94 protein-coding genes and 1 riboswitch (1 of these 95 running past the window's edge) are annotated in these 115,343 nt (G+C 40.3%); of the genes, 36 read left to right on the top strand and 58 right to left on the bottom strand.

All coding sequences use genetic code 11. The annotated features are described in order from the left end of the window. Positions 1-466, top strand: partial view of an MASE1 domain-containing protein gene (locus H6G75_RS00465; protein ID WP_199337664.1) — the 3' portion only. The gene continues 2,246 nt to the left of window position 1, outside the view; the window shows 466 of its 2,712 coding nt (coding positions 2,247-2,712); its start codon lies beyond the left edge, outside the window; the stop codon is at positions 464-466. A gap of 124 nt (positions 467-590) precedes the next feature. Here H6G75_RS00465 and H6G75_RS00460 read toward each other — a convergent pair whose 3' ends face one another. From H6G75_RS00460 to H6G75_RS00445, 4 genes are all read right to left on the bottom strand, one after another. Continuing rightward, the gene (locus H6G75_RS00460; RefSeq protein WP_190978050.1) at positions 591-3,434 is read right to left on the bottom strand and encodes a COR domain-containing protein; all 2,844 of its coding nucleotides are present in this window, start codon (positions 3,432-3,434) and stop codon (positions 591-593) included. A gap of 564 nt (positions 3,435-3,998) precedes the next feature. Continuing rightward, the gene (locus H6G75_RS00455) at positions 3,999-4,841 is read right to left on the bottom strand and encodes a tetratricopeptide repeat protein (RefSeq protein WP_190978049.1); all 843 of its coding nucleotides are present in this window, start codon (positions 4,839-4,841) and stop codon (positions 3,999-4,001) included. Between the two features lie 225 nt (positions 4,842-5,066). Then, positions 5,067-5,987, bottom strand: a complete 921-nt coding sequence (locus H6G75_RS00450) for a ribonuclease D (protein ID WP_190978048.1) — start codon at positions 5,985-5,987, stop codon at positions 5,067-5,069. Positions 5,988-6,145: 158 nt separating this feature from the next. Then, entirely contained in the window at positions 6,146-6,985 is an 840-nt protein-coding gene (locus H6G75_RS00445; RefSeq protein WP_190978047.1) for a class I SAM-dependent methyltransferase, read from the bottom strand. Positions 6,986-7,145: 160 nt separating this feature from the next. Between H6G75_RS00445 and H6G75_RS00440 the strand changes: the two genes are divergently transcribed. Beyond that, a complete protein-coding gene (locus H6G75_RS00440; protein ID WP_190978046.1) occupies positions 7,146-7,883 on the top strand; it encodes a phosphoadenylyl-sulfate reductase in 738 nt (245 codons plus the stop codon). Between the two features lie 306 nt (positions 7,884-8,189). On the opposite strand, the gene H6G75_RS00435 is transcribed toward H6G75_RS00440, so the two are convergent. The 5 genes from H6G75_RS00435 to aroA all read right to left on the bottom strand — a co-directional run bounded on the left by H6G75_RS00435 (position 8,190) and on the right by aroA (position 12,759). Further along, the gene (locus H6G75_RS00435; RefSeq protein ID WP_199337663.1) at positions 8,190-8,855 is read right to left on the bottom strand and encodes a tRNA(His) guanylyltransferase Thg1 family protein; all 666 of its coding nucleotides are present in this window, start codon (positions 8,853-8,855) and stop codon (positions 8,190-8,192) included. After that, a complete protein-coding gene (locus H6G75_RS00430; RefSeq protein WP_190978045.1) occupies positions 8,845-9,294 on the bottom strand; it encodes an ATP-binding protein in 450 nt (149 codons plus the stop codon). Before H6G75_RS00430 ends, H6G75_RS00435 begins: the two co-directional genes overlap by 11 nt. An 18-nt stretch (positions 9,295-9,312) precedes the next feature. Continuing rightward, positions 9,313-10,704 (bottom strand): histidine--tRNA ligase, encoded by a 1,392-nt coding sequence (gene hisS, locus H6G75_RS00425; protein ID WP_190978044.1) that lies wholly within the window; start codon positions 10,702-10,704, stop codon positions 9,313-9,315. Between the two features lie 258 nt (positions 10,705-10,962). Beyond that, positions 10,963-11,409 (bottom strand): DUF3598 family protein, encoded by a 447-nt coding sequence (locus H6G75_RS00420; protein WP_190978043.1) that lies wholly within the window; start codon positions 11,407-11,409, stop codon positions 10,963-10,965. Between the two features lie 69 nt (positions 11,410-11,478). Further along, a complete protein-coding gene (gene aroA / locus H6G75_RS00415; protein ID WP_190978042.1) occupies positions 11,479-12,759 on the bottom strand; it encodes a 3-phosphoshikimate 1-carboxyvinyltransferase in 1,281 nt (426 codons plus the stop codon). Between the two features lie 168 nt (positions 12,760-12,927). On the opposite strand from aroA, the gene H6G75_RS00410 reads away from it, so the two are divergent. Further along, positions 12,928-13,263, top strand: a complete 336-nt coding sequence (locus H6G75_RS00410; RefSeq protein WP_190978294.1) for a XisI protein — start codon at positions 12,928-12,930, stop codon at positions 13,261-13,263. Between the two features lie 317 nt (positions 13,264-13,580). On the opposite strand, the gene ftsH is transcribed toward H6G75_RS00410, so the two are convergent. Continuing rightward, positions 13,581-15,518: an ATP-dependent zinc metalloprotease FtsH gene (ftsH, locus tag H6G75_RS00405; RefSeq protein WP_190978041.1), complete on the bottom strand. Its 1,938-nt coding sequence runs from the start codon at positions 15,516-15,518 to the stop codon at positions 13,581-13,583. A gap of 191 nt (positions 15,519-15,709) precedes the next feature. Here ftsH and H6G75_RS00400 point away from each other — a divergent pair, with 191 nt between their 5' ends. The 7 genes from H6G75_RS00400 (at position 15,710) to H6G75_RS00370 (ending at position 27,615) form a co-directional block, all read left to right on the top strand. Then, positions 15,710-15,904 (top strand): hypothetical protein, encoded by a 195-nt coding sequence (locus H6G75_RS00400; RefSeq protein WP_190965977.1) that lies wholly within the window; start codon positions 15,710-15,712, stop codon positions 15,902-15,904. 66 nt (positions 15,905-15,970) lie between these two features. Further along, the gene (locus H6G75_RS00395) at positions 15,971-17,107 is read left to right on the top strand and encodes an AI-2E family transporter (RefSeq protein WP_190978040.1); all 1,137 of its coding nucleotides are present in this window, start codon (positions 15,971-15,973) and stop codon (positions 17,105-17,107) included. Positions 17,108-17,145: 38 nt separating this feature from the next. Continuing rightward, entirely contained in the window at positions 17,146-17,388 is a 243-nt protein-coding gene (locus tag H6G75_RS00390; RefSeq protein WP_190978039.1) for a hypothetical protein, read from the top strand. After that, positions 17,385-17,774: a PIN domain-containing protein gene (locus H6G75_RS00385; RefSeq protein ID WP_190978038.1), complete on the top strand. Its 390-nt coding sequence runs from the start codon at positions 17,385-17,387 to the stop codon at positions 17,772-17,774. The genes H6G75_RS00390 and H6G75_RS00385 overlap by 4 nt, the downstream gene beginning before the upstream one ends. A gap of 428 nt (positions 17,775-18,202) precedes the next feature. Further along, a complete protein-coding gene (locus tag H6G75_RS00380) occupies positions 18,203-19,582 on the top strand; it encodes a hypothetical protein (RefSeq protein ID WP_190978037.1) in 1,380 nt (459 codons plus the stop codon). 37 nt (positions 19,583-19,619) lie between these two features. Next, positions 19,620-21,305: a C25 family cysteine peptidase gene (locus H6G75_RS00375; RefSeq protein WP_190978036.1), complete on the top strand. Its 1,686-nt coding sequence runs from the start codon at positions 19,620-19,622 to the stop codon at positions 21,303-21,305. A gap of 220 nt (positions 21,306-21,525) precedes the next feature. Further along, positions 21,526-27,615, top strand: a complete 6,090-nt coding sequence (locus H6G75_RS00370; RefSeq protein ID WP_190978035.1) for an eIF2A-related protein — start codon at positions 21,526-21,528, stop codon at positions 27,613-27,615. Here H6G75_RS00370 and H6G75_RS00365 read toward each other — a convergent pair. The 7 genes from H6G75_RS00365 to H6G75_RS00335 form a co-directional block, all read right to left on the bottom strand. After that, positions 27,609-30,452 carry a zinc-dependent metalloprotease gene (locus tag H6G75_RS00365; protein ID WP_190978034.1) on the bottom strand — a complete coding sequence of 948 codons (2,844 nt, stop codon included), beginning with the start codon at positions 30,450-30,452 and terminating at the stop codon, positions 27,609-27,611. The two genes, H6G75_RS00370 and H6G75_RS00365, sit on opposite strands and share 7 nt — an antisense overlap. 582 nt (positions 30,453-31,034) lie before the next feature. Further along, complete coding sequence (locus tag H6G75_RS00360) at positions 31,035-31,721, bottom strand: PHP domain-containing protein (protein ID WP_190978033.1); 687 nt, start codon at positions 31,719-31,721, stop codon at positions 31,035-31,037. Between the two features lie 377 nt (positions 31,722-32,098). Next, positions 32,099-33,124 carry a phosphoribosylformylglycinamidine cyclo-ligase gene (gene purM, locus H6G75_RS00355; RefSeq protein ID WP_190978032.1) on the bottom strand — a complete coding sequence of 342 codons (1,026 nt, stop codon included), beginning with the start codon at positions 33,122-33,124 and terminating at the stop codon, positions 32,099-32,101. Between the two features lie 118 nt (positions 33,125-33,242). Continuing rightward, positions 33,243-33,449 carry a hypothetical protein gene (locus H6G75_RS00350; RefSeq protein ID WP_190589992.1) on the bottom strand — a complete coding sequence of 69 codons (207 nt, stop codon included), beginning with the start codon at positions 33,447-33,449 and terminating at the stop codon, positions 33,243-33,245. A 261-nt stretch (positions 33,450-33,710) separates the two neighbouring features. Then, complete coding sequence (locus tag H6G75_RS00345) at positions 33,711-34,313, bottom strand: superoxide dismutase (protein ID WP_190978031.1); 603 nt, start codon at positions 34,311-34,313, stop codon at positions 33,711-33,713. Between the two features lie 650 nt (positions 34,314-34,963). Continuing rightward, on the bottom strand, positions 34,964-36,568 hold the full coding sequence (locus H6G75_RS00340) for a bifunctional pantoate--beta-alanine ligase/(d)CMP kinase (RefSeq protein ID WP_190978030.1): 1,605 nt from the start codon (positions 36,566-36,568) through the stop codon (positions 34,964-34,966). A gap of 284 nt (positions 36,569-36,852) precedes the next feature. Beyond that, positions 36,853-37,962, bottom strand: coding sequence for a septal ring lytic transglycosylase RlpA family protein (locus H6G75_RS00335; RefSeq protein WP_190978029.1), 1,110 nt, complete (start codon positions 37,960-37,962; stop codon positions 36,853-36,855). A gap of 816 nt (positions 37,963-38,778) precedes the next feature. On the opposite strand from H6G75_RS00335, the gene glsA reads away from it, so the two are divergent. Further along, positions 38,779-39,771: a glutaminase A gene (gene glsA, locus H6G75_RS00330; protein ID WP_190978028.1), complete on the top strand. Its 993-nt coding sequence runs from the start codon at positions 38,779-38,781 to the stop codon at positions 39,769-39,771. Between the two features lie 30 nt (positions 39,772-39,801). Here the strand turns inward: glsA and H6G75_RS00325 are convergent, their stop codons facing one another. Further along, on the bottom strand, positions 39,802-40,668 hold the full coding sequence (locus H6G75_RS00325; RefSeq protein ID WP_190978027.1) for a DUF4435 domain-containing protein: 867 nt from the start codon (positions 40,666-40,668) through the stop codon (positions 39,802-39,804). Further along, a complete protein-coding gene (locus H6G75_RS00320) occupies positions 40,665-42,026 on the bottom strand; it encodes an AAA family ATPase (protein WP_190978026.1) in 1,362 nt (453 codons plus the stop codon). The genes H6G75_RS00325 and H6G75_RS00320 overlap by 4 nt, the downstream gene beginning before the upstream one ends. 188 nt (positions 42,027-42,214) lie before the next feature. Between H6G75_RS00320 and H6G75_RS00315 the strand changes: the two genes are divergently transcribed. Next, positions 42,215-43,420: an acyl-CoA dehydrogenase family protein gene (locus H6G75_RS00315; RefSeq protein ID WP_190978025.1), complete on the top strand. Its 1,206-nt coding sequence runs from the start codon at positions 42,215-42,217 to the stop codon at positions 43,418-43,420. Between the two features lie 154 nt (positions 43,421-43,574). Here the strand turns inward: H6G75_RS00315 and H6G75_RS00310 are convergent, their stop codons facing one another. The 3 genes from H6G75_RS00310 to H6G75_RS00300 all read right to left on the bottom strand — a co-directional run bounded on the left by H6G75_RS00310 (position 43,575) and on the right by H6G75_RS00300 (position 46,578). After that, the gene (locus H6G75_RS00310) at positions 43,575-43,982 is read right to left on the bottom strand and encodes a hypothetical protein (protein ID WP_190978024.1); all 408 of its coding nucleotides are present in this window, start codon (positions 43,980-43,982) and stop codon (positions 43,575-43,577) included. 360 nt (positions 43,983-44,342) lie between these two features. Continuing rightward, complete coding sequence (locus tag H6G75_RS00305) at positions 44,343-45,779, bottom strand: MlaD family protein (RefSeq protein ID WP_190978023.1); 1,437 nt, start codon at positions 45,777-45,779, stop codon at positions 44,343-44,345. 16 nt (positions 45,780-45,795) lie between these two features. Then, on the bottom strand, positions 45,796-46,578 hold the full coding sequence (locus tag H6G75_RS00300) for an ABC transporter ATP-binding protein (RefSeq protein ID WP_190978022.1): 783 nt from the start codon (positions 46,576-46,578) through the stop codon (positions 45,796-45,798). Between the two features lie 84 nt (positions 46,579-46,662). Between H6G75_RS00300 and H6G75_RS00295 the strand changes: the two genes are divergently transcribed. After that, positions 46,663-48,171, top strand: a complete 1,509-nt coding sequence (locus tag H6G75_RS00295) for an NAD(P)/FAD-dependent oxidoreductase (RefSeq protein ID WP_190978021.1) — start codon at positions 46,663-46,665, stop codon at positions 48,169-48,171. 2 nt (positions 48,172-48,173) lie between these two features. On the opposite strand, the gene H6G75_RS00290 is transcribed toward H6G75_RS00295, so the two are convergent. Continuing rightward, positions 48,174-48,809: a restriction endonuclease subunit R gene (locus H6G75_RS00290; RefSeq protein ID WP_190978020.1), complete on the bottom strand. Its 636-nt coding sequence runs from the start codon at positions 48,807-48,809 to the stop codon at positions 48,174-48,176. Between the two features lie 712 nt (positions 48,810-49,521). Here H6G75_RS00290 and H6G75_RS00285 point away from each other — a divergent pair. Then, on the top strand, positions 49,522-49,926 hold the full coding sequence (locus H6G75_RS00285; protein ID WP_190978019.1) for a four-helix bundle copper-binding protein: 405 nt from the start codon (positions 49,522-49,524) through the stop codon (positions 49,924-49,926). A 127-nt stretch (positions 49,927-50,053) separates the two neighbouring features. On the opposite strand, the gene H6G75_RS00280 is transcribed toward H6G75_RS00285, so the two are convergent. From H6G75_RS00280 to H6G75_RS00265, 4 genes are all read right to left on the bottom strand, one after another. Then, positions 50,054-50,671 carry a hypothetical protein gene (locus H6G75_RS00280; RefSeq protein WP_190978018.1) on the bottom strand — a complete coding sequence of 206 codons (618 nt, stop codon included), beginning with the start codon at positions 50,669-50,671 and terminating at the stop codon, positions 50,054-50,056. Positions 50,672-51,100: 429 nt separating this feature from the next. Next, positions 51,101-52,705, bottom strand: a complete 1,605-nt coding sequence (locus H6G75_RS00275; RefSeq protein ID WP_190978293.1) for a glycosyltransferase family 39 protein — start codon at positions 52,703-52,705, stop codon at positions 51,101-51,103. 153 nt (positions 52,706-52,858) lie between these two features. Then, positions 52,859-53,299: a hypothetical protein gene (locus H6G75_RS00270; RefSeq protein WP_190978017.1), complete on the bottom strand. Its 441-nt coding sequence runs from the start codon at positions 53,297-53,299 to the stop codon at positions 52,859-52,861. 261 nt (positions 53,300-53,560) lie between these two features. Then, positions 53,561-54,415 (bottom strand): DUF72 domain-containing protein, encoded by an 855-nt coding sequence (locus H6G75_RS00265; protein ID WP_190978016.1) that lies wholly within the window; start codon positions 54,413-54,415, stop codon positions 53,561-53,563. A 107-nt stretch (positions 54,416-54,522) separates the two neighbouring features. Here H6G75_RS00265 and H6G75_RS00260 point away from each other — a divergent pair, with 107 nt between their 5' ends. After that, positions 54,523-55,035, top strand: coding sequence for a DUF1622 domain-containing protein (locus H6G75_RS00260; RefSeq protein ID WP_190978015.1), 513 nt, complete (start codon positions 54,523-54,525; stop codon positions 55,033-55,035). A 258-nt stretch (positions 55,036-55,293) separates the two neighbouring features. Beyond that, positions 55,294-55,947, top strand: coding sequence for a hypothetical protein (locus H6G75_RS00255; RefSeq protein WP_190978292.1), 654 nt, complete (start codon positions 55,294-55,296; stop codon positions 55,945-55,947). 270 nt (positions 55,948-56,217) lie between these two features. On the opposite strand, the gene H6G75_RS33735 is transcribed toward H6G75_RS00255, so the two are convergent. Both H6G75_RS33735 and H6G75_RS00245 read right to left on the bottom strand, forming a co-directional pair. Then, positions 56,218-56,379, bottom strand: coding sequence for an HNH endonuclease signature motif containing protein (locus H6G75_RS33735; protein ID WP_313934772.1), 162 nt, complete (start codon positions 56,377-56,379; stop codon positions 56,218-56,220). Then, positions 56,376-56,765 carry a hypothetical protein gene (locus H6G75_RS00245; RefSeq protein ID WP_190978014.1) on the bottom strand — a complete coding sequence of 130 codons (390 nt, stop codon included), beginning with the start codon at positions 56,763-56,765 and terminating at the stop codon, positions 56,376-56,378. The genes H6G75_RS33735 and H6G75_RS00245 overlap by 4 nt, the downstream gene beginning before the upstream one ends. A 287-nt stretch (positions 56,766-57,052) precedes the next feature. Between H6G75_RS00245 and H6G75_RS00240 the strand changes: the two genes are divergently transcribed. From H6G75_RS00240 to minE, 4 genes are all read left to right on the top strand, one after another. Continuing rightward, positions 57,053-58,375: a four-carbon acid sugar kinase family protein gene (locus H6G75_RS00240; RefSeq protein ID WP_190978013.1), complete on the top strand. Its 1,323-nt coding sequence runs from the start codon at positions 57,053-57,055 to the stop codon at positions 58,373-58,375. 479 nt (positions 58,376-58,854) lie between these two features. Continuing rightward, positions 58,855-60,000: a septum site-determining protein MinC gene (gene minC / locus H6G75_RS00235; protein ID WP_190978012.1), complete on the top strand. Its 1,146-nt coding sequence runs from the start codon at positions 58,855-58,857 to the stop codon at positions 59,998-60,000. A 45-nt stretch (positions 60,001-60,045) separates the two neighbouring features. After that, positions 60,046-60,852, top strand: coding sequence for a septum site-determining protein MinD (gene minD, locus H6G75_RS00230; RefSeq protein ID WP_062287403.1), 807 nt, complete (start codon positions 60,046-60,048; stop codon positions 60,850-60,852). Between the two features lie 28 nt (positions 60,853-60,880). Further along, complete coding sequence (gene minE, locus H6G75_RS00225; RefSeq protein ID WP_190671022.1) at positions 60,881-61,180, top strand: cell division topological specificity factor MinE; 300 nt, start codon at positions 60,881-60,883, stop codon at positions 61,178-61,180. 161 nt (positions 61,181-61,341) lie between these two features. On the opposite strand, the gene H6G75_RS00220 is transcribed toward minE, so the two are convergent. Then, positions 61,342-61,851: an MAPEG family protein gene (locus H6G75_RS00220; protein WP_190978011.1), complete on the bottom strand. Its 510-nt coding sequence runs from the start codon at positions 61,849-61,851 to the stop codon at positions 61,342-61,344. A 97-nt stretch (positions 61,852-61,948) separates the two neighbouring features. Between H6G75_RS00220 and H6G75_RS00215 the strand changes: the two genes are divergently transcribed. Further along, complete coding sequence (locus H6G75_RS00215; protein WP_190978010.1) at positions 61,949-62,584, top strand: hypothetical protein; 636 nt, start codon at positions 61,949-61,951, stop codon at positions 62,582-62,584. A 271-nt stretch (positions 62,585-62,855) separates the two neighbouring features. Here the strand turns inward: H6G75_RS00215 and H6G75_RS00210 are convergent, their stop codons facing one another. From H6G75_RS00210 to H6G75_RS00190, 5 genes are all read right to left on the bottom strand, one after another. Continuing rightward, on the bottom strand, positions 62,856-63,194 hold the full coding sequence (locus H6G75_RS00210) for a P-II family nitrogen regulator (protein WP_015111218.1): 339 nt from the start codon (positions 63,192-63,194) through the stop codon (positions 62,856-62,858). Between the two features lie 270 nt (positions 63,195-63,464). Beyond that, complete coding sequence (locus H6G75_RS00205) at positions 63,465-64,067, bottom strand: hypothetical protein (protein ID WP_190978009.1); 603 nt, start codon at positions 64,065-64,067, stop codon at positions 63,465-63,467. 190 nt (positions 64,068-64,257) lie between these two features. Beyond that, complete coding sequence (gene thiD / locus H6G75_RS00200; protein ID WP_190978008.1) at positions 64,258-65,079, bottom strand: bifunctional hydroxymethylpyrimidine kinase/phosphomethylpyrimidine kinase; 822 nt, start codon at positions 65,077-65,079, stop codon at positions 64,258-64,260. A gap of 128 nt (positions 65,080-65,207) precedes the next feature. Next, positions 65,208-66,809, bottom strand: a complete 1,602-nt coding sequence (locus tag H6G75_RS00195) for a hypothetical protein (RefSeq protein ID WP_190978007.1) — start codon at positions 66,807-66,809, stop codon at positions 65,208-65,210. A 237-nt stretch (positions 66,810-67,046) separates the two neighbouring features. Beyond that, on the bottom strand, positions 67,047-67,478 hold the full coding sequence (locus H6G75_RS00190; RefSeq protein ID WP_190978006.1) for a hypothetical protein: 432 nt from the start codon (positions 67,476-67,478) through the stop codon (positions 67,047-67,049). 120 nt (positions 67,479-67,598) lie between these two features. Between H6G75_RS00190 and H6G75_RS00185 the strand changes: the two genes are divergently transcribed. Together H6G75_RS00185 and H6G75_RS00180 are read left to right on the top strand one after the other, a co-directional pair. Further along, on the top strand, positions 67,599-69,443 hold the full coding sequence (locus H6G75_RS00185; RefSeq protein ID WP_190978005.1) for a S8 family peptidase: 1,845 nt from the start codon (positions 67,599-67,601) through the stop codon (positions 69,441-69,443). Between the two features lie 161 nt (positions 69,444-69,604). Then, positions 69,605-69,838: a hypothetical protein gene (locus H6G75_RS00180; protein ID WP_190671034.1), complete on the top strand. Its 234-nt coding sequence runs from the start codon at positions 69,605-69,607 to the stop codon at positions 69,836-69,838. Here the strand turns inward: H6G75_RS00180 and H6G75_RS00175 are convergent. After that, positions 69,825-70,148, bottom strand: a complete 324-nt coding sequence (locus H6G75_RS00175) for a thioredoxin family protein (RefSeq protein WP_190978004.1) — start codon at positions 70,146-70,148, stop codon at positions 69,825-69,827. The genes H6G75_RS00180 and H6G75_RS00175 overlap by 14 nt on opposite strands. A gap of 1,775 nt (positions 70,149-71,923) precedes the next feature. On the opposite strand from H6G75_RS00175, the gene moaA reads away from it, so the two are divergent. Further along, entirely contained in the window at positions 71,924-72,910 is a 987-nt protein-coding gene (gene moaA, locus H6G75_RS00170) for a GTP 3',8-cyclase MoaA (RefSeq protein ID WP_190978003.1), read from the top strand. A 78-nt stretch (positions 72,911-72,988) separates the two neighbouring features. Here the strand turns inward: moaA and rpsD are convergent, their stop codons facing one another. Continuing rightward, a complete protein-coding gene (gene rpsD / locus H6G75_RS00165; RefSeq protein ID WP_190967323.1) occupies positions 72,989-73,597 on the bottom strand; it encodes a 30S ribosomal protein S4 in 609 nt (202 codons plus the stop codon). A 199-nt stretch (positions 73,598-73,796) separates the two neighbouring features. Here rpsD and H6G75_RS00160 point away from each other — a divergent pair, with 199 nt between their 5' ends. After that, positions 73,797-74,375 (top strand): hypothetical protein, encoded by a 579-nt coding sequence (locus tag H6G75_RS00160; protein WP_190978002.1) that lies wholly within the window; start codon positions 73,797-73,799, stop codon positions 74,373-74,375. Positions 74,376-74,668: 293 nt separating this feature from the next. Here the strand turns inward: H6G75_RS00160 and hetR are convergent, their stop codons facing one another. The 7 genes from hetR to H6G75_RS00130 form a co-directional block, all read right to left on the bottom strand. Continuing rightward, positions 74,669-75,568, bottom strand: coding sequence for a heterocyst differentiation master regulator HetR (gene hetR / locus H6G75_RS00155; RefSeq protein WP_062295448.1), 900 nt, complete (start codon positions 75,566-75,568; stop codon positions 74,669-74,671). A 1,370-nt stretch (positions 75,569-76,938) separates the two neighbouring features. Continuing rightward, entirely contained in the window at positions 76,939-79,125 is a 2,187-nt protein-coding gene (locus H6G75_RS00150) for a DMT family transporter (protein WP_190978001.1), read from the bottom strand. Positions 79,126-79,909: 784 nt separating this feature from the next. Beyond that, positions 79,910-81,229, bottom strand: a complete 1,320-nt coding sequence (locus tag H6G75_RS00145) for an inorganic phosphate transporter (protein WP_190978000.1) — start codon at positions 81,227-81,229, stop codon at positions 79,910-79,912. Between the two features lie 55 nt (positions 81,230-81,284). After that, positions 81,285-81,407 (bottom strand): hypothetical protein, encoded by a 123-nt coding sequence (locus H6G75_RS33385; RefSeq protein WP_277884059.1) that lies wholly within the window; start codon positions 81,405-81,407, stop codon positions 81,285-81,287. 119 nt (positions 81,408-81,526) lie between these two features. After that, positions 81,527-82,573: an alcohol dehydrogenase catalytic domain-containing protein gene (locus H6G75_RS00140; RefSeq protein ID WP_190977999.1), complete on the bottom strand. Its 1,047-nt coding sequence runs from the start codon at positions 82,571-82,573 to the stop codon at positions 81,527-81,529. 56 nt (positions 82,574-82,629) lie between these two features. After that, positions 82,630-83,187, bottom strand: a complete 558-nt coding sequence (locus H6G75_RS00135) for a PIN domain-containing protein (RefSeq protein ID WP_190977998.1) — start codon at positions 83,185-83,187, stop codon at positions 82,630-82,632. Between the two features lie 66 nt (positions 83,188-83,253). Continuing rightward, a complete protein-coding gene (locus H6G75_RS00130; RefSeq protein ID WP_190977997.1) occupies positions 83,254-83,709 on the bottom strand; it encodes a helix-turn-helix domain-containing protein in 456 nt (151 codons plus the stop codon). Between the two features lie 321 nt (positions 83,710-84,030). On the opposite strand from H6G75_RS00130, the gene H6G75_RS00125 reads away from it, so the two are divergent. Then, the gene (locus H6G75_RS00125; protein WP_190977996.1) at positions 84,031-84,513 is read left to right on the top strand and encodes a beta-lactamase hydrolase domain-containing protein; all 483 of its coding nucleotides are present in this window, start codon (positions 84,031-84,033) and stop codon (positions 84,511-84,513) included. A gap of 275 nt (positions 84,514-84,788) precedes the next feature. Here the strand turns inward: H6G75_RS00125 and H6G75_RS00120 are convergent, their stop codons facing one another. After that, positions 84,789-84,959, bottom strand: coding sequence for a hypothetical protein (locus H6G75_RS00120; RefSeq protein WP_190977995.1), 171 nt, complete (start codon positions 84,957-84,959; stop codon positions 84,789-84,791). Between the two features lie 218 nt (positions 84,960-85,177). Between H6G75_RS00120 and H6G75_RS00115 the strand changes: the two genes are divergently transcribed. From H6G75_RS00115 to clpB, 5 genes are all read left to right on the top strand, one after another. Then, the gene (locus H6G75_RS00115) at positions 85,178-85,747 is read left to right on the top strand and encodes an HMA2 domain-containing protein (RefSeq protein WP_190977994.1); all 570 of its coding nucleotides are present in this window, start codon (positions 85,178-85,180) and stop codon (positions 85,745-85,747) included. A 169-nt stretch (positions 85,748-85,916) separates the two neighbouring features. Continuing rightward, complete coding sequence (locus tag H6G75_RS00110; RefSeq protein WP_190977993.1) at positions 85,917-86,099, top strand: hypothetical protein; 183 nt, start codon at positions 85,917-85,919, stop codon at positions 86,097-86,099. Positions 86,100-86,379: 280 nt separating this feature from the next. After that, complete coding sequence (gene gloA / locus H6G75_RS00105; protein WP_190977992.1) at positions 86,380-86,814, top strand: lactoylglutathione lyase; 435 nt, start codon at positions 86,380-86,382, stop codon at positions 86,812-86,814. 350 nt (positions 86,815-87,164) lie between these two features. Then, positions 87,165-87,296 carry a hypothetical protein gene (locus H6G75_RS33380; protein WP_277884058.1) on the top strand — a complete coding sequence of 44 codons (132 nt, stop codon included), beginning with the start codon at positions 87,165-87,167 and terminating at the stop codon, positions 87,294-87,296. A gap of 61 nt (positions 87,297-87,357) precedes the next feature. Continuing rightward, positions 87,358-90,000 (top strand): ATP-dependent chaperone ClpB, encoded by a 2,643-nt coding sequence (gene clpB, locus H6G75_RS00100; RefSeq protein WP_190977991.1) that lies wholly within the window; start codon positions 87,358-87,360, stop codon positions 89,998-90,000. Between the two features lie 228 nt (positions 90,001-90,228). Here the strand turns inward: clpB and H6G75_RS00095 are convergent, their stop codons facing one another. Continuing rightward, complete coding sequence (locus H6G75_RS00095; RefSeq protein ID WP_190977990.1) at positions 90,229-90,417, bottom strand: hypothetical protein; 189 nt, start codon at positions 90,415-90,417, stop codon at positions 90,229-90,231. A 349-nt stretch (positions 90,418-90,766) separates the two neighbouring features. Between H6G75_RS00095 and H6G75_RS00090 the strand changes: the two genes are divergently transcribed. Then, entirely contained in the window at positions 90,767-90,964 is a 198-nt protein-coding gene (locus H6G75_RS00090) for a hypothetical protein (RefSeq protein ID WP_190977989.1), read from the top strand. A 32-nt stretch (positions 90,965-90,996) separates the two neighbouring features. Here H6G75_RS00090 and H6G75_RS00085 read toward each other — a convergent pair whose 3' ends face one another. The 4 genes from H6G75_RS00085 to patD all read right to left on the bottom strand — a co-directional run bounded on the left by H6G75_RS00085 (position 90,997) and on the right by patD (position 94,758). After that, positions 90,997-91,164, bottom strand: coding sequence for a tetratricopeptide repeat protein (locus H6G75_RS00085; RefSeq protein ID WP_242051426.1), 168 nt, complete (start codon positions 91,162-91,164; stop codon positions 90,997-90,999). Between the two features lie 88 nt (positions 91,165-91,252). Next, positions 91,253-92,467 (bottom strand): DUF790 family protein, encoded by a 1,215-nt coding sequence (locus H6G75_RS00080; RefSeq protein WP_190588812.1) that lies wholly within the window; start codon positions 92,465-92,467, stop codon positions 91,253-91,255. Continuing rightward, positions 92,397-93,980 carry a DEAD/DEAH box helicase family protein gene (locus H6G75_RS00075; RefSeq protein ID WP_190977987.1) on the bottom strand — a complete coding sequence of 528 codons (1,584 nt, stop codon included), beginning with the start codon at positions 93,978-93,980 and terminating at the stop codon, positions 92,397-92,399. Before H6G75_RS00075 ends, H6G75_RS00080 begins: the two co-directional genes overlap by 71 nt. A 418-nt stretch (positions 93,981-94,398) precedes the next feature. Further along, the gene (gene patD / locus H6G75_RS00070; RefSeq protein WP_190977986.1) at positions 94,399-94,758 is read right to left on the bottom strand and encodes a heterocyst frequency control protein PatD; all 360 of its coding nucleotides are present in this window, start codon (positions 94,756-94,758) and stop codon (positions 94,399-94,401) included. A 283-nt stretch (positions 94,759-95,041) separates the two neighbouring features. On the opposite strand from patD, the gene H6G75_RS00065 reads away from it, so the two are divergent. Beyond that, on the top strand, positions 95,042-97,306 hold the full coding sequence (locus tag H6G75_RS00065) for a bifunctional (p)ppGpp synthetase/guanosine-3',5'-bis(diphosphate) 3'-pyrophosphohydrolase (protein WP_190977985.1): 2,265 nt from the start codon (positions 95,042-95,044) through the stop codon (positions 97,304-97,306). A 69-nt stretch (positions 97,307-97,375) separates the two neighbouring features. Here the strand turns inward: H6G75_RS00065 and H6G75_RS00060 are convergent, their stop codons facing one another. The 3 genes from H6G75_RS00060 to H6G75_RS00050 form a co-directional block, all read right to left on the bottom strand. Beyond that, complete coding sequence (locus H6G75_RS00060; protein WP_199337659.1) at positions 97,376-99,487, bottom strand: glycosyl transferase family 1; 2,112 nt, start codon at positions 99,485-99,487, stop codon at positions 97,376-97,378. A 92-nt stretch (positions 99,488-99,579) separates the two neighbouring features. Further along, complete coding sequence (locus tag H6G75_RS00055) at positions 99,580-103,584, bottom strand: methyltransferase domain-containing protein (protein ID WP_190977984.1); 4,005 nt, start codon at positions 103,582-103,584, stop codon at positions 99,580-99,582. Between the two features lie 52 nt (positions 103,585-103,636). Further along, positions 103,637-104,023 carry a tetratricopeptide repeat protein gene (locus tag H6G75_RS00050; RefSeq protein WP_190977983.1) on the bottom strand — a complete coding sequence of 129 codons (387 nt, stop codon included), beginning with the start codon at positions 104,021-104,023 and terminating at the stop codon, positions 103,637-103,639. A gap of 776 nt (positions 104,024-104,799) precedes the next feature. On the opposite strand from H6G75_RS00050, the gene H6G75_RS00045 reads away from it, so the two are divergent. Beyond that, positions 104,800-105,018, top strand: coding sequence for a DUF4327 family protein (locus H6G75_RS00045; protein ID WP_062291811.1), 219 nt, complete (start codon positions 104,800-104,802; stop codon positions 105,016-105,018). 123 nt (positions 105,019-105,141) lie between these two features. Here the strand turns inward: H6G75_RS00045 and H6G75_RS00040 are convergent, their stop codons facing one another. From H6G75_RS00040 to H6G75_RS00025, 4 genes are all read right to left on the bottom strand, one after another. Beyond that, positions 105,142-106,401, bottom strand: coding sequence for a protein kinase domain-containing protein (locus H6G75_RS00040; RefSeq protein WP_190977982.1), 1,260 nt, complete (start codon positions 106,399-106,401; stop codon positions 105,142-105,144). 88 nt (positions 106,402-106,489) lie between these two features. Continuing rightward, positions 106,490-108,478: a serine/threonine phosphatase gene (locus H6G75_RS00035; RefSeq protein WP_190977981.1), complete on the bottom strand. Its 1,989-nt coding sequence runs from the start codon at positions 108,476-108,478 to the stop codon at positions 106,490-106,492. A 244-nt stretch (positions 108,479-108,722) separates the two neighbouring features. Then, positions 108,723-110,015, bottom strand: a complete 1,293-nt coding sequence (locus tag H6G75_RS00030; protein WP_190978290.1) for a PAS domain-containing sensor histidine kinase — start codon at positions 110,013-110,015, stop codon at positions 108,723-108,725. A 190-nt stretch (positions 110,016-110,205) separates the two neighbouring features. Further along, positions 110,206-110,823 carry an rRNA large subunit pseudouridine synthase E gene (locus H6G75_RS00025; protein ID WP_190977980.1) on the bottom strand — a complete coding sequence of 206 codons (618 nt, stop codon included), beginning with the start codon at positions 110,821-110,823 and terminating at the stop codon, positions 110,206-110,208. Between the two features lie 119 nt (positions 110,824-110,942). Between H6G75_RS00025 and H6G75_RS00020 the strand changes: the two genes are divergently transcribed. Together H6G75_RS00020 and thiC are read left to right on the top strand one after the other, a co-directional pair. After that, entirely contained in the window at positions 110,943-111,815 is an 873-nt protein-coding gene (locus H6G75_RS00020; protein WP_190978289.1) for a phosphodiester glycosidase family protein, read from the top strand. A gap of 85 nt (positions 111,816-111,900) precedes the next feature. Continuing rightward, a riboswitch (TPP riboswitch) is annotated at positions 111,901-111,997 on the top strand. A gap of 7 nt (positions 111,998-112,004) precedes the next feature. After that, a complete protein-coding gene (gene thiC, locus H6G75_RS00015; RefSeq protein ID WP_190977979.1) occupies positions 112,005-113,378 on the top strand; it encodes a phosphomethylpyrimidine synthase in 1,374 nt (457 codons plus the stop codon). 120 nt (positions 113,379-113,498) lie between these two features. Here thiC and acpP read toward each other — a convergent pair whose 3' ends face one another. After that, positions 113,499-113,756, bottom strand: a complete 258-nt coding sequence (gene acpP / locus H6G75_RS00010) for an acyl carrier protein (protein WP_190978288.1) — start codon at positions 113,754-113,756, stop codon at positions 113,499-113,501. Between the last annotated feature and the right edge of the window lie 1,587 nt (positions 113,757-115,343).

Raw genomic sequence — 115,343 nt, 5'->3', positions numbered from 1 at the left:
ACTTATTTCAACAATAGATGAGGCGGTAAATTTAGCAGGGTTACATATTTTGGTAGTAGACGATGATGTAGATACAGGCAAGTTTTTGACTGTGATATTAGAACAGTTTGGTGCTAAAGTAACCGCGATCGCATCTGGTAGCCAAGCCTTAGAATTTTTAGCCAGAAACACGGCAGACTTACTGTTAAGTGATATCGGAATGCCGGGAATTGACGGTTATACCCTCATCCGTTTGATTCGCGCCTTACCACCAGAACAAGGCGGGAAAATACCGGCGATCGCCCTGACAGCTTATGCTGGAGAAATCAACCAAAAACAAGCACTAGCCGCAGGTTTCCACATCCATTTAGTTAAACCTGTCGAACAAAAACAATTAATAGGTGCGATCGGGCAAGTTTTGGTTAATTTAGAGCAGAAGGCAGGAGGCAGAAGGCAGGAGGCAGAAGGCTGTTCCGAGGCGGAATAAACTCCAAGTCTCATAGCGCACCTCTTTTAGTAAAGCTAGTGAGCATTGAGCGACTCGTCCTGAGTGTAGTCAATGGGAGTCGAAATGCGTCTTCTAAAAATTATGTCTACCTACTTAGAAACGCCTATTTTCCAGCAGGAAGTTGTAGTTCTATGCCCAACTTACTGCCTATGTCTAGAACATTGTTTGTAAAATCTGTGATACCTGCAATGGGAGCAGCAATTAAACCAGCAGCAGTGAGTAAAGCAATGAGACGCTTTTTAAGTTTAGTTTTATTGCGTTCTGGTTCTGGCTTTTGGATTTCGGCTTCTACATCATCAATATCAATGGTGATGTCGTCGCGGATTTCTGGCGGAAATTGGGCGGCGGTTTGGCGTAGGTTGTGGATTAGTTGCAGAATTTCGGTGATGTTTGCGCCACTGGTTTGAGTGAAATCTGAGGCTTGCTGACTGGCTTTGTCTTTAACTTCGTTGGCAAAGTTGGCAATGTTTGAGTTGTGAAAGTTGTTTGTATTTTGTGTCATAGGTTTATATTCTGCTTGGTTGCTATTGTAAATCTTGTTGACAATTGTGAGGCGATCGCGTTCTAACTCATCTCTTTTTGATTTCTGACGCGATTCTAATGATTCGTAACCATCTAAAAGTTGACGTAAATTGAGTTTTAATTTTAATTTGCCGATAGTAACTGTGCTTTCACCCATTGCCTCAAGTCCCAAGAGTTCTTGATAGTCGAGGGGGGGATGATTGGGATAGCCGGGAACGGGAACCCATTCGGTGATTTCGAGGTTGGGTAGAGTTTTGTGGATTTTGTTAAAGACATCGCGGAGGATACCGAGAAATAAGCGGCGGGTTTCTTTGCGTCCACTAATGGCGATGAAGATTTTTTTGTCTTCGGGGTCGGCTTTTATCCGTGCAATATTATAGATTTCGTTATTTTCTTGATATTGCAGCATTACACCACTGCGCCAATAGATTTGGTTATAGATTTTTTCGTGGGTGTTGACGATAAAGCGAGAAATAATGCTTTCCGGGAGAACTTTGTAATGGTATTGAAATTCTAGGGTTTCGCCGTGGAGTTCTGTTTTATCTGGTTGGTCTTTGGGCAGAAGTCCAGCAATCAAAAATTGTGGCGGGTGACATTCTAGGGCAAAACAAAGCTCAAATTCTTTCATCAACCCAATCAGATATTTGTGGCGCTGGATGGGGTAACGTTCTGGATTAAGAATACTGCTGAGGTCGGCGGGGGTGAAAATGCCTTGGCGTTGAGTTTTAAGAATTTCATCGCTGAGAAGTGTGTAAATACCTTCTGTCACCCAGTTGGGTTTGAGGACGTTGGTATCTTTAAGGATGGGATGGTCGCGGAAGTTGAGAACTAAGCCGAGTCGATGCAGCAAGTCGATGAGTTGTTCTTGGTTTTGTTCTTCGGGAATTTTGTTTTCATAGCAGATGCCAATATAGTTGCTGTAGCTGATGAAGTCTTGGGGCATTGATTCGAGTTGTTGTTTCACCTCAAACCATGAGAGGGGTAGAAGGTTGTAGACTTCTTTGAGGTTGGCAATTTGCTGAAAAATAGCGGTGCGAAGTTCATCAATGCCGATATTATCTTGGCAGGAAGTTTCGATAATGGCTCGGATATTGGGATATTTCTCGCGTAATGCTTTGCGGTTGATGTCGAGGGGTTGTTCGTCTCTTTTGTTGCCAACAATAATCACGGGGGACTTTCCGCCGAAGCTTTCAATTAATTTCAACCAATATTCAATGCGGTTTTCTTCTTCGCTAGTGCGACAATTACAAACTAAGAGATATAGGCTACGTTTCGTCAAAAAAAACTGATGGGTAGCATGATAAATTTCCTGTCCTCCAAAGTCCCAAACATTCAGGCGGATGTCTTTGCTATTAATATGTACGTTCCAAGTTTGGACATTCAGTCCGTCGGTTTGGGGTTGATTGTTATCATATTTGTTGCGGATTAGTCGCTCGATGAGGGATGTTTTGCCGACGCTACCTTGTCCAACAAGCAATAGTTTGGCTTCGTGTAATGGTCGAGTTTTACTTGTGCGAATTTGCCTCAAGTAATTAAAAATATTTTGTGCGTCGTGTGAATGAAGAATTTCTAAGGGAATGTTGGTTATTGGGTTGTTATTGAGGTAAAGATGTCTAAGATTAGTTAATTTAGCGAGTGTCTCTGGAATTTCGCTGATTTGGTTGTTTCTGAGGTCAAGCACTGTGAGGTTGGTTAATTGGGCAATCGCTTCTGGTATCTCGCTGATTTGGTTGTTATAGAGGTAAAGCTGGGTGAGATTGGTTAATTGGGCAATCGCTTCTGGTATCTCGCTGATTTGGTTGTTATAGAGGTAAAGCTGGGTGAGATTGGTTAATTGGGCAATCGCTTCTGGTATCTCGCTGATTTGGTTGTTTCTGAGGTCAAGCACTGTGAGGTTGGTTAATTGGGCGATCGCTTCTGGTATCTTGCTGATTTGGTTGTTATAAAGGTAAAGCTGGGTGAGATTGGTTAATTGGGCAATCGCTTCTGGTATCTCGCTGATTTGGTTTTCACTGACGTGAAGCTGGGTGAGGTTGCTTAATTGAGCGATCGCTTCTGGTATCTCGCTGATTTGGTTGTTTCTGAGGTCAAGCACTGTGAGGTTGGTTAATTGGGCGATCGCTTCTGGTATCTCGCTGATTTGGTTGTTTCTGAGGTGAAGCTGAGTAAGATTGGTTAATTGGGTGATCGCTTCTGGTATCTCGCTGATTTGGTTTTCACTGATGGTAAGGTAGGTAAGATTGGTTAGTTGGGCGATCGCTTCTGGTATCTCGCTGATTTGGTTGTTATGAAGGTAAAGCTGGGTGAGGTTGGTTAATTGGGCGATCGCTTCTGGAATTTTGGTCAACTTTTTCCACGACAAGTCTAAATCTTGCCAACCCTCAGTAGCCGCTTGCATCAGTGCCAACAACTCATCTTGCGTCATAATTCCAAGCCAAAGGGTAAAAGGAAAGAAGACTGTTGAAGATGATTTTAGCGGATCAGGGCAAAATTCTATACCATCGCTTTGTAGCGATGCCTGCGGTGGTCACTGAGCTTGCGATGCCCTGAGCGTGTCGTTCGCGTAGCGTCTCCGGTAGGAGAAGGGTCGAAGTGCGGACTACGCCAACGCACCTTGAGATTTTGTGGTTAGCGACGTAGTTTTTAAATAAACGTTAATTCGACAGACCTCTCCCGCTTCTAAAAGGCGAAAGTCTGGGTTTTATTCCCCTCTTCTCGTAGGCTACGGCTATACACAAATCTGGGTTAAGTGCATCTGTCCTGCCTCGGAATAAATTCCGAGTCTCATAGCGCAAGTCCTCTCAAGAGGACTCAAAGAAAAATTGATTCCAGTCTACTTCAGTAGACTTTGGCTATGAGCCTGGAACTTTAGTTCAAGGCGGGATACGGTTTCATACTGTAAATTTTCGATTTCGTTTATTGATTACAGCGCCGCCCTAAGCTTGTCAAAGGGTCGAAGTAAACCCAACTTCAACACACAACGCCTAAACTATTGCCCAAGTTCCTGCATATTATTCATTACTTGTTGATACAAGTCGTTATTACCTTGACGTTGTAAAATGGCGGCGGCTTGTTCTAAATCTTTCATAGCGCCTTGTTTGTCGCCTTGGGCGGCGCGGGCGTTACCGCGATTGTTATAAGCTGGTGCAAAGTTGGGATTGAGGCGTATGGCTTCGTTGTAGTCGGATATGGCTCCTTGTTTGTCTCCTTGAGCAGCCCTAGCGTTACCTCGGTTATTGTAAGCGATCGCATAACGCGGATTGAGAATAATTGCTTGGTCGTAATCTTCTAGTGAACCATCTCTCTCGCCTATGGCTGCACGGGCATTGGCGCGGTTATTATAAGCTTCGGCATAGTTGGGTGACAGTTTAACAGCTTGGGTATAATCTGCGATCGCACCTCGATTATCTCCCAAGGAGGCGCGGGCGTTTCCTCTACTGTTATAAGCTTCGGCATCGTTGGGAGACAGGCGCAAGGCTTCGTTATAATCATCGATGGCTTTTTGTTTGTCACCTGTATCAAAATAAGCCAGTCCCCGCCCTTTGTAAGCTGCACTATATTCAGGGTTGAGATTGATGGCTTTAGTATAAGATGCGATCGCTGCTTGTAAGTCGCCTTTGAGGTGCTGATTTTGTCCTTGAAGATACAGCGCCCCAGCTTGTGAAGTTTTAATAGTCCGGCGGCTAGGAGGATTGAAGCCGATTTCTGTCACCAAAACATTCTTATCTCGATTGCAAGAGACAAGGGTAATTGCACTCAACACAGTCAGCACAACCATAGCCAATGCTTTATTTTCCTTCACCCGCTTTTGCTCCCATAACCGCAGCTTCATAAGTTGCTTTTAACCACCATTCCACCTAGATTTAATTAGCACCCAATTTTCTTAATTCTGGAATTTTACACTTAACTGATATTCCCTAGGTTTAATAACGGTTAACTCTTGCCGTAACCGGGAAGTTTATCAACTTTTTGTGTTTTAGCTGGTAATTTAACGGTGATGAATTATACGTTCTTGCTTATTTATTAATAAGAACTGCACTCAAATCAATCACTCTTCTCACTCATCCTCACCATTAGTTTCCTGAGTTTTCGGAGTTAGCCGCAAAGCATTAGATGTATCTATTTCTACAGATAATTGTTCTAAATTTTCACCTAAATCTTTTTGCAGCTTTTGAGTCAAGGTAATCGGGAAATCTAAATCTAATCCTTGAGTTTGTACCAGTCTAGCTAACTCTAAGAATTGGGCTTTTACAGTTTTGCGTTCATAAGCCGTCAACTTAAAAGCAGATGTTTCTGATACATTTTGAGCCTGCATAGCTTTTTTAATGCGCTCTTGTAAATGTTCATATTCAGAGTTTAATAGCTTCCATTGTTCTTCTATTTGGGTATATCTAGCATTCAGAGCTATTAAATCTTCTGTATCTGGTTCGGGATTACCTTCTGCTTGTAATTCTAACAAACATTTATGCACTTGAGCAAGATAAATGCAGTCAAGATAAGCGTAGTCTATTTGTTCTTCTGATAAAGGTCTTCTGCTCCAATCGCTACTTTGTGATTGTTTATCAATATCGTGAAAGTTACATAAAACAGTTGCAAGAGTTTTGAGTTGATAATTCGGTACTGGTAACAGATAATAAGGAATTTTTTTCGCGATTTCTAAAGTACAAGTAATATTTTTAGCTTTTTTATTACCGAGAAATTTTACATCATAACTAGCGTTATGAAATACTTTTTCGACATTGGGATTTAACATTACTTGCTGAATAAAATCAGCTACCAACTCATCTTGATTTAATACATCCAACAAAAAAACGCGATCGCCACTCATATCATCAGGATGATCTAACACCTGAATCAGCGACAATCTGGGATTTCGGCTATTATAATCAGCTACTTCTGTATCTATCCACAAAGTTGAAGCTTGAGTATATTCAGCAATCATGTTACGAATTGCACGAGCAGTATTCAAGTAAGGCATTTTAATGTTTAATTTGATTTCTGAAACAGTCCAGTAGGGTGTGTTAGGCGTAAGCAGTAACGCACCAAAAGCTTTTGCAGTAGATATGTTACTAGAAAACGCTATATTTCATTTTCAAAGTAAAATAAAAAGCTTATTTAAATTCTGACTCCTGCATTCTACTGTATAACTGGTTTCCGCCCAAAGGTAAAAAATGTAGTAATATCATTCCAAATTCCTTGTGCAGTTTCTAAAGCAGCTAATTCTAATTCAAATTCTGCCTTAACTTGCTCTACTTCTTGAGTTGATAACTGCGAAAAAGGATTAGGAAATTGCCCCGGTGCTGGATAAGAACTACCCAACCACATTCCCTTAGCTTGCTCTAAATTAACATAACTGCCATATTGCTCAGATATAATTTCAATGCAGTCATAACCTGCTGCTTCTAGTAAATGACGACACTTTTCTGTTGTGCCTGTAGGCTGGTTTAAATAAAGAGCAATGCCATACTTTGCCAAAACTTTCTGCACTACAATACTGGCAATAAAAGCGGTCTCTGCAAAGGCATGAAATCCAAGTAAGCCCCCAGGTTTTAAAAATTGATGCCAATGGTGTAATGCACCTGTAAAATTTTCCAGCCAAATTAATGCCGAAGAACATAAGATGCAATCAAAACTGTTAGCTGGAAAGTTGAGTGATTCTGCATCCGCTAATTGAAATTCAATATTTGTCAGCCCTAATTCGGTGACTTTTTGTTGTGCTTGTGCCAGCATTCCCGATGAAATATCTATACCAATTACCTTACCGCCAGCGCCTACAACTTGAGCCGCCGCAATTGCAGCCATCGCCGTACCAGTTGCAATATCTAATACCTGATCTCCTGGACGCAGTTGGGCATATTCCACCAAACGATGAGCAATTTGTAAATGCCACTCGCTTTGATCATAAGTTGGACTTCTGCGATTAAAGAGGTCAGCTATTTGTTGCTTGTAGTCGCTGAGTCGGAGTTGATCGGGCATTGGGTCTGGCTAGAGTGAGATAATTGCAGTGTAACAGCGATCGCAACTTGCAGTTTGGGCGCAACATCTGGAGTAATTTCCGTAAGTTTTGGTCGAGAATTGGTATAACCGCATCTGAAATTGGTAAAATTCAAGTTCAGAGAGAAGAGAACATTTAAACATGGTAGCCGCCCATACGGACTTAAATATTGCAGCTTTAGAAGCAGAATATAGCCAAAAATCACCGAGAGAAATTCTCAAATTTGCCTTGGACACTTTTGACAACATGGCAATTTCTTTCAGTGGTGCTGAAGATGTTGTATTGATTGATATTGCTTCTAAAATTACCAAAAACTTTCGAGTTTTTACCCTCGATACCGGGCGCTTGCACCCAGAAACATATCAGTTGTTAGATAAAGTCAGAGAACATTATGGCATTAAACTAGAAGTCATGTTTCCTGATGCCGCAGAAGTCCAAGCTTTGGTAGAAGAAAAAGGATTGTTCAGCTTTTATCAAGATGGTCACAAAGAATGCTGTGCTATCCGCAAAGTTAGACCACTGCGCCGCAAGTTAAATACTCTTGATGCTTGGGTGACAGGACAGCGTAAAGACCAAAGTCCCAGCACCCGCAATCATATTCCCGTCATTGAAGTTGATACTGCATTTTCGACAGAAGACCATCAGTTAATTAAATTCAACCCCTTAGCTAACTGGTCTTCTGCACAGGTATGGGAATACATTCGCGCTTTAGATGTACCTTACAACAAATTACACGAACGCGGTTTTATTAGTATTGGTTGCGAACCTTGTACTAGACCAGTTCTGCCAAATCAGCACGAACGCGAAGGTCGTTGGTGGTGGGAGGAATCTACTGCTAAAGAGTGTGGTCTACACCTAGGAAACTTACAAAAATCGTAAGTCAAGTCATACTATAGGGGCGCAAGTTTTTGCGCTCTTACTAAATTTGAGAATTGTTTTTGATGATTTGGCAACCATTGTTCTTTTACTAAAATTATTGACTAAAACTATTTCGCTATGCCTTTTCTCAGTCTGAGAAATAGGAACACAATTAACCACTTTTGCATTTTGTTGTAGTTCCAAGTTAAGAATGTTGAGCATATAAACTCAACATTTTTAACTCTGAACTATGTAAATTTGAAGTGTTATAGCATTTATCAATCTAGTGAAGTACAGTAGCAACAATGGGTAAACCAATTATGAATATCATTTAATGCAGAAATGTTGAATTATGTCATAATTCAACATTTCTGAGCGTAATCGATAGTCAAGTTGCAGAGCTTCTTTTAATACTTCTTTATCCATTATATTTATGAGTAATAATTCATTTTTATCACTGACTGAAAGCCTATCAAGCTTTTCTGTAGCAGTTACGGCACTTTCACCTGCTTTGCGTAGCATCCAGTAACAGTGAGCATTTAAGGCATTGCGATGAGCGTCTTCATTCCGCCAGCGAAAGTAATCGACTACTAGATTTAAGGTAGGAAGTTGTGACACTCGACAATCAAAAGCGGCAATGCTATTGAGTAGAAGTGAAAGCTTTGCACTTGCCTCTCCTGCCAAAATAGAGTTGAGTTTCCGCAATTTGCGACTAAAACTTTCCTCATCTCGGTGGAATAGAAGTGAGATTTCGTCACTTTGCGTATAGCCATAAATGATCCGGAATCCACAATTCATTAGGTGTTCTACTGTAGATACCATGTAATCTCGAAATTGAGGATCAAAGGGAGCCGCAAATTTGTGAGTTTCCTTTGTCAAGCGAGTAAAGTTACGCCCATCAATTCGAGCAACCATAAATAGCCCTGGCAATACACACAAATCGTGGGCTGTTTCAAAAATTCTCAGTCTTGTGTCTAACTCTTCAAACTTCATTCAGCCACTCCTGTACAGCAAACTCTCCTTTTGGTATTAACCGAACATAATAAAGTTTGTCAAAACCTTCCTCATATTTGGGAAGTATCAGCCGTGAGTATGTTCCTCTAATACCTTTATCTGGTACCTGCTGTTCCGGTTTGCGGTTTTGATTACGTTGAATTGAATCAGCAATTTTTGATTCAAAATAATAGCCAGTAATCTGAAATCCTTGATTCTTGGCTAACAAAATGTAGCGTTCTCGCTCTTCAGGTGTAGGATTTGTATTATCTACAACAAATGATTGACCAATTTCCAGACAAGTTTCTATCAATCGCTTTTCCCGGTGTCTAGTTTTGAGCATATCCAGGTTGATTCTGATGTGAGTATCAGAAAACCTTTGACTGTAGAAGGTTGATTTTCCGCTTGCCTGTATCCCAATAAAAATGATTAATTGCACGGTTAATTCAACAGTTAATCAAAGCTCTAATCTATGTTTAATTTCTCCAGCTAAATCTGCTAGTGCTACTTCTATTTGTTCGCCTGTTTGCAAATCTTTAAGTGATGATTTTTGGGCGGCGGCTTCATCAGTACCGATGATTACACAAAATCTAATTCCTTGTTTATCTGCGGCTTGGAATTGTTTACCTAATGGGCGTTTCTCAAAATTGGTAATGACATTAATACCTGCTTGGCGTAACTTTTGGGATACTTTTAAATAAGTCGGCATTAAATCTTCTTGCATATTGACTACTACTACTTGGGCTGGTGTTGCAGGTAAAGTCTTTAAAATCCCTGCTTTGAGTAGTCTGCTAATTAAGCGAGTCAAGCCAATAGAAATGCCCACTCCCGGCATTTTCTCGCCGATAAACATGCCAACTAATTCTTCATATCTACCGCCAGAACAAATACTACCTAACGCCTCATGACCGATGAGGGTAGTTTCGTAAACTGTGCCTGTATAGTAATTTAAACCACGGGCGATCGCTAAATCAATACAAAAACGTTTATCGGGAACTCCCAAGTTACGCACACCTGTAATTACTGTTTCTAATTCTGTAACGCCTAAACTAAATTGCTCGGCTGTTGGTAAGTTTTGTGAGAGGTGTTTAAGTTTATCTAATACTTCATCAACATTGCCGTCAATTTTGATAAAATCAATAATCTTCTGTGTATTTTCTGCTGATATACCTTCTTTTTCTAATTCTTGTTTGACTTTAGTTTCGCCAATTTTTTCTAGATTATCAATAATACTAATACAAGTTTTAATTTGAGTTTCAGCAATGCCTAATGACTGGAAAAATCCAGTTAATATTTTACGGTTATTGATGCGAATTAAAAAGTCACCAATATTCACTGCTTCAAATATTTCAGTAATAATTGCTGGCATTTGCGCGTCATATAATAAGCTGAGTTCCCGCCGCGCAATTACATCGATATCACATTGACGAAATTGGCGAAAACGTCCATCTTTAGCACGTTCTCCCCGAAATACGACATCCATTTGATAACGGGCAAATGGGAAAGTTAATTCATTTAAGTGACGGGCAATATACGCTGCTAAGGGAACAGTTTGGTCAAATTTTAAAGCGCGTGCTTCTGAACCTGTTTCGCCAGCTTTATCTCTTTCGGCTTGGCGATTGGGTGGTAAGATTGGGTCGATACCATAAATAATATTGTCGCCTTGATTACCCTTTGCTTGTAATACTTCTAACCTTTCTACAGCAGGAGTTTCTATGGGTGTAAATCCATAGCTTTCATAAACTCTACGGATGGTATCTAGTAAATATAATTCCAGGCGTTTTTCACTAGGTAAAAATTCAGGAAAACCACTAGGAGTAGAAAAGTTAATTTTGTCAGTTTTAGCCATTTGTGTAATCTATTTAAATTTAAATATAATGAACTATCTATTATGTCATAAAATAGTGCGTTAACACATATCTTGCATCTAGCCCCGACGAATGGAATTCGCGGCTATAAAAACGAAGTCCGCCTACGCGGACTAAAGTGAAATTAAGGGTTTTATCTGTGTGCAAGATGAACCGCGACTTCATTCGTTTGGTGCAAGATGGGAATTAACGTAGTTTAACGCACCTGAAATTTAAACTATGTTTCAATCTTTAAATGACTATCTAACCCTTTGTTCTTGAATGAGGGTACGCTGGTAAATTTGGTGATTTTTAAACCAATGCCATGTGCGGGCGCGAGAGTTGTTATCTGGACTAATTTGAATCATTTCATATAAGTATGCGTCTGGAACTGTCTTATAAGAAAACCACAAAATTAAAGTAGAATCATCTATTTCCCAGGCTTTGCCTGTGATGCGTTCTGTATCAAACCAAATAGCTTTATCACAATATTTAGCTGGAAATTGATGTTCTTCTTGTTTACCATTAGCCCAGGTGTAGCGATTGACTTGGTAGTAAGAATCTGGACTGTCATTGGGAAATTGACAGCTTAAATGGGAGTTATGTTGATCTAAAATTTTGCCTTCCGTATCTACTAGTGTATAAGTTCCTACCCAATCGCCTTCGTGACGTGCAAGCACTGGCATTTCTTCTCTAAGATTAGACATGATGCAACTCCTATCAGTTGGCGTAAATACTTATCGTTAAGATTAAGGTAGGAACTCAATATTAGCCAGCTATTGTTCAATCATTTTAAAGAATCGGGTGAAGTAGTCGGGAAAGGTTTTGGCTGTACAACCGGGATCTTGAATTACAATTCCAGGAACCTTTAAGCCTGTGACAGCAAATGCCATAGCCATACGATGATCGTGATAAGTTTCAATGGCGGCTGGTGTAATGGGACTTGGTTCGACTTTTAACCCATCGGGGAATTCTTCAACCTTGACACCTAAGCGACGCAATTCAGTCACCACAGCATGAATACGTTCAGTTTCTTTGTAGCGGATATGTTCGACATTACGGATGGTAACGGGTGAATTGGCAAAAGGCGCGATCGCTCCTAATGTTTGTACAAGGTCAGAGATATCATTCATATCAATATCGATACCCTGTAATTGTTCTGGCCCAGTCAATTCAATATAATCATCAGCCTCACGTACTTGACAACCCATCTGTTCCAGCACATTCAGCCACAGAATATCACCTTGATAAGATTGCTTCGTTAAATACTTAACCCGCACCCGTCCACCAGTCACAGCAGCCGCAGCGAAAAAGTAAGACGCATTCGACGCATCCGGTTCGATAGTGTAATGTCGCGGTTGGTAACGCTGTCCCGCTTTGATATGAAATTGATTGTCGCCAACTTGATTCACCTCTACGCCAAAATCTGCCATGAGGCGACAAGTCATTTTCACGTAAGATTGAGAAACTAGTGTGCCTTCCACTTCAATAATTGTGTCTTGTTGAGCATAAGGCGCAATCATTAGCAATGCTGAGAGTTGTTGACTAGTTTGATTGGCTTTGATGCGAATATGTCCACCAGAAAATTGCTGACTGTAGATAGTGTAGGGCATATAACCAGCATTACCCTCAAAGTTAACGGTGGTTCCGCCTGTTTGGAACACGGTTAACATATCGCCCATCGGCCTTTCCCGCATTCTCGGTACACCATCTAAGCGATATTCCCCGTTACCGAGTACCACCAAAGCTGAGATAAACCGCGCGGCTGTACCTGCTAAACCGACAAATAAATCCGCCTGGGTTGCGGGAATTTCCCCACCTTTTCCTGACACTTGCATCTGTGCTGATTCAGGATTTAAGGTGATGGGAATGCCCAAATTTTCGACACATTTGGCAAAATATTCACTGTCTTCACTAAATAAGGCATTTTCTAAAATTGAGTCGCCTTGTGCCAAAGCAGCAACAAGTAATGCCCGATTAGTAATACTTTTAGAACCAGGAATTTCTACCGTGGCATCCACTGGGCGATCGAGAGCAGGTATAGCAATGGTATCCACGTTAAACCTCTAGATGGTCAGCTACAACTTAAATATTACGTGAGTTCGGGGGATTAAGAAATATGGGGAGTGTACTTCGGCTGCGCTCAGTAACCTGGGAGTTGGAAGTGGGGAGTGGGTGTATGGGTGAAAGGGTGTAGGGATGGAAAAGTTGTGGGTTGTATTGCAATGGATAAAATAGCTAAATACCGCGAGTACATTCAGACCTTGCTTACTCATTATGCTAGTGACGATGTTTCCGATGAGCAGGTTGAAACGCAACTTATCTTTGATACGGAACGAGATCATTATCAGTGGATGAATGTAGGTTGGCAACAATTTGACCGCATTTATCGTTGTGTTATCCACTTGGAAATTAAAAATGGAAAAATCTGGCTTCAGCAGAATTTAACGGATCAAAATCCGGCTGAAGAGTTGGTGAAGATGGGTGTTCCTAGAGATGACATTGTTTTGGGACTGCAACCTCCCTATAAAAGGCAGTACACAGATTATGGTGTGGCTTAGGGACTTCCAAATAAAAAAACATACAATTTTTCTTGTGGGGTGGACATCTTGTCCGCCCCTAGCCAAGGGCGGGCTAGAAGCCCACCCCACAAGATTTGATAATTTATTTCTTGGAAATCCCTTAAAAAATTCATCCGCGTTCATCTGCGTCCATCTGCGGTTAATGATTTGAAGTTCAGAATAGGGTATTACGAACCACCAAGAGCGCCAAGAATCTAGAATTTAATTTAGTGTAGCTTCACATTAAACTTGGTTTAAATCCTAAAAAAATATGGTGCGTTGTCGCAAAAGACAACGCACCACACAGATTTAATTATTTAATTCAACACAGATTGCATCAATGGTTTATCGGGTGAGACATTTCCTGAACGTAACCATTCTGACAGGTCTTCGGGTGCTTTGGCTTGTTTGAGGCGATCGCGCAAGTCTGTACCTTCGAGAATTTCTCTTTGCAGTAGTTCTTGGGCGGTTTCTTCTAGCAAGTCGCGGTTTTGTTGCAGAATGCTCAAAGCAATATGATGAGCGTTATCTACTATTTGCTTGACTTCTTGGTCAATTTCTTGGGCGACTTGGGGACTAATAGCGCGACGGGCGTTACCGTAACCATCAAGAAACTGCTGTTGGGTTTTTTCAAAGGCGACAGGGCCAAGTTTATCGCTCATTCCATACAAGGTAACGTAGCGTTCGGCTAAGTCGGTGGCTTTTTGGATATCGTCACTCGCGCCTGTGGAAACTTTGCCAAAGACGATTTCTTCAGCAGAACGTCCACCCAACAGGGTAGCAATGCGACCGCGAATTTCATCTTCAATCATCAAGAAGCGGTCTTCTTCGGGCATTTGAATCGTATAACCCAACGCACCAACACCACGGGGAACTACGGAGATTTTTTCAACTTTACCAGCCCCAGGCATCAATGCACCAATGATGGCGTGACCAACTTCGTGATAAGCGACGGTCTTTTTCTCGGTTTCGTTAAGCACACGGGAGCGTTTTTCTAAACCTGCAACCACCCGTTCGATCGCTTCGTTGAAATCTGCCATAATCACGGCGGGGCGATTTTGCCTTGCGGCTAACAATGCGGCTTCGTTGACGAGGTTGGCTAAGTCTGCGCCAGCAAAACCAGGAGTTCTGATGGCGATGGTGGCGAGGTTAACATCATCTGCCAATTTAACGCTGCGTGCATGAACCTTGAGAATTGCTTCTCGACCAATTTTATCAGGGCGATCAACTACTACTTGACGGTCAAAGCGTCCGGGACGGCGCAAAGCGGGGTCTAAAACTTCGGGACGGTTGGTGGCGGCGATGATAATTACCCCTGTGTTGGCATCAAAACCATCCATTTCGGTAAGTAATTGGTTGAGGGTTTGTTCCCGTTCATCGTTACCGCCGACAAATCCACCCGCACCACCGCGAGATTTACCTAATGCGTCTAATTCATCGATGAAGACAATACAAGGTGCTTGTTTTTTGGCTTGTTCAAACAAGTCGCGTACCCGCGCCGCACCGACACCAACGAATAATTCGATAAATTCGGAACCAGAGATGCTGAAGAAAGGAACCCCTGCTTCCCCTGCGATCGCTTTTGCTAGTAATGTTTTACCTGTACCTGGAGGCCCGACTAACAACACACCTTTAGGAATTTTCGCGCCTAAGTTGGTGTATTTGGTCGCATTTTTGAGGAAATCTACTATTTCTTCGAGTTCGACTTTGGCTTCATCTACTCCAGCCACATCGGGGAATTTTACCCCAGTGCTACCTTCAGAATAAATCCGGGCTTTGCTTTTACCAACAGTGAGTGCAGCCGGGCCACCACCTTGGCGATTAATTAAAAAGCCCCAAATCCCAAAGAAAATTAATGGGGGTGCAACCCAACTCAAAAGAGTCCCTATCCAAGCATTTTGGTCTGGGAGTGGTGCAGCAAATTCAACCTTATTCTCGCGCAGAATCTTCGGTAAATCTAAATCTAAGGCTACAGGCGTGGTGGCAAATACCTGTTCAGTAGTTTTATCATCGGGAGTCTGCCCTTTGAGCGTATACTCAATGCGATCGCCTCCTACTACAGCACGGTCTACTTTACCTTGCTGAACTAGCGCCACAAAGTCACTATAAGGCACTTGTGGCAATCGCGGCCCAAAGAAACTAGGAACAATAAAATTAAGCAGTAATAACAGAGTCAGTAGTATTAGTAAACTACCACCAAACTGCCTCACTCTTGGCGGTTTGATAGGATTTTGGTTATTTTTTTCTACAGGCATTTTGATTTATCCTTAATTAATTTTTTGCCAAAAGTCCAGCGTCAATATTTTTTCTTTTTACTTTTGCCTTTTGACTTTTGCCTTGTTCTACTAGCTTCTAGGTTGTGTACTTATGTGAATATTGTAGAGAGTCTGCCTTTGAGCTTATATTCGGGTATACCCTACAGAAAAAGGTGAATTGCCGTACTGCTATGCCAAACCAGTTAATTTTTATTGCCAAACTGCTTGTACTGTCAGCTTTGTTATCTGCGGCGATTAAGTACATTTTGCCAAGTGTGCCGCTTCCGGCGACAACGACAAACGCCTTAATTTTAGTTTTGTCACCGACTGTAATTATAGCGATCGCATTATTCTGGCGATTCCAAACAAAAACAAATTTAACTTAAATCATCTGGGCGTTATTGCTAAAATCAGCTAACCTAACTGCATCACCAACAGCCGGGAGTTAACCTGTGAACCTTGGTCAATGGATCGGTTTAATCGCCATAGTTCTTTCTTTATACATATTGTGGCAAATCAAAGAAGTTTTATTGCTGATGTTTGCCGCCGTGGTTTTAGCAACTACATTAAATCGGTTAGCAAAGCGTTTTCAAAACTTAGGAATTAAGCGCGGTTTTGCTGTCATCATTTCAGTGGCTCTCTTTTTTGCTGCGGTGGTGGTTTTTTTCCTGTTGATTGTGCCACCTTTTGCCCAACAATTTCATGAGTTAACTTACCGGGTTCCCCAAGGTATAGAACGCTTTAATAGTTGGCTGGATGAAATGAAAACCAGGGTTCCTAGCCAATTAGTCCCCTACATTCCCGATCTCAATAGTTTAATTCAGCAAGCACAGCCTTTTATTAATCGGGTTTTGGGGAGTTCCTTTGCCTTTGTCTCCAGTTCTTTAGAAGTTGTTCTGAAAGTTTTGTTGGTACTGGTGTGGACAGGAATGCTGTTAGCTGATCCCTTAGCTTACCGCCGAGTCTTTATTCGTGTATTTCCTTCCTTTTATCGCCGCCGGGTAGATGGCATTTTAGATAAATGCGAACTTTCATTGCAAGGATGGGTAACAGGTGCGCTGATTGCAATGGGTGTCGTCGGCTTGATGAGTGTGGTTGGCTTATCAGTTTTGGGTGTAAAAGCAGCCTTGGCTTTAGGAATTTTGGCGGGCTTTTTAAACTTAATACCCAATTTAGGCCCGACATTAAGTGTAGTCCCCGCAATGGCGATCGCTTTATTAGACGCTCCTTGGAAATCTTTAGCTGTCTTGATTCTCTACTTTTTTATTCAACAAACTGAAAGTAATTTTATTACACCTTATGTCATGGCACAACAAGTTTCATTGTTACCCGCCGTGACTTTAATTTCTCAATTATTTTTTGTGACATTCTTCGGCTTTTTAGGCTTATTTTTAGCTTTGCCTTTAACAGTTGTTGCTAAAATTTGGGTACAGGAAATTTTAATCAAAGATGTATTAGACCAATGGGGAATTCATCAATCCAAAGAAACTGAGGTGGTGATAGTTTGTAACCCTCCTAATAATCATGATGAATTTTATGAGGAACATCCCCCTAATGCGGTGGAAGAGAATTTGCCTAAAGAAGATTAAAGAGACAAGGGAGACAAGGGAGAGATAGATTTCACAATATGAATGCTCACAAGATAGAAGTTGTTTTAACTGAAGATGGGACTTTAACTCTACAGGGATTACCTTTTCATGCTGGGGATGTTGTAGAAGTGATTATTCTAGAAACTAAAACGCCACAACATCAAGCACCGCCGTTACTTTCATTAACTACAAATCCTTATCCTCTCCACAACACACAGCCTTACCGTTATAATGACCCTACTGAACCCGTCGCTTTAGAGGACTGGGAAGTTTTGCAGTGATTATACTTGATACTCATATTTGGGTCTGGTGGGTACAAAATGATTCACAACTGACTAAACAACAACAAAAATGGTTAAAAGATTACGAGTCTGACTGTTTAGGAGTAAGCATTCTTTCATGCTGGGAAGTAGCCAAATCGGTAGAAAAAAAGAGATTGATTTTGCCTTTAGCTATTGATAAATGGCTAGAAGTTGCCTTAGCTTATCCTGGTGTACAACTATTAAATTTGTCTCTACCAATAGTCATTGATTCAACTCAATTAAATGGCTTCCATAGCGACCCTTTTGATCAACTTATTGTGGCTACCGCAAGATTTTATAGTTGCCCTTTATTAACTGCCGATACAAAAATTCTTAACTATCCTGATGTGCAAACGCTGAAGTAGATAGAAGTTTAGCTTGCGTTGGTCATCAGTTAAGGTTGTGAGTAAATTTTACACTCTCAAGCAGATATGAAAAGGTGCTGGAATGAAAAATTCTGAGTGGTTCACTGCGTAAGTACTGTTACGATGATTTTACTCTGACGGAAAAATTTGTGTATAAATCGTAACTAAAAATAATATTTTTTTGCAAAAACTTCCGTAAAAAACCAAGTATTATTACTGAGGATTCACTGTTTGTTTATGGTTAAGGTGTATTCAAGTGTGTAGGCATAACTAAGTATATGTGATGACGAATTTAAAAATCAGATGAGTATCACAATGCTAATTATGCGGTGCATCTACCACTTATGAAGCTGTACTGAGGGTGAGTGATCGCTCACTAAATTTCTTGGTGCAGTACATCCAAATTACACCCACACCAGCATTTTTTCATGCCAATTGAAACTGTAAATATTACTACCACTGCTTTACCGTCAACGTATTATCTCGTTGCTTTTGATGCTAACGGCAATGAACGTCTAGAACCTACTGGTTTCATCAGCCAAAAGTTAGTAGATATACTATCTTCCGAACCCATAACAGACGTATTTTTGATTAGTCACGGATGGTTAGGTGATATTCCCGCAGCCAAAGAACAATACACCAAATGGATAACAGCTATGGGGCGTAACGCTGCTGATATCCAAAAAATTAAAGAATTACGCCAGTCACAAAATCAGGAATTTCGCCCCTTACTAATTGGGTTACATTGGCCGAGTAAACCTTGGGGAAATGAAGACTTAAACGCTAAACCTAGAACCACATCTTTTGACACATCAGGGTCAGAGTTAAATAATTTAATTGATGAATATGCTCAAGATGTAGCTGATACAGAAACAGCCCGTGATGCACTTAGAACAATTTTTGCAGCTTCAATAGAATATGCCTATCCGCCAGAAACATTACCGCCGCAAGTGAACCAAGCTTATGAGGTGCTAATCAAGGAAGCCGCTCTCAACGGTGATGAAGAAGATAACGCATCTTTAAACTTAAATCCAGCAAGTATTTATCAATCACTAAGAGCAGATGAACCAGAAACCCAAGAAATCAGTTTTGGAATTGGTGATTTTTTCCAAGCTAAAACTAATCCATTTCTGGACGTTTTAGGTTATCTCTCCTATTGGAAGATGAAAGAAAGGGCGCGGGATATTGGTAGTACCAGTGGCTTTAAGTTATTAACTCAACTGCAAAAAGCTGCCGCTAAAACAGTCCGATTTCATCTGGTGGGACATAGTTTTGGATGTATTATGGTTTCTTCAATTGTGGCTGGAAAAGACAATAGTCAGTTAGTCCGCCCAGTTGATTCTTTAGTATTGATTCAAGGGGCTTTATCACTTTGGTCTTACTGTCCTGATATTCCTCGCCGCAAGAATTTACCTGGTTGTTTTTCTTCTATTATCAATAAACGCAAAGTTACAGGCCCAATTGTTACTACTCGGTCGATTCACGATAGTTCTGTGACCAAACTTTATCCAGCAGCCAGTGTACTTGGTAGGCTCCAAGGTCAAGATATTAACTTTGCTGAGACTAAATCAGAATTTCCTGAGTATGGCAGTATTGGCACATTTGGTATTCAGGGGATTAACGAAAGTATCAGCCTCAAAATGTACCCTTGTGACAAGCCCTATAATTTCCAAGCAGGTAAAGTTTACAACTTAGAAAGTAGCGAGTTTATCCGTAACCGCAAGAATAATAAAGATGACGATGCTCACAACAGCATTGATAAGCCGGAAGTAGCTCATGCTGTTTGGGCTGCGGCTTTTGGTAGTTAATTCAACAATTAAAATTAAAACACAGGGTGTACTGAATATGGTCGTAGAACCACTAACCGAAGAACTATATTTCAACGGTATTGATGCTGCTTCTGGTAGCTATTTATTGCCACCATTAACACCAGAACAGTTGTCAAGAATTGCTCAGGGTGAAAGTTTTGACCCGGAAGAACTCATTGAACTTCAGCAAAAAGACCAAAAAGTGAAAGGTCTAGACCCGCATTTTGCGCCGATGGAAGGGATAGACCCGAAAAACTTGGCGGAAACAGGTTGGGGTGTGATTTTTGCCTTTAATGCTGACCCAGCTATTAAAGAAGCTCTGAAAGAATTATTAGAGCATCGCCAAAGACAAGCAACCGCGAAAAAAGAGCATTTTTATAAAGAATACATAGGCCCCAAAGGTTATCGTCCTGGGGAATCGAAGAATCAATTTTTATCACGTCATGGTGTTGGCCCAGGCCCAGCCGACCCAGATAAAATGCCATACTACCTGTTAATTGTGGGTGATCCAGAGACGATTCCCTATCGTTTTCAATATCAATTAGATGTGCAGTATGCAGTGGGTCGAATTTACTTCGATACGCCAGAAGAATATGCTCAGTATGCGCGGAGTGTGGTGCAAGCCGAAACCACTAATTTATCTTTACCTCGCCGCGCCAGCTTTTTTGGTGTACGTAACGCCGCAGATCAAGCCACTCAACTCAGCGCCGAAAACTTGATTCGGCCTTTAGCTGACTGGATGCTGAATGAGCAGAAAGACAACGAGTGGACAGTTAACAGTATTCTGGCAGAAGAAGCGACTAAAGCCCGTTTAGGCAGATTATTAGGTGGGGAAGAAACACCAGCATTGTTGTTTACTGCTAGTCATGGGATGGGTTTTCCCAATGGTCATGAAAAGCAACTCCGCCACCAAGGAGCGTTATTGTGTCAAGATTGGCCAGGCCCGTTGACATGGCGCGAAGCAATTCCTGAAGATTTTTACTTTTCGGCTGATGATGTTGGTAGTGATGCCAAGTTGTTAGGGTTAATTGCTTTTCACTTTGCTTGTTACGGTGCGGGGACTCCCAAACTGGATGAATTTGCTCATCAGAAAAACTCGAATGAAAGATTAGCGATCGCACCTAAGTCTTTCATTGCACCTTTACCACGACGATTGCTGAGTCACCCCAACGGTGGGGCTTTGGCGGTGATTGGTCACGTTGAACGGGCTTGGGGTTGTTCTTTTGTGTGGGAAAAAACTGGTAAACAATTAGCAGTTTTTCAAAGTACCTTAAAACGGTTACTAGAAGGACATCCAGTCGGATCAGCCGTAGAATATTTCAACGAACGCTATGCGGAATTATCTTCTGACCTCAGCACAGAACTAGAAGAAATTAAATATGGTGCGCTCGCTAATCCCATCACTATATCGGGAATGTGGACAGCGAATAACGATGCTCGCAGTTACGCAATTATTGGCGACCCCGCAGTTAGGCTAGTTGTCGGTAACAATTCCACAGGCGATCGCCCTGTGATCGAATCCATCAAGTTACCCACAGCACCCACAACACCGCAGACATCATCGGATACACCTGCAATTCAACAAGCCCAAGCAAACTTATCCCAAGCCTTAGAGCAGTTTATCAAAGCTGTTGATCAAACCGCAGGCGATCGCTCTCAAAAACTTCAAGTCACAGTTTCTACTGTGGTGAGTTTACTGGAGACTCTCAAGAAATTAGGTTAATTCGGTAATGAAAACTTAGGGGCTAGAGGCTAGAGGCTGGGGATTTGTGAAACTTCCTTTGTCTCTAGCTTTTCCTGATTAAATAGGACTTACGTACAGGCTACGGAAAAACGAACCACAGAGACGCAGAGTTCACGGAGGAGAGTTTGAGAGGTATTTTGCGTAAGTCTTATTAAACTATCTCCATTCCACACTTCATACTTTACACTTCATACTTCCAATGAACACCTTCGAGATTATCATCCAACGCAAATCAGGAGAGAACTGGCCGATTGTGGTCGAATATAGTCGGCCGGGAACACTTTTACCATTGCGTGCGGAAGGTAATCTCCAACTAACGGAAACAGATTTACAACAACAAATTAGTTTACTAGGACAACCACAAAAATACGGCATACTCTTGGGTAAAGCCTTATTCCAAGATGAAATCCGTGATGCTTTTACCGCCGCAATTCGGGAGAGTGAAGATTGTTTGCGGGTTTTGCTGTTCATCGAGGCTGTTGATAAAGAACTTAGAACTCTGCGTTGGGAAAGGTTGTGCGCCCCTTTAGATGAAGGTTGGCAAATGTTAGCACTTGATCAGCGAGTGCCTTTTTCTCTATATATTCCCGCCACCACCGACCGACGTTTCCCCCCCATTGGACGCAGAGATTTACGCGCCTTAATCTTAGTTGCTAGTCCCTCGGATTCCCAGAAGTATCAATTAGATTTGTTTGATGTGGAAGGTACTGTTAAAAGCGTGCGTTCTGCTTTGGGTGATATTCCCAGTGATGTGTTAGCAACTGTTGATGGCGCAATGGGTTTACCAACTTTAGATGAACTCTGCACTCATTTAACAGACAGAACAAAGCAGTATACATTATTACACTTTGTCAGCCACGGCAAATTACTCGACAATGGCGAGACGGTACTTTATTGGTCAAAGGCTGATAATACAGTTGAGCCAGTCACAGCCACGCGGTTATTAGATAGACTGCGGTTATTACGTGGCGCAAAGGGATTACCTCATTTTACCTTTCTTTGTACTTGTGAAAGCGCCCATCCAGATGCAGAGGCGGGATTAGGTGGTTTGGGACAGCGTTTGGTGCGAGATTTGGGAATGCCGGCGGTTGTCGCTATGACGGAAAAAGTTTCGGTGAAAACCGCCCAAGCTTTAGCAGAACATTTTTATAAGCAACTACACGAGTCTGGGGAAGTTGACAAGGCGCTACAAGAGGCGGCGGCTTCCTTGGCTGAAAGGTATGATGTGACAGTACCGGCTTTGTTTAGTCGGTTGGGTGGTAGACCATTATTTAGTGACCAACTCGATAGAGATTTGACAGCCGCAGAAATCGAGTTTGGTCTGAAACAATTAGAAAAATTATTGTTAGAGCGATCGCCCATACTATACCCCAAACTCCACAACCCATCTCAAAAATTAACCGATACTTTCGGCACAGATATCACCACTTTAAGTCCCCAAGCGAAACAAGAACGGGAACAAGCGTTAATCGAAGTCAATAACTTGGCGCTGGAAGTCTTGGACTTGAGTTTTAATGCGGTGGCTTTGAATAAGCAATTACCAGCCTACGATAGCCGTTGTCCGTTTTTGGGTTTGTATCCTTTCCGCCAACAAAACCGCGAGTTCTTTTTTGGGCGAGAACAATTAATTACCCAACTACAACAAAAACTAGCAGAACATAACTTTTTGGCGGTGTTGGGTGCATCGGGGAGTGGTAAATCATCAGTAGTGTTGGCGGGGTTAATTCCGACGCTGCAAGAAAAACAGCCTGATTTAGTCTTGGCTTATCTCACCCCCAACACTAACCCCAGCGAACAACTCCAAGCTAGTTTAGCGGCGGTGCAGAATCAACCATCAATTATTGTAGTTGACCAATTTGAAGAACTATTCACCCTATGTAGTGACGAAACTCAGCGCCAAGAGTTTATTCAAAAATTATTGAGTTTGACTCAGCAACAGCCTGTAATTGTCACCATGCGGGCAGATTTTTGGGGTGAATGTGCAACTTATCGTCCACTCAAAGAGTTGATGGAATCTCACCAAAAATTAATCGGGGCGATGGACGCGGCGGAATTGCGAAAAGCAATGGAATTACAAGCCGCACAAGTGGGGTTACGTTTTGAAGCTGGGTTGAGTAATAACATTTTAGATGATGTGCAAGGCGAACCAGGGGCAATGCCTTTATTGCAACACGCCTTGCTGGAGTTATGGAAACGGCGACATGGGCGGTGGTTGCGGGTTGAGGAATATGAAGCCATTGGGGGTGTGCAGAAAGCGATCGCCCAAACTGCCGATGAAGTTTACAATAGTTTGTCAGCCGACGAACAAGAACAATTTAAAAATATCTTCATCCGGTTAACTCGCTTGGATGAAAACGCCGTCCAAGGTGAAAGGCGCAGAGATACACGCCGCCGCGTTGGGTTAGAAGAATTAATTCCCGCCGACGACAAGCAAATATTAACCAAAAATCTCCTCAAGCGGTTAGCAGGTGAAGGTGCGCGACTGATAGTAGTTAGTGTTAACTCAGCCACATTTCAAGAAGAAGTCGAAGTCGCCCACGAAGCCTTAATTCGCCATTGGCCAAGATTAATTACTTGGTTAGATGAAAATCGCGTCAGTTTGCAACTGCGTGAAACAATTCGCCAAGCAGCCTTTGAGTGGGAAAAACAACAAAAAGACGAAAATTATCTGATTCATCGCGGCGGTAGATTAAAAGAATCCCAAGAACTTTTAAAACAATCGGGCTTTTTAAATCAACTCGAATCAGAATATATCTCTACCTGTGCAGCATTTCACTTACGCCAAGAACAAGAAAAAATCAATCGTCACCGTCGTGATGTTACCACAATCCTTTTCATGAGTGGCGGTACAATCATTACCTTAATTATTACAAGTTTATTATTCAAATCATTAGAGCTGTGGCGCAAAGGAGAATTTAATGAAATCAATGCTAGTAGTTTAAATTCTTTGGCAACCTTTAATTCTCATCAAGAGTTGAAGTCAGTCATCCTAGCAATTAAGGCAGGCAAAAAACGACAGACACAAAATAACATTAAACTGTTCTTTTCCGAACCATTATCACTGATTCATCCGCCTGAACCATTCAGAGAAATTCTAGAAAAAATCAATGTCGGCAAGACCACGCAAAAACTCGATCAATCGCAGCCTAGAGTCATCGAAGCTTTGCAAAAATCCGTATATCAAATTAAAGAACGTAATCGTTTAATTAAACATGAGGCTACTGTTCAAACAATTGCCTTCAGCCCTAATGGACAAATTATCGCCTCCGGTAGTGCTGATAAAACTATTAGGCTTTGGGATTTACACGGTAAAGAGTTAAAAGTTCTCAAAGAACATCAAACTAGTATTACAAGTCTTGCCTTTAGTCCCGATGGTAAAACTCTTGCTTCTGCTAGTGAAGATGGTGAGGTAAAAATCTGGAATTTAGAACATTTTGATGAGAAAAATAAAAATTTAATTTCAAAACGAGATTGGAAAGCGGAAGAGGTGATTACAAAAATTAACTTTACTCCTGACAGTCATAATTTAATTATTGCTGGTTTATTTGATGTCAAAATATGGGATTTAACAGGACAAGAATCTGAACCTCAATTGCTGACAGAAGATAGTGGAGATATCATTATTACAAGTACATCTTTACGCGCAGATGGTAAAATATTAGCAATTGCTAAGGTAAGTGATAAAAATTTTGCTTCTAAGGATAATTGGCAAGATAGTACTATAGAACTTTGGAATTTAGAAAATAAACCCAAAAAATATACTCAATTTATTGCAGCACAGAAAAATACAATTTCAAGCATGGTTTTCAGTCCAGATAATAAAACTTTAGCGGCTGCAAATGTTGATCGTGTAGTGAAAATTTGGGATTTAAAGCAGTTAAATAGTCAGCCAATAAAAACCTTAAAGCCGCCTAGTGATACTCAGGATAAAAGTGAAGATATTAATATAGCTCTAGACTTATTAGCCTTCAGTCCAGATGGTCAAACTCTGGCTTATGGTGATAATAAGACTGTTCAAATATGGGATTTAAATACTCAAAAATTACAAACTAGTTTAAAGGGTCATCAAGCTGATATCTCTAGTGTTGCTTTTAGCCCTAATGGTGGAACATTAGCCTCAGCAGGTGGAGACAATACTATTATTCTCTGGAATTTAGATGGCAAACTTTTAAATACTCTTACAGGACATGAAGCAGCCGTTAATCGTCTGACTCTTAGTTCTAATGGTCAAATTTTAGCTTCTGCCAGTGATGATAATACAGTCAAACTCTGGGACTTAAATGGCAAACTTTTACATACATTAACAGGACATAAATATGCAGTCACAAATATTGCTTTTAGCCCCGATAATCAAACTTTAGCTTCTACCAGCAATGATAATACAATCATTATCTGGAATTTAGATGGTACATTATTACATAAACTGACAAAAAATAACTATTCACTGACGAATATTGCTTATAGTCCTGGTGGTTATATCTTAGCTTCTGCCGGTAGTGATAATACTATTAATCTTTGGGATGTAAACGGTAATTTATTACATACCCTCAAAGGTCATAAATATGCAATTACTAGTATTGTTTTTAGTCACAAAAATAAAATTATCGCTACAGCCAGCAAAGACAAAACCATTAAACTCTGGAATTTTCAAGGCGAGTTACTAAAAACACTCAAAGGTCATCAAGCAGCCGTTACAAATATTGCTTTTAGCCACAATGATAAAATTTTAGCTTCTGGTAGCGAAGATGGCACACTGAAACTTTGGAATTTACAGGGTAAACTATCATCCTCAACTTTTAAAGATAAAAATCATTCAGCGCCTATTACAAGTGTTGTTTTTAGTCGTGATGATAATCAGGTTATCTTTGGCAGTGCAGATGGTACTGTTAGACTTTGGGTGAAGAATAAAAGTTTACGTACCTTAACAGCGCATCAAGCAGGCGTAACTAGCATTGTTTTTGATGCCAAAACTAACACTTTTGCATCTACCAGCGAAGATAACACAGTTAAATATTGGAACTTAAATGGCACATTGTTGCAAACTTTTCGGGGACATCAAGCCGCAGTGACTAGTGCTATTTTTCATCCTTATAAAAGGATACTGATTAGTGCTAGTAAAGATAAAACGATTAAAGTTTGGAAGCTGAATAAAATTGGGCAAATTCTCAAGCATTCAGACACAGTTACAAGTGTAGTTTTCAGTCGGGATGGGAAAACTTTAGCTTCTGGTGGTTATGATAAAATAATTAAACTTTGGAACTTAGATGGCACGGAATCAAATCCCCAAGAGTTTTATATTAAAGAAGATGTTACTAAAATAATCTTGTCTCCTGATGGAAAAAATCTAATTGCGTCCACTAAAGGAGAAAAAATTATCTTCCAAAATTTACAGGATGATGAAAAAGAAAAAGAAGAGGGAGAGAAGGAAAAACAGAAGCAGCATACAGGTAATTTTACTAGCATTGCTCTTAGCCCTGATGGTAAAATAGTTGCCTCTGTTAGTAGCTATAAAACTATCAAACTTTGGGATTTAAATGGTAATCTCATCCCTACCTTTAAAGAACCTCAAGGAGAATTTACACAAGTCGTATTTAGCCCTGATGGTAAAACTCTAGCTTCGGGTAGTAAGGATAAAACCATCAAAATTTGGGATTTAAATGGTAATCTTCAGCGAACTTTAGAAGGATATGAAGATGAAACCAACCCAATAGATTTTAGTCCAAATGGACAAACTCTTGTTTCTAGTAGTAAGAATACTATCATCCTCTGGGATTTAAAAAATAATCAGAAAAAGAGTTTTCCAGAACAGCAAGAAAGTAAAAACAATAAAGACGAAATTCAACAATTAGTCTTTAGTCATGACAGTAAAATTATCGCATCTATTAGTAAGGATAAAAATATCAACCTCTGGGATTTAAACGGTAATCTCTTGCATACCCTAAAAGGACATGAATCTCAGGTAACAAGTGTAGTTTTCAGTCCTGATGGTAAAAATTTGGCTTCTAGTAGTAAGGATAAAACTATCAAACTTTGGGATTTAGATGGTCGTCTGTTAAACACATATTTTGGCCATGAGTCTGTCGTCACAACTGTAGCCTTTAGTCCCGATGGCAAAACTTTGGCTTCTGGTAGTTGGGATAATACTGTGCGATTGTGGAATGTGGAAGAAACTGACTTAAATAGGTTGCTTGCCAGTGCTTGTGAATGGGTAAAAGATTACTTGGATAATAGCGATGATATAGAAGGAAGAGACAAAAAAGTCTGTGATAATATTTCCCTATCTCAATAACTCTGGGAAAGCAACTGGGAATTTAAGGCTTTGCTAATGCGATCGCCTGCAAATTCTAAATGAGCTATTGTGTAAATATCTAAAGCTTTGCCAAATTCTTTTAGCTTGCTATCAATGGCTGTTTGCAGTTGTCGCAATTCATACCAAGCTAGTGTGCGGCTATCTTCTAATTCATCATGAGTCTGCAACAGCATCTCTAACAAGATATTCAGATGTTCTTGTTGTAGGGAACGGCGAATACTAGATATTGATTTTGGTTGTTCTGGGGTGAAAATTTCTGTCCAAATACCTGTTTGCAGGGTATCAAATAACTCTGGTAAAGACAGTGCTTCTCCAGGTGGTGTTTTTAATTCTACATCCCGCAGCCGATTGATGCGATCGCTATCTAACAGCGATCGTAAAATGGTACTCTGAAAACTGAGAATGCGATCGTGAATTGGATAATCAAGACGAGCATGATGTATGGGACTACCCCAATGTTGCCAGCGCGACGGTGCAAGTTGATTTAACAACTGCGGTGAGAAACTAAAAGCATCCTCCGCAAACACATATTCTTGCAACTTTGCTAATGCTTGACGCTGTTGGGTTAGCGAAACAGGTACAAAAGCCCAAGAACTATCATCACCAACATGAAGCCGCCGAAATGACTGCCCACCAATATATTGAGAAAGTAAGCTGGCATTGCGGAAATAATATCTCAGCACTCTATTAAACAAAACCCGCAAGCTACTATAACTTTCTCCCTTGGGTAAATAACCCTCATCCAGACGTTGCCACATCACACGGGCGTTGTCCATTTGCCATTGAGAGTACATCAGCACATCACTACTCATATCCCAAACATTCGCTAATGGGTTGATGTCGCGGATATCTTCGTCGGTGGCGTAAGACAATTCTGGTTGCGGTGATGCTAAAGCAATTGCTTCTAAAAAGCTTTTTTCAGTTTCCGGCGTAACTATTTCACCCTCTACATCAGGCAGTTTTTTGTAACCATAGGCAATTGCCCATTCATCATAAGGGCCAACTACACTCGGAAAATACTCACCTTGTTGCACTCCTTGAGGGGCAATATTCACAGGTAAATAGTCCATCACCGAACCTGCTAAACCTTTGGTTTGGGTGATTTCGGGGTTATTCAATTCTTGCGGCGCTAACATTGTGCTGCCATGAAAATTGTGCCGCAAACCCAGAGTGTGTCCCACCTCATGGGCAATAACAGAACGCAAGTATTGATGAACATACTCCTTCATCATTTCACTATTGGGCTTGGTATTTTGCAGCAGTGATAATGCTAACGCCCCCATAGCGACTTGTTCGGTAGACTCTGTGCCGTAACAAGTCTCTGTGTCTTGGGAGTGGGGAGTGGGGAGTGGGGAGTGGGGGGAGACAAGGTAGAGGGGGTAGACAAGGTGGAAAGACTCCTCCCTTATCTTCCCTGTCTCCCTTGTCTCCCTTGTCCCCCTTGTCTCCCCTGCACCCCTGCCCCCTGCCCCCTGCCCCCGGTTGGTGAGCGTAGCCGAACCACTGCCTTCCGTCTGACACATTGATGAAGCTTCAATCAGTGCATGATATTCTTGTTGAACTGAGCGCACCATGTTGGCATCAACAATAATATCTGCATCTAATATTTCGCCAGTGAGGGGGTTTACACGCATCGGCCCTCTGGCAAAACCAGCATCTAAAGAGTTGAACCAGCGAATAGTGTTGTAGCGCACATCTGCGGGATGCCATTCAGCATCATCTGGCATTTGTCGCACTTCAATAGCATTTTGAAATCCAGCTTTTTCAAAAGCTTTATTCCACATTAAAACGCCTTCACGAATGGCATCTCGGTATATTGGTGGAACAGCATTTTCAATCCAAAATACAATCGGTTTTTTGGGTGGAGATAAAGGTGCGTTAGGGTCGGATGGTTCTAAATGCCAACGATTAATGTACCGGACAAATGGTTCTTGAATATTATCTGGAGAAAAATCTTGGAATGCAGTAATAAAATAACCTACTCGGTCATCGGCAATTCTGGGAATATAGCCGTTATTTTCTGGCAGTTGAGAAAAACTATAATGTACTTTTAAACTCAGGGCGCGACTGTCTGGCAATGTTATTAGATTTGCCCCTTCTGGTGCAGAAAAACCATATATCGAATCAATCTCGACATTTTTCAGAAAACTCTGCACATCACCAAAATAAGATTTAGTTTTATCGAAGTGATATTCAGCTTGTAAATAGTATTTTAATAAAGGTGCTAACCCGGAAAAATCCTGCATTAACAGTTCTTCTAGGTCAATAACTAGACTTTTCGTGCTTGGCTCAATACTATCAATTGCCACAGAATAAAGTACTGAATCACTAAATGAACGAGTTAGCGATCGCTGTTCAGCTTCACCTGATTTTATCCGAAATTTGACATTCTGAACTACAAAATGCAAATTGTCCTTGACGCGCCGCCAATAAAACAAAAAATCAGCTAAAGGTAATCCACTATAAATCCCACTTTCCCCAATCCCAGATTCTAAAGTAACTGTAGCGAGATAACTTTTATTTAGCTGTTCTGGCTTAATTGCTAAATAAATTTTGCCTGATTCTGAGTCTTGATAAGTTGTGAATAGTCCTGCTTGTTTAATTATCCCTTTAACTACAGGCTGAGATTGTTGTGTTTCTACTTGTTTATTCTCGCCAAAATCACTAGTAGCTGCTAAATTTTCTACTCCAGGAATTGAGTTTATCTCTTGAGGATTTTTTTCTGAAATTTGATTTGCAATTGCCCAACTATGATTACAGAAAAAGTTATATAGCAATATTGTGCAGATTGCTAACTTGGCGATCCAGTGTTTCATTCTTTAGCTTTTGTTTGTGCAGTGGTGATTTTGTAGAGAAAACCCTGTAGTTTTCCGATATTTCTTCAATATTTAAGGCTGACTGGTAGTGTTAATTCACTGTAGTCAGGCAAAGAATTTTTCTGGTTCCAGTGAAATTAATTGTATCTTAAGGTAGATGTTTTATACAGCTAGAGATATATGTTTTTTTGAACTATATATTGTAAAGCTGTTGAAATAATGTATGTCTTGCTACAGTCTTTCCATAACAAAATCCCCGCCTTTGATTCAAAAGGCGAGGATTTAAAGCTGTGAATTATTTTGAGTGAATTTGATAGATTTTTTGGAATAAAATTAACCGTAAATGTAGATATTAGCTTGATAAAGCTTGGTTATGGAAGGAGATCGTTTTAAAAAATGATTACAACAGATCAAAGCCTGAAAAGCTGACTAATCAACCCTTACCCAATCCAAAATCTGTCTTGAAAAGTTTGCTCAAGTCGGGGAACCCGCCCACGCAACTTTTCGCAAAATCTAAAATCCAAAATGGTATATTCCCCTGGCTGATTCAACCAGGAGTAGTTCAGGCAATTAAATATACATTTACAATCGCTGGAGTAAATTTAAACCATGAGTATCAGTACCACAGGTATTAAACAAGCCATATTCACTAGCTAACTGTTGCACTTGTTCTGATTCTTTTTGACTTGGTTTCCAAGGGTTAGGGTTATTATAAGCGTAGAAACTTTCTACACCATCAATTCCTTGTTCTGCCGCCGCCGCAATTAAATCAAAATGCGATCGCCGATAACGTGCGGGGTGTGCTAAAACTGCTAATCCACCAGCTTCATGAATCGCCGCAATCACGTTAATTGCTTCATATTCTCTACCCGTGAGAGCATGTCTTTGCAAGTAGGGTTTGATACTGGAGTGATTTGGTTCAAAGGCATAAGCCAAAATATGAACCTCATTATCTAAGAGGTTGGCATTAATTTCTGTACCACTCCACAAATCAGGAATAGTACTGTCAGGATTGTTCCACTTCCAGTCTTCTAGCCAAGCTTTTGCGGCTAAATAGCCACCAATATTGTGATGATCAGTAATCGCTAATCCTTTTAAGCCAATTGCGATCGCTTGTTCCATCAATGCACTCGGCTCTAACTTCCCGTCAGAATAGACAGTGTGCATGTGAAAATTAAAGAATCTCGGACAACTTTGGGCATCTATCTTCTGGAATACTTGTTTTAAAAGTTCGCAAGAAGTCGATGTCCGCGTACAATTCATCACCATAAATATCCTCTGCACAAATATACGCAGTTATTCACAAACTCAAACACCACACCTATAGATAAGAAATCACCAGCACAGATAATCAGTACTAGGAAGTATTCAGTTAGCTTACTCAGCTTAATTTTGCAATATGTTAAGACTACGTTAGCAAATCTAAATGATAATGAGCATGAGTATTTTCGATTGCTTTAATAAGTGTCAGTTAAAAATTTTTCTCAAAAATTCAGGTAAATACTGACGCGGGTTTTTCAAATGAATACCAGAGGAGGGAAGGGAAGGGAGACAAGGAGGACAAGGAAGACAAGGGAGCGGTCTTTCTACCTTGTCTACCCCCTCTACCTTGTCTACCTTGTCTACCCCCTCAAACCCATTCCCAACTAAACCAATCCCTCCAGCGTACCTGTGCCGGAAATTACTTCGCCAATTGCGAAGGCGGGAATATTTTGTGATGTGAAAAAGGTAATTGTTCGTTCTACTTGCTGGGGCGGGACTAAGAGTACAAATCCAATCCCCATATTGAAAGTATTGAACATGGCTTCGCTGCTGACTGCACCGACTTCAGCTAACCATTGAAATGGGGCGGGAATTTGCCAACTGTTGGGGTTAATTTTAATTGCTTGATTTTTATTTAAACATCTGGGTAAGTTTTCTGGTAAACCACCGCCTGTGATATGCGCCATTCCATGAATTTCTAAGCCAGCTTGACGGGCGGCGAGAACTGGTTTGACATAAATGCGAGTTGGTTTGAGAAAAGTTTCACCGATGGTTTCGCCACCTAATAATTCTGGGGTGTCGCTCCAAGAAAAACCACCATCACTAACAATTTTACGGACTAAGCTGACACCATTACTATGTATACCACTACTAGCAAGTGCGATCGCTACATCCCCCACTTGCACCTGTGAACCATCCAACATCTGACTTTTTTCGACAATTCCCACACAAAACCCAGCCAAGTCATATTCTCCAACTTGGTAAAAACCGGGCATTTCTGCTGTTTCTCCGCCTAATAAAGCACAACCAGCCAATTTACAGCCAGCAGCTATACCCGCTACTACCTGTGTCAACTGTTCTTTATCTAATTTACCTGTTGCTACATAATCTAAAAAAAACAGGGGTTCTGCACCAGATGTCAGCACGTCATTGACGCACATAGCCACTAAATCAATTCCCACGGTGTCATGACGGTTGAGAGTTTGGGCAATTTTCAACTTTGTCCCAACACCATCGGTTCCCGAAACCAGCACTGGTTCCTTGTAACCTGTGGGAAGTTGAAAACACCCGCCAAAACCACCTAGTCCACCGAGTACTTCTGGCCGAAAAGTACTGTGAACTAAATTGCGAATTTGATCAACAAAGGCTCTACCAGCCTCAACATCAACCCCTGCATCCCGATAATCCATAAGAGTTAGTTAATAGTCAATGGTCATTAGTCATCAGTCATTAGTCAATGGTCATTAGTCAATGTACTATCAACTATTGACTCTAGACTTTTGAGTATGGACTATTGATATTACCGCATTAGAAGACCTCATCTTCTATACCACGCCACCATTCACCCAGATTCATTAAATCTTGGTGAATATCTGCTAACTCATTCGCGTAGGTATCTTCAGAAATTGTGTCGCGGCGTTCTTGTAATTTTTTCAGGCGTAGTTGTACTAGCATCCAAGGTTTAGTGATGCTATCCGTGGCTTCGAGATATTGTGCTAGTTCTGTGCTATCCATAATATTTTGGTTTTTTTTATGTTTTTTTTGGCAAAAAGAATTAAGAAGTTGATTACCAACGCGGCTTTCAAATTCTGACTCTCTATCTTTCAAGATAATTCAGAGGCGCGATCGCTTCTACCGTGTTCGCAGAAGATTTAAATGAAGCAAAAACAGCCACGAATATGAGTCGTGACTGTTAGTGATATTTTCGATATCAATTGAATATCTGTACTTTAGATATCTAGCAGAAGTTTACAATCACCTTCTGCCAGATAAATATTATGCTTTAGCCAGATTTTCTGCAACGAAGTCCCAGTTAACCAATTGGTCTAAGAAATTCTTAATGAATGCAGGACGCGCATTGCGGAAGTCGATGTAATAAGCATGTTCCCAAACGTCAAGGGTGAGCAATGCTTTTTTGCCGTGGGCTAAGGGGTTCTCGGCGTTAGGTGTTTTAATAACCTTGAGAGTACCACCATCATCAATTAACCAAGCCCAACCGCTACCAAATTGAGTAGCCGCCGCATTTGAGAACTCTTCTTTGAATTTGTCGAAGCCACCAAAATCTTTGTCAATTCTGGCTGCAACTTCACCAGTGGGTGCGCCGCCACCTGATGGTTTTAAGCTGTTCCAAAAGAAGGTGTGGTTCCAAACTTGTGCTGCATTGTTGAAGATACCTGCTTTAGAGGAATCTTTAAAGGAGATTTGGATTACTTCTTCTAAGGATTTATCAGCTAGTTCGGTACCATCGGTGAGCTTGTTGAGGTTATCGACATAAGCTTTGTGATGCTTGCCATAGTGATACTCGAAAGTTTCAGCTTTCATACCATAAGGCTCTAAAGCATTAAAGTCAAAGGGTAAGGGGGGCTGTGTAAATGCCATTTTATGAAATCCTCTCTTTACAGTTTCCCGGCCTAAAGCTATTACTGGAAGCTTAGAAAATTACAGGTTTTGTGTTTATGAGTTTTGATGTCCTTGAACTCAAGAATCATAAAACTTAACATCGTCATTCTACTACCAAAGTGATAATGAAAACAAAAGACTTTTGTTATAAGTCAAATGCCGATGCCATCAAAGCTTTAAATAAAAACAACTAATATTTAAACGCTCAGGTATTTTAAACATAGAAAGATATTCCCCCCAGCGCCAGGGGGGAATGAAAAGAAGTAATGCTTTGGCAATTAACTTTGGTTTTTACAGTCAGAGTTTATAATATTGTGGCAACTATTTGCCCACACATCTATTTAGTTAATTCTTAACCTGAGATACTTCTACCTTAAGGTGGAGTCATTATCAAATTTGCAAGTCAGTCTTAAGTAGGATGAATTAATTTTCAAAGTTCTTAAAATATAATCTACAACGCTAAAGTCTAGCTATATATATCAGGAATCATATTTGATTTTTGCAATAAACGTAGGATGTGTTACGCTGCCGCTAACACATCTATCACAAAACTTTTGGTGCGTTACGGCTTACGCCTAACACACCCTATTAGCTCGGCTTCCAGGAAAACTAAATACTCATCTCTATAATTACCATTGAGATAATTTTTGATGGTAGTAGTTAATGATTTGGGCTGTAACTTCAGTGATGTTCATCCCATCGGTTTGAAGTTCGACTGCATCCGCAGCTTTTTGTAAGGGGGAAACTTTACGAGTGCTATCTTTCCAGTCGCGTTCTGCTATGTCCCGTTCTAGTTGTTCTAAACTTACTTCGGGTTGACCTTGTTTTTTAAAGTCTTGCTGGCGACGACGAGCGCGTTCACTAACTGAGGCGGTTAAAAAGATTTTCACTTCGGCATCGGGGAAGACATGGCTACCAATGTCTCGGCCTTCGGCGACTAAACCACCTTTTTTACCCCAGTTTTGCTGTTGGTTAACTAAAGCTTGACGTACAGCAGTTTGGGCTGCGATCGCAGATACTTTAGATGTGACCTCAATAGTACGAATTTCTTGTGTCACATCAACATCATCAATCCAAACCCGTACCGGGGATTTTAAATCTTGACTGGGAGTGAGTTCAATTTTACAAGTATGCGCTAATTCCGCGATCGCGCATTCATCATCCAGGGCAATTCCTTTTTGAATCACTAACCAAGTCATCGCTCGATACATCGCCCCCGTATCTAGATATACTAGCCCTAGCTCCGCAGCGACTTGGCGTGCTACAGTAGATTTCCCGGCTCCGGCTGGCCCATCAATAGCGATGATGGGTTGGCGATCGCGCAAAATGGTATTATCAATCAAACGTGTAGAACCAAGACGAGCTGCGATCGCCAGCATTCCTTCCTCCTCAATTGTTTCTAATGACATTAACGTAGTCGGTTCAACCAATTCAATATATTCCAATAAAACAGTACTCACCCTAGCCACTTCTTGTTGTACCACTGCTATTAATTGGCTGCTATGACGCACACCAGATTTAAAAGCAGCTTCAGCTTTTTTTAAGCCTCGATATAAAACCGCCGCTTGCTCTTTTTCAGCCGCACTCAAATATTGATTGCGCGAACTAAAAGCTAAACCAGAAGCTTCTCGGACTGTCGGACAAGCAACAATTTCTACAGGCAAATTTAAATCAGCCACTAGTCGTTTAATAATCGCTAGTTGCTGACCATCTTTTTGGCCAAAGTAGGCACGGTCAGGCTGTACCAAGTTCAAAAGCTTTGTCACAATCGTTGCTACACCCTGAAAGTGACCTAGCCGAGAACGGCCACACAAACCTAATATCATAGCAGATGGAGGAATGACTTGGGTAATTAAAGAATCTTGTATATTTTTCGCTCTTACTCCCATCACGTCCGGAGTAGGTGCAAAAATCGCATCAACTCCCGCATTTTCACATAATTTGTGGTCTTGCTCTAATGTGCGCGGATAGCGTGCATAATCTTCATTAGGGCCAAATTGCAAGGGATTGACAAAAATACTGACAATCACCGTTGAGTTTTCTTGTCTGGCGCGTTTAATTAAGTTTAAATGGCCTTGATGTAAGCCGCCCATTGTCGGCACCAAACCAACTGCTGTCCGATCCCAACTGCTCATTTCATCTGCAACCAAATCCTCTGAAGCTGTCAGTTGGCTATCTGAGCGAAGTTTATTTAAATAGCAGCGTAAAGCTGCGACTGTTGTCAACAGGCGCACAAAATTCCCCTAGTTCTTCTAAACCTCCCCCGTTAGTTTATATCTGAAACTGGGGAAAAAATGCGAGAACTAGGGGAATATAAAAAATAGGTAAATTTGCAGGATGCAGGATGAGATTTTAAAATTGAGCCTTTGTCATTAAATTTGCGCCAAGCGCGTTGAGGGAAAACACTACGCCGAACAGCCAATAAATTTTGGATTTGATATTTGAGATTTTGGATTGGGAACTGAGAAATCCAAAATTATGTCAAACTGTCCTGGCATCCTGAAAAATTACCTCAGACTTATCGTCCCAGTACTTCGATATGCACCGGTGCTACACCACTACCAATCATGCCGATAGTGCGGGCAGCAGCAGTGGATAAGTCGATGACTCGACCCCGAATGTATGGGCCACGGTCGTTAATACGTACTATGACAGAACGACCATTACGGGTATTGGTGACACGAACTCTTGTACCAAAGGGTAAGGTGCGGTGTGCAGCAGTCATGGCTTCGGGATTAAATCTCTGTCCACTGGCTGTCATGCTGCCTGAGCCATCATAGCCATAAAAGGAGGCCATGCCTCTAAAGGTAAGTCTGATGTTACCAACGGCAATTTGTTGTGGTAACGGTGGGATGGACAATGGTGAACGCGATGGTAAGTTAGCGATTTTATCGATGGGAGATGCGTTACCAATGAGTCTGCGTAGGCGGTTGGTTGCTTGTAATGCGTCTTGTGCCAGATTGTTGGTGGTGTCTGCTAGGCGGGTATTTTCGTTGATTTCCACCAATTCTTGGTCTTTGATTTTGATTGTATAGCGATCGCTAGACTGTTGCTGTGCAGTAGAGCTTTTATCTTGGGCGGAATTAGCAGTCTTGCTATCTTTCCAACTGACTGTGATGTCGTTGGCATCAACGTTGTCTTGAATCAGTTGGTTGATTTTAGCTGCGATCGCACTAGCTCGTTGAACTGGGTCATTTTCTAGTGCGCCGACTTGGTTCCCGGAACTTACTACATTGCCAGTACTTGCCACTTTAGTTGAGTTTCCAGCAATAAGGGCGTACGACTGCACGCCCCCTCCTTCTCCTACAACACCTTGTTTCGTTTCACTACTCGCAACTGGCTTGGAACCCACGAAAGTGAGTACTGGTATGTTCCGGATGTACAGGGTTGCCGCCTGGCGACTTCCAACGCTGTGAGAATGAATGCTTGTAATCACAGCATCCGAGTTTTGTTTCTCTGTAGGGGATTGGTACTCACCTACCTTCACCACATCACCATTAGATGGTTTTTGGGAAACTGGTTGAATTTCCTTGGTGGTTTGAGTTGTAGTTTGAGTGCGACCCATTGAGGGTATCCCGGTAAGAGTCACAAACAAGGCGACAATAGTCCACAAATGTCTTTGGTTCATGCGTCCAATTTTCAAGCGACTGTAGAACAGTAGTTTTTTTGATTAACGGAATTTATTGCCATAAACAGCAAATGTTTTCCTTAAAATCGAACTCGTTCCGCTTTCACTTTGTTTTTCATAACTGCAACAGACTAACACGAACTTTTGGACTTGGGGATCAGGGTTTTAGCGTAATCAAACCTCAATTTCTCAAATTTAAATGCTCATCAAAACAGTGAAACCTTGTTCAAATGCGGATTTTGGCTGTGTAGCGTTTTTTCCGACTACTAACATTTTTCTTATTAAAACTTTACATTCCTCTCAGATTAGATTTTAGCGAAATTTGTTTGATTTATATGTTGGTTTCCTCAAAAAATTTGTATGTTATAGAACATATAGATTTTTAAAATATTAGCTATAAGTTTTAGATATATTAAAGTCAAAAAACAAGTGTCAATACTGATTTAGACTAGATTCATATAATCTTTATAATTGGTTAAAAACTAGTTATATCAAAGACTTTAGGCAAATATTATCCTTTATTTGACAAAAATAATGAATGTTTTAAAAAAACTAATGTAGTAAATAATTACAAGGAAATATACTAATTTACCGAAAAACAAAAGTAATCTAAGAAACCAGTATTTCCCCTATTCAGGAACAAAAAAATTAGGTGCTTTTGCAACTAATATTTTTTACAATTAAAAGAAAAATAAGAATGAGAAAATTAAAAAAAGCGAGTGGACGTATATTAACGAGTTTTACAATGTAGCAAAAATTACCTCAAAATTGAACTAATTGATCATTTATGATTTTCTTATATAAACTATTAGCTTCATGGCAAAACAAGCAAATTCAGGAGATTTAGAAATAAATTCATCATCATTGTTGTCCGTTCTCCAAGACTTGCATTCTAAGTACAAGTCTTTGCAAGAAGGTGCAGTCGCCAACTATATTCCAGAATTAGCTAAAGTAAACCCGGATTTATTTAGCATTTGCATCGTGACTGTAGATGGCCAAGTGTATGAAGTTGGAGATTATCAACAACTATTTACTATCCAGTCCATGTCGAAAGTGTTTGCTTACGGACTAGCACTAGAAGATCATGGGCGAGATTATGTGTTGACAAGAGTTGGCGTAGAACCAACCGGAGACGCATTTAACTCAATTATTTTAGATGAGCGATCGAAGCGACCATATAACCCAATGGTAAATGCTGGTGCGATCGCCACCACCAGCTTAATCAAAGGAACTGGTGCAACCGAACGTCTCAACCGCGTCCTTGATATGTTCCACCGCTACACCGGTCATGACGTATTTGTAGATATATCAGTATTTACTTCCGAACGCAGCACCGGACATCGCAACCGCGCAATGGCTCACCTGATGCTGAACTTCGGTATGATTGACCAAAATATCGAAGAAGCATTAGACCTTTATTTTCAGCAATGTGCCGTGATAGTGAATTGTCATGACTTAGCAGTTATGGCGGCGACATTGGCAAACAAAGGAATTAACCCCATCACAGGTAAACGAGCTGTAGACCATCAATATATAAAGGATATTCTCAGCGTGATGTACACCTGTGGAATGTACAACTTTGCAGGAGAATGGGCGTATACAGTTGGTATTCCCGCTAAAAGTGGTGTATGTGGCGGAATTCTCGCAGTTGTACCGAATCAAATGGGAATAGGAGTATTTTCGCCACCCTTAGATGTGCGAGGTAACAGCGTGCGGGGAGTTGAAGTGTGTAAAGAACTTTCCCAGCAATTGTGTCTACACATGTTTGCCTGCGGGGGTGGAAGCTCAAAAATCGAGAGTGGGGAATGAGTAGATTTTTTTGTCAGTTATTTAGAACTGCTATGTGTCATTTCGCAAAACCTTGAAAGGCTGATTCTGACTTTCCCAGGTGCGAATATTGAAATAAAGTTGCGTCTTGCAAAAGTAGACTTCTTCGTAAGCGAGTCTTAAACTACGCTCAAGAGCGTTTGGTTCAACATCAGCAGCTTTGTTAGTACCAAGCGCCTTACGTAAACCAAGGGAAAGAATTTCTACTAAATCATGACCGCAGCAGACTTGCCAAGGATCATGGTTGTTGTTTTTCTGACTAATCAACTGTTTTTGCAGCTCTTCGTCTTTTAACGAGTAGGCTTGAGATTTATTCTTAACCTCTTGAATCATTCGCAGTTCATTAATTTGTAGTGTTTGCTCATCAATGAACTTGCTAAATGTAATACCCTCAAAAGTCAGGTTTAATCCTTCAGACAGAGATATCAACAGCAAATAACCTACTGAGATGCCAATTTCACACAATGTTAATCTGACATCTCGCTTAAACTGGGCAATTTTTTCTTCAGAACCAAACTCAGCCAGTACCTTGTCTAACGCTGGTGATTGAATCAGCATTGTTTCTAAGTCATGGGTGTCGGTGTAAAGCAAATTATGACTGCTAGATACTAAACTTTTAAGCCGATCAAAATCTGCATCGACAATTACTAAAACTCCCTGAAAATTTGATTGCTCTAAAATTTCTAGAATATCAATAGCATTCTGTCTACTAGAGGGTTTTCCTGAAGTGTCCACTAATTCACAAGCTAATTCGTCAACAAATCGTTGATAGAAAACTTTATCAGAACTTCCTTCTACTAATAAAAAGGTTCCTGTAAATGTACTTCTTCGTAATCGTATGTAGTTAGCAACACGTTCAACCGTTACAAACTCTCTCACTTTCCTGGCCTTTTCAGTTCAACCGTTAAATCCCAGCGATCTTGAATGATATCTGGTGAATGTGTTGCCATTAATATATCCAAATCTGCAAGTTGTGTAATTTCTTGCAAGTCTTTTAAAAATTGAACTTGCCAACCTACATGAAGTGACAATTCTGGTTCATCAATTAATACTAAAGATTTAGGTTGAACCTTAAATAGAAGTTCGTATAACAGAACTAACTCATGTTGTTCACCTGATGATAAATCCGTTGGCGAAAGAGTTTTGGTGTTAGATTTGGAGTTAGATAATGATGAATTAAAAAGTGTTGTAAAAACAAAACCTTTCTCCTTACTAAAATTTATCTCTTTATAAGAGTAAGCAAATTTATTATTAATGATTTTCTTTAATAGTTCAATTTTGCTGGCAATTTCTGCAAAAACACTCAGCTTTTTATCCATATCTTCAACGTATACAGACAAAGCATTTTTAGTACTTTCATCTATATCTTGAGGCTGGATTTGAACTTCTGAATCTTCCTCTTTATCTAAAAGACCAACTTCTATTAACCGAGAACGATTTGCTTCAAGTTCACTTAATTTGTGACGTAATTGTTCATCTGTTAAATCCGCAGATGGCTGGTGTTTGACTACTCTGATTGGAAAAGTTCTGTCAAGAGATTGAGATATTGTGCCGTATTCCTTAAATTTCTGCTGCATCAGTTGAGCAAGTTCATCAGAATAGGCAGACACAGTTGATACCATTGAAGGTATTTCAGCAGACTGTTTAGAAGAACGTTTAGGCAAAAAATTAAGCAATCGTTGTGATTCTATAAGACGAATATGAATATTTTCTTTCAATTCTTCTAACCATTCAGGCTCTTCTCGTGCATTAAAATTTGATAAATTTATAAAAGGAATGCCTTCGGAATTGTCTTTATAAAAAAGAATTGTTTCATTAGAAATATCAATTGTTTTTAAATAACTCCGTTGTATCCCAGAATCAATAACTCTCACTGAATATTCTCTCTCGGATGAAAAACTAATTGGCTTGACCGCAAAGGAATCTTTATTTATATTATTTTCTAATAAATTAAACATGATATTGCTTTCTTTTGAATTTTCTGCATATTCAGGATTTATGACTATTTCAAGAACACTACTATTGTTATCATCAAATTCAACTCTAAAATTAATAAATGGAATAGTTTTCAATTCTCGATATTCAGAATTGAAAAAATTATTCAAAATTCTCAATATAGCTGTTTTGCCAAAACCATTGGGGCCATGAATGATAGTTATCCGTTCATCCATATTCAATGGAATTACATGGTCAAAAATTCCAAATAAGCCATTGACGGAAATTTGCTTAATTCTCATAATCATTGAGTCCTATAGCCATTGGCTTTATGACTTTGATTGTATCCTTTATATTCTTCTAGAATGTACAGAAGACACAAAAATGGATTTTTTAGCTGGCACACCTCTAAGCTAAAGCAGCTAAAGATTACTTTGTGTCCTAAAAACTATTATGACTCCTTTGTAAACACAAATTTAATAACATATATATGTCACAAGTGCAGCAACTATTACTAGAAACTTTCGTAAATCAAGGCTTAGAAACTTCTTTGTCACTTTTTGATCAAGTTAAAACCCTATCACAAAATTTTGCGACTCGCGCCGCAGTGCATGATAAAGATGGTTCATTTCCTTTTGAGAATTTTACGGCGCTGCATGAAGCGGGACTGTTGGGTTTAACTATTCCCCGTGATTTGGGTGGACAGGATTTAGGGCTGGCTAGTATTTGTCAAGTTATAGAGGGGATAGCCCGTGGTGATGCTTCTACAGCTTTAGTGTTGAATATGCACTATTTGCAACATGCTAAAGCTAATCGTAACCGTTCCTGGCATCCTGAAGTATACAAGAAAGTTTGTCGGGAAGCGATCGCCAACTCTGCCCTGATCAACGCCGCCCGTGTAGAACCAGAGTTAGGTACACCAGCTAGAGGCGGTTTACCAGCAACAACCGCCCAAAAAACAACACAAGGTTGGCTATTAAGCGGACATAAACAATACACCACAGGTAGCCCAATTCTCAGCTACTTTGTGGTTTGGGCAAAAACAACCGAAGATGAACCCCAAGTTGGTAATTTTTTAGTTCCCCGTGACTTACCTGGGTTACGAATTGTCGAAACTTGGGATCATTTGGGAATGAGAGCGACTGGGAGTCATGATTTAATTTTAGAGAATGTGCTAATTCCCGATGAATATGCTTTAGATATTCGTCTTGTTGCTATTAAATCACCACCAGATCCGATGACAGCAGTGTGGAATAGCTTGACATTAAGTGCTTTGTATTTAGGAGTTGCCACAGCTGCGCGAGACTGGTTAATAGAATACCTGGGCGATCGCACTCCGTCAAATTTGGGAACACCCCTGGCTAGTTTGTCACGCTTCCAAATAGCTGTCGGTGAAATCGAAGCACTGTTATATGCTAACCGCCAACTAATTTACAACTTGGCACAAGGAGTTGATAAAGGTGAGTCTGAACCTAATGTAGAATTACAAGCACAAGCTGTCAAATATCTCAGCACCACCAATTCAATTCGTGCAGTAGAAATTGGTTTAGAACTTATTGGTAATCCTGGATTAATGAAAAAAAATCCGTTAGAAAGACATTATCGTGATGTTTTATGCAGTCGTATTCACACACCACAAAATGATGTGATTTGTCAATCTTTAGGAAAAGCTGCACTTAATAAAAGTGCTGACTGAGTGCTGAGTTGAAAGTGCTGTAAAATAAAACCTCTCCTAAAAAGTTTAAGAGAGGTTCTTGGTGGAGTTATATCAAACAGTTGGCAAGTGAGAGTGTTCTAAATGGAATCTAGGAGTCAGAATTCTCTATTCTGGCTGCTGTAATCTTCAAGTACTAAATTATTCCTTGACCTCTACCGCGTCTGTCACCTTCTTCGCTTAACTCGCCTTCCTTATCTTCTTTAACTTCTTGAAGTTCCTCTAGGCGTTGTGCGCTATCTTCTGCAACTTCTTGACGTGCATCACCAGGAACTTCGTAATACATTTCTGGTTCAATTGCGTAGTTATTTAATAAACCTTCTTTATCTACTGTGTAACCGTCTGTGGTGTGGATACTTTCTGCGTCGGTTTGGTCATCAGTAGGGGCTTCGGCTTCTCTTTCTTCTGTGGGTAATGTTTTATATAAATCTCCTTCTCTTTCTTTCCGGGCAGCAGTTTCAGCAGGAACAATGCCTCTATCATAAGTATCTACTTCTGCTCTTTCGGATGAATCTACTGCTTTTTTAAATTTTTCATTAGCCATAATAAATGTCCTCGAATTTAAAGTAAAGTATGTTGTTTCATAGCTTCGAGAACTAGATTAGGATGTTGCAGCAAGTATATCTACTATCTTAAGAATAGATTTAAATCCAAAAATTATATTGCTTCTATATCTTGAGATGTATAGCAGTTGAGAGGTTGACAATTTCTAGCTTTATATCAAGTTGCAGTAAAGAAGGTGTAAGTAGGTAGACACAGTTATTTATTTATAAGACGTATTTCGACTCCGCTCAAGGCAAGTCGCTCAATGCTCAGTAGCCTTACTAAAAAAGGGTTGAGCGAAGTTACATCCGTTTGGTGAGCGCAGTTGAACCACTGCCTTCTGCTATTTTACTTTAATTTCCTATTTTGGTTCTTGTTGTTTACTATGTTCTCGTAGCTGTTGCAATAACTTTTCTTGGGAAGTATTCAGAGTTTCTGAATTGCTAATTTGAGGTTCTTTTTCTAAAGTTTTGATAACAGGATTTGTGGAATTAATTAAGGTTGATGGTTCAGATGCCACTGCTGTTGGAAATACGACATTTTGTTTAATTACTGCTAGTTTCATCGCATCTAAAGTTGTGGCAAACTGAATTTGTTGCTGCATTTCTTGTGTAGAAGAAACTAAACCACTCAAACCATTAACCAATTGCCGGAGATTGTCTCTAAATTTGGGATCACCTGTTAATTCATCTAAATCTGATGTAATTTTTTGGGTATTTTCAAAAGTGACTCTGGCTGAATCTAATGTTTGTTGTAGTAATAAGACATTCTTGGGATCATTTAAAGTTTTGGTGGCATCTCGTAAATTAGCAGAAGCTTGGGCAGCATTAGCTGAAAGTGTTTCTAAATTTTTGATTACTTCGCCTTGGGTTAGGCGATTTAATGATGGTGATAAACTAGCGACTGTAGCGCGTAATTGATTGCTAGTTTCGGTAATATTATTCAAAGCACCGACTAAGGATGAACGATTAGTAGTGACCAAATCATCCAAGTTAGTTAGCAAACGATTGGCTGTCGTCGCGGTTGAACCAAATTCTTTGGCGGTTGCACCAAACTGACTAGCAGTTACACTTAATTGATTAGCTGTTTTAGTAGTAGATGCAGTGAGTTCAGTTGTGGCGCGTTGTACAGAATTGGCGGTTGCACTAAATGTATTTAGCTGTCCTTGGAAGCCTTTTGTTAAACCTCTAGCATCTTGACTGAGGGCGGCGACACTGGTGGCGGCGGCGGCAGAACTTTCTAAAAGTCGGTTAACTCTTTGATAAAATTTTGGATCGTTGTACAAAGTAGCTAACTCAGTGCTACTGCGAATTAGGTCATCAACACTAATACCAATTTGACCTTTTAAGCGAGAACCATTACAAACAATCAAACTTTGGTCACAGCCTTTCTCTAAAGGTTTGGCTTTGACATTGGCAACTAGTGATGTTCTAGGTGTAATATCGACAATACTTTCGCTAATCAAGCCACTTTGGTTAGCATCTATTTTGACATCACTGGGAATGATTAAATCGGCGGGAGCAATTTCTATTTCTACATCAATTGCATTGGGTTTGGGTTGGATGTCGGAAATTTTGCCGACTTTTACGCCACGATAACGAACGGATGCACCTTTTTGCATTCCGCCAGCGTTGGCAAATTCGACAATGAACTTATACGAGCTACGTCCGGCACTCACTCCATTTAACCACAGAACGATCGCCCCAAAGGAACCCAGACCCAGCAAGAGTAATAACCCGACTGAACCTTCTCTCAGCGTTCGTCTAGATGTGAAGCGGTTTGTAATTAATTCTCGCATTTGTTCCTCCAACCACCTAACCAACAACTTGTATCGGCCCTTGCACACTCCCACTCATAAATTGTCTAATTAATGGGTGGTCGGTGCTATCCATCTCAGTAACTGTACCTTGCCACTGCACTCTACCTTGGTAGAGAAACACTAGTCTATCAGCTGTCCGGCGAATCGTACTATCTTGGTGGGTAACAATGGCATAAGTACTGCAAACTCCTTGCATACCTTGTAAATCACGTATCAAGTCTTCAATGACTGTCGAAGCAATGGGGTCTAGTCCGGCTGTGGGTTCATCGTAAAGTAAAACTTCTGGCCCTTCTTTGGGATTTTCGGGGTTGGACATAATTGCACGGGCAAAACTTACTCGTTTCCGCATCCCACCAGAAAGTTCCGAGGGGTAGAGATGACCTATTCCTGGTAAACCCACCATATCTAATTTTTCTTTGACTAGTTCTTGAATTTGCGATCGCGGTAACTTGGAATTTTGATACAGTAAAAATCCGACATTCTCATCTACATTTAAAGAATCAAATAACGCCGCTTGCTGAAATACCATTCCAATACCAATGGGGTCAGCACCATCTTCTATTAACCCTTCGCGCCGGACTCCTTGGACATAAATTTCCCCCTCATCCGGGTTAGTTAGTCCGGCTATCACTCGTAAAATTGTTGATTTCCCAGTCCCGGAGGGGCCGATAATTCCCAGTGCTTCGCCTCGGTAAATTGTCAAGTCCACATTATCTAAAACCTTATTGTTACCAAAGGACTTAGAAACACCTTTCAGTTCAATTAGTGGTTCAGTCATTACTCAAAAGTCATTAGTCAAGGGTCATTGGTCATTGGTCATTTGTCATTAAGATTTATACAAAGGACAAAGGATAAAGGACAAATGACAAACAACGATGTCATAGTCATCGGTAGCGGTATTGGTGGGTTATGTGCTGCGGCGTTGCTTGCGCGGTATGGCAAGCGGGTAATTGTCTGTGAAAGCCATACAATTGCCGGTGGTGCAGCCCATAGCTTTAAACGACGAGGATTTGAATTTGATTCTGGCCCCTCTTTTTATTGTGGACTCTCAGGCACCCATAGTTTGAACCCAGTAAAACAAGTTCTGGATGTTCTAGGGGAATCCCTTCAAGTTATACCCTATGATCCTTTAGGACACTACCATTTTCCTGAAGCGAGTATTGCAATTTACAGCAATTTTCAAAGATTGCATCAGGAGTTACAAACAATTACACCCCAAGGTGCAGCAGAGTTTCAGAATTTTGCCAATCGCTTATTAGGTTTGTATAAAGGGATGAAAGATATACCAGCTTTGGCTTTACGGGCTGATTGGCAGGTAATTTTTGTGTTACTGAATTATGTGCGATCGCTGGGTAAAATGTTACCGTACTTGCCTTTGGTGCAGTCTTCTGCCGGCACTGTGATGGATGCCACTGTCAAAGACCCTTGGGTACGCAGACTCATCGATGTAGAATGTTTTCTACTTTCTGGTTTAAAGGCAGATGGCACAATTGCCCCAGAAGTCGCTTTTATGTTGGGTGAACGGGGGCGTGGCGTAGAGTACCCGGTAGGAGGAAGCGCCGCAATTGTCAATGCTTTGGTGCGTGGGTTAGAACGTTGGGGTGGTAAGTTACGCTTAGGCTGTCATGTTGAGCAAATTCTTGTGGAGTCGGGGAAAGCTGTGGGTGTACGGCTAAAAAATGGCGAAATTCTGTCAGCACCGATTGTGATTTCCAACGCCACAATTTGGGATACTTACAATCAACTATTGCGTCCTGAAGATTTACCCACAGCTTACCGTCAAACTGCTTTGAATACACCCGCCGTTGATAGTTTCATTCATTTACATTTGGGTATTCGTGGGGATGGCTTAGAAAATTTAACAGGACATCATGTTGTCGTTCACGACTCTGACCAAGATATCACCACCCCTGGTAATACTTGCATGATTTCTATTCCTAGTGTGTGGGATGCAACCCTCGCGCCAGAGGGACATCATGTAGTTCATGCTTACACCCTAGAACCCTTTGCAGGTTGGGAACGAAATGAGGGTTATGAAGCTAAGAAACAAGAGAAAGCCCAAACTTTATATCGCGCCTTAGAGCGAATTATCCCCGATATTCGAGAACGTGTAGTGTTAGAACTGATCGGGACACCGTTAACTCATACCCATTATTTACGAAGATATCAGGGAACCTATGGCCCGGCGATCGCTGCGGGTAAGGGGATGTTTCCCAGTACACACACGCCAATTTCTGGTTTATATCGTGTTGGTGATAGCACTATGCCCGGAATTGGTGTGCCAGCAGTTGCCGCTTCTGGTATTTTATGTGCAAATAGCTTGGTGGAGCGATCGCAAACAGCAGAGTTATTAAAAAATTGGCAAATTTAACTTTATAACTGACAAATTGCTTTCAGAACCTGCAATAATTCCATTGCCCGCATAGATTCCATAAAATTTAACAACGGTAGCAGTTGATATACTGGCGGGTTTCCTTGTTCTAGATAAACAAATTGATAACTCCTACCGTTAGTAGTTAAACCCCAAGCTGATTTCTGATTGTCTAAACCTTTATAAGCGTAAGTTAGTAATTGAGGTAATCCAGTAAATATATCAACTTGACTATTTTTAGATTCAACTAATAGCAACCAGAAATATGCTTGAGGTTTTGTATGTTTGGCTTTACTAATCGCTAAAATATCAAATCTACCTTTAATTATTTTGTCTTCATCTTCTATTTCAATATCAGCAATGTTTTCTTCTAACAGAATTTCAATTGGATATCGATAAAAGCCAGCCAACTTCAGTAAAGGTGCAATTGCCAGAAACTTTACCTGTCCTTCTGAAACTTTGCCTGAAGTAAGATATCTATCAAAATCATTTTGAATTTGCTTTAATTCTTGCTGTTCTTCTTCGCTTATGGGTTCTAAAGATAATAAGTTAGAAAATGAGTCATTATACTGTTTTTGAAAGCCAAACAGCCGATGAACTTCTTCTAAAGATAAATTACGAGCATTAAGTAATGTCATAGATGGATATTAGGTATTAGTAGTAATTATAGCCGTTTGCATATTCATGAAATACTGTAGAGACGTTACATGTAACGTCTCTACACAACGTTGGGTTTTATGTTTCATACCTCATTTACTCAAAACTGTATCTAAATCATATTGAGGACTGCTATAGCAATCCTCAATGATTGATAAACATCTCTCTCCCTTGTCTACCCTTTCTCCCTCATCTGTCGAGCCTCATATCCGCAACATTCCGCAATAAAGTCAGGAAAGCTTGACATTACATAAGTTAGAGTATATGTACTCATGGCATATTTTCTAGAAACATACTTTCATTGCTCACAATGGCTAAAAGCCTTGATAAACAAAGATTGTAGTGATAGAAATTGGAAAAAATTCTTCTGGTTTTAGGCAAATAAAGTCTGAGATTTTGCTACTTATATACAGACACAGCAACCGTAAATGTCCCGCGTTGGAGTGGGAAATCAGTTCTCATAATTAAGACTTGACGAAAAAGTGAAATATTTTCCAGCCTTAATTAATCAGGATTTTGGCTAATTCGGTTGTGCAGAAATTCCACTTAACAGCTAAATTTACAGCAAGTTCATAGATTTAGTGATCTTCGAGTTCTAGGAATTTGACAACCTATTGAAATCCCAAAAATAAACATTTACCGTACTAATTAAGAACTATCTCACAGCATTTAAGATTTTAGGAAGTTGCTCTTATGATGACTGAATCTATAATTACATCTGTAGAAGCTACCAAAGAAAGCTGCATCGAATGTCACACTACTTGTATTGATACTCTCAAATACTGCAAAAATCGGGGGAGTCAATATATAGACATGACCATGATGTCGATGATGCGGGACTGTGCGGAAATGTGTATGATGTGCGTCAATATGATTAACGACGGTTCCGAGTTTATGGGTAATGCTTGTAACTTGTGTGCGGAAATGTGCGATCGCACAGCAATAACTTGTGAACAAATGAGTGAAGACCCTACAATGAGATTCTGCGCTGCTATTTGCCGTCAATGTGCAGAACACTGTAAAGCAATGGCTCTAAATTCTGCTTCTTATTTTCGCAGAGCTAGTTTAGTTACAGAAGATGTACTTTTATTTCGCTAATAAACTTTGTAGAGACGTTGTATACAACGTCTCTTACAAAAACTGATAGGTGCATTAAAGTGATTAAAATCCAAATTCAAAAAAAGCGGCGATATCGTGACTGATATCGCCGTTAACTCATTTAATGTCAATCATTTGGAGCGTTAGGAATTTGGAGATCAATATCTGCTTGAGTTAAATTCGGAACATTCCAAGTTACTTGTTCAGGTTTGAGAACTTCGACTAATGCAGGTGGTACATCAAATTGAATTTGTTGCGTAGTGGGATTAATTCTTGCAATAAGTTGTGCGCCATCAACAAGCTTCAAAATCGCTGGTTCTCCTGCGGGTAAATTAAAACCTGCAACTTGAGCGTCATTTGGTAAATAAACAGCATCACAGTCCCAATCTTCATCTGTAGTTTGGCGATTTCCTAAATAGTAGAGACTGTTAGGAATTGCATCTTCTGGCTTACGAGTATAAATTGCCAATGGCCTTCCTGTTTCGTTCCGACAACTAGCCCAATCTTCAGAAGTTTCTAGAGTTTGTTTTTGTAATTGAAGTGCTGCAATTTTTTGCTGTAATTCTTCTGCGGTATAACCAGCTTGTTCAGGATTATTTCTAGCCATTAATAGACTATTCAGATTTTGTACGACTACTGGATAGTCTGGACTAATTTTTGACATCTTATCAGCCCAAGAAGGTTGAGCGACGAAAAAATTCACGAAAAATAACATAGCAAACAGCAACATTTTCCAGGCTTTCATTGACTTCCTCCTTGTTAGAAGCATCCTGTTGTATATATAAAAATTTGCTTTTAAGGCGATGAACGCTAATACATCTTCAAAATATTCATTTTGATTAGTAAAATCAAACACTCTTTTTGTTTAATCTCATAAATAAAAGTGATTAAATATCGAAAAATTATCAAAATTTTATTTACAGCAAAGCACAAAACAATGTAGAGACGTTATACCATTTCACTTTAAAAATGATACGGATATGCAAGTAGCGCCTCGACTTCGCTCGGCGACCAGAAGCAGAGTTGCAGAGGAAGCGATTTCTATCAGTAATTTCGTGAAATGGTATTACATTTAACATCTCTATTTGTTGAAGAAATCAAAATTCTGAACACCACCACGTTCAGTGGAAATTAAGAATAAACGTTGACTATTTCCCTGTAACCTGTCACTTCTTTACTTCACTTGAATTAACTGATAATTCTGCACTGTCCCAACGACGCGATGAGGGCGAGATAAATCAGGAGAATTTTTTAAATATATCCAAGCGTAGCTAGAAGCTGGTAGTTGATAAATTGTATCTAAAGTCTTTCCGTGAATGGGTGTGTAGAAATTTAAGAGTACAGTATTTTTGCCATCAAGTTTGACAAAATAAATGGGCTGAGTTTGCAAAATAGATGCGATCGCAGGGTCATGGAAAAATCTTCTAAAGGCTGGATTATAATCACCAATTAATCCCAAACTTCCAGCAACCGCTAAAGCTAACCAACAGGGAATCAACCACCCAGCTAACCAATAATTTGCGGTAAAAAACTTGTAATTGTAGTGGTGATAACAAATCCACACACCAGGTAAAATTAAACAACTCAATCCCACAATTAAGCCCAGGGGTGCATATTTGCTAATCTCTGCATTACCCCAAATTAAAAGATACATACCTGCTAATAAAAGTAAAACACCTAATCCACCACAGCAATAACTTAAATTACGAGGAAGATGCTTAGATGGTTGTGTTTTCTCGTAAATTTTACCCAACCAATCTAAACCTAATGCGGCTAATAAGGCAATGAAAGGATAAAGACCAAGACTATAGTGAGATAATCGCGTTGAGAAAATACTGAGTTCGGTAAATAAAACTATCGGAAAACCAACTAATAATAAATGATAATTAACAATAGGACGACGACAGGCAATAATTAAACCTAAAACACTGAAAAACACCCAAGGAAATGCTTTTAAAGGCACATTCCAAAAGTAAAATATAATCCCATTTCCGGCTCGTTCTTCAGAACCTAACTGAAAAACAAATTGTAATAAAGCATTTAAACTATCTGTACCATAACGCTGCCAACTTAACACTAGCCAGATGAAAGTGGGGATAAAACCTAATATTAAACCCAAATATAAAATCGGGTTGGTAAGATGGCGATGACGACGATTTTCACCAATAAGGTAAGGTAATAATGCCATTGCTGGCAAGAAAATCATAAAACTTCTGACTAAGAAGCCTAAACCTAAACATAAACCTGCTACAAATCGCCAAATAGAGGAATATTTTGATTGTACTTCAGCTTTAATTAAAGAAAAAATAGCCAATAAAACTAAAAAAATCATCGGCACATCAGGTGCGCCTAATCGGCAATATTGCAACCACAAAAATTCTACACTCAAAATAGCAGCAGCTAACCAAGCTAATTTTTGATTTAAAATAATTTTGCCGATTTCATATATGAGAAATAAGCACAAAATTCCCGCGATCGCACTGGGAATTCTGGCACTAACTTCACTCATCCCAAATATTGTATAAGCACGGGCAATCATCCAATAAAAACCAGGAGTTTTATGATGCACAGTACCCCAAGGTGCTATCCAATCGCCAGAATCAAACATCCGACGCGCCCGCCAAGCATACAGCCCTTCATCATGTGCCATCAAACTATTCTGCCCAGAGGTAAATAATAATAAAGGCAGTAGCCAAACTAACAAGCTGAGATAAGGAAATGCGGCTGATAAGCGAAATTGTTGCCAAATAGACTGCAACCGAGGTAACTTATACAACATTAATTCTGCAAAATAGAGGCTAATGGCTAGGTAAGAAAGCTGTTTATGCCAGTTTAGCTTGGGAAGTGGAGTATTTTTAGTGATGGCTTGGTTAATCAAGAAAAATCCTTACCAACCAAACCATCATTAGTTTATGTCAAGTATGACTTTGGTTTAGCTTGCTTGCTGTCGGACATATTGTCCATTCAACCCAGTTTGTATCCAACTCAAGCATTCATATTCGGAATTGAATAATTTTGGGGCGGCAATATTATTCAATAACTCTGGTGGATAATGGTCGTAGAAATATTTACCATTTTGTTGAAAGATGATAATCAAGTTGTTACGGAAAATATAGCGAGACTTAAAACAATCTTGTTGACTGATAAATTCTAAATTTTTGTCAAGATGTTCTTTGGCAATATCAATAATATTATTAATGCTATTACCATAGATGCCTGCTGGATTTTCGGTTTTGTGAAATCTACTTTTATTGCCGATTTCTGACAACAGTTTGTAGGAATAGATTTCGTAAGCATCAGCTTTGCCGTAAACAAACGGAATGATGAGATATCCTTGATATGAAATTGATTTTTCATAAAGAAGACGACTCATCTGAACCTCCTTTGATGAAACTGCTTACCAACGATCGCCCCAATCACAATCCACATAAAAAATCAAGCCATTTCTCTTGGTTATTTTTAAGCATTGTTAATATCCTCTTAGCAAATTTGCTCAGGGATATATAATGCCCTTCTTAAAAAAGAGAACGACTCCCGCTTTATTAAAAATGTCTTGCAATAACTATTATTACTCTTTTTGAAGTGAGTATGAGTTGAATATTTTGTGTGTCAGTCCTGAAATATCGGGAAGAATTTACCACAAACTTAGCTGATTTGGTGGATTTTCTAGGTGATTCCAAGGTAAAGGCGGAACTGAAACACCGCTTTGTTCTAATAGCTGTTGAAAGTGACGGGCGTTGTGTGGCGATCGCTCTTCTAAAGGACAATGGACAAAGAAGTAGATTTTTGTCCCCGCCTGCAACCATTTTTGAATCTGAGTTACCCATTCGGCCATAAACTGCTGATTCTCAGATAATGTGGGATGGGAAATAAACCGAATCAAGCTAAAAGGTGCTGTAACGCTGAATTGTACAGGTAATTTTGGTTTGCGTCGTTCTGATTGTAACTGGGGATCATCTTCGCCATTGTAGATCGGACGCGAATCTAACAATACTCTTCCAACACCAAGATTTTCTAGCAACGCTGTTAATTGACTACTGTAAGGTTCTTTAAACCAATCTAAATGTCTGACTTCTAAAGCTAGAGGTGCTGTTTCCCTTGGCCAAGCTTCGAGAAAAGCAGTTAAATCATCAATTAGTTTCCCTGGATAACTGGGAGGTAGCTGGACAAACATCGGCCCCAAGCGTTTCCCTAAAGGCTGCATTTCTTCTAAAAACTTCAAAGCTGCGGAAATATTGGGTTGGAGTAAACCTTTATGGGTGATATCGCGTGGTAACTTGAGGCAAAATTCAAAACCTGGAGGTGTTTGGGCTACCCAACGGTTGACAGTTTCTTGGTTAGGCACAGCATAAAAGGTAGTATTGCCTTCAACCGTAGTCAAGCGACGACTGTAAAGACGCAAAAAATCAGTAGCGCGAGTCCCTGGAGGATACAACTCACCCACCCAACCTTTATACGCCCAAACTGCACAACCAATAAAAAAGTTCACTGACTAGCCTTGAGTGTTATTACTTAAATTGTAAAGGCTTATGGATGGTGCGATCGCTTGGTGCTGTTTTTCCCAAAAATAAAAACGGGAGAACTCATACAATCACTATGCAGCAAAAATCTTTATCAGCATCTTTGTTAGAAATTCTACTACCTCTAGCATTAATTTTCGGTTTAGTTTTACTTTTAAGCCTCAATGTCGAACAAACTCACCAAACAGAGGCAGCACAAGCACCGTTAGAATCATGGTTAAAATTAATTGTTGGTTATCTCGCCGCCACCGCCGAAATCTCCGCCGCACTGGTAATTGGACTGGCTGTGATTCGTGGAATATTGCTTTATCTGCTACAAACCTTTTCTCGTTCTAGACAACATATTGATTCTACAGAAGTGGTGCGGTTGCAGTTGGGGCGGGTATTAGCTTTGGGCTTAGAATTTACTGTTGCTAGTGACATTTTAAGAACGGCTGTTGCACCTACACGCCAAGATATTCTCAATTTAGGGGCAATTGTACTACTAAGAACATTACTGAATTACTTTTTAGAACGAGAAATTCAGCAGGTAGAACAAAGTCGTTCTAAAAGTTATCAAAATGCTGAACAACCTGAAAACACACCGTAGATTTGAGATAGATAGGACTTACGCAGACTCTATGATTTCTTGGCGTTCTTGGCGACTTGGCGGTTCGATAAATTAAGCTTTGTGGGAATTTTTGCGTAAGTCCTGATAGACAAAAAATTTTTATACCCAGCAAAGCAACTTATATAGGCAATTGTCTGACTCGGAAAGTGCGATCGCTCTAGCGAGGTGGATGTACGACCTTGCCCATAGGCGATTACAATGAAAACGCGATCGCACTTTCTCAAGGAGTATGCAGCAGTGCAGCCGGATTTACTAGGCTTAGAAATTAGCAAGGGAGAATTGAGGCGTTTAACTGGGTTTGACCCAGAAGATGTTTTCCGGCCTTCGGTCATGAAAGATAAAGAGAAGCGAATTGGCTTTTTGATGAATGAATTGCTGGTGGCTTTAGCACTCACACCAATTATTGTGGGTTTTATTTATGCGTTTATTATTTTGCCCACTATTGGTTCTTCCATCACATTAGGCATTATTTTATTAATTTTAGTACCCTTGGCTGTGATTGTTGGGCGATCGCTCTGGCGCAAGTTTACTTGTCCGCAAGCACTCACCATGCTTTTAGATGAAGTAGATCAATATCATGCTGTGATTAACGCCATAGATATTCACGACCAATTAGCAACTTCAGATAACTCTATCCACGACAGAGAACAAGTAATTTCTGCCTTACAACTAATTCGGGAAGATTTAGTCCGCGCCTTAAAAACCGAGCGCATTTTGCGGGACAATAAAAAACTACTTGCAAATAATCAAGAATTATTTGTGAATAATTTAGCTAATCTGCAAGCATTACAAGTCAGTACCCAAGCTGGTGAATATGCTCAATTGCTCAATCAATCATTGCAGATTGCTCTTGATGTGCAAGCCGAAATTAGAAAGTTGCAAAAGCCTTAATTTTGCTCAGATTTCTACTGGAGGATGCCAGCCTGCGGAAACCCAAGCTTGTCTGACAACAACAGCATAGGGATTATTCAATTGCAGAGCTAAAACAGTCGCGCGACCACAGGTAGTTAAACCTACAATCTGACTACCATCGTCTGTCCAAGTAAAGTGATCTGACCACTTTTGTTGACGAGGGTTGAATAGTCTGACCTTAGAGTTAGTTATGGGATCTTTGGCATAGGTTTGAATACCTTTGTAGGAATTACATAACCGACAGGCAAGTCAGAGATTTTCTTCATCATCAGTACCACCTGCTGCTTTGGGTACAATGTGTTCAATTTCGAGAATGCCTAGAACATACTTTTGAAGACTGCGGCAGTAACCGCACTGATTGTTGGCTTGTGTTCTGATTTGTACACGGACTGCTTCTGGAATTTGGCTCACTGACTTAAAGGCTCAATTAATCCACGTTTGACAGCTTCATTTAGTGAAGTTGCTTTCCGTAAGAGTCCTTCTTGATAAATTTGCATCAAGTTTTGTAACTCTGGACGCTCATTATCGGTAATAGTCCCTGCTTGTTGGCGCTCAAGTAATTCACTCAATCTGCTATCCTGTTCGGGTTCCATTTGCAATTCAGTCAAAGCTAGAATTTGTTCATTGGCAAGAACTGAGACAGGTTCTAAATGATTAACTTCTGCTCTCACAGATGGAATCGACAGTTGAATTGTATCTGCCAAAATACTAGCAACATCCCGATTTGCCAATTTCGCAAAACGTTCAGCATGTTGGTAAATCTCATCTGGTAAGGTGATAGTGATTTGAGTACTCATAACACAAATAAGAATATTCCTCTGGATTTTTCCCTGCGATCGCAATTTTTCTGAAGCTTGATATTATTGCTAAGTCCACAAAAGAAGATAGTACATCTAATATTTTAACTAGAACGGGAATATACCATTTTTGCGAGATAATAAAAAATCGCTGACAAATAATTTAGCAAATCTGCCAGCCTAAACACTCACTATTCCATCTGGTATATATATTTAACTGCTAAATTATTGCAGATTATTCTCTCAAGTCTGAAATATCTCACACAACAGTTGCGCTGCTGACTCTTATGAGTAACAAACCAAAAATAATTGTTTTAGATGATGACCCTACCGGTTCGCAAACAGTCCACAGTTGCTTGCTGCTAATGCGCTGGGATGTGGAAACTTTACGCATCGGTTTGCGCGATGAATCACCGATTTTTTTTGTCCTGACTAATACCCGTGCGCTACCTCCAGAGTCAGCCGCATCTGTGACTAGAGAAGTTTGTCAAAATTTAAAACAAGCGATCGCATCTGAAGGAATCAACGATTTTTTAGTAGTCAGCCGTTCTGATTCTACCTTACGCGGTCATTATCCCATTGAAACAGATGCGATCGCTGACGAACTCGGTTCTTTTGATGCTCATTTTCTCGTACCAGCATTTTTTGAAGGCGGACGCATCACCCGTGACAGTATTCATTACTTAATTATTGATGGTGTCCCAACTCCAGTACACGAAACCGAGTTTGCCCGCGATTCTGTATTTGGTTATCATCACAGTTACTTACCCAAATATGTCGCTGAAAAAACTCAGGGTCGCATCAGTGCGGAGTCTGTCACCCGCTTTTTACTGGCTGATATTCGTGCTGGTAGCTTAGAACGCTTGCTGCAACTCACTGGTAATCAGTGTGCTGTAGTTGATGGTGAAATTCAAGCCGACTTGGATATGTTCGCCAAAGATTTATTAGCCGCCGCCAGCCAAGGTAAACGCTTTTTATTTCGTAGCGCCGCCAGCATTTTAACAGCTTTGGCTGCCTTACCTCCCCAACCAATTGCAGCCGAAAACATGGCAAAATACGTCCGCCAAGGTAAACCGGGTGCGGTAATTGTTGGTTCTCATGTCAAAAAGACAACTCAACAATTAGAAGCTTTATTAAAAACAGCCGGAACAGTGGGCATTGAAGTTGAGGTGCAAAGATTACTCGATAATCAAGAAAATTCTGCTACTACTTTGCTAACTGAGACATTAGCAAATATTCAGACTGTACATAACGCTGGCAAAACGCCTGTTGTTTATACTAGTCGTCAAGAACTCACCTTTAATGATGTTAAAACGCGGCTAGATTTTGGGATTCAAGTTTCTAGTTTATTGATGGATATTGTGCGAGGTTTACCTGCTGATATTGGCTTTTTAATTAGCAAAGGTGGAATTACCTCCAATGATGTTTTGAGTACTGGTTTGGCTTTAACAACCGCCAGATTACTTGGACAAATTCTCGCTGGTTGTTCAATGGTAACGACACCGGCAAACCATCCCCAATTTCCCAATTTACCAGTTGTACTATTTCCTGGTAATGTTGGCGATGCTAATGCCTTGGCAACAGTTTATCAACGGTTAACTAAAGAATGAAGTGTGAAGTCTTGATTTTTCATGAGATGTTGACCAAAGAAAATATATATTTCGTGCTGGCATTGCACAAGAAATATTATTTACTTGTTAAATACTCTAAATTTATTTCTGGGATATTCACTTCTGCCTCCTGCCTTCGTCCTCCTGCCTCCTTAACATTGATTTTTGATTCTTGACTAATGACAATCTGCAAAAAACAGTGCAATATGTATGCCTAATAGCTGTCCGTATGTCTAGTTAAGAATAATAAATCAGGGTTGATACAAAATGTTTGTTCTGAAATACTTCAGAAACATGAGTTCAGTGCAAAACTCAAAAGTTCTGAGCCGCAGTTGTTGGTGCATCCTCCAGGAGATCACAGAAGCGTTGACAGTACTCAGTCCTCATAACTTTCTTGGGTGAGAATGTTGTTCCGTCGAGTAACTAATTTAAGATAAGTAATTACCCGGAGTTTCCGTTGTGTTTATGGCTGGTGCTGCATGACTTCTGATTTTGCTATCCCCAATCCAGAGTCAAATTCTGCGCTTCCTGATGCAGAATCCATCACTCATCTATCTGAAATAGATGTAAATTCCACGGTTTCTCAGATTGAACCGAATTCTACCGTTTTTGAGCCAGATCCCCATTCTGTGATTCCAGATACGGAATTATCATCTGTTCTCCTTTATTTAAAATCAAATTCTCCGCCTTTAGTGCTAAATCCAGAATCTGTTCCCGAAGAATCAGAGTCAAATGCTCCCCTTTTGGATGTAGAGTTAAATCCTGCACCGGAAGAAGTGGAATTAAATTTGGCTAAGGACTTAGAAGCGAATGCTGAAGTCCCCCATACAGATGCGAGTTCTACTCTTTGGGATGTGACAGAAACCGAAGTAGACAATCGACTCAAAAATCATATCCAAGTCCAGTTCAAGCATGAAGACGGCAAACTGTTAGTGATTTTACCGACAGAATCCCAGTTACCAGCTTCAGAACTGGCTTGGTCTGATATTTGGCAACAGTTAAAGGTGCGATTAAATGCAGGCGATCGCTTAAGGATACCAAATACACCAGTGCATTTGATCGCCCATGACCGCTTGTTAGATAGCAGACAACTGCAAGATTTAGCCGACAGCTTTAGTGAAGTTCAACTTCAACTCAAATATGTCGCCACGAGTCGTAGACAAACTGCGATCGCTGCTGTCACATCAGGGTATTCTGTAGAACAACTACAGCCCCAAACTTCCCTCAGTTCCGAACCTCAAGCCACACCTACCACCCACGCCGACGCACTCTATCTCGAAATGACTGTGCGTTCAGGAGTGGAAATTCGCCATCCCGGCACAGTAATTTTGCTAGGAGATGTCAATCCAGGTGGTATCGTAGTTGCAGAAGGAGATATTTTAGTCTGGGGGCGTTTGCGTGGAATTGCTCATGCTGGTGCTGGGGGGAACCGTGAGTGCCTAATTATGGCTTTGCAAATGGAACCAACTCAATTGCGAATCGCCGATGCTGTAGCTAGAGCGCCAGAGAAGCTACCAGCACAATTTTCTCCCGAAGTGGCACATATCACGCCGCAAGGAATTCGCATCGCTAGGGCTACGGATTTTTCTAGAAATCAATTAGCTAGGATAAATCCAGTACCATAAATATCTATTATAATTCCTGAACCCTCATCGCTCGCAACTCTGAACATGACTCGCATTATTGTGATTACCTCCGGCAAAGGAGGGGTGGGTAAAACTACAGTGTCAGCAAACCTCGGTATGGCCCTGGCTAAAATGGGTCGTCAAATTGCCTTGGTTGATGCAGATTTTGGTTTAAGAAATTTGGACTTGCTGTTAGGACTAGAAAACCGCATTGTCTACACAGCCGTAGAAGTTCTCTCTAGAGAATGTCGGTTAGAACAAGCCTTAGTCAAAGACAAACGCCAAACTAACCTCGTACTTCTACCAGCAGCCCAAAATCGTTCCAAAGATGCAGTTACCCCCGAACAAATGAAGTTATTGGTGAATGCACTAGCCCAAAAATATCAGTACGTCATTATTGATAGTCCGGCGGGAATTGAAAACGGATTTAAAAATGCGATCGCCCCAGCCAAAGAAGCCCTAATTGTGACTACACCGGAAATCTCCGCCGTCCGAGACGCTGACCGGGTAGTTGGGTTACTAGAAGCACAAGGTATTAAGCGTGTACACTTAATAATTAACCGGATTAGGCCAGCAATGGTGCAGGCAAATGACATGATGTCTGTCCAAGATGTTCAAGAACTGCTTGCAATTCCCTTGATTGGCGTAATCCCTGACGATGAGCGTGTAATTGTCTCAACCAATCGTGGCGAACCTTTAGTATTAGGGGATACTCCCTCTTTAGCGGCCCTAGCGGTGGAAAATATTGCTCGGAGATTGGAAGGAGAAACCGTCGAATTTTTGGATCTCGACGCACCCCCAGATAACATCTTCGCCCGATTGCGTAAGTTGTTGTGGACAAAGATTGTTTAATGTTTCAGTCTCCTGATATCTATTAGCAATGATCATTGAACTTATCGAACGACTTTTTTCTCGACCTCCTGAAAACAGTCGCAATCAAGTTAAACGTCGCCTACAAGTAGTCATAGCCCACGACCGCGCTGATCTAGATGCTCAGACGTTAGAAAAAATGCGTCAAGAAATTCTAGATATTGTCTGTCGCTATGTGGAAATTGAAACTGATGGCTTGGAATTTACGCTCGAAAGTAACCAAAGAACCACAGCTTTGATTGCCAATTTACCAATTCGGCGGGTGAAAGACTCTATGCCTCTTTTGGAAAGTGGTGATAAATCACAATAGTTGCTCAGAAAGTGCTGAGTGCTGAGTGCTGAGGAGTCACTGCGTTGGGCGGCTCTGCTGACTCCCTCCGTGGCGTTGCTAAGTAAAAACATACAAACCCTCTAGTTCCTAGTCTCTAGTCTCTAGCCTCTCTTTCATACTTGCTTGGTGGTAAAAATTCTTTAGAAAATGCCTCTCAACCCATAATATATACAGGCTAGGCTCCCAACGATATAAACAAACCAAGTAAGAAAAAAGCCAATAGCTCGCCCTGGAGAAGGGCCGTAAGTTTTGATTAAACCCCATGCGTGGGCAATCCGAGCTACAGTTATGCTGCATCCCAACAGCCATAACAACCATGTTTGGACTTGCATTAGTTCTAAAGCCAGTACAAACAGTAACGCATGAGGTACATACTCTGCAAAATTTCCATGAGCGCGAACTTTTCGTTGCAACAACCCATCATCTTGACTTTGAGTGGGGAAGAGTTTTTGAGTGCTTTGCTCAACCAAAGTAGCCCAAGCACCAGGATTAACGGAAGGATTGGGTTGTTGTGCAATGTCTTTTTGAGATTCGCCATGCCAAACTCTAGTTTTTGTGCGTTCAAAAGCCACAATATAAGACAGAAAAAAAGCAATCAGACCATTCAGCCCAATAAAAAGAGTGGAGATAGGAATAGAATTCTCGATCATTTTTCGGAAGTTATGGATTCTGTGTGCAGAATAGAGCTATTTAATCAAACTGTTGTATTTTGGGCAAACTAAATTAGCCAAATACATCAGATATGTAATGAAATCACTGCTATTTCCGCAACTAATCTCTTTGAGTTTGCTAGTTTTTACTACTTTAATTACGAATTGTCAAGTCTCTCAAGCATCTCAAGTGTCCACTCTCCAAGCATCAGGTGTAAAAGAAAGTAAAATTATTGGAGGTGCAATTGATTGCGACAATGATGGGCGACAAAATGACTCACGCATTGATGATGATGGTGATGGTATTCCCGATAGATGTGAGATTGATACTTCTGCAACCGCAAAACAGGAAATTAATCAAGACACTCCAAAACAACTGTTTGAGAAGCTAATGCAGTCCCTCACAGAGATGACTGAAGGTTGCGAAGACAAGACAAAAGTAAAAGCAGGTGTAGTTTATAGAATTTGTACTATCAATAATGAACCTGTGACAGCTTCAGAAGCACTTTTAGAAGTCGGAGATGGGGTAGGTTTCTGGTTCAGAAATAACAAAGTTATAGCCATCAGGTATTTCCATTCTGGAGAAACTTTGTTTTTCGATGATGAACAATTAATTGCTAAATTTTCTGACGATGAAAAACTACAAAGTGAATTTTCCGATGAAGAACGTCGGGAAGCTGAAAATTTAGCCCAGTCTGGCTACCAAAATATTTTTCAAGTTTTTACTGAGTAATTTCCCTAATTTCTCAGTAAAATCCGATTTTAAAATTTTCCTAGTACAGGTTGGCGGCAAGCACCATTATAAATTGCTGAAAAGTTCAATATTCCTTCTTTTTCCTTTTTACTTTTGCCTTGTTGTATTAGGAGGCGTTGCTGATTTTAGAGACGCAAAAACATCTGAAAGTTTAACTTGTGGATGTTTTTCATCTCACTTTCAGCAACGCTGACTATTTTGTCAAGTAGTAGACAGTAATAGACGCGATCGCTCGCGCCACTCTTTAGCCTTATACTGCTTCTGTATTCTTTTCTCCAGTCCGAATCCGCACTACTTGTTCAACAGGAGAGATGAAGATTTTACCATCACCAATTTCGCCTGTGCGGGCAGCAGAAATAATTTTGTCTACCACCATATCAACTTGGTTATCTTCAACCACAATTTCTACTTTCAGTTTTTGCAGAAACTCAACAGTGTATTCTGAACCACGATAGCGTTCGGTTTGTCCTTTTTGCCGTCCAAAACCTCGCACTTCAGAAACTGTCATCCCCACAATACCCGCATTAACCAAAGCAATCTTCACTTCGTCAAGCTTAAATGGGCGAATAATTGCTTCTACTTTTTTCATGTATTTGACTCCTTAATCTTAAATAGGTTCGTTTATCTATCTAAGCAGATCAATCGTCTGACATTCTTACCAATAACCCGATTACCAAAACATAATGTAATAATTGCAACTTTTTTTAAAGTGTCTAGTTTTTGTCTATGCAGTTTTAGCAATTCAGATTGAAGTCCAAAATAGGGAGATATACAAGGAGCGAGGTGAAACTTGCTTGATTTACCTTAAAGATAGAAAAATTCTATATTTAAGTAGATTTGTTAACAATTCATGGCCAAATTAGTTACTTTGATGGGCAAATAAGGGTCTTACAATTAAATACCCAGCACCAAAAGCGGTCAGCATAACTAACACAATAGTAATCACTAATCCCCAACCATTAATTTCCCTCTTTTCCGGTTCCCTAGAAGGATAATAACTGACAGGCTGCTCCTCAATAAAGATGGTTTCGGGCTGGGGAGGAGCTATTTCGACTACAGGTAAAGGAAAAGGACGGCGTTTGGCTTTTGGCGGGGCGGCTGGACGCGGACGCGCTGACTGCGAACGTGGGCGTGCTTCTTTTTTTGGCTGTTTGGGGAAATTTTTCACTTCACCACTAGCACGGCTGGGCGGGTTACTATCCTTACTTTCGGGGACACGGAAATCAACTAGTTTTTGCAATTGGGAAACAGACTGCAAGACTTTGGCAATTTCTTGGCGGAGAAACTTATTTTCTTGCACAAGTTGTTGATTTTTCGCGTTGAGTGCATCTAACTGGGCTTGGGTTGCTTCTAACTCTGCTGCCAATTCCCGATATACGTACAATGGCACAGAGGAGGGATGATTTGGAGAAGCGGGCCGTTTTGCAGAGTGGCTATGAACAGCTGCTGTGGTTGTTCGCATCGGTGAATTGGTATCAAAAGTTAAGGTAATGGAATTTTACAGAAATGCTAAAGGAAATGGCTAGATATGAAACTATGCCCAAGAATAATGGATAAATGCTGAGATAGCAAAGATTTTTTTTGGTCGAGTTAATACCTAAAAATCGCCATAACAAGCAACTAACAACTTACAATATTCCACTAAATACAGGTCAATTTCGTAACAAAGGAAAAAAGTGTCCTACAGGGCCTTGACCTTTGCCTATACTGAGTGAGTAAGCAAGAGCATTTGTAACATACTCTTTTGCCTGTTTGACGGATGTTAACAAATCCTTGCCCATTGCTAAATTAGCGGCGATCGCAGCTGATAGAGTACAACCAGTACCGTGGGTATTTTGCGTGTCTATTTGCTGTGTTGTCAAGAGTTCCAAACAGTTCCCATCAAACCAAATATCCACCCCACGGGCATTGCCTTGCATCCCGCCACCTTTCACTAAAACAGTCTGCGCTTTGAAGTTGCGGTAAATAGTTTGGGCAGCCGCCCTCATATCATCTAGAGTATTTATCGGGAAACCGCTTAAAATCTGCGCCTCATAGCGGTTAGGGGTAATGATTACCGCCTGGGGAATTAACTGCTGACATAATGTCTTAATAGCATCATCATCAATTAACTGCGCCCCTGTACGCGATACCATCACCGGGTCAACTACTAAATTATTAATTTCTAAAGCCTCTACTTGCTGGGCAACAGCCGCAATAATTTCTTGATTTAGCAACATTCCCGTTTTCGCGGCTATAACGCCAATATCCTCTGCTACCGCTTGCATTTGGGCAACAACAGCCTCCGGTGGCATCGCATCCACTCGCCTCACCCCCAAGGTATTTTGCGCCGTCACGCAGGTTACAGCACTAGTACCGTGGACACAATGAAAGGCAAAGGTGCGTAAGTCAGCTTGTATCCCCGCACCACCGCCACTATCTGAACCAGCAATAGTTAAAGCTACGGGTATTTTTGATGTCTTTTCGGCATTCATAAGGGTGGGGTGTGAGGGTGTAGGGGGACGAGGGAGACAAGGTAGATAGAGGAGACAAGGTAGACAAATGACAAATGAAAAATAACCGTTGACAACTTCTAGAGTCAATTAATTTCACACTTCATTCTTCACTTGCCCTTCAATAAAGGGTTTGGTTGTGAGTTTTGGGGTCTGGTTTGCGGCACAACTGTAAGATAAGGTTGCAGTTTTTCAGAGTCAACCCAGCCAGAGTAATATTTTACGCTGGTAGACTTGGGAGAAATATCAAGTAACTCTAAATCACCGCGCATTGCATTCCAATTCCTTGCTAATTCTGGGTTTGGGTTGAGTTGTCCAGAACCGATACCTTGGGGGCCGCCGCCAACTAAATTGAGGGAAACTTCATCTAAGCTACGAATAAAGCGTTGTCCATTCCAGTGCCATTCAAAACCAGGCCATTCAATAGGTGTTTTTCCAGCTGGTAAGGAACGCCCAAACTCATACTTACTTGCACCTTCATTGAGTTTTGCTGTGAAGCCTTGAGGATATGTCACCTCGTAACGTCCTTTGTTGGTTTGGAAATTTACAGGACTCCACCACAAAACTTCTACAGTTTCATTAGCGGCTAAGGATGCAGCAGACTTTTTATTAGTCGAGGCACTGTAAATTGGTAATGTTTCTGGCAATTTAGCCATTGCAGTAAAGCGCCAACAAGACCAATTCTCTGGGTTATCAGCAGCTTGCCATTTTACTTGGCAAACACCGTTAGCACTACTCACCCAAAGAATGTTATTTTCTACTCTGATTTTGTCAGGAATTGCCCCAACTAAAGGACTGTTATTTGTAGTGTAAGTACTTAAAGAATTATCAGGACGATAAGCAACTAATCCCTTGGCAGGAATGTAGAGATTTCCTTCACCACTCACATTAGTACCCATCCAGAAAGTTGGATTATTTGCATCGCCAGTAATGGCTAAATCTGTGATTTGTGTAAATGCCAGGGTTTCTGGTTGAATTAAGCTAAATTTATCAGTTTTTGGGTCATAACTAACAATAGTGGCAATGCCGTTGTTACCTTCACCTTGCTCAAAGGCAACTGACCACCAAATCTGATCGCCATAAATTAAACTAGATGTAATTCTTGGCACACCTAACAAATTTCCTTCGGCAGAAAATCCGGCTTTTACTGCTGCATTTTGCAAATCTTTAAGGGTGTACAAAGTTTGCCGTTGAGGAGTTTTATTATTAGGTGTAATGAGTTCAAAAACAATTTTATCTTTGGTTGGATCTTTGACTTCTGGGCGGGAGAGATTATTGTCTGAGCTTAAAGAATAATTTGGCTCTTGAAGGACTCGATATTGATAGGCTTTATCCTGAAAGTTAATAGTTTTGAACTTGGGATTTACTATCTCTTGGGCAAAAGCGGTATAGTTGCTTGGTGGTTGTAAGTCTTTGGGTAAAGTTCCTTTTTGGACTGTCCAAGTATTATTAGCTCGACAGAAAACAAAATCTTGCTTTAAAGTTTGAAATCTAATCGTGTCATCATTCGCTATAATGTTGCGAATATGCCAATCAAACCTGTCATAAAAGCCTTCGTTTTGCTTTTGTCCTGGTAAAGCCACAACCTCAGCTTGGGGACAGTTTTCTACTTTCGCTTTCACGGTATTTGTAGCTTGAGAGATGCCGTCAATACCAGAACTACAAGCACCAAGAAGTAATAAGACACCCAAAACAGCAATATTTTTTTGCATAACCAATTCTCATCTCTTGACTAAGATGGAAGATTTTTTATTTCTGTTTCTGACTACAATTTCTCTAGACAAGATTTCCCAAAATTTTGCAAAAAAATTAATTCATTTGGTTAAGATATTTGCTGGAAAAATGCTCAGGAAATTAGATCCCCGACTTATATAATAAATCGGGGATCTGATTTTGCTTTGCTTCTCAATATACCTTGCAATTTCCTAGAACTGATGACGGCTTGTAGATTAACTTTGTTCCCCACGTAAATTTTGTAATGCTCCCTTTAAATATTTAGCCCATTGGGTGGCTAAGGGAATTTCTGTAAATGGTATAAGTACAGATTTAGCGGGTTCAGCAATAACAAATTCTATTTTGATGTCTCGACCTTTGGCGGGTGGTGCTTCTATATTAACAACTATGTCGTTGACCAAAAGATTTATTTTTTTGACATCAAGTAAAGAAAAAGTTTCTACATTGATTGGGCCTTTGGTTGTGGGTTTACCCCAAGTAAGATTGTTGTCTTTTTGACCTAATACGGCATAAATATCATATTTAGCTCGTTCAAATTGTGCTGCCCAAGTTCGGTAAGCTTCGACTTTTTGATATTCTTTAGATCCTTGCCAAGCTAACCAAAAAAACGCTATCAACAAAGGCAACCATAAAAGACCACGTTCCATCGTTTAACAAATCCTGAGTCGTAAGTGAAGGTTTAACTAACTAAAGTGACAATTACACCAACCAGGGATGTAAATAAGTTATGTTAGTGAGCAAACTGGCAAAAGCGTTAACGAGTTAATATGAGAAGGCTATTATTATTGTGCCTGTTTATTATTGGGCTGGGTGCTGCTGTTTTTGGATTTTTAAATTTTCAGGGACTAGCAGCAAAAGGTGATTTTGAAACGATTGTGCTTGATTTTCGGGAAGATATTGCTAAAGATGAAATAGACCGAGACTTGCAAGCGATCGCTCAACAATACAACGTCACACCCCAATTAGATAATAAATTTTCTGCACAAGACAATGTGTATATTATCAAAGGCGATCGCCAAAGGCTGCAACAACTGAAAAAATCTCAGTTTGCCAAAGCCACAGAATTTATTGAACCAAATTACATCTATAGAATTCCCCCAGAACCTAAAACCACCGTTCTTGGAGAACTCACCCCACCCCAAAATAACGAGGCCAAACCTTCCTTAATCGGCCCCAACGACCCATATTACAGCAAGCAGTGGAACCTGCACAAAATCGGCATTGAAGGCGCGTGGACTGAAACCAAAGGTAGTGGCATCACCGTTGCTGTGATTGATACTGGTGTTACCCAGCTACGCGACTTAAAAGAGACCAAATTTGTCAAAGGCTACGATTTTGTCAATGACCGAGAACAAGCCACCGACGATAACGGACATGGTACACACGTTGCAGGTACAGTCGCCCAAGCTACCAATAATCAATATGGTGTCGCGGGTGTTGCTTACGAGGCCAGTCTCATGCCACTCAAAGTTTTAAGTGAGTACGGTGGTGGTACAGTCGCCGATATTGCCGAAGCTATTAAATTTGCGGCCGATAAAGGTGCAGATGTGATTAACATGAGCTTGGGTGGTGGCGGTGAAAGCCAGTTAATGAAAGATGCTATTGATTATGCTCATAAAAAAGGTGTAGTCATCATTGCTGCGGCTGGTAATGAAAGTGCCAATGGTGCCAGCTATCCAGCCCGTTACCCCTATGTAATTGGTGTTTCCGCCTTCGGCCCAGAGGGTGAAAAAGCAGACTACTCTAACTATGGTGCTGGCGTTGATATTTCTGCCCCTGGTGGTAGTGATACTGGCAAGATTTTGCAAGAAACCATCAACGAAAATGGCGAAAGTGAATTTTTGGGACTCCAAGGTACAAGTATGGCTGCGCCTCACGTTGCAGGTGTAGCGGCTTTAATCAAAGCCAAGGGTATCGAAAATCCCGATGACATTTTAAAAGTTCTCAAACAGTCAGCCAGAGTAATTCAAGATGATGGGTTGAACTATTACGGTGCTGGACAACTTAACGCCGAAGCCGCAGTTAAACTAGCAGCCCAAGGACAAATCAGTTTCCCAGATTTCTTCCGGTGGTTGCGCGATAACGGTTATATTAACCCTGGCTTTTGGATAGATGGCGGTGTTGTAGCACTTTTGCCGAAGATTTTAATGGTAGTCGGTTCCTATTTACTGGCTTGGTTTTTACGGGTTTATTTCCCCTTTACCTGGAGTTGGGCTTTATTTAGTGGCTTAACTTTTGGCAGTTCTGGGTTATTCTTCCTCAAAGGCATTTATATATTTGATTTACCCCAGTGGCCTTTCCGCCTGTTAGGCAGTTCTCTACCTGAGTTGGGTAACACCCTACAAGGTACAAATGCTTTTAATCCCTTATTTGCCAGTGTGTTAATTCCCCTTTTGCTGATTGTATTGCTGTTAGGGCATCCGACTTGGAAATGGTTTGCCGTTGGTTGTACCTTGGGTGTGGCAGCTTGCTTGACAGTCAGTGCCATTTACGACCCAGCCGTTTGGGGTTTGGGTGATGGCGACTTAGCCAGAGTCTTCCTCATGGTTAATGCCCTACTCTGCTACGGACTAGCTCGTTTGGCAGTTAACAACGAAAGACAAGTGGCATAAAATATCAGGCAATAGTGAGTGGGGAGTAGTGAGTAGTGAAAAATCCCCACTCCCTACTCAGTCCTGTACACTTCGACTTCTCCTGTCGGAGACGCTGCGCGAACGCTCAGTGTACAGAATTCCCCACTTTCTACTCAGCACTTAGCACTCAGCACTTAATTATGAGCATCACAATTACAGGTACTATTGAACGTCGTGATATTGGTATGGGCGCTTGGGCTTTAGTCTCAGGTGACGGCGTGACCTACGAAATTCTCAAAGGCGCTGATAAAAGCTTGCTCAAAACTGGGCAGCAAGCTAAAGTCACAGGACAGGTGCGTGAAGATATCATGACAGCAGCAATGATTGGCCCAGTTTTAGAAGTGAAATCTTTTGAAATCCTTAATTCTCATTAGCAGTAGGATTTAAAACTGCTTGTAGACGACTTCTAAACTCCCCTTTGGGGTGTCCACCTTTAACTTCACCAATAATCTGAAATTCTCCCTCTGGCGCATCACAAATAATATAAGTAGGCCAGCCCATTTCTGATTTATCGGGATACTGGGTGAGCAAAATTTTCCGATATTTGCGATAAGTGGCTGTATCTTGCATTTTCACATCAATAAACTGCAAACCCAATTCTTCGGCTACTTTTTGGTCATAAAAAGCCATTTTATGGCAAATGCCGCAGTCTTCAGATGAAAATTTAATTACAGCTAAACTCATATAATTTTGCGCCTCCCTGAAAATAGGCAATATATCGTATCATACTTATTCAAAGTAAGCATCTTACTAAAGGATGAGCCACTAGGATAGCGCAATTAATGAAAATTTAAGTACAAAATTTAGAATTTTATCCGAAAAAAAATAATTTTCAGGAAATAGTCATAGTGTGGAAAAGCTGTTGACTAGGCAACAGAATTTAGCCAAAACCTAAGCTATGGCTTGGTTATAGATGTGTAATTGAAGTCAAAAAAATTAATTTTTAGCAATCTGTAATCTGGTTTTGACAAATCAGTAGAAATCTGGCTATAAACTATGATAGGATGTACAAACTTACGATTCTCATCCAGGGTAGCTTCTGCAAAGCAACTGAGCGATCGCAAAAATATTTCCACAATCCATCTACTGCTTGTGAATAGTAGAAGGTAAATAAGTGAGTTTCATCTTAATAAACACTAAAAGTGTTTGATAAACTCTATCGGTGGCATGATAACTGCGAAGATTCAGATTGAAGTTAAGTCAATAAATGCTGACACTGATAGTCAAAAAACACCATTTGCACTAGTATATTGTCTGAAACTTACGCTAGAATATACGCCTAAGCAACTACCAACAAAAGACAATAACTGTCTCAACAATCGTCAAGTAAGTGTTAGTTAATCCAGGGAGTTAGATATCAGGGTACATCTACCAATTAATTGTTCCAAGGTCTAGCAAAGTCTTCCGGAACAATTACCATAAAGGTTTTTGGGTGCTTCAAAAGTAAAAATATAGTTGTATCTACCAAGCAGGAAAGTTAGTTATCTTAGTACAACTACCAATAATCTGTTTCCAGGATTTAGAAGTATGTTCCGGATAAAAATTCCAAAAATCAGTATGCTGCTAAAACAGCAGAAAAAAATCTACCAGTTATGGCCAGTGCATAGGGGAGTTAGTTATTAGGGCGCGTCAATTGATAATTTATTTATTCGAGAATTTATCAACATCTTCCGAATAAATGCAATAATCATGGTTGCTATTTACCAAATATTAAAGAATCTCCCAGTAATGTCAGATAACTAGGAGATTTATTTATCAGGGTGTATTTATAATAATTATCTGGTTCGAGATTTAATTAACATCTTCCGCAGGAAAAATATATATAATTACTTTACTTCTGCTGAGATGTTGGTATTAAAAAAATCCTCCTAGCCAGTGTCAGCCAGCTAGGGAGAAAGTTATCAGGGTGCATCTACCAATTAATTGTTCTATTCTCAAGTTGCATCTCCCGGAATAATTTTTCACAACAAGCATCATCTACCAAAAAAAAATCCCCCAGCCAGTGTCAGCCAGCGAGGGGAGAAGTTATCAGGGTGCATCTACCAATTAATTGTTCTGTTTTCAAGCTGCATCTCCCGGAATAATTTTTCACAACAAGCATCATCTACCAAAAAAAAATCCCCCAGCCAGTGTCAGCCAGCGAGGGGAGAAGTTATCAGGGTGCATCTACCAATTAATTGTTCTGTTCTCAAGTTGCATCTCCCGGAATAATTTTTCACAACAAGCATCATCTACCAAAAAAAATCCCCCAGCCAGTTTAGCCAGCTAGGGTAGAGTTTGAAAGCTTGAATACAAGGGATAGTAAGACTTTTCCTCCTGCCTTCTGCTATATTCGTTTAAATGTACTAAAATCTGAGGGCGCAAGTCTTTGCCCTTTATTCAACTTGCACTCTTCTGCTTGATAGCTATGAAAGTCAGATGGGCAATGCGGAAAATACAATAGAAATAAATTCCTTAAAATGAACCAGGTAGACTATCTCCGCATTAGTTTAATTGATCGCTGTAATTTTCGCTGTCAATATTGTATGCCGGAGGGTGCAGAACTAGAATATGCCCTCAAGCAACAACTACTCTCTGACGCGGAACTACTGACTTTGATTCAAGAGGTGTTTATCCCTGTCGGTTTTACGCAATTTCGTTTAACTGGGGGCGAACCTCTACTGCGTCCTGGTGTAGTAGATTTAGTTAAAGCGATCGCATCATTCAGGGAAACTAAAGACTTATCCATGACAACCAATGGGTTTTTACTTGCACCCATCGCCAAAAATCTTTATGAAGCTGGCCTACGCCGAATAAATATTAGTTTAGATTCCCTTGATCCTGATATCTTTGATCAAATTATCGGCAATCATGGACGTTCTCGCTGGCAACAAGTCTGGGATGGTATTCAAGCCGCCTACAAAGCGGGATTTAACCCTCTGAAGCTGAATGTAGTGGTGATCCCCGGTGTTAATGACCATGAAATTCTTGATTTAGCCGCCCTCAGCATTGACAAACAGTGGCACGTCCGATTTATTGAATTTATGCCGATTGGTAATTGGCAATTATTTGGCGATCGCGGTTGGGTGTCTTCTGCGGATTTACGCCAACGCATTCGCAAACAATGGGGATTGACAGAATCACAAGTTCGTGGTAATGGGCCTGCGGATGTTTTTCAAATTCCAGGAGCGAAAGGTACACTGGGATTTATTAGCCAGATGTCAGAATGTTTTTGCGATCGTTGTAACCGGATGCGACTCAGCGCCGATGGTTGGTTACGTCCCTGCTTATTAAACGAAACTGGTCAATTAGATTTAAAAACTGCTCTACGTTCTGGTGTCAGCATCCACCAGTTACTCGAACAAGTGAGACACTTATTAGCTATCAAGCCAGAAATTAACTTTAAAGGCCGTGACTCTGGTACTACAGGCACATACAGCCGCACTATGTCGCAAATAGGCGGATAAAACTTTGTTGAGTAATGAGTTCTGAGATTTGAGGCTGTTTAATTACTCAGCACTCAGCACTCAGCACTCAGCACTTCCTTACGCTTGTCGTGAATAGTATTCCACAACCAGCAGTTCGTTAACTTGTAAAGCCACCCACTCGCGTTCGATGACACCGTTAACTTTACCAGTCAGCTTGTTTTTATCAAATTCCAAATGGCTGGGAAGGTTAGCCAAACCAGGATATTGCAAGTTAGTTTCTACCAACTTCCGTGATTGTGCTTTATCACGAACCGCAATTACCTCACCAGGACGGCACTGATAGCTGGGAATATTAACTACACGACCATTGATTGTGACATGACCGTGATTTACCAGCTGACGCGCTGCTGGAATTGTGGGAGCCATACCCAAGCGGAAAACGGTATTATCTAAACGCATTTCTAGCAATTGTAATAACACCTGTCCGGTAGAACCAGTAACACGTCTGGCTTTACGGACATAGCGTAGCAGTTGCTTTTCGGTTAGACCGTAGTTACAACGGAGTTTTTGCTTTTCTTCGAGACGGACAGCATATTCAGAACGCTTTTTGCGGTTCTGACCATGTTGACCGGGCGGATAGGCGCGTCTTGCGCTTTTACGAGTTAATCCTGGTAATTCGCCTAAGCGACGTACAATTCTGAGGCGTGGCCCTCTGTATCGGGACATGAGTTTCCTTAATTTAATCCTGTTTAAACTTTACCCAGACATACTATTATAAATATCTGTAAATGAAAAATGCTAAAAATCAGAAATTTAATCATCAAAAATTTATAAATATCAGAATTTAAGAGCCAAACACCAGAATTGAGAATGTCAAGCAGAGTTGGCTTACATTTGAGTTAGCATAACTGAGGGTTTTGGAACAATGGCAATGGAAACACAAAAAGCGAGTAAAGTGAAAAAGCCTCAATGTCAGTCTATTTCTGGGATACTCAGCACCCATAGCATTCGCTGGGCTACACCTGTTTTGGCTATAGCAGGACTTTTTATATCTAGTCTTCCCAGCCCAGCACTGATATTATTTTCTGATGACCACGAGAGTTACCGTGCATGTGCGGCGCAACTTTTAAAAGCAGGTGTCACCCAAGCAGCCGCAGCCCAAGGTTGTGCTACAGCAATACGTCCCAGAGACTTATCTGCTTGTGTGGCGACTATTAAACAAGGAACAAAAATTAGCCCAACTGATGCACTGGCTTACTGTACTAGGGCGCGTCGTCCTAAAGAGTTAGCTAGTTGTGTTGTTGGGGTCAGTCTCAATACCAAAGAAGAAATTAACTCAGCCGTTTTAAATTATTGTGGTCGCAGTTTATTACCTATCACTTTTGCGGACTGTGTGGTTGGCTTGCGTAGAGAAATCCCTTTAACACCAATACAGGCGTTAGATACTTGTATTGATGCTAGTGAAACTGCTAATGGGCTAACTGCTTCACCTACAGCGCCCTAAACTTAATATTACTTACTTCATTATTTGGTCAACTGTCTTTGGTAACTTACCTTTTCACTACAGACCGTTGACCAAAAATAACCCTGTCTATTTATATAAGCTAATAAAATACTAAATCATCCAATTTATAAATGTGGATGGCAACGGAAGCATCCTGCCATTCGAGACACAAAGCTAACGATGTCTCTAAATTTTGCAGCAGGAGCCTACCCGTCGTAACGATTGTACATAATGATTTGAGATTTCCCGGTTGCTGAGTGTTAGGATGCTTACTTTATTATGAGCCGGAAGTGTTAATCTTCTTTTCTACCAAAAACCATCTGTAAAATCATAGGAATACCACCGCTTTGATGATACTTGTCTGCCCAAGCGCGGATAACTTCGTCAAGTTCCTCCATTGCTTGATCCCACTTTTCTGGAGGAATATCCAGTTCTTCTAATGCACGCATGGAATTTGGTCGTTTTTCTGCCCAGTTTCTCATCATCCGAAAATACCGAGCTGTATCTTCTAACATGATATAGGTACGTTCTTGATCGTCTGCTGGTGCGTAAAAAGGACGAGTTAGCGCATAGAAGGGCATTCCCCAAGGCGAATCAATTCTTGTCACCGTACCTGAATACAATAGGCGGCGCTTGATGTGTTCTGCCAAGGCTTCACTCAAGGGCATTTGATGTTCAGGCGGGAGGACTTCTTGCGATCGCTTATGCAAAAATTCAATTAGTTCAAGAAATTCAAACGAACTTACTAATTGCGCGTCTGGTAAGTTACCAGGCAATTTTTGCTCAATTTGTTTTTTCTCTTCACTTGTCAGACTAGTTCCTGGCACACGGGATCGCCCTGGTTGCCAAGGGTATTTTTCCATCCAGACGTAAGGTAGTTGAATTAAGTAACGTGGTTCCTGAGAACCCAGCATTTTTAGCAACTTACCTTCTGTCAGAGCTTGTCTGACTTCTTCTACAATGATTTTGACCCTTTTTGGCTCCAGGTGGTGCAAATGACCTGTCATTCTCAGGTTTTGTCCCTGTTCAAGATAGGTCATATAAATTGCACACTTAGCTGCCGTAGCTGCTGCATCTAAGAATGCTCCATGCCTGTGCCCACTCGTCCGCATAGCACTAAAAGCCAGATAAAGCATGATCTGATCCATCGCACTAGGGCCAAGTTGTTTGATCAGATCTATGTCGTTACTCATATTACAGACAGTTAAATAGCACGTTTACAGATTTATAGTCAGAGGGAAGTAAGTAGTATACACCCAAACTTTAGGCGATATTGTTACTTGAGACTTTCTAGGATGCTGTGACTTTCAGGTTACTAGCAGTTGAAATTGCCAATGGCTCCGAATTATATAGCAAATCACTACTAAAAAGAAGTTAGTTGACTTGGCTATTGTCATCTTTTCCTGACAGACTCACAAATAACCATAAAATTCATCTACTTGTCATGCCCATTACAAAACCATCTATGTTTTCCGATTTAATCTATAAAGATTGTCTTCGGTAGCAAAAATGCCGCCTTTTATACTAGTTCACAAACAGAAAAACACTTCCTGATTGTTTGGTAACACCTAACTAGCCGACGGACTTGATGGTATGCACCTTTCCCAAGAATGACTGCTTTCTTTGGGTTTTTAGAGAATTCTGGTTACTCGTTGATTTCCTATTCGTGATGAGTAATCTGAGAGTCAATCATCTACTGAACTTGAATGAAATTACAGGTTTAGTAGATACTAGTAGACTACCATAATGCTCACAGCTTTCGGCAAATTTCTGGCATTTTTAGGTAGTTAGTACTTAGAGACATCTAAATTCCTCAAATTAGGTAGATAATTCCCAGTCCAAAATACCGTTTATTGCCTTCAATTATGATATTCTATTCTGTCAGCTTTTTTATCAAGTTTATGTAAATTAACTCAATCTTAATATTATATTAAGACTCTTGAGAGCCTAATTTACATACTAGTAATTATTAAGGATTCCTGATATTTCAAGCAATATGAAAAAGCTGCTTTGATTACCTTGAGTATCTAATGATTTTGTTGATATTTTTGACGCTAAAATCTATACTTTGAAGGTGCTATAAGCAGCGAATATATTTCAAGATTCACAGGATTTGAATTGTAAATTACGTACAGAAATCGTGGTTTTGCTATTTATTTTGTACTAAATATTTGGGTGTTCAACACAGAGAAAGTCATTAAAAAGGCTTTTGTACTTTGTTATTTATAAAATATATCAGGTATCTGGTGTCGTGATGCAATTACCAGATTTCATATTCAAGAGTAATATCGCTGCTGGTGAAAGACTGACTTTGAAGACTGCAATTTCCTAAATCATTACGGATTTACCGGGCATAAGCTAAAAAAGTTGTGGTATCCAGAATTTTGGGGAACTGTATAAGACTATTGATTTGGATTGATTACTGAGTTTGAGCTGGCGCTTGGTTAATTGTTAAAACAAAATAAAAAATTGAAAAGTTAAAAATCAAAGTTGAGATAATTAAGGTTTTATTTAACATTCGACTTTTAACTTTCCTCACTGTGACAAAGCTGCTGTGCATCATTTAAGTTTCAGTACTTGATGATTTCACTGGATGACGCATTTTATCAAAACCAAAAGCCGCAGCACCAAATGTGACAAATAACACGCCGAAAATCTGAATTATTTCTAAATTTTCTTGAATCAATAACCCAGCAAACACCACGGTTAATATCGGTACACCTGCGCCAATAATTGCCGATCGCAAGGCTCCAAGTTTACCAATACCAATATTGTTGAGGACATAGCTTAAAAGTGTCAGCACGCCCAAAATAAAAGCACTTAAAACAATTTCCAATAACTTAGAACCATCAATTGCTAGGCTCCAATCGGTTGGTAAAGGTAACATCAAACCAATAAAGCTCAAAACAAACATGGTGGTGAAGCTAACTAAAGTAAAAGACACAGGATGCAGTTTGGCGGCGCAGACACGAGTCAGCATGACATAGCAGGCAAAGGCTATCCCACCAAAAATTGCGGCACTGCTACCAATAGAAAAATCGCTGATCCCCGCCGTTGCAGCACCAGCTAAAACTAATAATTCACCTAAGAAAATCGCACCAATGGCAGCCCCACGCACGCTATTTGGTTTATCGCGGAATAACAGCCAAGACAACAAACCGCTAATACCGGGATAGATAAAGAATAGTGCGATCGCCATACCCGTTGTTACTTGACCAATCGCCAGATAAATCAACACCTGCGATAAAAACAAAAAGCAACCACTCGCAATTGATAGTTGCAACACTCTCTGGGATTTCACCTTAGCGGCTGAAGGCTTACCTTGAAATGATTCCATTAAGTTTTTGATATCTTGCCAAACTTGGGGGTGCATCATCGGTGCTAACAGCAACGTCAGCGGTACAACAATCGCCAAGCGCAGCAATAAAATTAAGAAAATATTTCCCAAAGTCGGTAATAACAACCGCTCTACCGCCAAGCTTCCCACCACCGCAGAACTTTGGTGGAACATCATTTTTACGGCGACGTTATACAGTGAAGACACCACCGTAGACAAGACAACTAGCAAAAACCCAATCTGCACTGGAGATAAACTTTGCGGTTTGCTAGGTCTTCGGGATCTGCGTGCTGGTGCAGGCGGTGGAGAAATTGGTTCATCTTCTACCAAATCTGCACTGAGAACAGAAACTGGCTCACTAACCTTGCTAGAAGGAGATTGGATTTGGGTTTCTGGTACATCAAACCGGAGTACAGCATTTTGTTCACTGGCTGCAACATTGCTAGATGTAGATTCCGCCACATCTTTGTCCGGTAAAACAATTGGTTCCGGTGGTTTTTCCTTGGGGGGAAAGTCCTTGGGAGCGATGGAAATTGGCTGAGTGGAACTTTCTTTAACTGGTGGAACAATTACGGCTGAAGATGTTTCTGCTGAAGAAGCAGTCGTTTGGTTGTCATTCGATTTATTGGTGACTTCTGATAACAGAGGGTAATTTACCGACTGTGGCTCATCTGGTTGTAAAACTGTAGCTGAAGATACTGTAAAAGAATTAACAGGCGATCGCTCATTTGATTGTAAAACTGTTGGTGGCGATACTTTCACAGCACTTTCCAACTTTGGCTCATCTGGTTGTAAAACCGTTGGTGGCGATGGTTTTGGAGGTTGGGTAGTTTCTTGGATAGCTTTAGTTAATTCCCCACGCAGGCGATTAACTAATTCCTCTACAATCGTTTCGCCTTGCTGTTGTTGGCTTTGCATCCGAGACAACTGCTGAGACAAATTACCTTGATAATTTTTTAGTTCTTGTTGCAGCGAATTAAAAGTAATGGTCAGAGTATCATCCAAACTGCCCAGCATTTGTTTAATCTGTTCATTACTTTCGGCTGATTTTAGAACTGCTTGTTCATCAGCACCAGTCATTTTTAGTTCGTTAGCTAAATTCTTCAGTGATGATTGCAGTTGGGAAGAAATATGTTTAGCTAAAACTTCTGCCAACTGTCGAATTAACACCTGCTGTTCGGTAATTTGTCGCACTTGTTGTAAGTGTTCTTTTTCCTCTAGCAGTTTTTGAATGTCATCGTACAGTCGCTCTTTGTCTGCTTGTAACCGTTTAATTTCTTCTTGCAATGATCTCAGCACATTTTGTTGGAGATTTTCTAAATCCTCCACAACAGCCCAGAGTGCTGTTTCTGCTGATCTCGATAGTTCGCCTCTAACTCGCGGGCTATCTGGCCGTTTTTCAATTCGCCCCATTAGCTTCTAACCTCTAACACCTTGAAGATAAAGCTGCTTCCCGTAAATTTGCTTGGCGCTCATACTAAATTTCAGTATTTTGTCAGATAGACCAAAAAATTTAACAAGATTTGCACGTATCAAAGTAATTTTGTCACGCTGAACACAGCTTGGCAAAGTCTATAGTCTTGGGCTGTACAGCTTCACATAGTTTGTGCCACGTATCAGCCAGCAAATTCAATCCTTTAAAAGTGAGATTTTGAAATAGAAAATCTATCACTCAATATAAGTACTTGTTATTTTGATAGCAACAGTAAATTTTAAATACTTGCGAATAAATGCCTGGAAATTATTCAGGATGGTAACTTTGTAAAAGTTAGATGTAAATCATCATTATCTAGGAATCAAATTTGATAACTGGAAGTACTGGTGTAGAAAAGTAACAGGTTACAGGTGATAGGTAACAGGTTACAGGAAAAAGAGCGTCGCAGTGTACCTAGTTTTCTTCCGAAATTAAATATGAGTTCTATAGAATGTAACTTTAGCAACAGTTTAAATTTACCTCAGAGCTTAGTTTGTTTTCCTTGGGAATTTTTAAGTATTATTCTCTCCTAAAATATATTTTAGCTACTTCTAGTATTTCAAAGTAGTCGGCAACAAGCATCAGGATAATTTAAATATTTATTTTGCAATTTTCTCCTAGTTTTTTTGAGTTAGGCATTGATCAACAAATTTTCCGAGTGAATTTAAAACGGTTGGTGAGCGAACTTGTACTGAGCGCAGTCGAAGTAGCCGAACCACCAAATTAGTGCCACACAAACCGCGCAATGCTAAAGATACTTGCACTGAGGACTGCACTCAAAGGAACTGTAATTAACCACGCAGCAGCGATCGCTTGCAGAGTTTGAAATTTAATTGAGTTCAGGCTTTGCACCATCCCGATCCCCACTACACCCCCAACCAATGCGTGAGATGTCGAAACAGGTAAACCCAAGCGAGAAGCCAAAAGAATGGTAGTGGCGGTAGCTAGTTCAGCACAAAACCCACTACTAGGTTGCAAAGCAATGATGTTTTCGCCAATGGTAGCAATGACGTTTTTCCCCCAAATCGCTAAACCTGTAACAATTCCTGCACCACCAACAACCAAAATCCACAAGGGTATATCAATACCATTGATTGGTACGTTACCAGTCGCGTTAATATAAACGATCGCGGCTAAAGGTGCGATCGCATTTCCTACATCGTTAGAACCATGTGCAAACGCCACAAAGCAAGCACTGAGTAGTTGGAAACGACCGAATAGGCGTTCGGTGGGAGTGCTGAGTGCTGAGTACTGAGTGATAGATTCTTCTTGGGTTTCCCCTACACCCTTACACCCTCTCACCCCTACACCCTTGCATTCCTCTCGTTCTAGTTGTCGCCAACTCATTACAGTCAGCCCTACTGCTGCTAATGCACCTGCAAATAAGGGCATGTCGTATGCAGGGATGTTAATTCCTACTTGTGCATTTAGAAAATTCGTTAAAGGTTGCGTTAGCGAAGGTAGGACAATCACGCCAAACACGCCCAACAAAGCCGAACTCAGCCAAGGAATCCATTCTCTTAGCTGTGCAACTTGGTTTGGTTGATTTAAAATCCAGCGTTGAATTTGGCTGTAAAACAAAGCTGCAATACTACCGCTAATTATCGGTGTGAGTAACCAACCAATGGTAATCATGCCAATGGATGACCAATCAATTGCACCTATACCCATTGCCACAGCACTAAAGCCTGCGATCGCACCAACGACGGCGTGAGAAGATGATACAGGTAAACCTTTAGCAGTAGCAATTTGCAACCATACACCGCAAGATATTAATACAGTCATCATGCCTGTTACCAATAATTGGGGTGTGGCAGCAAATAAATTAGGATTGGCAACCTTTGTTGCTAAAGTTTCTGATACTTCATGCCCAAACAATACAGCGCCAGTAAACTCTAAAACTCCAGCAATAATGATGGCTTGTTTGAGAGTTACAGCTTTGGAACCAACAGAAGTCCCCATTGCGTTGGCAACATCGTTAGCACCAAGATTACAGGCGACATAAAAAGCAAGGATGGCAACTATCACTAAGGTCATGGGCATGGGTTGGGGTAGATGGAGATCAGGGGAAGTAGGAAAGTAGAGATTGAAGAAGAATTCAGAAGTCAGAATCAATTGGTGGAGGTTTTAAAGCCATTGATTCATCCGCTTGCAATGCACTGCGATGCCGCTTGTCGTTCGCGTAGCGTCTCCGCCAGGAGAAGTGTCGCACAGAATTCATACTGAATTCTGGCTACTGACTTCTGAATTCTTTTTGGATCAATTTTCATACTTCATACTTCACACTTCAATTGACAATTAGCTATAAGTATTTTCTACGAGTTAGCTTCTTTGCCCGGATCAAGGATAGATTAATATTTTGTATGTATCAGGAGAAGGAGCGATCGCTTGTTCTACTGCGGCTGATAAATCTTTGAGAGGGTAGCGATCGCTAATTAAGGCTGGAATGTCAATCCGCCGATTAAATACAATATCAGCCGAAAGCGCCTGAAGACGGTAAGAAGAACTGTAACTTCCCATCAAATCAATTTCTCGGCGATAAAGAATATTCGGATTGATAGGAATTTCTAATTCATCGGGGAACTCAGCGAAAAACAGTATTTTCCCCCCTTTACGGGTGCAGTCTAGTGCTTGAAAGAACGCTTTTTCACTAGGTACAGCCAGCAAGGTCACATCCACACCTAGTCCATTTGTAAGGGCGTGAATTTTCGTGGGTAAATCGGGATCACGGGCATCAAAAGCTGCTTCTGCACCCATATTCAAGGCTTTTTCGATTCTAGAGGGCAGTAAATCAGTAGCGATCGCTTTTGCCCCAAAATACTTCACCAACATCACAAACATTAACCCAATCGGCCCGGCTCCAGTGACTAATACTGTTTGTCCGGGGGCAATTTGAGCTTTTTTCACGGCTTTGAGACAGCAATTTGTCGGTTCCACAAAACTTGCTTCTTCAAAACTAATATCTTCGGGGATTGGAATTAACCCACCATTCTGCACAATGTGTCCTGGTACTTTTACATACTCCGCAAAACCGCCACCACTAGCATTAAAGCCTGCTGTGGTAGAGATATTTTTGTAGACATTGCACATCGAGAAATTTTCATTTAAACAATAAGCGCAACGCATACATGGGATGTGGTGCATCACCGCTACCCTTTGTCCCACTTGCCAACCTCTGACTTCTGAACCCACTGCGGCAATTTTTCCCGCCGTTTCATGCCCAAATATGCGTGGCGGTTCATAAAGAGGATAAAGGATTTTTTTAATATCTGACTGACACAGCCCCACAACTTGCACCTGCACCAGTACCTCATCTGGTTCTAAGGTTGGAACTGGGATTTCTTCGTAAGAAAGTTGATTTACGCCTCTAAATACCTGTGCTTTCACCTTGATTTTTTCACCGCTCAACAATCTTAGATGTAACATTTGCGGTCAACGTTGAGCTATAAACTTTCGGATTTATATGCCGAGACAAGATCCGCAAAGTTTGGGGCTACTTGATGGAGTAAATCAAGGAGTTGTACTAAATTCATCGGTGGTTTTCTTAGACTTTGAGATTGTCGCTCCACTACTTCAAGCATTTTCTGTGGATTAGAATTATACAGCCTCGTCAAAAATTCATCTGGAGATTGTGCTTGTATATTCCACGAGGCAAGATCCTTTTCTTGAAAGTGCTTCAGATTTGACGTAACAATTACATTAGCTCTCGCTACTATAGCTGTAGCTAGTACATGACGATCCCCAGGATGATTAGTCATTGCTTCAGTTAACTCATCCGGTACCTCAATTATTGCTTCTGGAAAAGCTGCTTTCATTCTCGTTTCAAGTCTTCTTGCTGCTTCTGGTGATATTCTCTCTGTAGACAAGAGATTACGAATTGTATCATCAAGAATTCTCTGAGACCAAAAGGGTAGATAAAAACCAGCTTCAGATACACAAAGTAAGGTATCCCTCAAGTACATAGGAAACAGTACGCAGGAATCCAGTACAACATTAAACATTTGTATGTAATTATTTTTAAATTGGTCAAATCCAATCTACCGAATTCATGTTTAATTACAAAATCCCTATTCGTAAAAGCCTAGTTCTTGGCTTTCTGCAATTAATTCGTCTAATAACTGCCGCCGCTTGCTATCTCGCTGTTGTTTATACTGCTGCAAATCTTCAAATCTTACACGCCGATGAGTACCTACCATGATATGGGGAATTTCGCCTTGCTCTAACAACTTAATCAGATAAGGACGTGATACGTTGAGAAAGTCTGCTGCTTGTTGTGTTGTGAATTCTTGCTCTTGAATTACTATTGAGACTAATTTACCTGATGCCATTGCCTGAACAACTTTACGCAATACTTTATCTACTGATTCAGGAATGGGAATTGTTTCGCCATGTGTGCCTACTAAATGTAGTTGAGTATCTTCTGGTTCCAGTATACTTTCTAGCTGCTTGATAGATTGAATTTCTTGTTCTTGAAGTAAAACTGGCTCTAATGGTTTGTTCTGTCCAGGAATGATGGAATTCATGGCGAAGTTTATGCAACTGTAATAGCACAATTGTATTTCATAAACGCAATATCCGAAACCAAGTGCGATCGCCTGCTAAAGTTGGGCAACTTGGCAAATAGATAAAAACCACTAAACCTAACGGGAATATCGATTATTTGTTTTAAACATCGGTAAGTCGATAGATTAACCGTATATTATGAATAGAGCAATAAAATTATCAAAACAAAAAGACAAATTTAGCTTTAATCAGCCGATTAATTGCATTTTTGTCAAATTTCGCTGTGCATTTTTGAATAGCTGCTCACAGCATTTTTGCAAGCCAAGTTAAAAGGAGTGAATGTGAATAACGCCATATTAATCAATGACAGCTTAACAACAACAGGGCAAATCTCAGTAAAGCAGCTAGAGCAAGCTATCCAAGAAGGTTATAAGTCCGTGTTAAATTTGCGATCGCCTGATGAACTAGGATTTTTTAGGGATGAGCAGAAGCTTGCTGAAAAATTGGGACTATATTATGTCAACGTACCCGTCAAGCTAGAAGTACTGAATGAAGAATTGATTACCCAAACCCTAAAGACGCTAGAACAGCTACCAAAACCAGTTCTCATCCACTGTGCAGCCGGAATGCGTTCCACAGGAATTGCGCTGTTAAGTATAGCCATCAAAGAAGGACTAAACGCAGAACAAACCTTAGCTAAAGCTAAAAGTTTAGGCTTTGGTTTTTTAGAAGATTTTAATGGTTTTAGTGTCAGTCCGAGGCTGAAGCAATTATTTGTGAACTATGTGAATAAACACGCCAAGATAGCGGTACTTGCTCGCTAAACTTTATTTATCCGACAACAGATTTAAATTTAGAAATTTCAATGTTGTCGGAATTTTATCAATTACCAACTACAAATTTTTAATAACCATAGCATTTATATTTGATAGATGAACAAAATATAGTAATTCTATTTGCTTGGTGAGCATCGAGAGACTCAGATCCCCGACTTCTTTGAGAAGTCGGGGATCTGTAGTTAACGAATAATTCAGGAATGCTATAAAGTAACAACTTTTAAATAATTTTAGTCATCAGGAAACTGCCAGCAAGAGATATGTTAAACATCTTGGCTACCGCATTTTTGACATACAGCATTTTCTAAAGAATCAACCCATTCATACTGACAACTACCACAATGACAGAAAATGTTATTGCGGTTAGCCATTGTAATACCTTGATGCCATTCATTTAGTTCAGCAGAATTTGAGAATGGGAATGCTTCTGACATTGATTTATACCTTTAAATTAAATAGTTTCATTTTAGCTAAGTAAACTGAGCCGTAAGGCTATATTTATTTTCCTACCTTTGATAGTTGCGGATACTCTTCTATGGATAGAGTTTTTGTAATATAGCCACACTTATTATATTTGGTGTAAAGTCTACTAGATTAAAATAATTACAAAATCTAGAAATAAAAATATTTTTTGTGAAGCAATAATTAAGATATGAATTATAAAAAATTATTTAGTTCACAGCAAAATAAGCCAAGTAAAAATTCAACTCATCATCAAACAAAAACTCAACAAATCGCATATAGTGTTGCTCATGAAATTTCTGGAAGAGTACGCTTTCGGGTGCCGCGACTGGCTAAAGATACAGAATATGCCAATAAATTGAAGGTAGCGATAGAATCTCAAATTAAGAATGCAAAAGTGAGAATTAACCCTACAGCTTCATCGATTGTGATTAATTATCCATCAGGATTAATGGCAGATGAAAAAATGCGATCGCAGCTAGTTCATCTAATTCAAATTGCCCCAAGTATAGGATTACCAACCAAGGTCAGCAATAAAACAATTGTCACAACTATTTTTGATGCTTTAACTAACTTAATAGATAGCTTACGTAACGCGAACAAAGCACGTAACACTATTCAGCATCAAGAAATTAGAAAAGACCGTTGGGAAAGATTACTTTCGACTGGAGAAAGGATAATTCAAGGACTTAAATCTGCTATAATGTTTATCTTGCCTAGCAAGCAGTGGCGATCGCAATCAGTACTAAACTCTGCTTAATTCTCTAAGTTTGATAATTTAACATACATCAAAAACAATTATCGAATATTTTCCCAATACGTAATGTCTTGGTCGGTTTTTACTCTACCAGCCAGATTGTTTTTAGTCAGAATGTAAGTTAGTAGTGCAGTATATAGCACTTTTATCTAGCTAAATTCAGAGGCAAAATATGTTTCCTTTTTGGGGTTACGGCTGTTATGGTAGTGAACCAGTTTCGCATAAAGCGCATTTAGAACGTAAACTCAAGTTCCTAACTTGGATGCGAGATGATTTAGAATCTAAGCTCTCTGGTATTAATGCAGCCATTGATACTATTCGGCAACAAATAGAACGCGAAGATAGACCTGTTTAAATTTCTATGTTTGTGTAGTCAAGAGTTATAGCTAAGTCTTAAAACTCTTTGTTCTGTTTGTTCTTATATAACGCACCACCTTTTGGGGCGGTGCGTTAAGTATTTCAAAGCATATTTGGATTAAAAAGCAAAATATCGCAAAATATCGCAAAATATTGCATAAGATAATTGCTGTAGAGTCTCTCTCAAAATGTATCTACAACGTTGAAGCCTCATCCTCATTTATCAGTCCCTTGTAGAATGTTGGCAGAAATCAACAACCTGAAAGTAAAAAGTCATTATGCGCTTACTACATACAATGCTGCGGGTAGGAAATCTAGAAGAATCATTGAAATTCTACTGTGATCTTCTAGGTATGAAATTACTGCGTCAAAAAGATTATCCAGGGGGAGAATTTACCTTGGCTTTTGTTGGCTATGGTGATGAAAGTGACAATGCAGTCATTGAATTAACGTATAACTGGGGAGTAGAAAAGTACGAATTAGGTAACGCTTACGGTCATATCGCTTTGGGAGTAGATGACATTTATGCTACCTGTGAAGCGATTAAAAATCGTGGTGGTAAGGTAGTGCGGGAACCAGGGCCAATGAAACATGGTTCGACCGTCATTGCTTTCGTGGAAGATCCCGACGGATACAAAATTGAGCTAATTCAATTGGGTACTCAAGGATCAGCCGCCAAGCAAACATCACAAGAACAACTCGTATCGCAATAGTTTTTGATGAGGATGAGGGTGTAAGGGGCAACATCAAGTCAAAAGTCAAAAGTTAAAAGTTAAAAGTCAAAAGGTCTTTTACTTTGGAGTTTTAACTTCCCCGTAGGAGTGTAGGTATTCAAAACCCTTACACCGTTCGGCTGACGCTCACGCGAAGCCCTTACACCCATTCTTGTCAGACAACCTTTGTGCGGAAGTCCTGATTTCTGTACCTCACACCCTTCCCGAAGATAAATTACGCCGAACTTGCAACCACAGATACACGCGGATTTAAACTCAATAGTGCTTGGATAATGATTTGGGGAGAGAATACTGTCAAAAGTGTGAAGTGTGTGAAGTATGAAGTGTAAATGTTTATTCTTGTGGTTGGCAAGTCTAGTGGTTGTAAATCCTTTATTATTGATTATTCCTCGCCCCTAGCTTATCGTTCTATTTCATCCTACGCTACTAACAGGGGATGCAGCGATCGCATCTCATCATAAGTCCTCTACCTTTTCCCAACTCCAATTTCTTAAATAAAATCCGCAATTCAACTTCGTAACGATGCAGCCTACAGATCCCAATAAATTTACAGATAAAGCCTGGGAAGCCATTGTTAAATCTCAGGATATAGTTCGTGCTTATAAACAACAACAATTAGACGTTGAACATTTAATTATTGCCCTTTTAGAAGAACCCACTAGTTTAGCGATTCGCATTTTAGCACGGGCGGAAATCGACCCCATCCGTTTACAACAGCAACTCGAAGCATATACTCAACGTCAGCCCAAAGTTGCCAATAATGACCAACTTTACCTCGGTCGCACTTTAGATGTGCTGCTTGACCGCGCCGAGGAAGCCAGAGTCAAAATGAAAGATACCTACATTTCTGTAGAACATATTCTTTTGGGTTTTGCAGAAGATGAACGTATTGGGCGGCGGATACTTAAAGGTTTTAATGCGGATAGTGGTACTCTAGAGGCGGCAATTAAAGCTGTACGCGGTAGCCAAAAAGTGACAGACCAAAATCCAGAGTCTCGCTACGAAGCATTGCAAAAATTTGGTAGGGACTTAACAGAACAAGCCAAAGCGGGAAAACTCGACCCAGTTATCGGGCGGGATGATGAAATTCGCCGTGTGATTCAGGTATTGTCACGCCGGAGTAAAAATAACCCTGTTTTAATTGGTGAACCGGGTGTCGGGAAAACTGCGATCGCAGAAGCTTTGGCACAGCGTATAATCAACGGTGATGTCCCCGAATCGCTGAAGAATCGCCAATTAATTTCTTTAGATATTGGGAGTTTAATTGCTGGGGCAAAATATCGGGGTGAATTTGAAGACCGCCTGAAAGCCGTCCTCAAGGAAGTTATCGACTCTAACGGACAAATTGTCCTGTTTATTGATGAACTGCACACCGTTGTTGGTACTGGTTCCAACCAACAAGGGGCGATGGATGCGGGAAATTTACTCAAACCGATGCTGGCGCGGGGTGAACTGCGGTGTATAGGCGCTACAACCTTAGATGAATATCGCAAATATATCGAAAAAGATGCAGCCTTAGAACGTCGTTTTCAACAAGTATTTGTTGACCAACCCAGCGTAGAAAACACTATCTCGATTTTGCGGGGTTTGAAAGAACGCTACGAAGTCCACCACAACGTAAAAATTTCCGACTCAGCCTTAGTGGCGGCGGCTACTTTGTCAGCCAGATATATTTCTGACCGCTTCTTACCCGACAAAGCCATTGACTTAGTAGATGAGGCGGCGGCACAGTTAAAAATGGAGATTACCTCCAAACCTTCAGAATTGGAAGCCATTGACCGCCGCTTGATGCAGCTAGAAATGGAAAAACTTTCACTGGCGGGAGAAGAAAAAGTTCCTACCCAAACGCGGGAACGCTTGCAGCGCATTGAACAGGAAATCGACACCTTAAAATTCAAACAGCAAGAATTTAACGAACAATGGCAAGGTGAAAAGCAACTGTTAGAAGCTATCAGTGCTTTAAAGAAAGAAGAAGAATCTTTACGGTTGCAAATTGATCAAGCTGAACGGGCTTATGATTTGAATAAAGCTGCTCAGTTGAAGTATGGCAAATTAGAAGGTGTGCAGCGCGATCGCGAAGCTAAAGAAACCAAACTTATAGAACTTCAAAGCCAAGGTTCGACTTTGTTGCGCGAACAAGTCACCGAAGCCGACATCGCTGAAATCGTCGCTAAGTGGACAGGTATCCCCGTCAACCGCCTGCTGGAATCAGAACGGCAAAAACTACTGCAACTCGAAAGCCATTTACACGAACGGGTTATTGGTCAACATGAAGCAGTGGAAGCTGTCGCCGCCGCCATTCGTCTCGCCCGCGCCGGAATGAAAGACCCCAGCCGCCCCATCGGTTCATTTTTATTTATGGGGCCGACTGGCGTAGGTAAAACAGAACTCGCCCGTGCATTAGCGCAGTTTCTCTTTGATTCTGAGGATGCTTTGGTACGCCTAGATATGTCCGAGTATATGGAAAAACACTCGGTAGCGCGGTTAGTTGGTGCGCCTCCTGGTTATGTTGGTTATGAAGAAGGCGGTCAACTTTCCGAGGCTGTGCGCCGCCATCCTTACTCAGTTGTGTTGTTGGATGAAGTGGAAAAAGCTCACCCAGATGTGTTTAATATTCTGTTGCAGGTACTTGATGATGGTAGAATCACTGATTCTCAAGGCAGAACAGTAGATTTTCGTAATACCGTGATTGTCATGACCAGTAACATTGGTAGCGAACACATTTTAGATGTTTCCGGTGATGATACTAAATATGACATGATGCGGGAACGGGTAACAGATGCACTGCGATCGCACTTCCGCCCTGAATTTCTCAACCGTGTAGATGATACCATTCTCTTCCATACCCTCAGCCGTTCCGAAATGCGCCACATCATCCGCATTCAACTCAAGCGCGTTGAGAACCTGTTGAAAGAACAAAAAATCTCCTTTGAAATCACTCAAGAAGCTTGTGATTACTTAGTAGAAATGGGCTATGACCCTGTTTATGGCGCACGTCCCTTAAAACGAGCCATTCGCCGAGAAGTAGAAAACCCCATCGCTACGAAGATATTAGAAAATACCTTCATTGGTGGTGATACCATCCTCATTGACAAAGCTGAAGACAAATTGATTTTTCGCAAAAAATCCACTGTGAAAGTATCAGTACCACAGCCAATTACATAATACCTGTTATAGCAATCCTATTTGATATGTGAAGAAAAGAGACAAGGGAGACAAGGCGGAAACGGTAGACAAGGGAGAGATGTTTTTTATTCATTTAGGATTGCTATATATATTCTTCTAATTAAAAGGAGCCAGAAAATTATTCTGACTCCTTCGTTTTTCGTATTTCGTGAGTATATTGAATATTTTTAGCATTTCCAGTTTTACCTGATGCCGATGTGAATTAATTTATTCTCTACTTGGCATTTCTGCTTCCTGAATTGCTTGCTCTAGAAAAATTCTGGCATCCTCGATTTGTCCAGATTCGATGCAACCATGAATAATTTTGCACCATTCTACTAAAACTGCCAGCTTTTTTGTGTGAGTTTCAGGAACCAATGATTTTGAAATTGTGGAGTAAAGGCGTAAGTTCTGCATTTGAATACCTCCTTAAAAATTTACCTATATCTCCATATTTCCCAAATCCTTCTCTTTATTTACTTACACTTAAGATAGATATATTAAAATACTTAAGGCTTTTTTAAGTATTGCAATGATCCCCATTTCACAGAGCGATCGCACTTCTGTTCCACTTTAATAAGCGTATAAATACATACGTAAGTCAATTAATCAATTGCAGAATACTTTGAAAATTAAAAAGTAAGGTAATAAAAGCAAAAAATCATTAGATTTACTTAAGTAGCCATAATTATTTCTGAATTTACCAAGGATTTTTGCGTAATTATTGGGTGATAAAAGATAATGGAAAGAGCGATCGCACTTCGATTTGACATCAAAACGCGGAACTCCGACTGCAAAACACCAGCATTCAAGCTCAGAACTAGAACATTCTCGTTTAGAACAGGAACCTTCGAGTTCGGAACCTGAAATTTCGAGTTCAGAACATGAACGTCCTCGTTTGGAACATGAAACTTGGAGTTCCGAACATGAACCTTCGAGTTCAGAACACGAAACTTGGAGATAAAAGGTTGATTGATGAGGTTGGGAACTTGAATTTTACTGTTGTGAGTTGAGGCGATCGCGCAAATCTGCTAAATCTTCACGACAAGTAACAGTACGGGGATGATTAACTCCTAGGCTTCGCTCATAAATATCCAAAGCTTGCTTTAACAGGTTTTCGGCTTCGCCGTATATGCCTTGGGAGTTAGGTGTTCCAAAGGTCATTTTTCCAATCATCCTTATCATATTCTGTATGTGTATCGAGAGACTTAGATCCCCGACTTCTTCAAGAAGTCGGGGATCTTCTGGTTACTTAATCCATCACAGCTAACACAGCTTTGGGTAATAACTTATCTTTAAACCACACAATTCTCGCAGGTACATCATTTAATTTCACGCCAGCTTTTTCCAAATTCAGCCGTTCGGAAATTGCCAGAATCAAATTATCACAACCCGCACGCCGCACCTGAGAAAATTTCTTTTGTAAATATTCTGGTCGCCAATAACCGACAATTTCTAATAGAAATTCCCGTCCATCAGGATGCACTAAGCGAAAATCAGGAATCATCACACTTCCAGGAATGGGAATTAAATCAACTTCTCTTTCTAATACCCAATCGGTTTTTAAAGCATCCCATTTATCAGCAAAGGAAGCCTCCAACATACTATCGTAAGGCTTACCTTTAGAATAGTGCGATACTAAACCACACTCGGAATTGAGGGTAAATCTGCCAGTTTTCCAAGTATCTGTGTAAACATCACGGGTTTGTAATGTTGCTGAAAGACTCCATTTAGTGACATGCAACAAAGCCGGAATTAATTTAGCGATCGCCAGCCCATACCGCGTACTAGGATTAAATAAACTCGTCGGCCCGTCCACTGTAATTGTAAAGCCGTGGTCGGCATCACCTTCTATATAAGCCATGAGTTGAAACAATTTTAAATAGCGAAATAACAGCTTATATTCCCCCGGAACATTGCGATGAGCATTTAATACTAACTGACTTGCTTTATAAAAAATTCCCTGCACCTGGGACAAGTTATATCTATTTAAAATATCTACAGGTGAAGGTGTATCAAATTGAGTCAAAATTTTATTTTCTGATAAGTCAGCATACAAACCAGTCCGCACCTGTTCTAACAAAACTTCTCGCTCTAATTCTTGACTTAATTCATCAGCAATTTTGCTTAAAGTTGCTTGGGTTGATTCTCGGCTGGCTACAGATTTTGCCGCTAAAGCAAACACCCGTTCTCTTAACATTGGTGGTTCCAAGGGACTCACCACTTCAAAAGTACAAAAATTGCTTTTGATAATATAAGCTAATCCCCGCTTGACACGATAATCTGTCGCATCACCTTCTAAATCTAAAAGCTGCTTTTCTAACTCCCCTTGAGTTTTACCTTGCGCTGCTTGGAAACAAGCAATTAATTCATTTGTTAACGCCAAATGTTTATCATCAATCTTCAGCCTTTTCGGAATGATTTCTTCTCCGTTTAGGCGATGACTTAGTAACTCCGTTGGTAACATCTTCTGAATTTTTAGTTGAATATTTTATTTCTAATTGTTCCGCAGCCATTAAACTTTTTTCCTGTCCAGTCCCATAGATAACCTGTAAATTCCCTTTCTTTTCTTTCTTCCCTTCGCGCTCTTTGCGTCTTTGCGGTTCGTATTTCTCCTCACCCCGCCGCCGCGCCGAAGTCCCTTCTTCACTTGTATCCTCCGCGATTACCTCATACAAAATCGCCTGTTTATTCTCCACATTTCCCTTACGTAAAACCCTACCTAAACGTTGAATATATTCCCGCGTTGAACCTGTACCCGACAGAATAATTGCCACTGAAGCCGCCGGAACATCAACACCTTCATTCAACACATGAGAAGCAACCAAAGTATTATATTCACCTTCGCGGAATTTAGTTAAGATTTCATGGCGTTCTTTGACTGGTGTTTGATGAGTAATTGCCGGGATTAATAAGTCTTGGGAAATTTTATAAACCGTCGCATTATCAGCCGTAAAAATTAACACCCGTTCAGGATAATGGGTAGCTAATAAATCAGCTAAAATTCGCAACTTACCATCAGTTCCCAAAGCAATTTCTTTGGCTTCGCGGTGTGCTAACATGGCTCTACGTCCAACTTGCGATCGCGCACTCATCTGCACAAACATTTGCCAACCTTGAATACTGCCCAAAGAAATTTTAGATTGACGCAAAAAATCATTACGGGTTTGAATTAATTGATTGTATCTTTCCCGCTCAATCTGGGATAATTTCACTTTTATTTGGACAATTTCATGTTCAGCTAAGGCTTTCCCCGCCAAATCTTCCGCGCGTTTGCGATATACCTCTCGACCAATCAAAATATTTAAATCAGCGTGTTTGCCATCGGTGCGTTCTGGTGTGGCTGATAATCCTAACCGATAAGGTGCGATCGCATATTCGGCAATTACCTTGCTAAAATCTGTCGGTAAATGATGGCACTCATCAAAAATAATCAAAGCATATTTATTCCCTAAAGTTTCCGCATGAATCGCTGCACTATCATAAGTTGCTACTAATATCGCTGTCTTATCCCGCGAACCGCCGCCTAGTAACCCCACCTCTGCATCGGGAAACGCCGCAACTAAATGTGCATACCACTGGTGCATTAAATCCAAAGTCGGGACAACAATTAACGTAGTGCGCGGTGTTGCTTGCATCGCCATCTGCGCCAGATAAGTTTTACCAGCCGCCGTTGGTAAAACTACTACACCTTGTCTTCCCGCCAACTTCCAAGCCGCTAAAGCTTCACTTTGGTGGGGGTAAGGTTCCATTTCCAAACTCGGAACCAACTCTATCGGGTAAAATTCCTTCGCTTCATCAATAAACTCTACTTCTTCCCCTTGCAGTGCTTCCACCACAGCCCGGTATCGCATCGCCGGAATCCGAAATTTTTCCACGCGGTCATCCCATGTAGCATAATCCATCCAAGCTTTACCGCGTGGTGGTGGGTGCAGAATTAATGTACCGCGATCGAAGGTTAATTTGGAGATGCGAGCCATTCCGAATTGCTTGGGGATTGTCCTGTACTAAGTAACAATCCTACAGTTATTGAGGAAGTAATGGGTGGAAGAGAGTCAGGGTGTAGGGGTGTAAGGGTGTAGGGTGTAGGGGTTTTGATTGGTGTCAGTTTAACTTGAAAAGGGCGGTTAGAAACCGCGTCTACACAAACAAAATTGGCCTCCGCAGGTTCTAAATCCCTTGATTTCACGTTAGTCCGCCTGCTCGGACTTTGCCTGTATAGCCGTGAATTCCATTCGCCCTGCTTCTTTCTTCACACCCACACCCTCACACCTATACACCCTCATACCCCTACACCCTAAAATATCAGCATTAAATCTTCATCAACTTAGAGAATCTATGTTGTTTACCAGATTTCTTTGATCCTGATGAATTTAACGGCAAAACTTAACAGACAGACTAATCCTCAGAAACTTCTGGTGTCTCTTGTTGCAGTATGGCATGGCAATATTGAATTAAAGTAGTGAGGCGATCGCTCATGGTTTGAAGTCTGGTTTTTGCTGTGGCAGCCTGCCTTGCGCCTTGGAAAAATGTGATATCAATTTCCAATAAGCGCAATTGTTTACTAATTTCCGTTTGATAAGACAGTTCTTTAGAATCTGCTGTTGCTAAAGGCACAATCTCACGTTGAAATAACTGCTGCAAATCAGCAACACGCTGTCGCAGTTGGGTTTTGTCAAATTCCCCAGCAGAGACATCAGAACGTAACTGCACTAATAACTTTGCCAGTGCTTGATATTTCTCACAATTTAAAGACATCTAGTGCCATTTAAGATAGTATTAATGACAAGAATTTTTTCTTCTACAGTATATCTTCTTGAACCACTATCACTATCACAAGCCTCAAATCCTCTTTTGAGGCTTATTCGCCATCGTAGGTTTTTCCAGATGATGCTTGTTGAAAGCTAAAATGGAGGACTACCACAAGGCAATAGACTCATCATCCTCACACTGCATTTACTACCCCCACCAGGGACACAGGATCACCATTAGTTGATGCTGTAAACTTCGTCCATCTTACTATTTACCGATCACCTTTTGTATGAGCGGCATAGCTACTAGTACTTCAATTGACGTTACACTTCCAGAATGGCTCAACAAATGTTTACGCGAGTCATCACCCAGAAGTGTGGAACCAGAAGACCGAAGACAGAATGATGCGTCGTTAATTTGTCGAGCATTTTCTTTTGCCTATCAACTCCATCATGGACAATTTCGCAAATCTGGAGAACCGTATATTTATCATCCCGTTGCCGTAGCTGGGTTGCTACGCGATTTAGGGGGTAGTCCTGCTATGATAGCAGCTGGATTTCTTCATGATGTAGTTGAAGATACAGATGTCACAATTGAAGAAATAGAAGAGCTATTTGGCTCAGAAGTGCGGCAGTTAGTCGAAGGTGTCACGAAGCTTTCTAAAATTAATTTCAAAAGTAAAACCGAAAGCCAAGCCGAAAATTTCCGCCGGATGTTTTTGGCAATGGCGCAAGATATTAGAGTAATTGTAGTCAAGTTAGCAGACCGTTTGCATAATATGCGAACTCTGCAATATATGTCAGAAGATAGCCGTCGTCGCAGCGCCCAAGAAACACGAGATATCTTTGCACCTTTAGCCAACCGCTTGGGTATTTGGCATATTAAGTGGGAACTAGAAGATTTAGCATTTAAATATCTGGAACCGGAAGCTTTTCGCCAAATGCAGCAGCATGTTTCGGAAAAACGCACGGCGCGAGAAGAGAAATTAGCCAAAGCCACAGATATTTTACGAGAACGTTTACCACAAGCTGGAATTCGCTGTTTAGATATTAGCGGTCGTCCCAAACATTTGTACAGCATTTATCAAAAAATGCAGCGACAGCAAAAGGAATTTCATGAAATTTATGATTTAGCGGCGCTGCGAATTATTGTTGAAACCAACGAAGAATGTTATCGGGCTTTGGCTGTTGTTCATGATGCGTTTCGCCCCATTCCCGGTAGATTTAAAGATTATATCGGCTTACCCAAACCCAACCGTTACCAGTCTCTGCATACAGGGGTTATTGGTTTAACTGGTCGTCCTTTAGAAATTCAAATTCGCACCCTGGAAATGCACCATATCGCTGAATATGGTATTGCAGCCCATTGGAAGTACAAAGAAACAGGTGGTTCTAATAGTACGTTAACTGCTGCTGATGAAAAGTTTACTTGGTTACGGCAATTATTAGAGTGGCAAAGCGACCTGAAAGATGCCCAAGAATATTTAGATAGCGTTAAAGATAACTTATTTGAAGACGATGTTTATGTGTTCACGCCCAAGGGTGATGTTGTTTCTTTAAATCCTGGTTCTACTAGTATAGATTTTGCCTATCGCATCCATACAGAAGTCGGCAACCATTGTTCAGGTGCAAAGGTAAATGGGCGGATAGTACCTTTATCTACAAGGTTACAAAATGGCGATATTGTCGAAGTTCTCACCCAAAAGAATAGCCATCCGAGTTTAGATTGGTTGAATTTTGTCAGAACTTCCACGGCAAAATATCGAATTAAGCAATGGTACAAGCGATCGCGCCGTGAAGAAAACGTCACCCGTGGGCGAGACTTGTTAGAAAAAGAACTCGGTAAAACTGGTTTTGATAATTTGCTGAAATCAGACGCAATGCAGACTGTCGCTGAAAAGTGCAACTATCACAGCGTCGAAGATTTACTTGCAGGTTTGGGTTATGGCGAAATTACCTTAAATTTAGTCCTAAATCGCTGGCGGGATGTGGTCAAGGCACAGCAACCTGCCACAATGGTCATACCCCCATTTGTCCCTAAAGAATCATCAGCGAAAGCTTTACGGGATGTTCCCCACAGCAGTTCCCGCGCCAGCGATTCGCCGATTCTCGGTGTTGAGGGTTTGGTGTATCATCTGGCGGGGTGTTGTACACCAATTCCCGGAGAATCAATTATTGGCGTAGTGACACGCGGTCGGGGAATTTCTATCCATCGCCAAGGCTGTCATAATTTAGATCATGTCGAAGGCGATCGCCTAGTGCCTGTAAAATGGAATGCGGCAGTAGAAAATAGTTCTCGCCCCCACACTTACCCAGTCAATATCCAAATTGAAGCCCTAGACCGTGTAGGCGTTTTAAAAGACATTTTATCGCGGTTAAGTGACCAAGGTATTAACGTCCGTCATGCCCAAGTTAAAACAGCCAGTGGACAACCAGCATTAATGGACTTAGGTATAGATATACGCGATCGACCACAACTTGAACAAGTGTTTGTCCAAATTAAAAAAATGAGCGACATCATCAATATTCGCCGCGTCGGTCAAGCAGAGGAGTAGATGTTTTGAGGTGATAGGTGACAGGTGACAGGTGATAGGAGTAGACAATATTTACTCAGCACTCAGCACTCAGCACTCAGCACTCAGCACTTTGCGATAAAAACTTTCCAACCCAGCAACACAAGCCTGGTCATCAAATAATAAATGATGACGCTGGCTGATTTTTTCGGCGATGTGGTTTCGCCACATTGAGTCTAGTCCCAACTTAACGGCGATATCAATATATTCTGCTTCATTGGCGGCGATGGTTTCAGTCACTCCCAGCATTTTGAGAAAGCTATCTGAGTGACGACCACGCATAAATTCTCCTGGACAAGTAACAATAGGGAGATTACAAGCGATCGCTTCTAAGGTAGTATTACCACCAGACCAAGTAAAAGTATCCAAATAAACATCTGATAATAAGTTAATCATCAGATAATCTAGGCGATCGGGAATATTTAAAAATACACAATAATCTTCACTATTTAAACCTATCGCTGCAAAAGCACGTTGTAAACGCGACTGAAGTAAAGTTCCTCGCAAAAATACAAATTTAGCTTGCGGTACACGACGGGCTATTTCTGCCAAAATAAAATCATATTGGGGTAAATATTTAAATGGTGCTTGGCAACATAAATAAATCACCGCATCATCTGGAAACTGAAAATCTGAGCGAGTTTTGATGATGGGGGGAATATAAGGTTTGGGGTAAGATACACCAATATTAGGTAAACGAATTAGTGTTTCCGAATAATGTTCTTGGGCATTTTCCGGTTCCATTAACTCACTTGATAAGAAATAATCAATTGTTGGTAAACCAGTTGTTACCGGATGTCCCCAAGCTACACACTGCACAGGCGCAAGTCTAAGTGCAGCAATTTGCATAGTTTGTGGGTTCATGCCAATTTCTGGAAACACTAAAATATGTAAGTTATCAGCAATTACTTGTTCACAAACTCCAGGCAAATTATAAGGAATATGGTGAAAAATATCACTATATTCTTGAAATTGTTCTGTAACTGGATCTGGGTCATTACCTGTATAGTAACAGTAAACTTCAAAGTCTTGATGATTACAATAACGTAGCCAACCAGTTAACCATAATGTGCCACTATAAGAATGTAAATAATGTGAAAGATAGCCAATGCGAATTTTTTGCTGTGGCTGGAGTTTTGGCATAGACAAAGGTGCAACCCATTGGGGATAGTTAGCCGCCATAATGTCATGCACTAACTGTCCATATTGACGTTGCAAATCTCGGTCATTTTGGGCTTGATAGGATAAATAAAAGTTTGTCAGACGACCTATACCATTGAAAGCATTAATTTTTTCTTCTAAAGTATCTAAGCTTGTTTGTGCAATTAAATCTTGTAAGCCTTGGGTGTAACGCTGGCGATAAAAGTCTATTTCATCTACATAATTATAAATGCTAGGTACTGTTAAATATTTCAGCAGCTTAAAAGTATAATCATCCGGCAAGCATACACAAGCATGTTCCGCACTAGCAATTGCTTCTTGTGTTCGACCATCACGCCGCAAATCGATGATTAAAGAAAAATGCAAACTCCCTTCTGTGGGATAGAGTGCGATCGCCTGATGTAGTGTTGTATAATAAGCCTCAGTTTGCTGAGAACTTCTGTAGCAATGAATTAAATTACTGTAAATTTCTAAGTTATTGATTTGCAATTTTAGCAGTTTTTGATATTGTGCGATCGCCCCTTGCCAATATCCTATTTGAAATAATCTATTTGCTAAATCATAAATTAATTGTACTATCGATATCTGACAAAATTCATCAATTGAATATTCGGGAATATTAGCAACCGTTTCTTGATTAACACTATCTAAAATAATTCGTGCATGAACTTGAGTAGATATTATCTCCCATTGATAAACATCTGAACTATCAACTAGAGACACTTCACAACCTGCACTAACATCAGCATCATCTGCCATCAGCAGATTCATTAATACACCAGACAATGCTAAATTGGCGACATCTTCCGACACATTGCTAATATCAATCATTAAATTTATCTGACTACTAGCAGGATGATTGTTGACCGCCTGAATTACCTTTTCTAAATCTTGATAAAGATTATCTTCTGTCTGTGACCAGTCAAGAAAAACAATTATATTAATATTATTAGTATTTAGGGAATCAAAGTCATTACTCAATTCTTCTGTGGTGCTAATCAAGTTATCTTCTCCTTCTTTTTAAACTAGAGTGAGTGCCTTAATACTAAAGCACTCACCATTAAATAAAATTATTCAAACTGTTAGTTCAAACTTTATAAAACACAAAGTTGATTAATAAAGCTTTCTAGTACACAAGCTGGTAGTGTCTCTATTGGGAGTTCTGCCAAAACTGCCTTATTTTCATATTCTAAAATAATTCGGCTGCTGAGACGAGGTAATAAAGCTTGCCATTGAATATCTGCTAAACTACCAACCAAAGCAATTTCTAATCCCTCGCTGATATCTAAATCCTCTTCCATCAAAAGATTCATGGTGATGCCAGAAAGTAACAGTTCTGCATCTTCAGTAGAAATATTACTGGTGTTAATTAATAAAGTAGTTTTTTGACTATCTGGATAAGTTGCGATCGCCTTAATTACAGATTCCAATTCTAAACCAAGTAACTCTTCCGATTGCGACCAATCAGGGAAAATAATAACATTAATTTCCTTCAAATTCAAAGACAACAGACTAGCATTAATCAAACTAGAACTGACGATATTAGCCATTTTTGACCAAGAAAACTTTTGCGCCTGCACCAAACCAGCCTCAATCAATGGTTGACGAATTCTCGGCTTTTGGATATCACATAAAGCATTTACCATTCCATCTACATCATCATCCTTCACATATATTGCCGCCTCTCCTGCTACTTCTGGAATTGAAGCATTAGGACAAGTAATTACCGGACACCCACAAGCCATTGCTTCCACAATTGGCATCCCAAATCCTTCATATTTAGAAGGATAAACCAACGCCATTGCACCAGAATAAGCTGTTGCTAATTCCTCATCACTAAGTTGCAACATATAAACAGAACTACCAGATGTACAAGCTCTAAATTCTGCTGCTAATATCCCACCACTACCTGTACAAACAATATCAAATCCATAGCTATTAGCAAGCTGAGAAAATGCTTGAAAGAATAGCACCCCATTCTTATAACCATTACCAGCCCCAACTAAAATAAAGTAAGGTTTTGTAATGCCATACTTCGATTTAAAACTATTAACATCTTCAGATTTTGCTGGCGAAAAAGTGCTACTAACTCCACAATGAGCAACAGTAATAGACTCTACAGATATTTCAGGAAAGCAGTTTGATAAATCACGCGCTGTATATTCCGAAATGGCAATGTAAGCAGATGCGTGCTGAATAGCCTCATGTTTGACTTGCCACATAGGATTATCCATATTCCATCCCATCACTTCTGGAATCATGTCATAAGCCATGAATACAGAAGGTGTTTTTAATGGAGTTGTGTAGTAAGAAGAAATAAATAAATCTACCCCTTCTTCATCACATATCTGCTGTAGCATTTCCCTGTCAGTATCAGTATTATCATAATCGTAACTTGTGATATTTAAATATCTAATTCCAGGAAGTTTAGGGGCAGTTCCAGCACGGTCAAGAACAATCAGATGTTGAGCAAAACCATTATTAGTCCATTCTTCTAGCAAAGATTTCCAGACACGAGCTATTCCAGTTTGATAGAGTTGAAAAAACACCCCATCTACTAATATTGTTGGATTTTTCGTACTATATTCATGACCTTCATTAACCTTGATAAAACTGTTATTATGCCTACTAATGAGTGAAAAGACTGCTTTTGAGTAATCATTTTGAAGTAGGGACTGTTTATTGAATGGTTCTATAGGCGAATAGCAAAGACTATTAAACAACTCTGGAGGTAAAGTTTGTTCAGTTAATAGATGTAAAGATGAGCCATCTGAGTACAAATTTAAATTATACTTCTCTGCAATTTTTGATAAAGTCTTAACTGTATATATAGAGATATGCTGCCCATCATGAGGTGAATAATACCACCACTCATTAGGCTTAGGATTATTTTCAGGTAAAATTTCCGTACTAAATAAAATATTTTTGGAAATTTTTAAAATATTTTCAATTTCTTCTATGGGATTGCTAAAATGCTCAAATACCTCAAAAGCAGTTACTAATTCATAAGTAGCATTGTTATCTAAATCAAATTCAAAACCTTTAGCAAATAAATTGGTGCAGAATTTATCATCCCAATAAAAATCAAACCCCAAATCTCTCATCATCCTCACGAATAGACCATAGCCACCCCCATAGTCTAAAAACTTTGCTTCATGATTAAAAAGATTTACTATTATATGAGCAGTTCTACGTGATAAATTGTTGTTACGAAACACCAAACCAACATCGGTACGAGCTATAGCATCCGAGTAAGCTTCATCTAACCAATAAGGTTCTTCTGTTTGCACAAATCCACAATCAGAACATTGAAAATAATCAACTTCATACTGACCGAGGACAATACTTTTAGCAAAGAGTTGTGTATCAGATTCGCACACTTTGCATTTCATAGGTATATCTTGAATTAAGTTTTGTACCACAGGTAATATTTGATTAAGATTCCAGGCTTGTTTCTGCACATTTTTAAAATTTGGTAAATAGAAATGTGGCATTCCACCTTGTGATGTTATTCCAGAATATTTCAGAACTTTTTGTTTTCGCTTTGATTCACTATTCACCAATAAATCTAGATGATATATACTCAGATGATGCAAACCTTTTGCTGGAGCATTAAATCCTTGAGGAAGTTCATGAATACGTCCTTTATAGGTGACACTGTTAGAATATTTAAATAGACGACCTTGCCAATCTGGATAGTGTGGAGAACTAGAAATATAATGCTTTAGGCTAAATGGAGTAATCCATTTTCTTGGAAGCCAGAAATTATCTGTTTCCTTGCTAGAAGTTGTTTTAATATATTGCAAAAAATCTAAAGTTACTTTATCAATGAATTCGTCTGCATCTAGAACAAATACCCAATCAGATGTAACATAAGATAAAGATATATTTCTTTGTAACGCAAAATCTCCTTGCCATTGAGAATGTATGAGTTTTGCTCCATAACGTAAAGCTATTTCACAAGTAGAGTCAGTGCTGCCACCATCAACAATAATTAATTCATCATAAATATTTTGTAGAGATTCGAGAGCAATAGCTAGTGTATTTTCTACATTCTGCACAATCATGCACACAGCAAGACTAGCACCCACAGAATCACTTTCTTTATGAGCATTTCCTAATACTTTTTCTGTTTTGGCATGACTGGATTCTTCCTTTCTATGAGGATGGATTTGATTAAATAAAACTTTGGTATCTAACTGTGATTGAATTTGTTTTTCTGAATTTTGAGGTTTTTCTAAAACTACTAAGATTCCATTATTCGCAAAATACTCTCTTCCTGGATATAAAGTTTCAAGTTGCTGCTGAATCTCTTTAGGTATTGAACATAAACCTATTGGATCAAATCTTTTAATTGTAAAAGAGCTTTGATTTATAAATTCTAGATAATCCTCGGTGAAAAAACGATTAATATGTCCAGAATTATAAACGTGATACATCATTAAATCTACCGCTTCTTTATCTGTAAATTGATAAAGATGATGACAAAGCTCTGGAGGACGCATTAATAGATGTCCCCAAGGAGGAATCGGAGAGTTTTGAAAATCAAAACTTCTTCCTTTAGAGTCTGTAATTGTAGGTAAATGATGTCCATCATGGGCAGACCAAATAGGAGAGAAAACTGAAAAAAGCTGACCTCCTGGTTTTAAGGATAAAAACATTTTTTCTAAGGCTGTGGAAAATTTATGAATGTGTTCAAATGCAGCTATAGAAAAAACTAAATCATATTGATTATAATATTCAGGAGGTAATTCTTCTATGTTTGCTGCATAAAATTTGTACTTATCATCATTTATATTTTTATTCTCAGTAAAATCTAATTTTTCCTCATTCGATAGATGACGCAATATCGAAGCTTGTGAAATATTACTAACTCCTTTAAGAGCATCTTCATATTCGGGAGACTCAACAGCAGTCCACGATTTAGCGTGTAAATAATCAAATACAAATTCTTGAGGGAGACTTCCACCAACTTCTAAAACATCTTTATTGGCAAACCCTACTAATTCTTCACACCATAAAGCAAAGTTTACATGGTAAGAAAGATTAAATTTTTCTTGGCACTCGGAAATATTAGACTGAGTAAGTTTTTTTGTCATATATTTATCTACCTAAATAATTACAATATTATTTTTAAATAGAGGCTTTCTTTTACTTAACTTGCTGCTTTTTTACCTGCTCTAAAACAGTTTTGTAATCTTGCCTGTCAGGATGTAGCTTGACCAACTTTTCCATAATCTCAATCGCTCCTTTGGTATCTTTTAAATTTAATTTGGCTATAGCTAGTTTTTCTAAAGCCTCTTGGTTGTTTGGTTCTCGTTGTAAAACTAGTTCATAACCCCGTGCTTTTTCCTGTAAGGAAGACTCAATAGATACATTCTTTTTCTGAGCCTGCTGATGAGCTTGTGGTATTCCACTAATCACACCAAATACAGTAGAACCAACGAAAGAGGCTAAACCTACTACCGTTAAAATCCGTTTCTTTCGCTCAATTTTCTTTTGGCGGGAAATAATATAGTCATCCCCAGAACTAGACATGTCTCAATAGTTGCTGTGAAAAATACTGAGATACCAGCAAGCCTCCAGTTATCAGAGTACCCAGACCCCTAGAGGAACTAACATTATGGCTGTAAAGTTTTGAAAATTATTCAGGCAGTACGTAAGAATTATTGGAATGGGGACTTGCAATCATTTTGGACGAGGGCGACGAGGAAGATGAGGGAGATAAGGCTTCGTCGTGAGCTTCAACCGAACGGTGTCGGTGTTCAAAACCTTTACATCCTCACGCCTTGTACATAAGTGCTAGGTGTGTTGAAATACCCCTAAGCCACAGTTTAATCTCTGCTAAAAAATTAATATTTTATAAATTTTTGTAATAAATCTATCTAACTTCAGATGTTTGCGATATTGTATATTACGTCTAAAATATACGCGGTAAACTCTCCTTGGCCGTGTCTTAAACGACCTTAAACCAGCCTAAAATCCTTGTTTTTCTAACAAGTACTCACATGCTCATGGCTGATGTAGATAAAATTCTGCAAATTCAACTTGTGTTATCAATGCAACTTTCAAAACAGTTAATTTTTTCGTGACGCATAGACGATCGCTTGTGAGTAAAAATGTCAGTTTTGTGGTGGTAATTACCGTACAAAACCGAATTTATGCCAAAACAAGCAGGGTTTGTTATGGTATAGTTAGAAAGTTAAGACTAGCTTTACCAATTCCAACGCTCTACGCATCGATAATAATTGCCAAGCGGAAAGCAGTTTTGATTAAGCATTTACCTAAACGAAATCTGAACTCAATCATAGGTTATGACTCAGCAAGTAATTCACCCAATGGTGAAATTGCAGCGTAACGTGCAATCACTCGTAGAATCAAATATCATCAAACCCACTGATAGCATTTGGAAAATTGCCTTTCTCTATGGCAATGACTGGCAGCACTGGAAACAGGAACTGTTGGACTTTGGCTTCAGTATGCAAGACCCAATCAGTGAACTGTTGGCGGTGGAAGCGTGGGATGAAGAGTAGGGAATAAGTCAGGGGATGGGGAAGACAAGGTAGACAAGGCAGAGAAACAGCAGGGATACATTGGGAAGGAAATTTTCCCTCTGCTCCCTGCACAGCTTCCTCTAACTACTCCACACTCCCCATCTATACCTTGCAAGCTGTTAAAGCATTGGCTAATTCCCTAGCGGTTTGATAGCGATCGCGTGGTAATGGCTCGGTAACACGTTCAATCACCTCTCTGATTTGGGGTGTAATCGTGGGAGAGTTAGCCACATCAAACCGGAAATTTCGTCCTTTTTGGCGGAAAAATTTAAAAGGATTTTCCCCAGTCAGCAAAAAAATTAGTGTTGGCCCAATGGCATATAAATCTGATTGAATCAGAGGTTGTCCCCGTTCTTGTTCGGGGGCGCAATAACCTTCTGCACCAATTCGCGTACCTGGTGTTGTGCCAATTTCTTTCACGGCACCAAAATCTAGCACCACAATGTGATTATTGGCATTTCGCACCATCAGGTTAGCGGGTTTAATATCACGATGAATCAGTGGTGGTTCTTGGCTATGCAAATAGTCTAGAATGTCGCAGGTTTGAATCATCCAGGCGATCGCTTGGCTAGGCGTTACAGGCCCAGTCATCTGGACTCGTTTTTCTAAATCTTGCCCATGTACTAATTCCATAGCCAAGTATTTTTTGCCACCGTCAACAAAAAAGTCATAATACTTGGGGATACCTGGATGATGGAGAGATTTCAGCGTATTGGCTTCTCGCTCAAATAATTCTTGGGCTTTGGCAATTTTCGCCATATCAGCATTCATTTGCTTTAAGACCAAAAGTTGCGGATTTCCACTCATCCACCCTTTTGTATCCCAAGCTAAATAAGTGGTTCCCATACCTCCTTGGCCTAAAGTTCGCAACACCTGATATTGACGAATCGTCTGTTGCACTGAAAGAGGTTGACCACAATGAATACAAAATAAATTTTGCGGAGAATTACCTTCATGGGTGCAAGAGTAAGCAGCCCTAGCAGGGTCTTGATTTGCCGACACAAATCCAGCCAAATTTTCTGACTCTGCATTGGCCGCTGGCGATATCTCCTGAATTTGAAATTGCAGTATTGGCCCTCCCTGTGCTAGTTGTAAAACTGCATTGTGAGGTAGAGGACTTTGAATTACCAAAATGCCATTGAGAAAAGTACCATTTGTACCTTGACTATATATCTGCCAAGATTCTTCATTGTTACCAGTACTAACTTGCCTGAGTTCTAGATGATGTCGGGAAACCAAACTATCGGATAAAACCACATGATTGTCTGCCGCTCGACCAATACGAATGACGGCGGAGTTATCAAAGCACCACTGTTTCAGGGGTGTTTTGTGTTGCGGTTCTAACAGTGTCACAATAACCACAATCAAACCTGCATAAAAAATAGGGAGTAGAAATTAAAAAGTTAAAAATTAAAAGTCAAAAGTAAAAAGACTTTTACCTTTTGACTTTTTACTTTTGACTGTCCATGTTTGGTCGAACTTTAGCCCGTACAAGTATTGCAGTAATGTTGTCATGACCATTTTTTTGGTTTGCCAAATCAATTAACTCGTTAACACCCCGTTCTAAACTAGCACCAGAACTTAATAAAGGAAGTAAATGAGTCTTCCAGTGGGTTTCTAGTAAATCATTATCTGATAAACCGTCAGAGGCGAGAATTAGTAAACTATCTTCATTAATGTCAAAAAATTCTACATCAGGATAGATGGCGCTTTCGTCACGCGGCCCTAAAGCTTGGGTTAATTGGTAAGCATCAGGACGTGCATAAGCTATGCTGGGTTCTACTCCCCGTGCAATTTCCCGCTGTCCAACTTCATGGTCTACAGTGATTTGTTCTAGTCCGCGTTTGCGGGTTAAACGGTAGAGACGACTATCGCCCACATGAGCAACTACAGCTTCGGTATCTTGAATTACCAAGATTACCAAAGTTGTACCCATCCGACCAATGCCCGATCGCGCATCTTGTTGATTTAGCTGATAAATTGCTTGATTAGCTAAATAAACAGCCTCGCGCATATTTGCTTCGGTTGGGCGCTGGTTATTTTGCCAAAATTCTTGGAAGTATTGTTTGACAGTGTTAACAGCCAATTCACTAGCTATTTCCCCACCAGCATGACCACCCATCCCATCACAGAGAATGTATAAACCACGGGCTTGGTAGATCCGGTTTCTTGGCAATTCTAGCTTCTCAATTTTCGTGTCGATGCCAAAGTAATCTTCGTTGTGTTGACGCTGACGACCTACGTCAGTGCATCCCACATCTTCTAGACTGCTTAATTGCATTGACAGCACGATGGTGGGTAAGTCGTCGCTTCTTCCAGAACTGTCTTCATCTGGATCATCTTCTAGCTGAATGACCGTGGGTGCAGTGGGATGTTGGTGAGCGGTTGGAGAAAAACTAGGAATTGCTGAGGTTTCTAGGTCTGAGGCGATCGCTTCTAGGCGCGATCGCAACTGGGCAATCATTTGAATTTTCCCTAGTTTTAAATCCTCCAAAATCTGCAATACCGCACCAAACTGTGTACGTTGAGACTGTCTAAATAATTCCTGCCAAATTTCCCCCAAAACTTTTACACTAAACGGCTGTTCTGTTAGTGATAATGTTTCGTCTTCGGCTATGTCATCGGCTTCTGCGTCACTCTCCCTGTGCAATCTTGCCAAAGCTAATGTTTGGTCTTCATCCAAGCGCAGATTCGACAAATCCAACAAACTTTGGCGACATTTCACAGGTTCCAATACTGCCCAAAGTTGGGTCATTTGATAAAACCAATGTAAAATTTGTAACGAGCTTGTTGTTTCTTCTTTCCACAGATCAATTAACAGCGGCCAATCAGAACGGTCTTCAATTAAGACAACCTGGGTATTTCCTTCCTGCCAAGCATCGTGAATAGCTGGTATTTCTACTTGGCATTTTGATTGTAATTGTACGTAAGCTTTAGCTAATTTAGGAATGCCAATCTCTGGAGCCGTTGCGGAGAGCCATCCTTGGGTTTGATTATCTAAAATTGCTTCAATTGGTGATATTTGATACGGTTGACAATCTAAAACTCGTACACCAAATTCACTCTGGTTGCCATTGTCATCAAAGATTGCTAGAGGTTCTAGCAGTTGATAGCGTTGTTCTTTATCAATGTAAGAACCTGCTTTCAACACAGGTCTAGCCGCCAGAGGTAAAGTATGTTCCGTGGAAAGAGGTAAAGTTGGTAAATCATCCTGATCATCTTGCCAACTGCCTAATTCCCAGTCCCCGCCTTCTTCCTTAGTGACAATTGCCCACCAAACTGTTCCACATTCAGCACCACAGTTATGGCAATTTTGAGCATTTAATGGCACTTCCATACCACATTCATGACAAGCATGATGAGTCAGGGAGGTGCCACAGTTTTGGCAAAATTTATTAGCATTGGGGTTCTCAAATTTACACTGAGGGCAAATCAGCATAGTGGAAGTTCCTTTATTCCCGTTCCAAGGTGCTTCTAGCCAACTAATATCCAAAGTGCCACAATTAACTGCCCCTGCCTACAGTAGACCTACAAGAGATTGTGGTTTCACGAGTGAATGTTGGTGGCAGTATTAATTGTGACGCATATTAGCTAAATATTTCAGATAAATGCAAATAAATTTTGCGCTTGTCCAAGGGTAGTAGCAATTTTTCAGTTAGAAACTGGTATAATTACACCCCTTTTTATATTTTATGGTGCAATGGTAATTGCACCATAAAACAAGTACGATTTGACCCGCTCTCTACCTCGATCGTTCCTTCTAATTGCTTAATTAATTTCTGCACTAATGCCAATCCTAAACCTGTACCACCTTGCTTCCACGGGTCATTACTGGGAATGCGGTAGAACTTTTCAAAAATATGTGGTAGTTCCGAACTAGAGATTTCTACACCCGAATTAATTACTTGAAATTGCATATTTTGGGAATTTAATTCGGCAGAAACAGTGATTTCGGCATCTGGAGGGCTAAACTTGCAGGCATTAGTCAGCAGTTCGATAAAGATGCGCTCTAGGCTAAAAGGATCACAAACCAATGGCGGTAGATGCGGAGCTATACGTAGGTGAATTTTTTGTTTACATATACCTCGGTTACGGGCGTGAAATAACTCTACAACTCGCCACAGCCATTGTTGGACTTGAATAGTTTCCAGTACCCAAGGTTTACCGTTGCTATCTAAACGTTGTAAATCCAGAAAGTTATTAATCAGATTGATTTCTCGTTCACACTCGTTATCTAAGATTGCAAAATAGCGGGCTGCTTTTGAGCGTTCGGCTGGCGGCTTGGCCATTTCCTGCGAAAAATTTTGTTCTTGCTGTAGTGCAATTCCTAACATTTGAATTGCCATTTTCATGTTTGTCAGTGGTGTGCGGAGTTCATGGGAAACTGTGCTGAGAAACTCTTCTTTGAGGTGAGTCAGACTTTCCATTTCTGCCAACTGTACCTGCATTGCAGTTTGGTTAGTTGGTTGGCTCACTTCTTCACACACCATTAAAATTACCGGACTTTTCTCAGGATATTCACCATCAGGTAATATTTTGAGAGTTGTTTTCACCTGTGTAATTTTACTATTAGGGCAGTGGAGGCGATATTCTGCCTTGATAGAGTGTTTGGGATGAACAGCACTGAACAGTTCAATGAATGTTTCTGATAATCTTTGTCTGTCTGAGAATTCCAGTAAATTAAATACAGAGGTTGTGATTAATTCTTCTGGTTTGTAACCCAGCAAGTTAGCACCGAATTGGTTGACAGAAAGAATTGTCCCTGCTGCATTCACACTCAAGTAAATTGCTGGAGTCTGTTCATACAGGCTGCGATACCATTGGAGTTCTGCTTGTGTACGCCGCAGCATATCTGCTGTGTATAGTTCTAAATCCGAGGTGCGTTCAGGCACAAGTTCCAAGCGAGCCGGAGAAGCTGACAAGGTATCTTGTTGTGTGTGTGTTTGATGCCAGAGCGATCGCTGATTTAAGCTCATAAAACCTAAACTTGTACTCACAGGCTAACGTTCATTAATAGGGAAAGGGAACAAAAAAAGTTTATTATAATTTTTTTGGCAGAATTTAGCCAATTACAGGCAAAAAATATCTTTCCCAGTTTTTAATGCTTTCCTTGAATAGCTGACATTCACAGATTAATTCTCACGTTTATTTACATCTATTTATTAATTAAGAGAATTGAGACTTTTTAGTTTTAGATTCAGAAGACTTGTTTAGTAGTAATTTAAGTTCCGATGCGCTCAAGTCACGCCACTGACCGAGTTGTAGTCCGTCTAAATTGAGATGGGCTATGCTTACCCTAATTAGTCGCAACGTGGGAAACCCTACAGCCGCAGTCATTCGCCGCACCTGACGATTTTTGCCCTCTGTTAAAGTCATTTCTAACCAAGCCGTTGGTACATTTTTGCGGAATCTGATGGGTGGGTGGCGATCGCCCACTGGTGGATCTACGGTTAACAGCCTCACTTGGGCAGGGCGAGTGCGGTAATCTTTGATTTCTACACCCCTTTGCAATTTGGTTATAGCATCTGGATCGGGAATCCGCTCTACCTGTACCCAGTAAGTTCGCTGATGGCCAAAACGCGGATCAGCAAGCCGATGTTGCAATTTTCCATCGTTTGTCAACAGTAATAACCCTTCACTATCCCAGTCCAAACGCCCCACCGGATAAACATCAGGCACATCAATATAATCTTTGAGGGTACTATGGTTTGGTGTTTCCTGCGTAAATTGACTGAGGACACCGTAGGGTTTGTGAAAAATTAAATACCGAAAGCTATTGGTCATTAGATATTATGGATTTTTGCTACTCCTAGAAGCCTCAATTTAGACTTAACAGGGTTGATTGAGTGAAATTATGCAAAAATTTGGGAATTTTAATAAAAACAGATAAAGATGAGTTGATGATGCTGAACTCTAAGATTTGTCGGCGTTCTTTCTTGTTCCTGAGTGGTGCTTCCTTAGTCAAAGGACTGACATGGGAGCTTCCCGCCACTGCTCAAACCGTCCAAATTAAAAAAGCCAAAATAAACGGCATTTCTTTTTATCAGACAATTATTGACCTGACTGACCCCCAAACTTTCATCACCATTGGTTTAGCCAAGAATGCCACTTTTGCTAACACACAGCAGAAAAGTAGTGGAGATGAGGAATTTAACAAAATCGTATCTCGTTATCGTGCTGCTGTGATTGCCAACGGGACTTTTTTCGCCAAAAATGCCCAAAAAACAGTGATGGGTAATATGGTAGCAGGCGGTAGATTTCTGAAATACAGCCAATGGGAAAATTTCGGCACTACCTTGGGTTTGCGAGTTGGCAATCAACCAGAAATGATTACCGCACGGGCGGATGGTAAACCAGAATGGCATCAACATTGGTTTTCTCTTACCTGCGGCCCCCGATTGTTAAGACAGGGACAAATTTGGCTCAACCCAGGACTAGAAGGATTTAAAGATCCTCATGTTTTAGGTAAAGGCGCACGTACAGCCATTGGTTTCCCCGCCGACGGCAAAAAATTATTTTTGGTAAATTTTGACAGTAGCTTAAGTTTGCAGCAAACAGCACAAGCTATGAAAGCCATCGGCTGTCACGAAGCGATGAATTTAGATGGTGGTGCTTCCAAAGCTTTAGCAGCAAACAATAAAATTTTAGTCCCGGCTGGCAGACCCCTAACCAATGTCATTGTTGTCTATGATGCCAAGAATCCGGCTCCAGCAGCTTTAAAACAAGATTGGATGAAATTTCAACAAGGTGATCGCCCGAAAATATCTGGTGTTTAGCAAGGCGAGGTGCGATCGCACTCCTCCACACCTCATAAATTGTTAACTCCCTTGTCCTCAACCGTAAGCAAAATGGTACAATCTACATCCATGCTAGGGGTGCCTGAGATTTCAGGCTGAGATCACACCCTTAACACCTGAGTCTGGGTAATACCAGCGGAGGGAAGCTGTTTATTGAGGATTTCAATCATGCGGAAAGAATGGGTTGCCAAGCGGCGTGGGCAGAGCAATGTAACTCAAATGCACTACGCACGTCAGGGTGTTATCACCGAAGAAATGCACTACGTTGCTCAACGGGAAAATCTTCCTGCTGACCTGATTCGTGAGGAAGTAGCACGGGGACGAATGATTATCCCAGCTAACATTAATCACACCAACCTAGAGCCGATGGCTATTGGCATTGCTTCTAAATGTAAGGTCAATGCCAACATCGGTGCTTCACCCAACTCCTCTAACCTTCAAGAAGAAGTAGATAAATTACAGTTGGCGGTGAAGTATGGCGCTGATACCGTAATGGACTTGTCCACAGGTGGCGGTAACTTAGATGAAATTCGTACCGCGATTATTAACGCTTCACCCGTCCCCATTGGTACAGTTCCAGTCTACCAAGCATTAGAAAGCGTCCACGGCAGAATTGAAAACCTCACCGCCAACGACTTCCTCCATGTCATCGAAAAACACGCCCAGCAAGGGGTAGACTATCAAACCATCCACGCGGGCATTTTGATGGAGCATTTGCCTTTAGTCAGAAGCCGCATCACAGGAATAGTTTCTCGTGGTGGTGGTATTTTGGCACGGTGGATGTTGCATCACCACAAACAAAACCCACTTTACACCCACTTCAACGACATCATTGAAATTTTCAAGAAATATGATGTTTCCTTCAGCTTAGGTGATTCTCTGCGCCCTGGCTGTACCCATGATGCTTCCGACGCTGCACAATTGGCAGAATTAAAAACCCTCGGACAGTTAACTCGCAAAGCTTGGGAACATAATGTACAGGTCATGGTAGAAGGGCCTGGACACGTCCCAATGGATCAAATTGAATTTAACGTCCGCAAGCAAATGGAAGAGTGTTCCGAAGCACCATTCTATGTGTTGGGGCCTTTGGTAACAGATATTGCTCCTGGCTATGACCACATCACCTCTGCTATTGGCGCAGCAATGGCTGGCTGGTATGGAACAGCTATGCTGTGCTACGTCACACCAAAAGAACATTTAGGTCTACCGAATGCTGAAGATGTTCGTAATGGGTTAATTGCTTACAAGATAGCAGCCCACGCCGCCGATATTGCCAGACATCGCCCAGGAGCAAGAGACAGAGACGATGAACTCTCGAAAGCTCGTTATAACTTCGACTGGAACCGTCAGTTTGAATTATCCCTCGACCCAGAAAGAGCGAAGGAATATCACGACGAGACTTTACCCGCAGACATCTATAAAACTGCTGAGTTTTGTTCAATGTGCGGGCCTAAGTTCTGTCCTATGCAAACTAAAGTTGATGCTGATGCACTGACAGAACTAGAGAAGTTCTTGGATAGGGAAAAGGTGACTCAAGTTTAAATATTTTGAAACGCGGAGGTACACAGAGGTAAACGCAAAGTATCGCGGAGAAAACTTTGCGTTCCTCTGCGATTTCCTTTGCAAACCTCTGCGTTGCAATGTTAACTGGCTATATCAATATTATTTAACAGCGACTTGTTGACTAATATAATCAACCACCTGTTGAACATGTGTGATTTTCTCAGCAACTTCATCAGAAATTTCAATTTCAAATTCTTCCTCAAAAGCCATGATGAGTTCTACTGCATCTAAAGAATCTGCTCCTAAATCTCGAATAAAATTAGTATTCCTGGTGATTTTATTAACATCTACTACTAACTGTTCAGCTATAATTACTTTAATTTTTTGAAATAAACTCTCTTTAAAATTGCTGTTGATAGATATATCCAAGTCTAGGTTTACTTTAGTTGCTTGAATAGATTGATAGTTCTCTTCTAAATGTATTTTTGTTTCATCTTCAGATTCATCTTTAATCTGAAAGTAATAATAAAGATTAGCTACAGCTAAATCTGATGCTTGTTGCAAATTAGATAAGACTAAAGTTTTATATCCTGTCTTTACAGCTTGTTGATTAATATATAGTTCGTATTCTTCGCGTATGCCAGCATCAAACAAAAACAATAGTTGGTCGCGTAGAGAATAGAAGTGAGATTTTTCGGCTAGATTTTCGTAGATTAACTGTTCTGGTGGTGTTGCTAGATTGATATCGTTACTATATATGAAATTAGCATTAGTTATATCAGCACTACTTAAAAGTTTTAATTCGGATGTAGGGAGCGAAGCTGTCCAATTAATATGATTTTTCCATGATTCTAATACTGCTAAATCATGGTTGTAAATGCGATTAATTTCAGGAAAAAGAAAATCAAGCTCATCGTGTGAGTCGCAGTGATTAATCACAGTAATGCTATCTTGACGAATTTTATCTTGAAGTTGACAGAGGCAATCGCTCACTGCTAATTTCTCATCTTGTACTTGATAAGTTGTAATAATTGCCTGTTCAATTACCCAAGAACATTCCATTCTCCGAAGCTGACCAGCAACACAGGTTCCTTCCAACAAATGAGGATTATTATAATCTGCCAAAACTGTAAACAACATCTCCCGTGCGCCATCGATTTCAGCATTTCTACGACTTAAATCTTGTAATTGCATCGCAGAACGAAAGCGATTTATAGCTTGTATAAATAATCCATAAGCCCGAACTAAAACCACACGATGCTGCTCAAATTTAATATCTTGGGATATCTGCTCAATTATTTGCCTAATTTCTACCCCTTGGTCTTTTAAGGCTTGCCTTAAGTCAATAAAGCCATTTTTAACCTCAAGGCGCATTTGTTCAACTTCTTTTCGCAGTTTTAAAGTTTGGTGTAAGTTAATGGCAGTCAAAGCTACACCTGCTACTGTTCCTACTCCAATTAATGCAGTAGTAGCTTGTAATACTCCTAAAGTAGATTGCATAACTTGTAAGCCATTGAGAACTTCTGTAAATCCTCTATTCATTTGATACATTTGCGCTCCACTGCTAATTAATTGAGACGCAACTAACAGTGGCGATAGAGGACTATTTTTGACCGTAGCACCAATAGCATGAGCAACAAACTGTCCAGTAATATTATCTCTGGCCATAGCTATTGGTACACCATTACTCAAGACTTGGGCATATTTACCAGCTTGAATCCCAGCTTCAATCACAGGAGCAAATTGGAACTGCATTTTCTTAGATTATTAGACATTAGTTGGCTCTACACTAGCTTGTTTACAAAGGTGTAAATAACCGTAATTACTCGGTACATAGGTGAATTTTGCCTAAAATCTGGGCATACTAAATTTGAAATTAAGCTGTTCAGCATTTAAATTGTGTATAATAGAAAGCTGAATTAAGTAAAAAAAAGGAATAATGCCAGCAAAAAATCATTTAACTTCTCAGCAAATAGAGAAACTACAAAAAGCCTTAAAACTGGA

It is taken from the genome of Nostoc sp. FACHB-280, from assembly GCF_014697615.1.
Lineage (GTDB): Bacteria > Cyanobacteriota > Cyanobacteriia > Cyanobacteriales > Nostocaceae > Nostoc_B.
Note: the sequence above shows the minus strand (reverse complement) of the source record. Positions and strands in the feature narration are given on the sequence as shown.

Excerpts from the sequence above, each read along its gene's own strand:
- H6G75_RS00460 (WP_190978050.1), bottom strand. The coding sequence starts at position 3,434 with ATGACGCAAGATGAGTTGTTGGCACTGATGCAAGCGGCTACTGAGGGT.
- H6G75_RS00455 (WP_190978049.1), bottom strand. The coding sequence starts at position 4,841 with ATGAAGCTGCGGTTATGGGAGCAAAAGCGGGTGAAGGAAAATAAAGCA.
- H6G75_RS00450 (WP_190978048.1), bottom strand. The coding sequence starts at position 5,987 with ATGCCTTACTTGAATACTGCTCGTGCAATTCGTAACATGATTGCTGAA.
- H6G75_RS00445 (WP_190978047.1), bottom strand. The coding sequence starts at position 6,985 with ATGCCCGATCAACTCCGACTCAGCGACTACAAGCAACAAATAGCTGAC.
- H6G75_RS00440 (WP_190978046.1), top strand. The coding sequence starts at position 7,146 with ATGGTAGCCGCCCATACGGACTTAAATATTGCAGCTTTAGAAGCAGAA.
- H6G75_RS00435 (WP_199337663.1), bottom strand. The coding sequence starts at position 8,855 with ATGAAGTTTGAAGAGTTAGACACAAGACTGAGAATTTTTGAAACAGCC.
- hisS (WP_190978044.1), bottom strand. The coding sequence starts at position 10,704 with ATGGCTAAAACTGACAAAATTAACTTTTCTACTCCTAGTGGTTTTCCT.
- H6G75_RS00420 (WP_190978043.1), bottom strand. The coding sequence starts at position 11,409 with ATGTCTAATCTTAGAGAAGAAATGCCAGTGCTTGCACGTCACGAAGGC.
- H6G75_RS00410 (WP_190978294.1), top strand. The coding sequence starts at position 12,928 with ATGGATAAAATAGCTAAATACCGCGAGTACATTCAGACCTTGCTTACT.
- ftsH (WP_190978041.1), bottom strand. The coding sequence starts at position 15,518 with ATGCCTGTAGAAAAAAATAACCAAAATCCTATCAAACCGCCAAGAGTG.
- H6G75_RS00400 (WP_190965977.1), top strand. The coding sequence starts at position 15,710 with ATGCCAAACCAGTTAATTTTTATTGCCAAACTGCTTGTACTGTCAGCT.
- H6G75_RS00390 (WP_190978039.1), top strand. The coding sequence starts at position 17,146 with ATGAATGCTCACAAGATAGAAGTTGTTTTAACTGAAGATGGGACTTTA.
- H6G75_RS00380 (WP_190978037.1), top strand. The coding sequence starts at position 18,203 with ATGCCAATTGAAACTGTAAATATTACTACCACTGCTTTACCGTCAACG.
- H6G75_RS00375 (WP_190978036.1), top strand. The coding sequence starts at position 19,620 with ATGGTCGTAGAACCACTAACCGAAGAACTATATTTCAACGGTATTGAT.
- H6G75_RS00370 (WP_190978035.1), top strand. The coding sequence starts at position 21,526 with ATGAACACCTTCGAGATTATCATCCAACGCAAATCAGGAGAGAACTGG.
- H6G75_RS00365 (WP_190978034.1), bottom strand. The coding sequence starts at position 30,452 with ATGAAACACTGGATCGCCAAGTTAGCAATCTGCACAATATTGCTATAT.
- H6G75_RS00360 (WP_190978033.1), bottom strand. The coding sequence starts at position 31,721 with ATGGTGATGAATTGTACGCGGACATCGACTTCTTGCGAACTTTTAAAA.
- purM (WP_190978032.1), bottom strand. The coding sequence starts at position 33,124 with ATGGATTATCGGGATGCAGGGGTTGATGTTGAGGCTGGTAGAGCCTTT.
- H6G75_RS00350 (WP_190589992.1), bottom strand. The coding sequence starts at position 33,449 with ATGGATAGCACAGAACTAGCACAATATCTCGAAGCCACGGATAGCATC.
- H6G75_RS00345 (WP_190978031.1), bottom strand. The coding sequence starts at position 34,313 with ATGGCATTTACACAGCCCCCCTTACCCTTTGACTTTAATGCTTTAGAG.
- H6G75_RS00335 (WP_190978029.1), bottom strand. The coding sequence starts at position 37,962 with ATGAACCAAAGACATTTGTGGACTATTGTCGCCTTGTTTGTGACTCTT.
- glsA (WP_190978028.1), top strand. The coding sequence starts at position 38,779 with ATGGCAAAACAAGCAAATTCAGGAGATTTAGAAATAAATTCATCATCA.
- H6G75_RS00320 (WP_190978026.1), bottom strand. The coding sequence starts at position 42,026 with ATGAGAATTAAGCAAATTTCCGTCAATGGCTTATTTGGAATTTTTGAC.
- H6G75_RS00315 (WP_190978025.1), top strand. The coding sequence starts at position 42,215 with ATGTCACAAGTGCAGCAACTATTACTAGAAACTTTCGTAAATCAAGGC.
- H6G75_RS00310 (WP_190978024.1), bottom strand. The coding sequence starts at position 43,982 with ATGGCTAATGAAAAATTTAAAAAAGCAGTAGATTCATCCGAAAGAGCA.
- H6G75_RS00305 (WP_190978023.1), bottom strand. The coding sequence starts at position 45,779 with ATGCGAGAATTAATTACAAACCGCTTCACATCTAGACGAACGCTGAGA.
- H6G75_RS00300 (WP_190978022.1), bottom strand. The coding sequence starts at position 46,578 with ATGACTGAACCACTAATTGAACTGAAAGGTGTTTCTAAGTCCTTTGGT.
- H6G75_RS00295 (WP_190978021.1), top strand. The coding sequence starts at position 46,663 with ATGACAAACAACGATGTCATAGTCATCGGTAGCGGTATTGGTGGGTTA.
- H6G75_RS00290 (WP_190978020.1), bottom strand. The coding sequence starts at position 48,809 with ATGACATTACTTAATGCTCGTAATTTATCTTTAGAAGAAGTTCATCGG.
- H6G75_RS00285 (WP_190978019.1), top strand. The coding sequence starts at position 49,522 with ATGATGACTGAATCTATAATTACATCTGTAGAAGCTACCAAAGAAAGC.
- H6G75_RS00280 (WP_190978018.1), bottom strand. The coding sequence starts at position 50,671 with ATGAAAGCCTGGAAAATGTTGCTGTTTGCTATGTTATTTTTCGTGAAT.
- H6G75_RS00275 (WP_190978293.1), bottom strand. The coding sequence starts at position 52,705 with ATGTTGTATAAGTTACCTCGGTTGCAGTCTATTTGGCAACAATTTCGC.
- H6G75_RS00270 (WP_190978017.1), bottom strand. The coding sequence starts at position 53,299 with ATGAGTCGTCTTCTTTATGAAAAATCAATTTCATATCAAGGATATCTC.
- H6G75_RS00260 (WP_190978015.1), top strand. The coding sequence starts at position 54,523 with ATGCAGCAAAAATCTTTATCAGCATCTTTGTTAGAAATTCTACTACCT.
- H6G75_RS00245 (WP_190978014.1), bottom strand. The coding sequence starts at position 56,765 with ATGAGTACTCAAATCACTATCACCTTACCAGATGAGATTTACCAACAT.
- H6G75_RS00240 (WP_190978013.1), top strand. The coding sequence starts at position 57,053 with ATGAGTAACAAACCAAAAATAATTGTTTTAGATGATGACCCTACCGGT.
- minC (WP_190978012.1), top strand. The coding sequence starts at position 58,855 with ATGACTTCTGATTTTGCTATCCCCAATCCAGAGTCAAATTCTGCGCTT.
- minD (WP_062287403.1), top strand. The coding sequence starts at position 60,046 with ATGACTCGCATTATTGTGATTACCTCCGGCAAAGGAGGGGTGGGTAAA.
- minE (WP_190671022.1), top strand. The coding sequence starts at position 60,881 with ATGATCATTGAACTTATCGAACGACTTTTTTCTCGACCTCCTGAAAAC.
- H6G75_RS00220 (WP_190978011.1), bottom strand. The coding sequence starts at position 61,851 with ATGATCGAGAATTCTATTCCTATCTCCACTCTTTTTATTGGGCTGAAT.
- H6G75_RS00215 (WP_190978010.1), top strand. The coding sequence starts at position 61,949 with ATGAAATCACTGCTATTTCCGCAACTAATCTCTTTGAGTTTGCTAGTT.
- H6G75_RS00210 (WP_015111218.1), bottom strand. The coding sequence starts at position 63,194 with ATGAAAAAAGTAGAAGCAATTATTCGCCCATTTAAGCTTGACGAAGTG.
- H6G75_RS00205 (WP_190978009.1), bottom strand. The coding sequence starts at position 64,067 with ATGCGAACAACCACAGCAGCTGTTCATAGCCACTCTGCAAAACGGCCC.
- thiD (WP_190978008.1), bottom strand. The coding sequence starts at position 65,079 with ATGAATGCCGAAAAGACATCAAAAATACCCGTAGCTTTAACTATTGCT.
- H6G75_RS00195 (WP_190978007.1), bottom strand. The coding sequence starts at position 66,809 with ATGCAAAAAAATATTGCTGTTTTGGGTGTCTTATTACTTCTTGGTGCT.
- H6G75_RS00190 (WP_190978006.1), bottom strand. The coding sequence starts at position 67,478 with ATGGAACGTGGTCTTTTATGGTTGCCTTTGTTGATAGCGTTTTTTTGG.
- H6G75_RS00185 (WP_190978005.1), top strand. The coding sequence starts at position 67,599 with ATGAGAAGGCTATTATTATTGTGCCTGTTTATTATTGGGCTGGGTGCT.
- H6G75_RS00180 (WP_190671034.1), top strand. The coding sequence starts at position 69,605 with ATGAGCATCACAATTACAGGTACTATTGAACGTCGTGATATTGGTATG.
- H6G75_RS00175 (WP_190978004.1), bottom strand. The coding sequence starts at position 70,148 with ATGAGTTTAGCTGTAATTAAATTTTCATCTGAAGACTGCGGCATTTGC.
- moaA (WP_190978003.1), top strand. The coding sequence starts at position 71,924 with ATGAACCAGGTAGACTATCTCCGCATTAGTTTAATTGATCGCTGTAAT.
- rpsD (WP_190967323.1), bottom strand. The coding sequence starts at position 73,597 with ATGTCCCGATACAGAGGGCCACGCCTCAGAATTGTACGTCGCTTAGGC.
- H6G75_RS00160 (WP_190978002.1), top strand. The coding sequence starts at position 73,797 with ATGGCAATGGAAACACAAAAAGCGAGTAAAGTGAAAAAGCCTCAATGT.
- hetR (WP_062295448.1), bottom strand. The coding sequence starts at position 75,568 with ATGAGTAACGACATAGATCTGATCAAACAACTTGGCCCTAGTGCGATG.
- H6G75_RS00150 (WP_190978001.1), bottom strand. The coding sequence starts at position 79,125 with ATGGGGCGAATTGAAAAACGGCCAGATAGCCCGCGAGTTAGAGGCGAA.
- H6G75_RS00145 (WP_190978000.1), bottom strand. The coding sequence starts at position 81,229 with ATGCCCATGACCTTAGTGATAGTTGCCATCCTTGCTTTTTATGTCGCC.
- H6G75_RS33385 (WP_277884059.1), bottom strand. The coding sequence starts at position 81,407 with ATGAATTCTGTGCGACACTTCTCCTGGCGGAGACGCTACGCGAACGAC.
- H6G75_RS00135 (WP_190977998.1), bottom strand. The coding sequence starts at position 83,187 with ATGTTTAATGTTGTACTGGATTCCTGCGTACTGTTTCCTATGTACTTG.
- H6G75_RS00130 (WP_190977997.1), bottom strand. The coding sequence starts at position 83,709 with ATGAATTCCATCATTCCTGGACAGAACAAACCATTAGAGCCAGTTTTA.
- H6G75_RS00120 (WP_190977995.1), bottom strand. The coding sequence starts at position 84,959 with ATGTCAGAAGCATTCCCATTCTCAAATTCTGCTGAACTAAATGAATGG.
- H6G75_RS00115 (WP_190977994.1), top strand. The coding sequence starts at position 85,178 with ATGAATTATAAAAAATTATTTAGTTCACAGCAAAATAAGCCAAGTAAA.
- H6G75_RS00110 (WP_190977993.1), top strand. The coding sequence starts at position 85,917 with ATGTTTCCTTTTTGGGGTTACGGCTGTTATGGTAGTGAACCAGTTTCG.
- gloA (WP_190977992.1), top strand. The coding sequence starts at position 86,380 with ATGCGCTTACTACATACAATGCTGCGGGTAGGAAATCTAGAAGAATCA.
- H6G75_RS33380 (WP_277884058.1), top strand. The coding sequence starts at position 87,165 with ATGTTTATTCTTGTGGTTGGCAAGTCTAGTGGTTGTAAATCCTTTATT.
- clpB (WP_190977991.1), top strand. The coding sequence starts at position 87,358 with ATGCAGCCTACAGATCCCAATAAATTTACAGATAAAGCCTGGGAAGCC.
- H6G75_RS00095 (WP_190977990.1), bottom strand. The coding sequence starts at position 90,417 with ATGCAGAACTTACGCCTTTACTCCACAATTTCAAAATCATTGGTTCCT.
- H6G75_RS00085 (WP_242051426.1), bottom strand. The coding sequence starts at position 91,164 with ATGACCTTTGGAACACCTAACTCCCAAGGCATATACGGCGAAGCCGAA.
- H6G75_RS00080 (WP_190588812.1), bottom strand. The coding sequence starts at position 92,467 with ATGTTACCAACGGAGTTACTAAGTCATCGCCTAAACGGAGAAGAAATC.
- H6G75_RS00075 (WP_190977987.1), bottom strand. The coding sequence starts at position 93,980 with ATGGCTCGCATCTCCAAATTAACCTTCGATCGCGGTACATTAATTCTG.
- patD (WP_190977986.1), bottom strand. The coding sequence starts at position 94,758 with ATGTCTTTAAATTGTGAGAAATATCAAGCACTGGCAAAGTTATTAGTG.
- H6G75_RS00065 (WP_190977985.1), top strand. The coding sequence starts at position 95,042 with ATGAGCGGCATAGCTACTAGTACTTCAATTGACGTTACACTTCCAGAA.
- H6G75_RS00055 (WP_190977984.1), bottom strand. The coding sequence starts at position 103,584 with ATGACAAAAAAACTTACTCAGTCTAATATTTCCGAGTGCCAAGAAAAA.
- H6G75_RS00050 (WP_190977983.1), bottom strand. The coding sequence starts at position 104,023 with ATGTCTAGTTCTGGGGATGACTATATTATTTCCCGCCAAAAGAAAATT.
- H6G75_RS00045 (WP_062291811.1), top strand. The coding sequence starts at position 104,800 with ATGACTCAGCAAGTAATTCACCCAATGGTGAAATTGCAGCGTAACGTG.
- H6G75_RS00035 (WP_190977981.1), bottom strand. The coding sequence starts at position 108,478 with ATGCTGATTTGCCCTCAGTGTAAATTTGAGAACCCCAATGCTAATAAA.
- H6G75_RS00030 (WP_190978290.1), bottom strand. The coding sequence starts at position 110,015 with ATGAGCTTAAATCAGCGATCGCTCTGGCATCAAACACACACACAACAA.
- H6G75_RS00025 (WP_190977980.1), bottom strand. The coding sequence starts at position 110,823 with ATGACCAATAGCTTTCGGTATTTAATTTTTCACAAACCCTACGGTGTC.
- H6G75_RS00020 (WP_190978289.1), top strand. The coding sequence starts at position 110,943 with ATGCTGAACTCTAAGATTTGTCGGCGTTCTTTCTTGTTCCTGAGTGGT.
- thiC (WP_190977979.1), top strand. The coding sequence starts at position 112,005 with ATGCGGAAAGAATGGGTTGCCAAGCGGCGTGGGCAGAGCAATGTAACT.